The sequence below is a fragment of the Sinomonas notoginsengisoli genome, assembly GCF_021554725.1.
Lineage (GTDB): Bacteria > Actinomycetota > Actinomycetes > Actinomycetales > Micrococcaceae > Sinomonas > Sinomonas notoginsengisoli.
This window is the reverse complement of sequence record NZ_JAIZDP010000006.1, coordinates 1-111402: the sequence shown is the minus strand read 5'-3', so window position 1 is coordinate 111402 and position 111402 is coordinate 1. Positions and strand designations below refer to the sequence as shown.

Sequence of the window (111402 nt, the reverse complement as noted above, 5' to 3'; positions counted from 1 at the left end):
AAGCACAAGGTGGATGTCGCCGTCGTGCACACCCCCACGATCAAGCCGTTCGACGAGGCGACCGTCCTCGCCGAGCTCGTGGGGGACCGGCTCGCGGTCACGCTCGAGAACCACACCGTGGTCGGCGGGCTGTTCGAGACCGTCGCGTCCGCGCTGGTCCGGGCCGGTCAGCCGCGCCGCGTGGTGCCGGTGGGCCTGCCGGACGAGTTCCTCGACGCCGGCGCCCTGCCCACCCTGCACGCCAAGTACGGGCTGAGCGTGGACCGGATCGTCGCGAAGGTCCTGGCCGAGCTGGGCTGAACCGCCTGCCCGAGGCCGGCCCGGAATCGGGGCAGGCGCGGGGTGCAAGCCCTGCGCCTGCCCGTATCATCAATGTCAACGGCTGTCGGATGACAGTCGACACTCACTGGGGAGAACCATGACAGCGTCACTGCTAGGGCTCGAGAAGAAGAGCCTGCGCGAGCAGGCGCTGTCCGCGCTGCGTCGCGCTATCACATCGGGAGAGTTAGCCCAGGGCCAGCACCTCGTGGAGACTGAGCTGTCCGAGATGCTGGGCATCAGTCGTGGCACCCTCCGGGAGGCGCTGCGGCAGCTCGAGCAGGAGGGCCTCGCCTCGGCCGGCCCTCGCGGGCGGCTCAGCGTGCGGCACCTCGACGCGAAAGAGATCCGGGACATCTTCGCCGTGCGCGCCGCCCTCGAATCCCTCGCCGCCCGCACGCTCATCGACCAGCCCCGCCGGGCTAAAGCCGTCGGCGAGCTGCGCGCCGCGCTCGAGCTCATGGACGAGGCGGCTGGCCGCTCGCTCGAGGACCGGATCGAGGCGGATCTCGACTTCCACCGGCTCCTGTGCCGGCTCTCGGGCAACGAGACGCTCCTGCACCAGTGGCAGTCCCTCGAGGGCTCCATCCGCATGTCCATCATGTTCGCCGGCATCGAGCGGGCCACGAGCAATATGAGCGTGGACCGGCACCGCGAGATCGTCGACGCGATTGAGTCCGCCGACGCCGCGACCGCCCGGGAGACCATCCTGGCTCACATGGACTCCGCCTCGAACAACCTTATCGGTGAGGCTCCAGAGCCGGCGGCCCGCTGACGGCAGGCCCCCGGGCTTCAGGCGATGAGCGAGTGCACCGCCGCGTAGACGCCCCACAGCCCTGCTGCCGTGAGCACCGCGAGGTACGCGAGCACGAGCCGCGTGTCGCGCAGATAGCACTTCGACCGCGTGAGCCCGGCCCGCCGCGCCCGCCAGTACCCCGCGAACCCCACGCCGGAGAACACCACGAGTGCCACCGGTCCGGCCAGCCACCCGAGCAGCGCGATGGTCGCGAAGATGCACAGGCGCAGCGGGTCGAACGGCGCGGCTGTCTCCGCTGCGGTGTCGGGCGCGGACGACGGCGGCGAGTCGCCTTCCGCGCCGATCGTGGGCGACGGCGGCTGCGCACCTCCCGCTTCGACGAGGCGCGACGGCGTCGGGCCGGCCGCGATGCGACGCGCGGCCGCGGCCCGCTCGTCCTGCTCGCTCACGGGGTCTCCAACGTCGAGAAGACCGGCTCGTGACGGATCACGGGGAGCCCCAGTCCGGTGGCCTGGGCGCCGGCGCGGTGCCCGGTCGCGGTGCTCATTCGCTGCCTGGCGAGCTGGGGCCACGCCTGCACGGCGCAGAACGGCGCGCACTGGTGGGCGCCGTCGTCCGACTTCGTGCCGACGTGCACGCAGCACTGCATGAGCCGCTCTTCAATCATGGTCGAGATGTCCATGAACGGCTTGACCGTGATGCGCGTGACCCGCTCGGCGAGCAGCTTCCGCAGCCGCTGGTACTGCCCGGGGAGCGAGCCCACCGCGAGCGTGGTGAGCGTGCCGATGCCGAGATCGCACTGCGTGCAGATGTTCTTCCACAGCTCCGCGGTGCTCGGGTGGGACAGGGAGGACTGCTCACTCAGGAGGTCGAGCAGGGAGGACTTCATCATCGAGCGGAGGCCGAGCGGGAGTGCGCTGTCGGCGATGCGGTTCGCGATGCTGTCCGGGTCCAGTTCGAGCCACTGGAGCAGGCGGTCGTGCCCGATGAGCTCGGTCAGCGAACGCCACACACCGGAGTCGTCCCTGAGCATGTAGCCCACCGAGGCGCAGTGCGGGTGCGAGCACGGAAGGGCGGTGAGGTCATGCCACGAGACAGCGCCGCCGGTCTGCTCCTCGAGTCTGGTCAGCACGCCGCCGTGGGTGAGCCGGTCCATGGAGTCGATGCCGTGGCCGCGTCCGGACCCGAAGACGGGCTGGAGCGCGACCCCGCCCACGAAGGGGGTCTCGAGGGCGCGGAGCACGACGTCGCCGATCTCGCCGTCGTTCACTCCGAGGGTCGCGGTCATCGTGAGGGTCGTGAAGACACCGGCCTCGGAAAGCCGGGAGATGGCGGCGTCCTTGATGTGGGTCAGGTCGCCGCCGCGGTGGTAGACAGAGGACTCACGGGACGGCCCGTCGTACTGGAGGTAGACCTCGACGCGCTCGCGGTGCTTGGTGAGGAGGTTCAGGAGTCCGTCGTCATTCGCGATGAGGACGCCGTTGCTGTTGACCATGATCCGCACGATCGGCCGGGCCACGAGCTCGTCGAGCAGCTCCGCGAGGTACGGGTAGAGGGTGGGCTCACCGCCGGAGAGCATGAGCACGTCGATGCGGCCGTTCTCGCGGGACAGCCGAGTGTCCACGTTGGCCAGCACCTCATCCAGTGGCGCGATCCCCTGCAGCTGCGGGCCCGAGGCCGTGAAGCATGTGGGGCAGCGGAGGTTGCAGTGCTCGATCACGTCCTGCAGGAGGATGCACGTGTGCTGGGTCTGCATGGCCGGCAGCCCGTAGGCGTAGGCCTCGGGGATCGGGCGGTAGTTGCCGGTGGCGTCCGGCACATGTTGTTTGGTGGGCGCCTGCCACTTTTCGAGGTACGTGAGGATCTCAGGCGACTCGTCGTACATCGTCCGGACCAGGCCGTGGTCCGGACATCCGCGTTCGAGCCACACACGCCCGTCCCGCACCATGAGCGCCCCCGCGAGCCTCCGCACCACGGCGAGGGGAGGGTTGTCCTGATGGCACTCTGGGCAGAAGGCGGTGACATACCGGTGGATCCGGTCGCCGCGCAGCGGCTGCCCCGGACCGAGCGGTGCCCGTCGGGGGGCCGATGAAGGGCTCATGAGGGCGTTGCTCCTCTTCGCCGCTGGGGCGGGTTCCGGTGGCTCATGCCTGCCTCATCTGGAAGAGGACGCCGACGCAGACCTCGCCTCCAACGAGCAGCCAGATGCCGAAGGCCATCAGCAGCCCCGCGCCGGTCCGCGAGGTCCTCCGCCGCACCGCGAGCACGACGGCGAGCACCAGGTACCCGATGAAGATGCTCCAATACGTGACCTCCACCGACACGGGAGCGCCGTACGGGCCCCCCGGCCCGATGGCGGGAAGCATCGAGAGGCCCACCACATAGAGGAAGATGAGGCCGAGGGCAACCGCGATTGGCATGTAGCCGCCTCGTTGAGGCTTTGGCCCATCGCCGCCGGGAGGCTGCGCGTCTTGTGAAGGCCGTTCCCCGGAGGGTGGCTCCGACGGGGGAGGAGCGGGAGGTGGGGACTCGCCGTCGTCCGGGGGCTTCTCGCTCACGCGGTCTCTCCTCTCATCCCGGCCATGGCTGCGGCCGCGACCGGGCGGGTGAACACCTTCCACACACGCCACGCGAGCAGTGGCAGCATCGCGAGCAGGAACCACTGCGGCCGGCTCATGCCGAGCCACAACTCGTCGTTGCCGCGCACAAACTCGACGCCGAAGCGGAACAATGCGTAGGCCGCGACGTAGCACACGAACATGTCGCCCGAGCGGCGCACGCGGTCCCGGAAGCGGAGCATGAGCGTGAACGCCGCGGCGTGGAACGCGATCTCGTAGACGAACGAGGGGTGCAGCCCCACCCCGGCCTGGGCACCGAACATCGCCGCCTGGGCAGGGGTGAGCACAAATCCCCAGTCCCCGCCCGTCGGCGTGCCAGGCAGTTCGGTCAGCAGGCACCCGATCCGGCCGATCGACATGGCCAGCGCCACCGCCGGCGCGAACATGTCCCCGGTGGATGCCCGGTACCCGATGAGCCGCTTGCCGAGGTGCACGCCGAGCCAGGCCCCTACGAGGCCCGCAAGGACGCTGCGGTCGCCGTCGACCCACCACACGACGGCGGAGACCGGACGCGTCGGGTCCCACGTGACACGCGAGCCGATGGCCCCGAATGCGAGCGCAAAGCCTGCGAGCGTCCACAGCCGGGGGTCCGTGAGGCCGCGGCGCCGCTTCTCGAACGCGTAGAAGACGAGGGCGGCCGTGATGCCGAGTCCCATGAACACGCCATGCACCAGACCATTGCCAGCGAACGGCAGCCCCGTCGTCATGCGCACAGACTAGGGCCACCGCGCCTCAACGGGTAGTACCAAACGGCCGTGGCCGCTACCGCCGCTTCGCCACCCGCCCCGTGAAGTGGTCCATGCCGTGGTTGATGCCCAGGACATCGGCCACGCGGTCGAACCACCGGGTGGGCAGGAACCGCATCACCGGCACGAGCCTGGCGAACGGCGGCAGGATGATCTGCTCGCGCCCGGACTCGATCCCCTCGATCACGGCCCGCGCCACTTCCTGCTCCTCGAGGATCGGCAGCAGCCACGGGTACTTGGTCTGCACGCCCTCGAACATGCCGGTGTTGATGTAGTACGGGCACACCACGAGCGTGCCCACGCCGTGCCCGTCCGCGCGCAGCTCCGCCCGCAGCGACTCGGTGAAGCCGACGGCGGCGAACTTGCTCGCCGAGTAGTCCGTCTGGCGGGCGACGCCGATCAGCCCGGCCGCGCTCGCAATGGTCACCACGGTGCCGCCCTGCCGCGCGACCATGCCTGGCAGCAACGCGCGCGTGACCCAGTACAGCGCGAGCGTGTTGACCTCGAAGGTGCGCCGGATGGACTCTTCGCTCGCCTCAAGCAACGGCTTCCCGGACACGACGCCGGCGCAGTTGACGAGCACGTCGACGTCGCCGGTCTCTCTGGCCACCTCGGCGACGTGGGCCGAATCCGTGATGTCCACCTGGTACGAGCTGCCGAGGCCCCCGGCGGCGACGATCTCCGCCGCGACCGCCACGGCGCCGTCGTCCGAGATGTCCCAGACCACCACCTCGGCGCCCCGCCGGCCTGCCTCGAGGGCCATGAGCCGGCCGATGCCGGACGCGCCGCCGGTGATCAGGATGCGGGCGCCGCGCAGGCGGGTTCCTCGGTACATGTGCTCCTCCTCGAGCGGTATTCAGGCAGGGGGAATCGTCGTCAGCGGATGCGGTTCAGGAGCCGCGTGGCCCGGGTGAAGAGGTTCGCGAAGCCCTCATTGCTCATTCCGGTCCAAGGCGCGATCGGCAGGGCGTGCTGCACCGAGACAGTCTGGGACTCGGTGTACTTCAGGAGGCCTTCCGCTCCGTGCCGTCGGCCCAGCCCGGACTCCTTCCAGCCGCCCATCGGCGCCGAGTGCGAGGCCCACGCAGCCGCGTACCCCTCGTTGACGTTCACGGTTCCGGCCTCGATCCGGGAGCCGAGCGCCCGCCCGCGCGAGGGCGTGGTCCACACGCTCGCGTTGAGCCCCAGGGAGCTGTCGTTGGCGCGGGCGATGGCCTCGTCCTCTGTCCGGACGGGATAGATGGCCACGACGGGTCCGAACGTCTCGGAACGCACGAGGTCCGCGGTCTCCGGGACGTCGCTGAGCACGGTCGGGGCGAAGAAGCTCGGGCCGAGGTCGGGCCGGGCGGCGCCTCCCGCGAGGATCTGGGCACCCTTGCCCACGGCGTCGTCGAGGTGTGCTTGAACCCGGGCCAGCTGCTCGGGCGAGATGAGCGAGCCCATGTCCGCGTCCCAGGATGTCCCCGCCACGACGCGGATCCGGGAGACCTCGGCCAGGAACGCCTCGGTGAACCGCGAGCGGACGGCCTCGTGCACGTAGATCCGCTCGGGGCCCACGCACAGCTGCCCAGCGTTGGCGAAGCACGCCCGCGCTGCGCCGGCTGCGGCAGCCGGGATGTCCGCGTCGGGCAGGACGATGAGCGGGTTCTTGCCGCCGAGCTCGGCGGAGAACCCGATGAGCCTGCCGGCGGCACGCTGTGCGACGGTCCGCCCAGTCGCCGTCGAACCCGTGAACATCACAAAGTCCACCGCGTCGACGAGCTGCGGCCCCACCACGGGCCCGGGCCCTAATACCACCTGCGCGAGCCCCTCCGGCAGCCCCGCCTCGCGGAGCAGGTCGAGGACCAGGAGGCCCGAGTACGGGGTCTGGTGGTCTGGCTTGATGACCACCGCGTTGCCCGCCAGGAGCGCCGGGACCGAGTCGCTCGCCACGAGGGTGAACGGGTAGTTCCAGGGCGTGATGACCCCGACCACGCCCTTCGGATGCCGCAGCTCGGTGGTCTGCGTCAGGAGCGGGAACGTGCCCACGTGCCGCCGCGGGCGCAGCAGCCCGGGGGCCGTGTGCGCGTAGTGCGAGGCCGTCATCGACGCGTCCACGACCTCTTCGAGGGCGGCGAGGCGCGCCTTGCCCGTCTCCGCCTGGACCACGTTGAGGATCTCGTCCCGCCGGTCCAGCACGAGCTTCGCGAAACGCCGTGCGACGGCCGCCCTCGTCCTCGCTGGGATCGGCGCCCAGCGCTTTTGCGCCTCGCGGGCGCGCCGCACCGCTGCCTGGACCTCGCCCTCCGCGGCCTGGCGCACGACGCCGAGCGGCCGGCCGTCGAACGGGGAGATCACCTTGAGCGCGGGGCCGGTGCCGGTGGCGAGGGCAGCGAGCCGCTCGAACGTCGGGCCGGTGGACGCCGGAGAGTCAGGCACGGTGGCACGGATGGTCATGGCATCGAGTGTGCCATTGTTACCCGCCGGTAGCCACTGTAGGCCTTATCCACGGCCTGGCGCTCTCGTGAGGGCCGCCAGAGGGCGGCCGACTCAGGAGAAGGCTTCGACCAGGAGCGGGGCGGTGGTGGGCTGCTGCGAGCCGCCCGCCGGCTCTACCGTCACTCCGAGGGCCGCTGCCGAGCCGATCCCACCTGTGAGCTCGTTCCACGTGGTGCCGGTGCCGTTCACGAGGCCTGCTGGCTTCATCGCTCCGGCCGTGTCCCCGAGCCAGAGCTCATAGACATGCCCGGAGGGGGGCTGCGGGAGGCCGATCGTCACGACCCCGGCCACCGCGTCCCGCCGCGAGTGGGCAATGAGCACCGTCCCTCCGCCGGGCACGCTGGCCTCCTGGACCTTCGCATCCGGGGCGGCGAGGATGCGCCCCATCGTGGCACCGGGCGCATCGGACGCCTGGGCAAGCTGGCGGACGGCATCGTCCCGCTGGCGCTGGGCATTCACGGCCCACGTGCCGGCCGCGGCGGTGGCCACGAGCAGGACAGCCGCGGCTGCCGCAAGCCACTTGGTCGGGACGCTCCACAGCGCACGACGGCGCCGCTCGCCCAGGTCGGTCACGGTCGCCCCGGGATGAGGTGACCCCGCGTCGTGCGGAGGCGACCCTGCGTCGTGCGGAGGCGACCCTGCGTCTCTGGGAGGTGACCACGCGTCGTGGGGACGTGACCCTGCGTCGTGGGGAGGGGCAGGGGCGGCCGCGTGGGGCTCCTCGACCGCGTCGAACTGGGGCGTCACCGCGATCTGGGCCATGAGTCGGGCCTTCAGGTCCTGCGGCGGCGCAACGGGCCTGGTGCCGGCGGCGAGCAGGGCCGCCGTCTCGGCGAGCTCGCGTGCCTCCTCGGCGGTCTCGTCGCCGAAGCCGAGGGTGTGCTCGAAGCGGCGGCGCTCGTCGCCGTCGAGCGCGTTGAGGGCGTAGGCCCCGGTCAGCAGGTGCAGCTGGTCATCCATGGCTCACTCCCAACACGTCTCTCAGGCGGATCATTCCGTCGCGGATTCTGGTCTTCACGGTGCCCAGGGGAAGCCCCAGGGCGCTGGCAACTTCGCCGTAGGTGTAGCCGCCGTAGTAGGCGAGGCGGATGGCCTGCCGCTGCACCTCGGTCAGCGACTCAAGGGCCTTGTTGACCCGCTCGCTCTCCAGAGCCACCTCAACGGTGTGCTCCACGTGGTCGTAGCTCTCGCGGTAGTCCTTGATGCCCTCCCGGAGGTCCCGGTCGGTGGCGGCCTGCGCGGCGCGGACGCGGTCCACAGCCCGGCGGTGCGCCATGACGGTGATCCAAGCCCTGGCCCGGCCCCGGTCTGCGTCGAACCGCTTGGCCTGCTGCCAGACCTCGAGGAACACCTCCTGGGTGACCTCCTCGGACTGGGCCGGGTCGCGGACCACGCGCAGTACGAGGCCATGGATCAGGGGCGCGAGGGCGTCGTAGAGGTGCCCGAAGGCTTCCTGGTCGGCTCGGGCTACGCGTGCCATCAGCTCGTCGAGGTCCGGGGCGGGGACGCCGCTGCTCTGGTCGGGCATGTAGACCACTGTCTCACGTCCGCGCATGAGCCTCTTGACCGTTTCCTCTCATGTCCTCAGCACGATTGCGGTACGCGGACCGACTATTCGCGTAGTCCGGGGAGGCGCTCGGTGGTCCTCATGGCTTCACTCCTTCTTCAGTGGGAGGTGGTTGCTGCATGCCCGCTGTGGAGCATGTGGTGGTCTGGTTGCACAAATACTTCGGAGCCGGGCAGGGGGCGGATTGGGCGGCTGGCCAGGATGGCTGCCCACACCGCCCCTGCAATCTGGGCCGCCTCGGTCACTAGTGCGACGCCGGTGACCGGTTCTCCTGCTTCGGCCGACCGCCCTGGCTCGCTCCCGTGGTCGTGGACGTCCCCGAACGGGAGGCCGACGAGCACCGCGTAGAGCCATACCGCGACGAGGGCCACATTGAGCGCCACGAGCGTGAGGTGCACGGCGTTGGCCGGGCGCACCACGACAGCAATCGAGAGGAGGAGCTGCAGGACCCCGGCCGCGAGGAATCCGGCGCCGAGCAGCGCGGACTCGCCCCAATGCTCTGGGGTGAGGAGCAGGTGGATCCATCCGGCGACAAAGGCAGTCGCGGCGAGGCCGAGCCTGGTGCCGAGGCTGGTTCGGGTGGAGCGTGCGCTGCGGGAGCGGTGCGGGACCGGAAGGACTGCGGCCCCCGCGAGGAGGACGGTCCCAGCAGCGAGCACCCACGGCCCCGGGCCCGGAACGGGCGAGACCAGCGCGGCGGCTGGGCCGGGATCTGCGGCGTAGTCCGCCACGGACCGCTCGACCCACAGGGACCCCATCCCGGCGACGGCTGCCCCGCCCAGTGCGAGCCAGCGGCCGGGCGACCAGCCGTAGCGGTGCGCCGCGACGAGCACCAGCGCGGACGCCGTGGCGAGTCCGGCGATCGTCCCCCCGCCGGCGGCGATGCCGTTCAGGGGCGCGGTACCGTGCAGCACCGTCACCCAGGGGAGCAGCAGGCCCGCCGCGACGGCGACGAGCCCGGCGAGGGCCGCCGTGGTTGGCAGCGCGCGCACTGCCCGGAAGCCCGGGTGCGCCGACTGGCGCACGCGGGATGCCGAGAGGATGTTATGGGCGGACATGGTCCTCAGTGCCCCACCACGTTGAAGAACAGGTAGAGGTTGGTGGGCACCGGGCCCACGACGCCGCTGCCGGGCGTCGCGAGCAGGGTGTTCATTGCGGCCTCCGACTTGCCCGCCGCGAGCTGTGCCCATGCCGTCTGGGTCGTCACTGCGACGACCTTGACCTGCCACCAGCCGCCTGCTGGCCCATCGAGGATGTGGCTGTGCGCGGGGAGCGGCACGGATGCCACGGCGCCAGGGGATGTACCGAGGGCCCCGGCAATGCGGGAGAGGTCAATGTCCATAGGGTGGTTGGGGCAGCTGGCGACGGCGCACATCGGAGCCGGGCTGGGATTCTTGAAGAGTGGCACGAGCACGTACAGCACCGAGCGGTCCGCGTTGGCCGCCGGTCCGGTGTTGGCGGCAGTGCCGACCTCGCAGCCGGATGCTGTGGAGGCGGGAACGCTGGTGTCGCAGAAGAAGTTCTGGGGGTACTGGACGGTCACGGTCCGTCCCTCGGTCCAGGCCGGGGTCCTGGCGTCGGAGACCGGCTGGACGGTGGATCCGGAGGCGAACGCTGCGGCGGCGACGCCGCCGAAGGCGAGGGCAAGCCCCGCGAGCACGGCAGCCCAGACCCGCAGAGCCGAACGTGCCATACCGAAGATAGAACTCATGGCGCACTTCCTTGTGGCGAGCGGCCGATGTCAGCCGTCCAGTCCTCTCGGCCGCAGGCGGGGCCTGGACGGTCTCTCTTCGGAGCGGTGCGTGGCTGCGGATTGCGGAGGCTTGGCTGACCTGGTCCGACGGCGCCAGCAGCGCACCCGTCGCCGGCACCACCCCCGAGACGTTCCTCGGGAGTGCCAAGCAGGTCAACTACCCGGGCGTGGGCGGACCGCCGCGCTCGTACGTCCTCCTTGACGGCACCGCCCAACTGACGCGAACCCTTGAGATCACGGCGAGCACCGGCGTCGACCCCTACTCGTTCACGTTCGGATGAGCTCCGAGCCCACGGCCGAGGCGGTCAGACGTCGAGGCACCAGTCGATCTGGATGGTCGCCCCGCGGTCCAGGTAGGGGTGCCCGGCGAGGAGGTCGCGGGCGTCGGCGAGCGACTTCGCCTCGATGATCGAGAAGCCTGCGATCTCGCTCTGGGGGGCGGGGCTTCCCTTCGCCAGCTGGCCGGCGAGGTAGACGGGCGCGCCGGGATCCACGAGGGCGTCCCCGAGGGCCTCCTCTGCCCATGCACGGAAGGCGGCGCGGTTGGCTGCGACCACTTCCGGTGAGGGGTGCGGCATGTCGTGGTACGTGACGAGGAACCGTGCCATGGGGAGTCGTCCTTCCGGTGTGCGTGGCGTCACACTATCGCACCGGGACGGCGCAGCGGCGATGGGCCGTTAGAGCGATGGGGCCATAGGCGGGGGTTGGTGCTGGTGCGCGCTTGGTCACCGGCGCGGGCCCGCAGGCGGCCAGCCGGGCCTCGTGGTGCGAACTCCCCAGCTTCGGACCTGCACTGGACGCGCCACGCTGCAGAATCGGGCGACACGCCGTGGGTTGAAGCCTAAAGCTGGGGAACGCGGGACGGCCTAGTGGACGGCGTTGTTCGCGTTCACCCGGCCGTTGGCCCAGTAGGACCCGGTGCCGGCGATCTTATCGGCGCTGGACTCGACCTTCGCCCGGACGTCAGCGTTCGTGTAGCCGGAATGAGCGCTCCAGGCGAGCGCTGCCGTGGCGGCAACGATCGGCGAGGCCATCGAGGTGCCGCTGCCGATGTCATAGCCCTGTGAACGGTTGTAGGTGTTCTGCAGGGCGAACGGGTGGTTCGGGAAGGTCGAGTAGACGCTCACGCCCGGCGCTGCAACGTCCACCCATTTGGCGCCGTAGGTCGAGAAGGAGGCCTTGGCGTCATTGTTGTCGGTGGCCGCGACGGCGATGACGTTGCTGTAGGCGGCGGGGTACATCTTGTACTGAGCACCCGTGTTCCCGGCTGCGGCAACGATGACCACACCTTTGTTCCAGGCGTTGTTGACCGCCGTCTGGAGGGTCGTGGAACCGAAGCGCATCGCCAGGCTCATGTTGATGACCTTCGCACCGCTCGCGACGGCCCAGTCGATGCCCTGGGCAATGGCCGAGGAGGTGCCGGATCCGTTGTCGTCGAGGACCTTGCCGTTGAGGATGGTGCACGTATAACACACGCCGGCGACCCCCATCGCATTGTTCGCGATGGCCGCGACGATGCCAGCCACGTGGGTGCCGTGCCCGTACATGTCGTCCTGGGTCGACGACGTGCTGAAGTTGGCGCTGGCTGTGACCTGCGACCAGATGTCCGGGTTGTCCGCGGCGACGCCTGTGTCGAGGACGGCGACCTTGGTCCCGCCGCCCGTCGTGATGTTCCATGCGTCGACGGCATGCACATCAGCATGCGGCGTGCCTGCGGGCACCGTGATGGTGCCAGCCGTGTTGGTGAAGGACTGGCCGGTGTTCTGGAGCGCGTATTGGCGGTCAAAGTACTGATCGTTCGTCGTGGCGCTCGCGATGGCGTCCGGCTCGGCGTACTCGACCGCCGGGTTGTTGGAGAGTGCCGCCACGAGCCGGAGCTCGGCGCCGGCGGGGACCTTGATGAGGTGGGCGCCGGTGCTGCCGATCTCGGGGCCGTCGCCGAGCCCGTGCTGGTGGAGAACGCCGGCCGAGGCTCGGGCGTCGCGGAACTTGACTAGGATCTGCCCCTTGGCAATGGGCCCCTCGACGCTCGGGGGCGCGGTGTTCGATGGCGGAGTAGCTGCCTCAGATGCAGGTGCAACCGCGAGTGGAACGAACGCCATACCTAAGGCCGCAAGACTCGCCACGAATGCCCTTTTCACAGTCGTACTCCCCTCAATGCGCGGCCCGACCCCCGAGCGTGCCCCGATCGTACTCCTGGCGGAGAGCAGGCAACATGGGCCACGAGTTCCTCTTCTGCCGCCAGTGCGGAGGGTTCCGGTGCTCAGAAGAGATGTGGGGCATCGGGCGCGGCCCGACGGACGGGACCCATGCCAGCTCCGGTGCCGCGCTCGACGACGCAGCGGCCACCGTGGCCCGAGTCCTCGGGCTCCTCGGCGTGCGTGGGGAGGAAAAGCCGTAGGTGACGCGGCACGCGGGGGCGAGCCGTCGTCGTCGTCCGCGCGGCGCTTTCGATGCCGGATCGCGCCTATCCTTGTCTATCGGCTCTGATTTATCGGCTCCGCGTCCCGCGGTCCGGCAGGCCGTGGAGGCGGTGGGAACGATGAAGAACCCGTTCGCGCACAAGCACGAGGAAGCCAGCAACCAGGCCGCCGCTGAGCACCGGCGAACCCATCATGGCTGGGCCCAGCGAGAGGGCGACGGAATCGCCCAGGGCTCGAGCAGCCTGTTCTTCCATTCGCACGAGGATCACCTGCCGCCCTCGCGCACGTGCATCCAGGGGCATGACATCGCGCCGGGCCAGGACACGTGCAGCCACGGGCACCCCGCGGGCTGAGCTCACATCTCGAGGCACTCGTTGATCTGGATCGTGGCACCGCGCGCAATGTACGGGTGATTTTCGAGCATTGTCCGGGCCTCGTCGGCCGAGCGGGCCTCGATGATCGTGTAGCCGTTGATGTCCACGGACGGCATCGGCTCGCCCTCCGAGACCTGTCCCGCGATGAACAGCGGTGTGCCGAAGTCAACCATGGCCCTGCCGAGGTTCTTCTCGCACCACGCCTTCAGCGGGCCGCGGGAGGAGGTGATGACCTCGGCGGTGGGATAGGGCATGCCGTGGTAGGTGATCAGGAAGCGTGTCATGGCCGTCCTTCCGCCGCTTGAGCGTAACCGTACCGCTGTTCTGGGCGGGTGAGGAGGGCAGGTGGGGCTTGAATGGCGAATTAGGCTCTCGAGCCGAGCAGCACGTCCTTCAGGCTCAACGGCCGGCGTCCGGTGAGGGTCTCGACGTCGTCGGTCACGTGCTCCATCTCTCCGGCCGCGATGGCCGTGTACGTGGAGACCCAGGCGTCGTACTGCCACTCGGGGGCGGGCCACTTCCTGCGGGAGTCGTAGGCCTCGGGGATGGTCTCGTTGTGGAAGGTCACGTGCGTGCCGCGGACCGTGGAGACGATGTGCGCGATCTGCGCCATCGTGAGGGCCTCGGGCCCGGTGAGGGTGTAGGTCACCCCGGCGTGCGCTGCGGGGTCGCGCAGGACCGCGACCGTGCACGCCACCACGTCTGCCTGTGCGACCCCCGCCACGGCGCCGTTCGCCGCGGGACCGCGGATCACGCCGTCGTCCCCAATCATCGCGTCGATGAAGTCTAGGTAGAGGCAGTCGCGTAGGAACGTATAGGAGACGCCAGCGGCCTTGATGTACTCCTCGGTGGCGTAGTGGTCGCGGGCCAGGGTGAAGGTGGCGTCCGGCGCGGCACCCATGAAGGACGTGTAGACGATGTGCCGCACGCCCGCGGCCGCCGCTGCGTCGATGAAGCTGTGGTGCTCCTCCATCCGGTTCTCGCTCTCGCGGCCGGAGACCATGAAGAGCGTCTCGATCCCCTCGAGCGAGTGCTCGCAGAGGTTGCGGTTCCCGTAGTCGGCGGGACGCACGACGGCGCGCGGCAGCTCAGGTGCCTTCGCCTGGTTCCGCGCGAGCAGGACGAGGGATTCGCCGGCCTCGGCGAGGAGCCGGGCGACCTGGCCGCCGATGGTCCCGGTGACGCCGGTGATGCCGAGGGTGGGGGAGTCGCTCACGCCTGCGAGCCTAAACCCAGACAACGGCACTTTCAGGGTTTACAGTGTGGCCATGACTGAGCAGCGCGCCACCGCCCCCGAGCCCTCCGACGCGTCCGGCGAGGAAGGAGTCGAGTACCCGGCAGCCCAGGAGAACGACGGCCCCGGCGACTCTGGCGACGACGCCAACGCCCTCCGTTTCACCGAGGAGGAGCAGCTCATCCACGAGCAGATCCGCCGGCATCGTGAGGAGTCCGAGCGGCGGAAGAGGGAGCAGGGGAAGGGCTGATTTCCCTGCCCTGCATCTCATATCCGAGACCTGTCGAAAGCAGCCCATAGGGTGGGTCCGTGAGCGAATTTGGGGGACACGACGGGGACGGCCTTCCTGACGGGCTTTACGAGAGCCTTCGGACAGAGGCGCTCCAGCGGCGACTTCTCGGCCTTCCCGAGAGCCGCGAGGTGCGATTCCAGCCGGTGAGCGGTGAGGACGCTCCCGATGTCCTGGCACAGCACATTGAAAAAGCCGCCAGAAATGCAATCGCCTCCGCGCCTGCTGAGAGTCGAGTTACGACGGCAAATCGACTGCTTCAATCGATCGTGGGAACCGGCGAAGCGGATATCGTTCTGCCCGGTCCCGAGATCTTGGATGCAGTCTTCGACGCATCCCAAGTGCGTCGCAGGAATCTGCGCCGCCCGACCACTCCATTCCGCGATGCGGCGCTCCTGACGGCAAGCCGTGAAGATCCCAACCTGGCACACGAACTTCGCAGAGAACTTGAATCGGCCGATTCGGTCGACCTCATTTGTGCGTTCATCAAATGGCGCGGACTACGCCTGCTCGAGTCTGAGCTCAAGGCCCTGAAGGAACGCGGAATCAGACTCCGGGTCATCACCACTACCTATATGGGCGCGACAGAGCGTCAAGCGATCGACGAACTCGTGAGGCGGTACGGCGCTGAGGTCCGCATCAATTACGAGACGAACGCAACCAGACTGCACGCGAAGGCGTGGCTGTTTCGAAGGCGGTCAGGATTCGACACCGCTTATGTGGGGAGCTCCAACCTGAGCCAGCCGGCTCTCCTTGACGGACTCGAGTGGAACGTCCGACTATCCGGGGTTGCGACTCCGAGGCTCCTGCAGAAGTTCGAGATCACCTTCGACAGCTACTGGGAAGATCGGCGGTTCGTCGCCTACAACCCTGAGAGCGATGCCTCCCGACTCGACGAGGCTCTTCGGCGGGTGGGCGGTGCTGAGCGGCTGAGGGACCTTGGACCGACCGGTCTCGAAGTCGTTCCCTACCTGCACCAACAGGAAATGCTCGAAGACCTCGAAGGCGAGCGCTCCAAGGGCCATCATCGGAACCTGCTGGTTGCGGCTACAGGAACTGGGAAGACAGTGGTCGCCGCATTGGACTACAAGCGGCTGGCCGAGGGGAAATCAGAGAAGCCAACTTTCCTCTTCGTCGCGCACCGCCGCGAGATCCTCGAGCAGTCACTCAGGGCCTATCGGCGGGTGCTCAATGACGGAACCTTCGGCGAGCTACTGGTGGGCGGCGATGTGCCCAGGGAATGGCGCCAGGTCTTCGCTTCCGTGCAGTCGCTCAGTGACGAGAGGCTTGTCAGTCTTGGGCCCGAGGCTTTCGACATCGTTGTGGTCGACGAGTTCCATCACGCGGCGGCACCGACGTATCGGAGGCTTCTCGATCGACTGGAGCCCAGAGAACTTGTGGGGCTCACCGCGACGCCTGAGCGCGGCGACGGAATCAGCGTTGCGAACGAATACTTCGACGGTCGTACGGCGAGTGAGATGCGGCTCTGGGACGCTCTCGGTGAGGACCTCCTCGTCCCATTCCACTACTTCGGCGTGTCGGACGACGTCAACCTGTCACGTCTTGAGTGGCGCCGCGGAACTTACGATTTGGCCCAACTCAGTAGGATCTACACAGGGAACGATGCCCGAGCTGCAAAGGTGATTGGCTCCTTGCGGGACAAGGTCCTCGACCAAGATGCGTGCCATTGGGTTCTGCGTCTCGGTGCAGCATTCGCACTATATGGCGGAGGTCTTCACTCGCGCTGGGGTCGCATCCCTTGCCGTAGATGGATCAACACCGCCGGAGGAGCGCGCAGAGGCCCTGCGCAAGCTCCGAGACCGCGAGATCAATTGCCTTTTCGCCGTTGACTTGTTCAACGAGGGGCTCGATGTTCCCGAAATCGACACCATTCTGCTACTGCGTCCGACCCAGAGTCCGACAGTATTTCTGCAGCAGCTCGGCCGCGGACTGCGGCGTGCGCCGGGGAAGGCCGTGCTGACAGTGCTGGACTTCATCGGACAGCAACACCGCCAGTTCCGCTTCGATGTGAAGTACCGGGCGCTGCTTGGCGGTGTGGGAAGGAATCGGCTCCAACGGGAGGTCGAAGAAGAATTCCCCACGCTGCCATCGGGCTGTCAAGTCCAGCTGGACCGGGTTTCCCAGGACATTGTCCTAGCCAACATCAGGTCGCAGCTGGGCTTCACCCGCAAGGCGCTGGTCCAAGACGTCCGCGCCCATGGAACGACGGCGTTGGCCGACTATCTTCGCGCTTCCGGAGCGGACATCAGGGATGTCTACCGCGACACCAAAGATTCCTGGACGGGCTACCTTCGTTCGGCTCAGTTGATCAGCTCGGAATCGGTCTTTGAGCAGGTGCTTGCTGCTCGACTCGTGGATCTGGCCACCGTTTCGGAGAAGCGCATCCTGAGTAAGGTCTCGCGTTTTCTGCACGTAGATGATGCAGAGCGCGCAGAAGCGTACGGCCGTTTGCTTCTGAGTGCCTCACCACGATATGAGGAGATGGATCTTCGCACGAAGGCTTTCGCTCGCATGCTGTACTACTCGCTCGAGCTTCAGAAAGAGCCTTCGCTCGAAGGCTCGGACATCGATACGGGGCTTGACTATGTGCGCAGCTTTCCATGGGTGGCGTCTGAAATTGCGCAGATCACCGCCATTGGCGCGGACTCCAGCCGCCACGCTCCGAAATCCCTGGGGATGGACCTTGCGTACGTCCCCGTCCAGTCGCATGCCACGTACACGCGGCAGGAGATCCTTGCAGCTTTCGCCTTCTCGGGCAGGGGGATCGGAAACCACCGTGAAGGCGTTGCGTGGTGCCCAGAAACTGGAGTCGATGCTTTCCTGGTCACGCTGAACAAGGATGAGAGCGACCACTCGCCCACAACTCTGTATAAGGACTACGCCATCAGCCCCGACATCTTCCACTGGGAGTCCCAGAGCCGTACGACTGCGGCCTCGGCGGACGGGCGGCGGTATGTCGGAGGTGGCTCGAATGTTGTCCTCTTCACGCGTGCGGCTGCGAAGGACGACCGGGGGATGACGATGCAGTACACGTGCCTCGGGACAGCGCGCTACGTTGACCATTCCGGTGAGAAACCGATCGCCATCACATGGAAGCTTCACCGCCCAATGCCTGCCGACGTGTTCGCGGTCGCGAACGCCGTGGCCGTCTGACCGCCGGCCTAGGCTGAGGACTGTGATCGAGCGATTTGGGCTTGAAGAGAACGTGATCCGTGCCCAGATCATGGAATGGCTCGCGGCTCGGACTCATGACGGCGCTGAGGCCGTCTCTTGGGGGGAACTGCGCGACTTCCGACTGTCCGGCGAGTCCCTGCCCTTGAAGGACAGGGTGAAGGGGATCTGGAAGCCAGGAGGATTCAGCGCCGCGCTTTCAATCACTACTACCTACCGGCCAGAAGGAGCCGAACGGCCGTACGATGACGGCGTCTACGATCACGACTTCCTGCTCCGATACAAATGGAATGGAACGGATCCCGCCGAGGCTACGAACCGAGCACTTCGTGCTGCGATGGAGCAACAGGTTCCCCTGATCTGGTTCGTCGGTGTAGCTAAGGGGCTCTTCCAGCCTCACTTCCCGATCTACGTGGTGGGAGAGGAACCAACGGCACATCAGTTCCTGGTCAGCGCAGATGCTGTTGCTCATGGCGGCGACAGCCCTTTCGAGGAGCAACTCCGGCGGTACGCCGACGTCGCAGCGAAGCATCGGCTGTTCCAGGGCATCTTCCGAAGCCAGGTCCTTCACGCGTACAGCGAACGATGTGCAGTGTGCAACCTCGGCCACCTGCCCTTGCTTGACGCGGCGCACATCATCCCGGACCGCCACGAAGATGGCGTTGCTTCCGTGGTGAATGGAATGGCGATGTGCAAGATCCATCATGCGGCCTTCGACTCCAACCTACTCGGGATCAGGCCGGATCTTGTGGTCCAGATCAAGGCCGACCTGCTTCATGAGATCGACGGGCCGATGCTCAAGTACGGTCTCCAGGAAATGCACGGACGACCGCTCATGTCGGTACCCAGAACGCGGTCGCTCCGCCCCCGAGAGGACCTCCTGGAGAAGGCGTGGGAGCGATTCAAGGCTGGATAGATTCAGGTCGATGAAACTGACCCGTAAGAACGCGGTTGCTGCAGATGCTGGCCCGGCGTCGTGCGTGGGTAGCCTGCATTGACCGCTATAAATCTACTCGTTAGACTAACCCTGCTGGGATCCTTCACACCGGACAATGAGGTTGGTTTCCATGAGTATCGAAGACATCGTTCGCACCACGTCCACTCCGATCTCTGCAACACTCAAGCGACTCGACTGGTGGGACCGGCTCTACGTGGGCCGCAGCCTCCCGTTCACCATGCAGATGCAGACCCAGACCAACTGGTGCTGGGCCGCCACCTCCAACAGCGTCAGCCACTTTTACTGGTACTTCAGCCCGTGGAGCCAGTGCACTATCGCCAACGCCGAGCTCGGCCGCAACGACGCCTGCCAGAACCCCGTCCCCGCGGCGGCGAACGTGCCCTGGTACCTCGACCGGGCCCTCTCCCGCACCAGCAACTTCGTCTCGATCACCGCCGGCACCGCGACGTTCGCGCAGCTCCGCGTGGAGATCGACGCCGGCCGCCCGATAGGCGCCCGCATCGGCTGGAATGGCGGCGGCGGGCACTTCGTCGTGATCTACGGCTATGCGAGCTGGGGCCTCACCCAGTGGGTGTACATTGACGACCCGATCTGGGGCAAGAGCCAGCTCACGCTCGCCGATTTCTCCACGAACTACCGAGGGAGCGGAACATGGACCCACTACTACATCACCAAGAGCTACCGCCGCTGGTGGTGGCCTGACGTGATCATCCCCGAACCCCTGTACAAGAAGCTGTGGGAGGCGCGGCAACTCCTCGTCCTTCGGGACGCTGTGGACCCGGGGCGCGCCGTCGGCGCTCCGGCTCCCGAGCCCAGCTTCGGCCTGGCGCACCGCGTCTACACCGCGACCCTCGACCAGATCGCCACCGGCCGCGTCTCGGAGGCCGAGCCGACGGGGCTCCGCGTCTACGAATCCGCGGACGGCCGCCTCACCGCCTTCTACGACGTGGACGACTCGGACGAGGGCGCCGTCCGCTCGATGTCCAATGCTCCCGCGCGGCTGGAGGCGTTCAGCGATGCCGTCGCCACGGCGGACGCCGCCGGGCTCGACCGTGAGGAGGCGCACGACGGCGGTGCCCGCGACTCGGGCGCGAGCGAGGCCAGCATCCTCAGCATCCCCGCCCTCAACTTCGAGGCACTCTGGGTACGGGGCCGCAGGGGCGACTCGGTGATCCCGACCGTCCCCAACGGCCGGCTCGAACCCGGCCGCCTGTACCCGTACGAGGAGGCGATGCGCGCGCTCCGCGCGGCCGCCGAGCCCCTCACCGGCATGGATGACACTATGGGTGCCTGACCCCGCCCGGCACCCGGCGGGCCCGCACCGGAAGGTGCGGGCCCGCCGTCGTGCATGGTTCGACGTCGCTCGACCTACGTCAACGCCTGGTGAGCCATCGCCTGCCGGTGCGTGCGGAGCTGGAGGAGGGCCGCGTCGAGCAGGGGAGTGGCCACGCCGAGGGTGCGGGCGCGGGCGGCGAGGCCGCCGACGATGTGCTCGGCCTCGACGGGGTCGCCGTTCTGGAGGTCGCGGTAGAGCGAGGACGTGAAGCCCGATCCAGGCTCGGTGAGCAGGTCCAGGCTCTGGGCGTGGCTCTTTGCGCTGACCGGGTGACCGGCCGCCCGCGCCACGTCTTCCGTCTCGGCGATGGCCCGCAGGATGTGCTCCTCCCCGCCGGCGGCGAGGATGTCGCCGATGGTGCCCCGGAACAGGCACGTGATCACGCCGGCGGAGGCGATGAACGCCCACTTCTCCCACAGCCGGGTCTCGATCTCGTCATCGACGGTGAGCCGGATGCCCGGCACGTCCAGCGCCTCCCTGACCTCCTCGGGCAGCGGGGTGCCGTGGAGCGGGCCGACGGTCATGGTGCTCATCGGGGTCATCTGAAGGACCGTGCCCGAGCCGTCGAGGGTCGCGACGATCTTCACGAGCCCGCCGAGGACCTGGCCGGGGTAGGCCTCCTCGAGCGCGTCGAGGTGGTCCATGCCGTTGAGGAAGGGCAGGATCATGGTCCCGGGACCGATCGCCGGGGCCGCGGTGGCGAGCACGCCCGCGAGGGCCGGGGCCTTGACCGCGACGATGATCAGGTCATAGTGGTCGCCCGGCTGGATGGCCGTGACTGCGTGGACCTTGTGGGTGTGGCGGCCGTCGGGGGCCTGGAGGGTGAGCCCGTCGCGGGCCAGGGCCTCTGCCCTGTGCTGGCGGACCAGGAAGGTGACGTCGCGGCCGGCCTCGATGAGCCTGGTGCCGTAGGCGCCGCCCGTGGCGCCGGCACCGATGATGAGGATCTTCATAACGCGCAGGAGTCTATCCTCCGGGGCGCCGAGCCCGCGCAGGGCGTGAGGCTTCGCTCACCCCGTGCCGACGCCGTATCCTCTACCTGAGTCCATTCGTCAGCGCCGCCGTGCGCTCGCACTGAGGAGGTGAGTCCGATCTTCGTTCACAGTCGGGCGCTCGCCCCCTCGCCCCCTCGCGCCGTAGCCTCTAGCCTTCGCTGCCGCCGGTCCTCGGGTGCCCGCATCGCGGATAACCCGAAGGGACCAGACATGTCTCACCTTTCCAACCCCTCCTCGCTTGCCCTCGTCCTGGGCGGTGGCGGAGCCGTCGGCAACGCGTGGCTCATCGGCGTCATCGCTGGCCTCGGCGACGCCGGCCTCGACCTTGCCGAGACCGCCAGCGTGGTCATCGGCACCTCCGCCGGCGCCACCGCGGCCGCGCAGATCTGCAGCGGCGTGCCCCTGGCCGAGCTGTACGAGCAGACCCTCGCCCCGCCCGCCGGTGACGCGCCGCGCCGCCCGGCCGGGGCGCCGTCGTCCGCCCTGTTCGAGCGCATGCGGGCCATCAACGCCTCCTCCAGCTCCGCACCCGAGCTGCAGCGCGCCATGGGCGCGTTCGGCCTTGAGTACGACGCCGACCTGCCGCCCGGCGCTGCTGAGCGGCGTCGCGCTGTGGTTGCCGCGAGGCTGCCCAGCCACGAATGGCCCCAGAAGCGGATCGTCATCACGGCCGTGGACGCGCACACCGGCGAGCTCGTTGCCCTTGACCGGGAATCCGGCGCGGACCTTGTGGACGCGGTGATGGCCAGCACGGCGATGCCCGGCCCCACCGTGGCCATCAACGGCCGCCGGTACCTGGACGGCGGCGTCCGCTCGCCCGAGAACGCGGACCTGGCCTCGGGCTACGCGAACGTGGTGGTCCTCTCGCCCCTGGGCGGCGCTCGGCCCGACCGCCCAGGGCAGTTCGAGGGGCTGCGCAGGTTCCCGGACACCGAGCTCGCGGGCCACGTCGAGGCGCTCCGCGCCGCGGGGAGCCGCGTGGAGGTGGTCTTCCCGGACGCCGACTCCCTCGGCGCCATGGGCACCAACATGATGGACCTTGCCGCTCGGGGCCCCGCCGCCCGCGCCGGTCTCGCCCAGGGCAGGCGGGAGGCTGGGCGCATGGTGTTCGCCTGACGCCGGTCCCGCGACGGGCAACCCTTGACGCTCGGACACGGCGGGCGGAGCCTTGAGGGGTACGGCAAGCTGGGAGCCTGCGGCAAGAGGTGATCCCATGCGCACTTATTCAGCAGCCCGACACGCGGCGCACCGCGCCGTGATCACGGCCTCCCTCCCGGCCGGGCACCGCCTGCGACGGCCCGACGAGGCTCGCCGGCACTGGTCCCCGGTTGAGGCGGCGACGGCCGTGGCCCTCGTCAGCGCCCTCGCGCTCCTGTGGGCGTCGCTCCTCGCCGGAGCGGAGCGCGGGTCGTCGTCTGACTCCGGCGCGGGCGCGGTTCCATGGCGGCCGGCGGCGTCTGCTGGCCTACTGTCGCAGTCCAGGAGGGCGGTGCCGGTGTTCCCGCCGCGGCCGGCGCCCGCGCTGGCGACGAACCTGGCCGCACCGTTCGCGGTGCCCCACTTCATTCGCCTGCCGTCGAGGCTGTGGTGAGCGCGGGTTTCTGCCCGCTTCCGCTGCGGAGAGAAGGGCGCCGCTGAGCCGATTCGCGAGGGGCTCGGCCGCGTCATGTGGGGGCCTCCGGTTGACCCTGGTCGCCGCGCTCCGGGACGATTGGATGTATGCCTTTCACCCCACCAGGCTTGGCCCTGGCGATGCGGCTTGCCGGCAGCGGCATTCCCGACGGTCTGGCCGCAGTCCTAGCCGAGGTCTGCGCCGTGCCGCCGGAGAAGCGGGGCGGGGAGGCCGCGGCCTGTGTGCTGGACCAGGCGGGCGCGCTTCGGGTGGTCGAGTGGCTCGAGGGCCAGCTGGGCGAGGACGTCCAGATCCGCGACGCCGTGGTCGCAATGCTCGGGGGGTGCGCGGTGCTGTTCGGCGCGGAGGAGGCCGGGCGCCTCGTGCTGCGGCATGTGCCCGCGGCCGTGGACGCCCTGGAAGAGATGGCGCAGGAATCGGAGGATGCCGCCGGGGAGGACCCGCTTCTTTCCGTCGAGGCGCGCGCGGAGCCCCTCATGCTGCAGGCCGCGCTGGAGCGCGCTGCCCCGACCGACCCGCTGTACGACCGCGAGCTCTACATGGACGAGTCCGTGGTGCTGCCCGGGTTCCTGCTCGTCCCGCGGCGGGGGGCGGAGTCCGTGGAGTTGAACGGCGCCCTCGTGAGCACCCCGGGCGGCTTCGTGTTCGTGCTCAGCGACAGCCTGCTCTCTGGGGCCACGGCCGGGCTGGTGCCGAAGGGGGAGCTCGAGCAGGGGGCGCTGGCCTTCCGGCTCGATGAGATCCTTGAGGCGCTCTTCCTCGTGCCCGAGGTCATCGACGAGTTCGAGACGGCACCAGAGGTCGGCTTCGGCCCCTCCCCGGACGGCGAGCTGCACGCCCACTTCGGCGTGCGGAACCACGCCGTGATCACAGTGTGCCTCGCGTACTCCCAGTGGCCCGCGAGCAGGCGGGAGGCCCTCCTCGAGCGGTTCGAGACCATGATCAAGCGGGTGGCCGCCGCCCTGCGCTGAGCCTCATCCGACCCCGCGCACGACGGCGCGTTCCCGCCTCAGGTGGGGACGCGCCGTCGTCCGTCGCGGAGGCCCGCTCGATGACTGTGTAAAGATACACAAGGCACACAAGATTCATAGGCTTACACAGGAGTCCCGGTGATCAATCCCTTCCGCCCCACGGCCGGCGCCCAGCCCCCCGCGCTCCTGAGCCGCAGCGGGCTCCTCGAGGAATTCGAGTACGGGCTCCGGATCCGGTCCGGCGCGCCCGGCCTCCTCACCATCATCACCGGTGCGAGGGGCATCGGGAAGACCGTGATGCTCGGCCACGCCGAGGACCTCGCGCTCGAGGCGGGCTGGTACGTCATCTCCGAGACGGCCACGCCCGGCTTCGGGGCCCGCAGCGGTGCGGCGATGCGTCGCGCGGAGGAGGAGCTCGGCGCGGGCCACCTCGCCCGCAAGGTCACAGGGGTCACGATGGCGGGGTTCGGCGTCGCCACCCAACTCACGCCCGAGGAGCAGGTCACCTGGCGCCAGGCCGGCGAGAAGCTCCTCCAGCGGCTCGACGCGAACGCCACTGGGCTGCTCATCACGGTAGACGAGATCCACGCGGCGGATCGCGACGAGCTCGCTCAGCTCGCGGCGGACGTCCAGCACTTCATCAGGGCGGGCCTTCCCATCGCCCTCATGTTCGCGGGTCTGCCCGCGGCCGTCTCGGACCTGCTCAATGCGGGTGTGGCGACCTTCCTGCGGCGGGCGGACCGGATCGACCTCCACGCCGTGAGCATCGGCGAGACCGCGGCGTCGTACGGCGAACTGTTCGCGCAGGGCGGCTTCACCCTCGGGGCGGACCTCGCCGCCGAGGCGGCGCAGGCGACGGGCGGCTATCCCTTCCTCATCCAGCTGGTCGGCTACTTCCTGTGGCGCCAGGCCGAGGCGAGGGAGACGCTGGACGCGGAGGCGGTGGCTCGCGCAGTTGCTGCAGCGAGACGGCGCAACGACCGCGTGGTCATTGAGGCAGCGCTCGCCACGGTCTCGGCGAAGGACCTCGCATTCCTCCACGCGATGGCGCAGGACGACGGCGTGGCGGAGGTCGGGGACATCGGCCGCAGGATGGAGGCGCGGCCCAACACCGTCTCCAACTACCGTTCACGCTTGATTGAGGCCGGCCTCATCGAACAGGCAGGGTACGGCCGGGTGGACTTCGCGATCTCGGGCCTGCGCGAGTACCTCAGGGCGCACACGGGGTGAGGCTCTTCCGGCGGCCGGGGAATAGTTCCGGGGCGGAGCAGTCTCCGGGGGCACCGCCTCGCCCAGGGCGGCGGCGGTTCGATCGTGAACATCTCCTCCGTCTCCGCTTCCGCCCGCAGCCGGGCAGCATCGCCTGAGTCTCCGCGAAGCACGGCGTAGTCGGCATGACTAAGACCGCCGCGATGGAGTACGGCGAGAAGGGCATCCGCGTCAACTCCGCCGCTCCGGGCGCCCGCCAGCCACTAGCCCACTACCGGGACCGAGGAGAGCAGCACCTCGGCAAGGAGGAAAGTGGCCGCAGCGCTGCGCTGACCCTCACGCCCAACCCGCTGCACAAGTCAGTGCTGGGGCCCCGTGGGGACCTATTCACCAGCCTGAGCCCAAGCCGCGGTCGGCCCCCGCTCCGAACCAAGGACAGCACGCGCTCCAGAGAGGCGGCGAGCCGACGGCCGATTCCTCCCCGGACCACTTCGTTCCCTAAACTTGGGAGGGGCCCCTGAAGCGTCGAGGAAGGGCGGTGGGAGCATGCACGGGCTGTTCAGGCTCTCCCGCGCCGCTGTCGTCGCCGGCTCTACTCTCCTGCTCGCCGCCGCCGCGCACACGGCCACTGGCGGGACGCTGCCAGACACGCTGATCTTCCTAGGCCTGCTGGCCCTGGCCATTCTGCCGTCTGTCTGGCTGTGCGGGAAACGGCTCACGCCCGCCGCGGTGCTCGGAATCCTGGGCACTGGGCAGTTCGTCCTGCACACCGCCTTCGACACCCTGTCCGAGACCGCAGCCACGGTGCCGCAGTTCTCACCCACGGCCGGGCACGTCCACGTCCTTAGTACGCCCGCGCCCTTCGGATTGGCCGCCAAGGGCTCCCACGCGCATGGAGACAGCCCGGTGATGCTGGTCGCCCACATAGTGGCAACCCTTGCCGTCGGGCTCCTGCTGGCCAAGGGCGAAGATGCCCTGTGGGCCCTCCTCGGCTGGCTGCGGCCGCTGGTCCGGCTACTCCTGCTGCCGGCCCTGCACCCGTTCCCCACGGTTCCCGCCTACGCCCCGGGAACGCTGCCGCGCCTGTGGTGCAGCTTGCGTCTACCTTCCCGGCGCGGTCCGCCGCGCGTCCCTGCCACCGCCTGAGGCGGCACACCGGACACCCCGCACCCCCGTGCGGGCCCTCGCACACTTCCCGGCCCCTTGGGCCAGTGCCCTCGTGCCCGGGATTCCTCAGAAGAAGGCCAAGACCACCATGAACACCTCATTCCGCCGCGCCCTCAAGGCAGCAGCCACCACCGCCGCGACCGCCGCGCTCATCGCCGCCGGAGCCGCCGCAGCCAACGCCCACGTCACCGTCAACACGGACGACACCGGCGCCAACGGCTACTCGCACCTGACCTTCAACATGCCCAACGAATCCCCCACCGCCAAGACCAACAAGCTCGACGTCAAGCTCCCCACCGACACCCCCTTCACCTCGGTCTCGGTCAAGCCGGTCGAGGGCTGGACCGCCCAGGTCATCACCACCGACCTGCCCAAACCCGTCACCGTCGCCGGCGCGACAGTGACCAAGGCCCCCACCGAGGTGGTCTGGACCGCCAACGACCCGGCCCACGAGATCGGCCAGAACCAGTACCAGGCCTTCTCGATCTCCGTCGGTCGGCTCCCCGCCGCCGGGGTCAAGGTCGTGTTCCCGGCGGCCCAGACCTACACCGACGGCAAGGTCGTGAACTGGGACGAGAAGGCCGAGGAGGGCCAGCCCGAGCCCAAGCACCCGGCCCCCTCGTTCACCACGACCGCTGCAGACGACGCCAACCAGAGCCAGACCCCGTCCAAGCAGGCCGCGGCCCCAGTCTCCCAGACGACAGACGCCACGGGCGCGTGGGGCCTCGGGCTGGGCCTCCTCGGCGCCATCCTGGGCGCCGCGGCCTTAACCATGGTCCCGGCCAGCCGCCGCCGCACGGCGAAGTAGCCCCATCAGCTGCCGCCCGGGTAGGCCAGCCCGGGCGGCACCGCGCCCCTCCCCGAAGGAACAACCATGCCCAGCCCAGCCACGACGGCACACCTGCCGCACGCGCACACCAGCCTCCTGCGCACAGCAGTGGCCGCCGTCCTCATGGCCCTGACCGTCCTCCTCACAGGCCCAGCAGCTCAGGCCCACGACGCCATCGAGGCAACGAACCCCGCCAACGGCTCCACGGTCCAGACAGTCCCCACCTCGGTCGTCCTGACCTTCGACCACATCCCCATCGGCGTCGGCACCGAGATTTTCGTGAAGGACCCCACGGGCACCAACCAGACCGACGGCCAACCGAGCACCGTGGACAACAGCGTCACGCAGCGCCTCAAGCCGGGCGCCCCAGCGGGGAGATACACGATCGTCTGGCGGGTCGTGTCCTCCGACTCCCATCCCATTGAGGGGACCTTCACCTTCACCGCCCAGGCTTCTGGAACCGCCGCCTCCTCGGCTGCGGGCCCGGCTCCTGCACAGGGCCCTCAGGGCACGGTGCCGGCGGCACCGGCATCAGCCTCCGCCGACACGGGCGGAGCACAGCTGATCTGGATCATCATCGGTGCGGCGGCTTTGGTCCTGGCCGTCGCCGCGCTGGCGTTCTTCGTCCGCCGCGCCCTGAGACGGGGGTCCGAGGAATAAGTCCTGCCTCCAATCCGACGCGCGCGGCGGCTCCGAAGGCTGTGTATGGAGCCCCAACGACTGGCCGTACGTAGCCGTTCTGCCCGAACGGCTCTCGTCGCGGGACCGGCAGCCGTCGGCCTCGGCCTAGCGGCGCACCTCATCTCCGGCGGAGCCGCCCCTCCGGCCTCGGTCCTCGCCGCACTCGCCGCGCTCGTGAGCCTGCTCGCCGCCGCGGCAGCCCGGTTCCGAGCAGCTCCGTGGGCTATCGGCATCGGAAGCGGTGCCATCCAGCAAGCGCTGCACCCCCTGTTCACCGCCCTGACGGGTCCGAACACTCCGATGCTCCCCTCCGCAGGGCACGTGCACAGCCACTCGGCGGCCCTCCCCGCGCAGGACTCGGACGGAACTTCCCTCGTACTGGACCTCCACCTCCTGCTGGTGGCCCACGTGGCCGCCGCATTGATCACGGCGGTGCTCATCCTCGCAGTGAACCGAAGCCCTCACAGGCCGAGGCGTTCAGCGCGACGGACGGTCCTCCGAACTGGGCACAGGACCCGTTCCGCATCATCGGTGCTGCCACTGCCCCCAACGACGCTCGCCGGTCCCGAGCCGCTGAGGTCTGGCTCGGCGCCGACGCCGTCCGTAGGCTAGGCGGCAGGCGCACGGCGATGTGCCGGGGCGCCACGGACCGAGTCGAAGGGGCCTTCACCGATGACGAAGACACACGTCCACGAGAGCCACACGGTGGCCGAGCACGAGCACGGCGACGGCTGCGGCCACGACGCCGTCCAGCACGGCGGCCACGTGGACTACGTGCACGGCGACCACCAGCACTTCCTCCACGGCGACCACTACGACGAGCACGAGCACGTCGCCGAGCACAACGTCCAGGACCACAGGCACGAGCCCGGCTGCGGCCACGAAGAGGTTCAGCACGGCGACCACGTGGACTACCTCCACGACGGCCACAAACACGCCGAGCACGAGCACCACTACGACGAGCACTGAGAATCAGCCTGTCGAGATCCCCCTGCCGGGCGGCGACGTGACCGAGGGACTCGTGCGTGCCGGGGACACCGTCCGCCGCCCGCTTGGCCCGCACTCGCCGCTCGTCCACGCCGTGCTGCGCCACCTCGAGGACGTCGGCTTCGGCGGCGCCCCACGCTATCTCGGACTCGACGAGCAGGGCCGCGAGGTCCTGACCTACATCCATGGTGAGGTGGCGGGCCGGCCCCACCCCGCCTGGCTCGCCGATGATTCGCGGCTTGCCTCGGTGGCCCGGCTGCTGCGGGCGTACGACGACGCTATGGCCGGTTTCGCGCCGTCCGCCCGCCTCCTCAGGACGGTCACCCCGCCCGACCTGCCGGGAATGCCCCCCGAGCCTGAGGAGCCGCCGGAGTTCATCGGCCATCAGGACATCACGCCGGAGAACGTCGTGTTCCGGGGTGGCGAGGCCGTTGCCCTCATCGACTTCGACCTCGCGCGCCCCGCCACCCGAGTGGACGAGGTCCTGAACCTGTGCATCCACTGGGCGCCCCTGTCTCCCGAGCAGGACCGCAGCGAACCGCTCAGGGGAGTGGACGCCGTCGTGCGCACCCGCCTCGCCGCTGATGCCTACGGCCTCGACGAGGAGGCCCGGACCCGATTCGTCCCGACGGCGATCCGCCGGACCAAGCGGTCCTGGCACCTCATGCGCCACCGCGCCCAGACGCTCGGAGGCGGCTGGGCGCGGATGTGGGAGGACGGCGTGGGGGAGAAGATCCTGCGCCGGCTCGCGTGGCTCGAGGCCGAGGGGCAGAGGATCAGCGCGGTACTGCGCGGCTGAGCGCAAACCTACGATCCGCCCTCGTGCGTCAGTGGACGGGGAGCCGAATGCTGCCTAGACCAGCGCCGCCGCCGGCTGCATGAACGCCGCGAAGAAGTCCGCGAGCTCGGCGTGTGCGTCGAGCGGGAGGACGGCCGCGACGTACTGGTCCGGGCGGACCACCACGATCGCGCCGCGCTCGCGGTCGATCCCGCGCTCGTCGAAGATGTCGCGGCCGCCCTTGAGGTCCGGGGTGAACACCTTCTCGTAGTCCTTGAGCCCGAACGGACCCTTGACCGGGCGCAAGAACGCCGGGAGCGCCTCGACCTCGAGCTCGCGGTGGTCCTGCTGGAGCACGGCGCGGACGTCGAACACGGCGTCGAGGTCGGCGCCGTCGGGCGTGAAGCGGCGCACCGGGGAGTCTTCGGACTCGCCGAGGAACGCCGCGAGCTGCGCGATGCCCGAGTCAGGTGAGGTGGGATCCCCGGCGCCCGCGAACGCGTAGATCCGCCAGCGGCCGTCCGCCTGTGCCACATGGCCCAGGCCCAGGGGCTTGGCGTCCGCGAGGCGGATCACCGGCGCGGAGTAGAAGCGCTGCCCCACGGGGAAGCCCGTGGCCACGGCCTGGTGCTCGGCCGAACGGGTGAGCAGGCCCGGGGTGTACTCCGTGGCAAACCCAGCGGTGTACCGGCCGGCCTCGGTGAACATGCGCTGCTTCTCCGCAGGATCCACACCGCCCAGCTCGGGGTGAGCCGGGTCCGTCGGGTGGGCGGCCATCATGGTCGAGAAGCGCAGGTCGAAGTCGATGAGCTCCTGCGCGATCACGCGGCGCTCCTCGGCGTACGTGTCCAGGAGTGACTCGGGGCTGCGGCCCTCGAGCACGGCGGCGAGCTTCCAGCCGAGGTTGAAGCCGTCCTGCATCGAAACGTTCATGCCCTGACCGGCCTTCGCCGAGTGCGTGTGGCACGCGTCGCCGGCAATGAACACGCGGGGAGTGCGGGTGCCGCGCTCGGCGTCGAGCACGTCGTCGAACCGGTCCGCGATCCGCTGGCCCACCTCGTACACGCTCCACCACGCGGTCGACTTGACCTCGAGGGTGTACGGGTGGAGCGCCTTCTGCGCCGCCGCCACGATCGAGTCGAACGTGAACCGCTTCCGCGCGTCGCGGTCCGCCGGGTCGAGATCGCCGAGGTCCACATAGAACCGCACGAGGTACCCGCCCTCGCGCGGGATGATCAGGAGGTTGCCGCCGGCCGGCGACTGGACGACCGACTTGAGCCGGATGTCCGGGAAATCGGTGACCGCAAGCACGTCCATGACGCCCCACGCGTGGTTGCGGGCGTCGCCGCGCAGCTCGATCCCGAGCGACTTCCGCACCGCCGAGCGCGCGCCGTCGCACCCCACCACGTACTTGGCGCGCACGACGGCGGTGTCCCCGCCCTCGCGCTGGAGCGTGACCTTCACGGGGTAGTCGCCGCCGTCGTCGAGCACCTCCACACCGGTGGCTTCAACGCCGTACTCCGGCACGAGCCTGGAGGGGGAGGTACGCATCTTCTCAAGCAGGTATTCCTGCATGCGCGCCTGATTGACAATCACGTGGGGGTACTCGGAGAGTCCGTCCGCCACGTCCTGGACGCGGCCGGTGCGGGTGATGCCCGCCGTGCTGCCGTTGCGTGTGCCATCCGGACCCCAGAACGTGGCCTCGTTGACCCAGTACCCCTCGCGCACGAGCTTCTCGGCGAGGCCGAACGCGTTGAACATCTCGACGGTGCGGCACGCGACGCCGTCTGCCTGGCCGATCTCGAGGGGACCGCCGCGGCGCTCCACCACGCGGGTAGTGATGCCCGGGAACTCGGCGAGCTGCGCGGCGAGCACCACGCCGGCGGGGCCCGTGCCCACGATCAGCACGTCTACCTCGTCCGGCAGGGCTGCAGCGCCCTTGCTGCTCTCGTCGCGGCCGGGCGCCGCGGGGCGGTATTCGGGGTCTCCGGGACGGTAGCCGTCAAGGTAGAACTGCACAGGTGCTCCTCATCGCCGAGGGGGCCCACGCTGGCCCCTCTCCTTCGAGGGTAGTGACAGGGGTCACCAAGTCACTCATACCTTCTGTCACGCAGAATTCCTCTCAGGTGAGCGGATCGTGCTCAAGCTCACCGGCGATCGCCGCCGCGGCAGCGTGGAGGGCGGTGACGGTGGAGGGCTGCTCGAGCATTCCCGAGCGGGAGATCGGGGCGCTGAGTGTGACGGCGAGCGTCCCGGGGCGTTGGGGGAGCGGGACCGCCACGCCCAGTGCGGCGATCTCCGGCTCGGTGCTCCCGAGGTTGAGGGCGTAGCCCCGGGCGCGGGTTCTGGCGAGCTCCGCGCGGAGGGCCTTCAGCTCTGCCTCCTCGAGCCGGTGGCCGCCCAGCTGAGCGCCGCGGCCCATGTAGAGCTGGGCCACCACGGCGTCCGGGAGCACCGCGAGGGCGGCCTTGCCTCCCGACGATGTGCGTGCTGGCAGGACGGTGCCCGTGCGGTTCCCAACCCGCAGTAGTTGGGGCGCCTCGACGCAATGGAGGAACCTGACGGTAGCCCCCACCCGCTCCACGAAGTTCACTGTCTCCCTCGTCTCGGCTGCCAGCGCCTCGAGATGGGGTCGGACCCTCCCCACGAGCGCACGGATTCGCTTCCGGCCGGCATCTGCGGCGAGGCTGGGGCCAGCGCAGTAGCGGCGCTGGTCGTCCTGGAGCGCGAATCCCCGGTAGACGAGCGTGGACATGAGGCGGTGGGCGGTCGACGGCGCAACCCCCAGCTCGCGCGCTGCCTCGGCGATCCTGACCCACTCGCGCTCCTGCAGCAGGACGAGGAGCTGGAGGGCCTTGTCCACGGAATCGACCGCGTACTCGGGCCGCTTCACGATCCTGATGTTCTGCATAACAGAATGTTAGAGGTTTCCGCCGGCTGAGGCTCCCCCGGGGAGCTCGAATCGGAGTGTGCCTCCGGCCCGGAGCAGTGCCTCGCGCCCGTCCACCCGGATGCGCACCGGCGCGGCATCCCCGGGCGCAGAGACGATTCGCAGCGCGAGGTGGGTGAGCGTGACGTCGAGGAGCTGGTCGCGGTACCGGACCCTGAACGCGACGGAGCGCACTTCGCGGGGTAGCTGCGGGGCGAAGACCAGCGCGTCTCCCGTGAGGCGGAGTCCCGCGAAGCTGCGCTGCACCACATCGATCGAGCCGGCCATGGCGCCCAAGTGGACGCCCGTGTGCGTCGTGCCGCCCTGTGTGTCGTCGAGGTCCGCGTCGAGCACGTCGCGGAACGTCTCCCATGCGCGCTCGGGGTCCATTCCGGCGAGCACCGAGGCGTGCGCCACCCGGCTCAGGGTCGAGCCGTGGGCTGTGCGCTCCAGGTAGTAGTCCACGATTCGGCCCAGTTGGGGCGCGGTGACGGTGTAGCCGAGCTGCGCGAGGACAGAAATGAGTTCCCCGGGGCCGAGGAGGTAGACGAGCATGAGCGTGTCGGCCTGCTTGGCCAGCCGGTACCGGTTGGTGGTGTCGCCCTCGGCCTCGAGTATCAGGTCGAGTCGCTCGATGTTGTGGTATCTGGCGCGGTAGCGGTCCCAGTCGAGTTCTGCGAGATCCTCGTAGCCTGCGAACTGGCTGATGATGCCCTCGCCGTGGAAGGGCACCGCGAGTCTCCGGCTCAGATGGGCCCACAGCTCAGGCTCCGTGGGCCTGATGCCCAGGCGAGCCATGAGGTCCTGCCGGTCGTGGCCCTCAATGGTGTTAAGGATCCTGCAGGCACGCTCGCACAGCCACGCGGCCATGACGTTCGTATATGCGTTGTCGTCCAGTCCGGGCTCAGGTCGGTCCGGATACCCCGTATGGTACTCGTCCGGGCCCATGACCCCGCGGAGATGGAAGCGGTCCGCCGCTGCCTCGTACTCTGCCATCGAGGCGAAGAGGCGGGCCACCTCGATCACGAGCTCGGCGCCGTGCCGCAGCAGCCAGAACCGGTCCTGCGTTGCCTCGAAGTACTGCCATGCGTCGAACCCGACCGCGAGCCCCACATGGCGCTGGAGGCGGGAGACGTCCCTGAGCCAGCGGCCGGAGCGGCGGTTGAAGAGCCATCGGGGCGTCTCCTCCCTGCCGTCGCTTCCGCTCTGCCACGGGAACAGGGCGCCCGCGAGTCCAGCCTCGGCTGCAGCACGCCGTGCGGCCGGGAGCCTGCGCCAGCGGTAGGCGAGCAGTGAACGGGACACAGCCGGGATCCTCGAGGTGAACAGGGGGAGGACGAACAGCTCGTCCCAGAACACATGCCCCCGGTAGCCCTCGCCATGGATGCCCCGCGCAGGTACTCCGACGTCGAGTTCGGTGATGAACGGCGCGAGCGTCTGGAGCACGTGGAAGACGTGGAGGTTCACCACGGGCTGCACATCGGGGTCTGCCTCCAGCTCGACCGTGAAGAGCCGCCTGATTCGCTCCCACGCGGCGGAATGCTCGACGAGCAGCTCATCGAAGCCCTGCGCCCGTTCGAGGGCCGCCACGGCGCCCGTCCGTGCCGAGGACACGGCCCTGTCGCGTGATGTGGCGTATGCCGCCGTCTTCGTGACGGTGACGGGACTCCCGTCCCGCAGCTGCAGGACGAACTGTCGGTAGTGCAGGCCCCCGACAACGCCGGCGGTGGTCCGCACCGCGGCTGTCCCCTCCACCGCGTGGCGCAGGGCCACCGCGATGCGGATCCGGCTCTGCAGGGTCTCCGCCTCGGCCACGACGTCTGCTGTCTGTGCCGTCTCTTGCGTGGCATCCCGCGAGGCCTCGCCGTCCTCGAGGTCTGTCACGTCCTGCAGGTGCCTGTGGGCGAGGAGCGCATCCTCGAGGACGTTCTCATTGGCAATGTCCGTGTCCACGCCGCTCCGGACCTCCACCTCGCCGTCCCAGCCCTGTGCGGTGAGCATGGTCTGCAGGGCCATCAGCTGCGGGTCCGCCATCGAGATGAACCGCAGCTGCCGAACGCGAAGCCGCCGGCCGGCGTCGTCCTCCAGCTCCGCCTCGCGCAGCAACGTCGCCGTGCCGAGGTCGAGGACCCGGCGCTCGCTGCGCAGCGCGAGGCCCCCCCGGGACCACCACTGGCCACCCTCAATTCGGATGTCCATGGGCAGCCAGTTGGGGGCATTGACCATGTGCTCGTCCTCGGCGTCCTGGCCGTGGACGAGATTGACAACCCGGTTGTAGACCCCGCTCAGATAGGTGCCCGGATAGCCGTGGCCGCCGCGGCCGCTCTCCGGGGCCGCGCCGCGCACGCCGATGTACCCATTGCCGAGCGTGGTCAGGGCTTCGCGGTGCCCCTCGTGGCCGGCGTCGAAGCCCTCGTAGACGAGGGTGGAGGGGTTGGCGAGCACAAGGCCCAGGTCTAGCTCGCCCACGTCCCCGAGCACGAGGTCCGCCCCGGCGGCCTCGAGGTCCGCGCGCCCCCCGGCCCGGTCGATTCCCACGACGAGCCCGAAGCCCCCCCGGTGGCCGGCAAGGACCCCCGCCTCTGAGTCCTCGATCACCACGGCCCTGGCCGGTTCCACGCGGAGGCGGCGGGCGGCCTCCAAGAACAGCGCCGGATCCGGTTTGCCGGCAAGCCCCAGACGCTCGGCCTCCGTTCCGTCCAGCACGAGGTCGAACGCGTCCGAGAGGTGCGCCGCTGCGAGGACGGCGCGGGCATTCCTGCTCGAGCTTGCGAGCGCCACGGGAATGCGCCCGGCCCGCAGGCGAACCACGAGGTCCGCCGACTCGGGGAAGACCTCGACGCCCGCGGCCGCGAGGCGCGTGAGGAACAGCTCGTTCTTCCGGGCGCCGAGCCCACGCACCGTCCACGCATCGGGCCGGTCTGACTCGTCTCCCGGCGGGAGCGTGATCCCCCGCGATCCGAGGAAGGCTTCGATGCCTTCCTCGCGGGGGCGCCCGTCGACGTAGTCGAGGTAGTCAGCATGCCGGAACGGTGACTTGTCAGCACCCCCCGGCACCCGGGCATCGCGCAGCACGGCGTCGAAGAGCTCGCCCCACGCGGCCTCGTGCACCGCTGCCGTATCGGTGACGACGCCGTCGAGGTCGAAGATCACCGCGCTGAATGGCGGCTGCGTCGCATCGAGCGTGGGAGAGCGGGTCATGGGCCATGCCTACCAGCGCTCGCGGCGCGCCGCCAGAGGCGGCGGGGCCAGGTCAGCCCGCGGGGACGGCCGACACGCCGCCAGGGGCGCCGCCAGCGCCCTCGGGACCGCGCGGCGGCACGCGTGGGTCGGGAAGGTCACTCGCCACTGGCGGCTTCCCCCGCGAGCCACCCGGCAGCGTCCGGGCCGACGATCTCGGCGCCCGCAGGCGCGAGCAGCGCGCCGTTGCCGAACCCGCGGGCGGGGGGCTCGACCACGACGACCGGCCGGTGGTCGTGGCGTGCCGCGAGCAGGCGCCGCACGAGATCGGGCAGCCGCAGGGCCTCTGGCCCCGCGATGGTGACGTCACGCGCCTTCCTGCGTTCCGCCTCGCGGACCAGGACAGCCGCGACGGCACTGACGGCCACCGGCTGCACGTACCAGTCCTGGACCGTCACCCGGTCGTCGGCGTAGGCCACTGCGCTCGAGCGCTCGGCGAACTCGAACCACTGGGCCGAGCGGACCACGGAGACTTCGAGGCCGCTGTCACGAGTAGTCTCCTCCTGGTCGCGCTTGGCCACGTAGTAGGTGATGGAGTCGAAGTCCGGCTTCTCGATGTTGGCAATGGAGAGCACCACGATCCGGCGCACGCCCGCCTCGACGCACGCGTGGGCGAGGTTGCGGGCCGAGCGCACGACGGCGTCGAAGCGGCTCATGCTCTCATCCGGCGGTGTGGGGCTCGAGGCGTCGATGGCGACGTGGGCGCCGTCGAGCGCGTCCGCCACGCCCGCACCCGTGACGAGGTTGGTGCCCGTGCTACGGGTGAGCAGCACCACCTCATGCCCCTGCTCCTCGGCCAGCGCGGCCACCCGCGAGCCGGCCGTGCCCGTTCCACCCACCACCGCGATTCTCATGGCCCCAGCCTACGGCGGCGGGGTGAAGTCGAGACTGCTGTGGTCTGACCGATATTCTCGGACACGTGGCACGAGCGAGCGAAGCAACAGGGGCAGCCCCGAACAGCGCGATGGCACCGGGACGGCTCGCGTTCCTAGGCCTGTGCCTCGTTCTGATCGGGCTCAACCTGCGCACCGCCTTCTCGAGCTTCGCCGCGGTCCTGACCGAGGTCCGGGCCAGCGGTACGGTGCCCGAGTGGGCTGTCTCGCTCCTGACCACCGCGCCGGTAACGCTCCTCGGCGTCTTCGCGCCGCTCGCCCCCGTGCTGGCGCGCCGGTTCGGATCCAAGCGGGTGCTCCTCGGCGCCATGGCGGTTCTCACCTGCGGCCTGCTCGTCCGGCCCTCGGAATGGGGGCAGGAAGGGCACCTTCCGGGGCTCATCCTCGGCACCGTGCTGTGCGGCGGGGCGATCGCCCTGTGCAACGTGATCCTCCCGAGCGAGGTCAAGCAGGACTTCCCCCACCGCCTCGGACTCATGGGCGGCCTCTACACCGCCGCAATGGTCGCTTCGGCGGCGCTGGGAGCGGGATTCACGTACCCCATCTACCAGGCCACTGGCGACTGGGCCGCGGCACTGCTGTTCTGGGCATTCCCGGCCGTGGCCATCACGCTCCTGTTCGTCCCCGTCGCGGTGCGGGCCCGCCCCGTGCGCGGATCTGCCGAGCACGGCGGCGCGAACGTCTGGGGCTCGGCGACCGCGTGGCATGTGACCCTGTACATGCTCTTCCAGGCGATGACCTCGTTCAGCGTGTTCGCGTGGCTCGCGCCGATCCTGCGCGAACGGGGGATCGACGGCGCTACCGCAGGGCTGATGGTTTCGGCATCGATTGTCCTGCAGGTGCTCGGCTCGCTGTTCGCCCCGACACTGGCGGCCAGGATGTGGGACCAGCGCGGGCTCAACGTCACGTTGGCAGTCATGACGTCGCTGGGATTCGCGCTGAGCGTGCTCGGGCCGATCGAGCTCGTCTGGCTGTGGATCGCGCTCCTGGGCCTCGGCCAGGGCGCGCTGACCGCCGCCGCGCTGACCATGATCATGCTGCGTACCCGCGATGCGCACACGGCCGTGAACCTCTCAGGGATGATGCAGGGCGTGGGCTACGGGGTCGGGTCTGTCGGCACCCTGCTCGTGGCGCAGATCCACCAGGCCACCGGGAGCTTCACGCTGGCCGGGTTCGCCTTCCTCGGCATCGGCGTGGGCGCCTCGGTGTTCGGCTACCTTGCCGGCCGGCGCCGCAGCGTGGGACGAGCAGGCGGCATGAATGCGGTTCACTGACGCTCAGCCGTTGTCGATGCTGAGCATGTCCCCGTAGCGGTCGCCCATGACAGCGTTTCGCGGCACCGCCTCCGCGAGCGCACGCACCTCGTCCGCGCTCAGGTCGATGTCCCGGGCGGCAGCGTTCTCCTCGAGGTACTCGACGCGCTTGGTGCCGGGGATCGGCGCGACGTCATCGCCCTGGGCGAGGACCCACGCGAGCGCGATCTGGCCTGGAGTGACGCCCTTCGCCGCCGCGAGTGCCTTGACGTGCTCCACAAGCCTCAGGTTTGCCTTGAGCGCTTCGCCCTGGAAGCGGGGGAAGTAGTGGGAGCTGCGGACGTCGCCCTCCTGCGCGACGGACTCCGCGGTCAGGCGGCCGGTGAGGATCCCGCGGCCTAGCGGGGAGTAGGGCACGAGGCCGATCCCCAGCTCACGGATGGTCGGGAGGATCTCGTCCTCGAGATCGCGCGTGAAGAGCGAGTACTCGGTCTCGAGGGCAGTGATCGGGTGGACGGCGTGTGCGCGCCGAATCGTCGCGGCGGAGGCCTCGGACAGGCCCAGATGCCGCACTTTGCCCGTCTGGACCAGTTCGGCCATCGCTCCGACGGTGTCCTCGATGGGGACGTTCGGGTCGACGCGGTGCTGGTAGTAGAGGTCGATGTGGTCCACGCCGAGGCGCTGGAGGGAGGCGTCACAGGCCTGCCGCACGTACTCGGGGGTGCCGCTGATGCCGAGGCGCTCGCCCTTGGGGCCGCGCACGTTGCCGAACTTCGTGGCCAGCTGCACCTCGTCCCGGCGCCCGGCGATCGCGCGCCCCACGAGCTGCTCATTCGTGAACGGCCCGTACATGTCCGCGGTGTCGAGGAATGTGACGCCGAGGTCGAGTGCGCGGTGGATCGTGGCGAGCCCGGACGCCTCGTCGGCGGCGCCGTAGAACTCGGACATGCCCATGCAGCCCAGCCCCATGGACGAGACGTTGAGCGGTGAGTCAGTGCCGAGGGTTCTGGTCTTCTCAGTCATGACTCCAGCCAACCCCGAGGGGTGGGGAGTGCGTCAAGGGGGCGACGCCGGGAAGACGCGGGGCAGCCGGGAGGCTGCAGGGCAGGGCGGCGCGCACGACGCCGCGTGCTCACCCCCGCGGCCTCGGCTCGCGCCGGTGCCGGCTCGACGCGGCGAGCGGGACGCGCCAGCGGAAACGCAGCGCGAGCACCCGGAAGGCGAACACGACGACCGCCACCACCACGCCCGCCGCGGTCGAATAGAGCCCAAGGGTCCACAGCACCGACACCGCGCCAGCCCCGACCATGGCCGGGACGGCGTAGATGTCGTGCCTGTCGAACAGGCCCGGCCGCACGTTCGCCACGGTGTCACGCAGTAGGCCGCCGCCGATTGCCGTGACCGTGCCCAGGATCGCGGAAGGGATGGGATTCACGCCTAAGCCCAACGCCGTAATCGTGCCGGTGATGCAGAACAGGGCCAGCCCAGCGGCGTCGAACATCAGCAGGGTCCGGCGGAGCTTCTGCAGCGCCGGCATGAGGAAGTAGACGACCACCGCGGCCAGCACGGGAGGCGCAAGGTAGATCGGCTCCGCGAACGAGCTGGGGAAGCGGCCCAGGACGAGGTCGCGTATCACGCCGCCGCCGATCCCGGTGAGCGATCCGAGCAGGAGGGAGCCCACGATGTCGTAGTCCTTCTGGGCCGCCGTCAGGCAGCCCGAGACGGCGAAGAAGAACACTCCCAGCAGGTCGAACAAGAGGGCCCAAGCGGCGGAATCCATGGGTTCAGCCTAGGGGAGGGGTGCGGGCCGCGAGGGTGCGGAGCACCCGAGTCCCGGTCCCGAAGCACTATCGGCGGACCTCGCCAGCCTGCGTTCCTGACACAATGGCCACATGCGCACCTTTGGGGTCGAAGAAGAGCTGCTGATCGTCGACCCGGACACCGGTGAGCCGCTTCCCCTCGCGGATCGGCTGCTCGCGGTCATGGGCAGGCCCCAGGATGTGACGCGCGAGTTCAAGCTCGAGCAGATCGAGGTGCAGACTAATCCGTGCGTGACCCACGAGGAGCTCCTCGGCCAGATCTACCACGGCCGGCATGCGCTTGACCGCGCCGCGAGGCAGCTCGAGGCGCGGATCGCGGCGATGGCGACCTCGCCACTGAGCTCCTCGACGCACCTGAGCCAGGGTGACCGGTTCGCGTCCATGGCGGATGAGTACCGCATCACGGCTCAGGAGCAGCTCACGTGCGGGCTCCATGTGCACGTCTCGGTTGAGTCGCAGACCGAGGGAGTGGCTGTCCTGGACCGGATCCGGGAGTGGCTGCCGCTGCTCGTGGCCCTCAGCGCCAACTCCCCGTTCTGGCGCGGTGCCAACACCGGGTACGCGAGCTTCCGCACCCAGGCGTGGAACCGTTGGCCCACCTCCGGTCCCCAAGAGCTCATCGGATCGGTGGAGGGGTACCGGCGGCTCGTGGACTCGATGGTCCGCACGGGTGCAATCCTCGATGAGGGCATGGTGTACTTCGACGCCCGCCTCTCGCAACGGCACCCCACGGTGGAGGTCCGGGCCGCCGATGTATGCCTGAACGCCGTCGACTCGGCGCTCATCGCCGTTCTCGTGCGCGGCCTCGTCGAGACCGCGGCCCGCGAGGCGGCCGAGGGTCGTGCTCCCCTCGGCACCCCGGTGGCGGTGCTCCGTCTCGCATCCTGGCGCGCAAGCCGCTCAGGCCTCAACGACGTGCTCCTGCACCCGCTCGAGGGGCGGCCGGTCCCTGCAGCAGACGCGCTCGGCGCCCTCCTGGAGCACGTCGGACCGGCACTGAGCGACGGTGGGGAGTTCGGGGCCGCCGATAAGGCCCTGTGGGACCTGGTGGACCAGGGCACGGGGGAGCGGCGCCAGCGTCATGTGGCGTCCGGCGACGGCGGGCTGGCCCGGGTGGTCCACGCCGCCGTCGAGGCGACCCAGCAGCGCGACGGCGCGTGGGACGCCGGCGCATAGAAAGCCCGCACCACCCCTTGCGATGAGGGGTCACCTCCCTGCGATGAGGGGTCACCTCCCTAGGGCGGCGGGATACGACGCCGGGCCGACTTGATCTCGCCACGGCGCTTCTTCGACTCGAGCCTGCGCGCCTGCGAGCCGCGGGTGGGCCGGGTGGCGCGGCGGTTCGGCCCCGGTGGCAGGAGCGCCTCGGCCAGCAGGTCCACGAGCCGCTCCCTCGCGGCCTCGCGGTTCCGCAGCTGCGACCGCTCGCCGGATGCCACGATGCTCAGCCGCCCACCCACGAGGCGTCCGGCCAGCCTCGTCAGGACGCGTTCCCGCTGCCCATCGGAGAAGGCTATGCTCGCGCCGGGGTCGAAGAGCAGCTCGACCCGGCTGTCCGTGGTGTTGACGCCCTGGCCGCCGGGACCGCTTGAGCGGCTGAACCGTTCGACGAGCTCGACGGCGGGGATCACCATTCCATGCCGCGCACCGGGCTGGGGCGGCAGCCTGAGGTCTCCTCCCGGCCTGTCCATGTGCCCATTCTCCTGCACTCTGCGGAAGTCCTTCGGGCAAACCGCTTGACGCACGAGCGAACGTGCCAAATATCCTATAGGATAGATGAAGGATCAAGGGCAACGAGGCCCGGCACAAGAGGAGGACCCATGACCCGGCTGTGGAATGATCCGGCGTCGTTCGCAGACGACATGGTGGACGGATTCGTGCGGGCAAACGCCCGCTGCGTCCGCAAGGTGTCCGGCGGGGTGGCCCGCTCAACCCGTTCCACCGAGCCCGAGGTCGCGCTCGTGATCGGTGGTGGCTCTGGCCACTACCCGGCGTTCGGCGGCCTCGTCGGCCCCGGCCTCGCGCATGGCGCCGCGATGGGAAACCTCTTCGCTTCCCCGTCGGCCCATCAGGTCGAGAGTGTGGTCCGCGCCAGCGAGCAGGGCCGGGGCGTGCTCCTGAGCTTCGGCAACTATGCCGGTGACGTCCTGCATTTCGGCGCGGCCCAAGAAGCCGTGCGCGCCGACGGCGTCGACTGCCGCACGGTCACGGTCACGGACGACATCTTCAGCGCCCCGCCCGGGGAGACCGAGCGCCGCCGCGGGATCGCGGGCGACCTCACCGTCTTCAAGGCGGCCGGCGCCGCCGCCGCGCAGGGCTACGGGATCGACGACGTCGAGCGTGTGGCCATCGCCGCGAACGCCCGCACCCGCTCCATGGGAGTCGCCTTCACCGGCTGCACCCTCCCCGGTGCCGACGAGCCACTGTTCACCGTGCCCGAGGGGAAGATGGCCGTGGGCCTCGGCATCCACGGCGAGCCCGGAATCGACCTCACCGACATCCCGACGGCGGATGGCCTGGCCGAGCTCTTCGTGCAGCATCTCCTCGACCCGGCAGAAGTCCCTGAGGGTGCGGTGCTGCTCGGTGGCCGCGTGGTCCCGATCCTCAACGGCCTCGGCTCCGTGAAAAACGAGGAGCTCTACGTCGTCTACGCGCGCATTGCGGACCTCCTCGAGGAGGCCGGCCTCATCCTCGTAGACCCGCAGGTCGGGGAGTTCTGCACGAGCTTCGACATGGCCGGGGCCTCTCTTACCCTCTTCTGGGTCGACGATGAGCTCGAGCGGCTCTGGCTCGCCCCCTCAGACACCCCGGCTTTCCGCACCGGGTCCATGGACACCTCCGCGCTCGAGGCCGTCACGGCGGGCGGCGAGGAAGCCGCGGAGGCCGAGTTGCCGGCGTCGTCAGAGGAGTCCCGCCGGGCCGCGCGCCTCATCGCGGAAGCCCTCGCCGCCGTCCGCGATCTGATCGGCGATCAGGCCGCGGAGCTCGGCCGCATCGACGCGATCGCCGGCGACGGGGACCACGGCATCGGCATGCAGCGAGGCACCGTGGCCGCCGCTGAGACCGCCGCAGCACTGGCCGAACAGGGCGCGGGCGCCGAAAGCCTCCTCGCCCGCTGCGGCGACGCCTGGTCGGACCGAGCCGGCGGAACCTCGGGAGCCCTCTGGGGACTCATCCTCACCACCGTCGGCTCGCATCTGGGAGACACCGCACCGCCGACTCCGGCCGCTGCCGCCGCCGGGATCAGCGCCGCCAAGACCGCCGTCATGGACTACGGCAAGGCCGCGGTGGGCGACAAGACGATGGTGGACGCCCTCGTCCCGTTTGCCGACACGCTCGCCGAGAGGGTGGGCGCGGGCGAGAGCCTCGCGGACGCCTGGAAGCACGCGGCGAGCGCCGCGGCGCGTGCGGCGGAGGCGACCGCGGATCTCATGCCCGGGATGGGCCGCGCCCGCGCGCACGGCGCCAAGTCCCTCGGGACCCCCGACCCGGGAGCAGTGTCCCTGGCACTGATCGTCGAACGCGTGCATCCGGTGCTCGCGGCCGGCTGACCCACATCTCTCACACCCCTCCACACCACCCACAAGGAGCACGCATGCCCGCATGGCGAATCGTGGTCGGCTCGGACGACGCCGGCTTCGACTACAAGGAAGTCATCAAGAAGGACCTCGAAGCCAGCGACCTGGTCGCCTCGGTGGCGGACGTGGGGGTCGATGCCGACAGCCACACAAACTACCCGACCATCGCCAGGGCGGCCGCCGAGATGGTGGCCCGGGGGGAGGCCGACCGGGCCATCCTCGTGTGCGGCACCGGCCTCGGAGTGGCCATCGGGGCGAACAAAGTGAAGGGCATACGGGCGGTGACGGCGCACGATAGCTTCTCCGTGGAGCGCAGCGTCCTGTCCAACAACGCCCAGGTGCTGTGCATGGGCCAGCGCGTCATCGGCATCGAGCAGGCCCGCCGGAACGTGCGGGAGTGGCTCACGTACGTCTTCGACGAGACGAGCGCCTCCAATCACAAGGTCCGCGAGATCTGCAGCTACGAAGGGCTCTGAACGTGACGGCGTTTCCGCGCGTCCTCCTCGGCACGAGCACCAAGATGTACTTCAGCCACGAGCGCACGCTCGCGTGGTGCCGGGCCGTCACCGAGATCGCGCGCCGTCACCCCGCGACCCGTCGCGGCAGTGCCGGACTCTTCGTGGTCCCCGGGTATCTCTCGGTCCCGGGGGCTCTTGAGACGCTCGACGGCGCCGCGATGGTCGGCGCCCAGGACCTCGCCACGGAGGACTTTGGCCCGTTCACGGGAGAGGTCAGCGGGGCGCAGCTCGCCGAGCTTGGCTGCACGCTCGTGGAGGTGGGACATGCCGAGCGGCGCAGGCTGTTCGGCGAGGATGACGCCGTGGTGCGCGCCAAGACGGCGGCGGCGCTGCGCAACGGGCTAGTGCCGCTCGTGTGCATCGGCGAGTCCCACCGGCTCAAGCCGGAGGACGCCGCGCGGGAGTGCATCCGGCAGATCGATGACGCCCTGGCCACGGCCGGGGCGTCCGGCCTGTCCGGGCCGGTGATCGTCGCCTACGAGCCGCAGTGGGCCATCGGTGCGCCTCAGCCTGCCGAACCTGACTACATCCGCACCGTCTGCGCGCCTCTGCGGGAGCACATGCGCACGCTGCCCGCGCACGAGGGCTCGGCAGTCATCTACGGCGGCAGCGCCGGTCCGGGCCTCCTGACGCGGATCGCGGACTCGGTGGACGGGCTGTTCTTGGGCCGGTTCGCCCACGATCCCGCAGCCGTGGAGGCCATCCTCGACGAGGTGTGTGTCCTTCTCGGAATAGCCGAGGTCGGCGCAGGTGGGACTGGTACCATCAGTGGCGCAGGAGGCGCCCATGTCTGAGACCGTGTATCCTCTGGCCGGGGCCGCTGCCCTCGAGCGCAGGGGACTCCGCGACCGTGTCTACGACCTCGTCCTGGACATGCTGATGACGGCGGACCTCGCGCCCGGCACGCGTCTGTCCATCGACGCGATCGCCCGCGACCTCAAGGTGTCCCCCACCCCCGTCCGTGAGGCCCTCGTACAGCTCGAGCGCACCGGGCTCGTGACCCGGGAGGCCCTCAAGGGCTACCGCGTGGCGCCCCCGCTGGCCGCTGAGCAGCTCGAGGCGCTCTTCGACGCCCGGCTCGTGCTCGAGGGCGGGGCCACGGAGCTCGCCGCCCGGCACGCGGAAGCGCTCGTGCCGCAGCTCGAGCAGGCGCTGGCCGAGCACGTGGAGATCTCGCGCCTTGTCCACGAGACGGCGGCGCGGGGCGAGAAGCTCTCGCTCGGCCTCATCCGCGACTACTTCGCGATCGACTGGAACTTCCACCACCTCATCTTCGCGGGCACGCAGAATCCCTTCCTAATCGACATGTCCGAGGCTATCTCCACCCGCGTGCACCGCATGCGCCAGACGGTCAAGTCCGGCGTCAGTGACGCGGACGAGGCCGTGATCGAGCACGGCGCTATCCTCGAAGCCTTCCGCGGGGGCAGCAGCGACACCGCGGCCGCCGCGATGCGGGACCACATCGAGCGTGTCAGGGAGCGCGCGCGGAGGGACGTCGCCTCATCCTGACGCTGGCCGCTCGCTGCGGCCTCCAGGCCCTCCCTTGGGCCCGCATCTTTCGACCCACGCACGACGCCGGGCCGGTCACCTCGCGAAGGTGACCGGCCCGGCGTCGTACTACGTGCCTTCGGTTCAGTGGCGCAGGGCGAGCTCCTCGGCCTCGAGCAGCTCGTCCGACTTGACGCCCTTGAAGAACTTCGTCGCGAAGACCATGGCGGCAGCCCCGAATGCGAAGACGCCCAGGGAGACGACGCCCCACACGCCCGAGCTGGTCGGGACCGCCGCGTTGATGCCGGTGCGCATCAGCGGGGCCACGAAGCCGCCCAGGTTGCCGAGCGAGTTGATGAGGCCGATGCCAGCGGCCGCAGCAGTGCCGGTGAGGAAGGCCGTCGGGTAGGCCCACGTGATGGGGCCGACCGAGAGGAAGCTCGCGACGGCGAGGGTGATGAAGAGGATGCCCAGCAGGGGCTGGTTGTTCGCCCCGGCCCATCCCGAGGCGAGGATGAAGACGCCCGTCCCGATGTACAGCAGAGTGCCCCAGTTGCGGCGGCGCGCTAGGGTGTGGGCGGCCCTGCCGAGGAAGTAGCAGGCGAACAGGCCCACGAGCCACGGGATGGCAGAGACGAGGCCCACCTCCCAGCCGACCTTCTTGCCGAGCAGCCCGGCGACCTGCTGCGGGAGGTAGAACGTGGTGCCGTACACCGCGATCTGGAGGGCGAAGTAGATGACGGTGAAGTACCAGACCTTCCAGTTCGCCATCGCGCGCCAGATGCCGCTCGGGCCGTCCTCGGTGCGGGCACGGTCTTCGACCGCCATGACGTTCGAGAGGGCCAGCTTCTCGTCGTCGTCGAGGAACTTGGCCTTGGCGGGGCTGTTGGTCAGCAGGAACAGCGCGGCGATGCCGGCGATGACCGCCAGCATGCCCTCGACGAAGAACATGACCTGCCAGCCGCGGGCGAAGCCGAGGGAGTCGCCGAAGCTGATGAGGCCACCGGAGAGCGGGGCGCCGATCATCTGGGAGAACGGCTGGGCGAGGTAGAAGATTGCGAACATCTGCACGCGGACCTTGTTCGGGAACCACTCTGCGAGGAACATGATCACGCCCGGGAAGAGGCCGGCCTCGGTCACGCCGAGGAGGAACCGCAGGGCCGTGAACATGGTGTCGTCGGTGGTGAAGGCGAAGGCCGCCGCGACGATGCCCCAGGTGATGGCGATCCGGGCCAGCCAGAAGCGGGCGCCGAAGCGCTTCAGCAGCAGGTTGCTGGGCACCTCGAAGAGGGCATAGCCGATGAAGAAGATTCCTGCGCCGAGCGCGAAGGCTCCGTCACTCACTCCACGGTCCACGCGGAGCGCCGCCTCTGCGAAGCCCACGTTGGTCCGGTCGAGGAACGCGACGAAATAGAGGATGACGAGCATCGGCATGAGGTGCCGGGCCGCCTTCGAGATCGCAGACTTCAGCGCGGTGTCGTTCTTCGACTGCGCCAGCATCCGCTGGTCGGGTGTGGACACGTCAGCTCTCCTTTGAGGTGAAACGTTGGGTGGGAGTGATCGGGTGGAACATTGGGGCTGGGCCTAATGGCCCTGGATGATCGTCACGATGCCGATGACCGCGAACACGATTCCGATCGCCAGGAAGGCGATCCGCGACTTGGACCACGTGGTCCCGAAGATGGATTTCATGCTGTCCTCTCAGTGCATGTAGAGGCCGCCGTCGACGTTCAGGGTCTGGCCCGTCACGAAGCCGGCGTCCTCGCTGATGAGGTAGGCGATGGCAGCTGCGATGTCTCGCGGGGTCCCGATCCGCGGCAGCACGCCGTCGGCCGCCATCTTCTCCTTGCGCTCCTCGCTCAGGGTGCCGCCCATGATGTCCGTGTCGATCGGGCCGGGGGAGACGACGTTGACGGTGATGCCGTCGTGGCCGAGCTCGCGGGCGACGCTGCGGGAGAAGCCGATGACGCCGGCCTTGGCCGCCGAGTAGACCGTCTTGCTGAACGTTCCGCCACCCCGCTGCGCAGAGACGGAGGAGAGGCTCACCACGCGGCCCACGCCGTTCTTGACCATGGTCTCGACGGCCCGCCGCGTCGCGTAGTGCACGCCGTTCATGTTGATGCCCATGACGCGGTTCCACTCGTCCGCCGTGACCTCGAGGTACGGCACGGGCGAGGAGACGCCCGCAAGGTTGACGAGGGCCACGAGCTGGGGCAGCTGGCCCTCGAGCTCGTCGAACGCCGAGCGGACCTGGGCCTCGTCGGAGACGTCGGCGCCTGCGCCGGCGGCTTGGACACCGTGCTCGAGGGCGATCTCCTCCGCCACGCGCTTTGCGGCCTCCGCGTCGACGTCGATGATGCCGATGTTCCAGCCGCGCTCGGCCAGGTAGTGGGCGGAGGCGCGGCCGATGCCGCGTGGTGAGGCCGCGCCGGTCAGGACGACCGTGCGGGATGCGGGGAAGTCAGTCATGCGGTTCTCCTGGTCCTCAGTGGGCAGCCGCGGCGTGCGCGGGCTGGATGGGGGCGGGGCCGAGCTCGTCCATGAGCTTCTTCATGGCGACGTAGGCCTTGTTGCGGTAGGCGACGAGCTCCGGGATGCGCTCAGCGGGGACATCGAGGTAGCCCGCCCCTGACTTGGTGCCGAATTTGCCGGCGTCAACGAGCTCCTTGAGGGACTCAGGGGTTGCGAAGCGCTCGGGCCAGCGGGTCTGCAGCGACGCATAGCAGAACGCGTACACGTCCAGGCCGGCCATGTCCGCGATCGCGAACGGCCCGAAGACCGGCAGGCGGAACCCGAAGGTCGTCCTCACGATGGTGTCGAGGTCCTCGGGAGTGGCGATGCCCTCCTCGACGATCTGCGTCGCCTCGTGGAACAGCGCGTACTGGAGCCGGTTGAGCACGAACCCGGTGGAATCCTTGACCCGCGCCGTCTCCTTGCCCGTAGAGGAAACGAGCTCCTCGACGAGCGGGATGACGGCCTCGTCTGTCCCGGGGTGCGGGATGAGCTCGACGCCGGGGATGAACGGGGCGGGGTTGGAGAAGTGCACCCCGAGGAACCGCTCCGGGTGGGAGACGGCCTCCGCGAGCGAGGCAATGAGAATGGTCGAGGTGTTCGAGCCGATGACGGCGTCCGGGCGCGCCGCGGCGCTGATGCGGCGGAGCGTCTCGTGCTTGATCTCAATCTTCTCGGGCACGGCCTCCTCGATGAAGTCGGCGTCCGCTACGGCCTCCTCGATCGAGGTGGCCGGCGAGAGGTGCGCCTCGAGGCGCTCGACGGCGTCGTCCGGGAAGAGCCCGTCCGCCACGAACTGCCGGGCCTCCGCGATGAGGCGCCCGTAGTTCTTTGTGGCGATCTCCTCGGAGACATCGGCGATCTTCACGGTGGCACCGGCAAGGGCGAGGACCTGGGCAATCCCGCCACCCATGTACCCGGAGCCGACAACGGCGACGGTGAGGTCAGACATGTGGTTCTCCTAGCCCTTCGGGAGCAGAGTGCGGATGTACTTCTGGTTTGTGGCGCAGACGCCGAGGCTGTCGCCGCCGTACTGCTCGGTGAGGATGATCCCGTCGAAGCCGGCAGCGACCGCGTCTCGGAACACTTGGCGGTAGTTGATCAGGCCCATCTCCATGGTCGAGGGCACCGAGGTGGCCCAGCTGCCGTCCGCGGCCTCGTCGCGCGTGTAGTTCTTCACGTGCCAGTAGTTGGCGTACGGGAGCGTCTTCTCGAAGAGGTAGCGCCAGTCCTCGACCGGCCGGTGCAGGCGGATGAGGTTGGCGACGTCGGGGTTGAGGCCCACGTTGTCCAGGCCGACTTCTTCGATGAAGCGCACAGCGCTGTCCGCCGTGCCGACGTAGGTGTCCTCGTACATCTCGAGGGACATCCGCAGCCCCAAATCCGCGGCGTGTTTGCCGAGTTCGCGAATGCGGCCGACCGCGGCGTCCCACACCTCGCGGTCGGCGGGGTCCTTCGGCCCCTCCGCCGTCCAGAACCAGAGGGCCTTGCGCTGGGCCTCGCTGAAGGGCTGGTGGAGGCCGGTCGAGAAGACCTGCATGCCCCACTCGGCGGCCGCGTCGATGGTGCGGTGGGCGTACTCGAGGTTGCGCTCCTCGTGGCCGGGCATGATCACGCTCTGGCGCTGGAGGTGGACGGAGGGGACTCCCACGCCGTGGGATGCGGCGATCGAGAGGAATTCGTCGCGGCGCGAGGGCTTTAGGTCGGCCGGGCGGACGTGGCTGTCTGCGAGTTCTGCGAGGGTGAAGCCGACGTCAGCGATCTGGGCGAACATGCCGTCCCAGACTTCGGGGGCGGCATCGTGCATCGCCACTCCCTTGCGGTCCACGGTTTGGAACCCGTGGAGGCATGTGGCGATGGGCCACGACTCCGCGGTGAACGCTGGTTCGGTCGACATGGTGCTCCGTTGCAGATCGAGAAGAGGGAAGCCGTGTGAGCTGGCTTACCCAATATCCTATAGGAAATACGGGTGCTGTCAACGCTTCAGGAATGGCGCCCCGGAGCACGATCAGGCTGGCCGGGCCGGCGGGAGGGTGCGATGACCCTGATGACGGCGGAGTCGTCTGCGGTGGCCAGGCCATGGGCCTGGCCGAGGAGGTACAGCTGCTCGGCAGCGGCTGCGACGGGGATGGCGAGGCCCGCGGACCGGGCGGCCTTGCCGACGATCCCCATGTCCTTGACGAAGATGTCCAGACGGGAGAGGACCTCGGCCCCTTCCTCGCCGTAGGCCTCGAGCATGCGAGGGCCACGGTTGGAGAGCATGAACGAGCCTGCAGCGCCGGCCTCGAGCGCCTCGAGGGTCTTGGCCGTGTCGAGGCCGAGGGCGTCTGCGAGGGCGAGGGCCTCGGCCGCGGCGACGATGTGCACGCCGCAGAGGAGCTGGTTCACGGTCTTGAGCGCCTGGCCGTCCCCGGGCTTGTCGCCCACCACCGTGAGGGTTGAGGCGAGCAGCTCGACCACCGGCCGGGCCTTCTCGAGATCCTCTGGCGCGGCGCCGACCACGATGAGCAGTTCGCCGTTGCCCGCGCGCACCGGCCCGCCGGAGAGGGGCGCGTCGACGAGGCCGATCCCCATCTCTGCGAGCTTGGCCGCGGTGGCCGGGATGGCCTCCGTGCCCACGGTGCTCGTCAGGATCACGACGGCGCCCCGCCGGAGCGAGGGGGCCACGCCGTTCTCGCCGAACAGGACCTCGTCGAGCTGCTGGCCGTTGCGGACGGCGAGGAGGAGCGCATCGGCCCCCTCGACTGCCTCCTTGGCGGAACTGAACGTCACGATGCCTGCGGCAGAGGCGAGGTCGAGCCGTGGCTGGGCGATGTCGAAGCCGCGGACGGTGAGCCGGGTGGCGAGGCGGGTGGCCATGGGCAGCCCCATGGCACCCAAGCCGAGGACCGCGACGGTCTCGGTCTGGGCGGTGACCGGATGGGCAGAAGTGTCGGTCATGGGGGTTCTCCTGTGAACGGGACGAAACATGCCGTGAAAGATGCGAGTCAGTGCGAGTCAGAAAGGATCAGAACGTCACGCTGAGGGTCTTCGTGACCTTCGCGAGCGACTCGTCATTGCCGACGTTGCCTGCGAAAACGACGTAAGGGATACCCCGCGCGGGCCCATCGACGGGCTCCCACAGCGAGACGATCCCCGGCAACATAGGGCCGCGCACGATCGCGCGGCGGATCTCAAGGCCGTGCGCGGCTACATCGGAGGAGGTGATGCCGCCCTTGGCGATAACGAACCGCGGCGGGGCGGTCTTCAGAACGGTGCGGACCACGCTCACGACGGCGGCACTCACCATGCGGGCGATCTCGAGGCTTTGTTCGGGGTCATCGGCCTTGACGAGGGTGCGGGATGTATGGAGGATCACGTCGCCCTTGGGGAGGTGGCGAACGACGGCGCCGACGGTGGCTTCAATGTGGGCATCGGCGGCAGCCGGATCGAGGAGCTGGTTGACGTCGATCTCGATGCTCTCCGCCGAGGAGTGCTGTGCCTTGAGCGCGGCGAGCTGTCGGGTCGTGAGGCCCACGTGGGAGCCCACCACAATGAGGCCGCCCGCCCTGAGGTCTTCGCGTGCACCGCCGGTCGCCGAGGCTGCGGAGGTCCCGTAGACCTCTTCGGCCATGAGCGGCGCGTGCACTTCCTGGCCGATCCGTCCACGGACGAACGGCGGACCCACTCGGTACAGGAGCTGTTTGCCGCGGCGCTCGGCCTCCTCGAGCCCGAGGGCAAGGGCACGAAGGTCGTTCTCCCCGGTGACGTCCGCGACGATCGGGGTAGAGCCGTGCGCGGGGGTGATCGCGTCCGCGATGGCGGGGGCGCCAGAGCGAACGGTGCCGAGGTCCAGCACGATCACGTCCTCGGCGCGTACGCGACCGTTGGTCTTCTCCTCGACATAGGCAGGGAGGTATGAGGTCGAGAATCCGAAAGTCGCATCCCTAGCGAACTCCGTCTCACTCACCGGAGTGAGCGCGGGCTGCGGCGAGCTGTCCGCGGCCGGGGGAGCGGTCGCCGTCGTGCGCACGTAATGTTCCCCTCCAATGGTCACGCGCCCTGCCTCGGGGAAGGCTGGGACCATCACGACGCCGTCCACCGAGGGGCCGCCGTGAGCGGAGATCGCCTCGGCGAGCGTGTCCGTCTCAAGGGGGAAGTGACCTCGGAGGGTCGAGTCGCTGCGACTCACGAAGGCGAGGGACACTCCGGCCTCCTGAGCGGCTTCGCTGGCGGCGGCGACCACCTCGCGGTTGCGCTCGGCTGCCTCATCTGGCCCGAGGCTGCGTGTGTTCGTGAGGACGTAGACGGCGGCTGCGCGCCTGCCGCCACTCCGAGACGCGAACGCCCAGCGGAAATCCTCCACGTCCCAGCGCGTCAGGACGGGCAGGCCGGACACCGACTGCGTGCCGGTCGGGTCATCGTCGAGGACCACGAGGACGCGGCCCGAGCGTTCCACCGCATCCGCCACCTCCCGCGCGGAGACCTGGGTCTCTGCAGGGTAGGCGGCGAGGGCTTCGGCTTCGAGGAGCATGGCAACACTTCCTTGTGCGGGGGCTGACTAGTAAGATGTCAGACATCTAATGTCGGATACAGGGTCACATAGGACGCCACTTGAGCGCAAGGGTCGGCCTGATCCCTAGACTGGCCCCGGAATCGGGCGCAGAAAGGGGCCTCTTTGGCACGGAAGTCCCTCGTGGGCGAGGTGGCCGATGCGCTGCTGGACCGGATCGTGGCCGGCGAACTCCCCACAGGCGCAGCCGTCCCAGGCGAGCTCGAGCTGAGCTCCCGCTACGACGTGAGCCGCATGACCATCCGGGAGGCCGTCAAGACCCTCACGGCACAGAACATCCTGCGCGTGGAGCGCGGGCGGGGCACGTATGTGAACCCGGTCAACCGCTGGAGCTCGCTGCACGCGGTGCTGCGGGCCACGAGCGAGGGCACCGACGCGAGCGATTCGGCCGTGCAGCTCATCGAGCTCCGCCGCATGCTCGAGACGGGTGCGTGTGAGCTCGCCGCGCAGCGCATCTCCGACGAGGACCTCGCGGCACTGGACGCCTTCCTGGAACAGATGCGGAGGGCGCACCACGCCGGCGATCTCCAGACGTTCGTCGAGGCCGATCTCGCCTTCCACGACGTGATCCTGCACGCCTCCGAGAACGCGTTCATCGCGGTGCTCTTCGAGCCGCTCAGCCGCATTCTCGCCGAACGGCGTTCGGAGACGTCAGTGGTCCCCGCGATCCAGGAGCACGCCATCTCCATGCACGCCCTGGTGAGCGAGGCGCTGCATCGCCGGGATCCCGAGGCCTCCAGGGCAGCCATGGACGCGCACATGCAGCAGACCCTGGACGACTTGCGCGCCTACGTCCTGCAGAAGTAGGAACTCAACGCGAGCCGCGCGTCACCCGCGCAGGAGGCGCCGGAGCACGGTCCGGTAGAACACGGGCGCCACGAGTCCCGCGGCCCACCGGAGGGGACGCCAGAGGCGACCCAGAGCGAAGTCCTGTGACCAGCGGATGGTCGAGCCGCCGTCATGCGCCGCCACGTTCAGGTCTATGGACCCGAGGACGAGGCGCCCGCTCTTGACGATACGCGCCGTGCCGGGCGAGCGGCCGTTGGGCGGAGTGATCGACTCGACGGTCATGACGTCATCGAAGCCGACGCGCCCGAGCATCGTGCACGCTGTGAAGCTGTGGCCGGGGCGGAGCTCGTGCGCACCGGCGAGGCCGCTGGTGATGCGGGTGAACGGGATGAGGCGGTCGTGGGCGCGCAGGTCCAGGACGCGCGCCCAGGCCTGCTCCGGGGGAAGCGGCGATCTGAGGACGATGCTGAACTGCTTCATGGCATTGCCTCCTGGGTCCGAATCCGCTCCGCTGCGGCGGCGGTCCACTTCACTCAGCGGCCCGGTCAGCCGGCGCCGAGCCCCCGAGCGAGGTCGCCGATGAGGTCACCGACGTCCTCGAGGCCCACGGAGAGCCGGACCACGCCGTCGCCCAAGCCGATCGCAGCCCGACCCTCGGGCCCCATGGCCCGGTGGGTAGTGGTCGCGGGGTGCGTGATGAGGGACTTCGAGTCGCCGAGGTTGTTGGAGATATCGATGACCTCGAGGCCATTGAGCAGGCGGAACGCGCCCTCCTTGCCGCCCTCGACCTCGAACGTGAGTACCGTCCCGCCGGCGCTCATCTGCTTGCGGGCGAGCTCGTACTGGGGGTGGGAGCGCAGGTGCGGGTACTTCACCCAGCTCACCTGCGGTTGCTCCTGGAGCCACTCGGCAATAGCGAGGGCGCTCGCGGACGAGTGCCGCACACGCAGCCCCATCGTCTCGAGCCCCTTGGTCAGCACCCAGGCGTTGAACGCCGAGAGCGCAGGCCCGGTGTGGCGCATCAGGTTCCTCACGGGGCCATCGATGAAGTCCTTGGTCCCCAACACTGCGCCGCCGAGCACACGGCCCTGCCCGTCGATGTGCTTCGTGCCTGAATACACCACCACGTCCGCGCCGAAGTCGAGGCTGCGCTGCAGCAGGGGAGTGGCGAAGACGTTGTCGACGACGACGGTGGCCCCCGCCGCGTGGGCGAGGTCCGCGACGGCCTGGATGTCCACGAGCTCCTGCATAGGGTTGGACGGAGACTCGAAGAACACGGCAGTGGTTGGCACCGACAGCGCCTCGCGCCACTGGTTCAGGTCCGGTCCGTCAACGAACACCGTCTCAACCCCCCACCGGGGGAGGATCTCGTTGAGGATCACGAAGCACGAGCCGAAGAGGCTCCGCGCCGCCACGACCCGGTCCCCGGCCCCGAGCAGCGCCGCCAGGGCGGTGAACACGGCCGACATTCCGGACGCCGTTGCGAAGCAGGCCTCAGTGCCCTCGAGCAGGCGGAGCCGTTCCTGGAAGGTTGCCACGGAGGGGTTGCCGTAGCGCGAGTACACGAACCGCTCGTCCTCACCGGTGAACGCCCGCTCGGCCGCCTCGGCGGACTCGTAGACGAACCCTGAGTTAAGGAACACCGCCTCCGAAGTCTCCTGGAATTCGGTGCGGAGGAGCCCGCCGCGCACAGCCTGGGTGTCCTCGGCCCAGCTGCTCGATATCTCATGATTGTTGCCAAAGCTCACGTAAGTACTTAGTCCTGTCCCAGATTGGTCGGCAGCCCGCGGTTCTTCCAGCCGTTGACGGTCCTTGCGCCGTCAGGCCCGGGCACACCCTCGAAGCCCTCGAGCACGTTGAAGGCGGTGAAGCCCAGATTCGAGGCCACGGCGGCGGCCGCGGCGGATCGCGCGCCGGAGCGGCAGAGGAAGATCAGCTCCGTGCTCCTGTCCTCGGGGCCCTGGAGTTCGAGTTCCATGACGAAGTCGGGATTCGGGATGCCGCCCGCGAACACCCAGGGGATGAACAGCGGATCATTGTCTGTCCCCTTGGTGTCGGGAATGCCAATGTGCGCCCATTCTTCCTCGGTGCGCACGTCCACGAGCACGGCGTCGCCGTTCACGAGCTTCTCCCACGCCTCCTGCGGGGTGAGATCCCCCGCGTAGCTCACGCGTGGCCCTCGCCCTCATACTCGAGCGAATCCACGGCGGAGGCGACCGCGGCATCGGCGCGGGCCACCGCGTGCGGTAGGATCACGGCCTGCGCCACAATCACATCGGTGCCGTTGAACGTGGCCGCCGGGCTGCCGTGCAGCACGTACCCGTCCGCAAGGGCCTGGGAGATTCGTGCACAGAATTCCCGCGTGTCGGGCCCCGTCAGGAGCCGGTACGCCAGCTTGTCCTCGGAGGGCCCGCCGGGTGCGGCCGGATCGTTGAGTGGCGTTGCAGCAGGGGCCGGCTCGGCCTGCTCCGTGGCGGTATCGGGCATGGCGGGACTCCTTCGTAGCTTGCGTATCGAGGAAACGAATGCCGAGTACTCACCTGAGGCACCCCGCCACTTGGAGGGTTGCCGGCCAGCAAGTCAGGGCTTGGCGCTGGCGCTCATTACTCTTCGATTGAACGTAGCACGGGGTTCAGGGGCGGACTATGGGCCGGTGGTAACGATTGGCAATATGCGCGGTCGCGGCGGAGCCCCCACTGGGCGTGGCGGGGTGTTTCCCCACAGGGCTCCGAGTGGGTAATGTGCGCCACGTGGACGAGAACTACGAAGTCATCGTTGTCGGCGGAGGGTTTGCGGGTGTCGCAGCGGCCCGCACACTCGGGCGCAAGGGCGTGCGGGTCCTCCTGATCGACAAGAATCCCTACCATCAGTTCCAGCCGCTCCTCTATCAGGTGGCGACGCTGCAGCTGGGCGTCTCCGAGGTGGCCCGCTCGCTGCGCGACATCTTCCGCGGCCAGCCGAACATCCGTCTCGTCGCCGCAGAGGTCACGGGCGTCGATGCAGAGCGCAAGCGCGTCACAACATCGGACGGGAAGTCCTACGAGGGCCGCTTCCTCATCCTCGCCTCCGGTGCCGAAGCCAACTTCTTCAACACGCCCGGCGCCGAGCACACCTACCCGCTCTACTCCGTGGGCGACGCCGTGAAGGTTGGCGGCACCCTCTCGAACGTGCTCGAGGACGCCGACAGGGCAGACGACGGCAAGCAGCTCGACTTCGTGGTGATCGGCGCCGGGCCCACCGGCGTCGAGACCGCCGGCGCGCTCGCCGAGACCGTCAAGTACGTCCTGCCCGACTACTTCTCCCCGTGGCTCGCCAACCGCTGCCGCGTGCACCTGGTGGACATGGTGCCGAACGTGCTCAACGTGTTCTCGGACAAGTCCAAGGAATACGCCGGACGCCGGCTGGCCGCCATGGGCGTCCAGCTGCACCTGGGCACGCCGGTCGCCGAGATCACCGAGGACAAGGTCCTGCTCAAGGACGGCACGGAGATTCCCGCGACCCTCGTGGTGTGGGCCGGAGGGCTCAAGGCCGGGGCCGTCGTGGCCGGTTCCGGGCTGCCACAGGGCCGCGGCGGGCGCATCGACGTCAATCCCGATTTGACGGCGCCGGGATTCGACGACGTGTACGTCCTCGGCGACGCGGCCAACATGACCGATGCGAAGGGCAACAAGCTTCCCCAGCTCGGCTCGTGCGCCCTCCAGGCCGGGACGTGGGCTGCGAAGAACATCCTGGCGGACATCGAGGGCGGGGGGCGGCACCGGGCACCGTTCGGGTACGTGGACAAGGGCTACATGGCCATGGTGGGGCGAGGATCCGCCGTCGCCGAGGTCGGGCCCGGTCCGAAGCGCGTGCTCCTCAACGGCCCGCTCGCCTTCCTCGCCTGGCTGGGGGTCCACGTGGTGCTCCTCTCCGGCGCCCTGCAGAAGATCCGGGCCGTCGCGACGTGGCCGAGCGACTACATCACCCACCGCCGCTCGTTCGTGGTGCTGAGCCGACCGGACGGGTCGCAATTCCACGAGTCGTAGGGAGACGGAGGTCGAGGCGCGGCTGCCGATAATGCGTCGCGCAGCCGACGGGGCACGACCGGCGCCGGGCCACGCGAGGTGACCCGGCGCCGCGGTGCGTCGGACTGCCGGGGTTAGCGGACCGATCCCTCCCTCGAGCCGGTGAGGATCGCGTCGATCTGCTCCGACGCCTGCTTCATGCCCTCCTCCATGCCCATTGCTGCCATGCGCTCGAGCTGCTCGAGACTGCGGAACGTGGTGGTGACAGTCATACGCGTGCCGCCGCTGGCGTCCTCGAGGACCGCGACCATCGTCGTCGTGTCCTCTGGGTCGGTGGGGGAGCCGTCCTCGTTCGCGAATCCGTCCTCAATCACGAGCCGGGCCGGCGCGTCCACGGCCTTGATCTCCCACCAGCCGTGAGCCTGGGTGCCGTCCGGCCCCGTCATGTAGTAGTGGCACCTCCCGCCCGGGGCGAAGTGGTGATTGGCGAACGTGGCGGGCCACGTGGGCGGCCCCCACCAGCGCTCGAGCTGGCGCGGGTCTTCCCACACCTGCCACACGCGCTCGCGGCTGGCCGCGAACTCGGTGATGAGCGTGAAGGTGAGGTTCTCGGTGTCCTTGGTGCTGGAGACGAACGTCATGGTGCGGTGTCCTTCTGGTCGTTCCCTGGGTGCGTGGCCTCGGACAGGATGTCTCCGATCCGGGCGATGCGGTCGCGCCAGAGCTCCTCGTACGCGTCGAGGAGGCGCGCCGCCCTGCGGATTGCCGCGGGATTCGAGTGCACGATCTGCTCCCTCCCGCGGCGTTCCTTCGTGACGAGCAGTGCCCGTTCGAGCACCGCGACGTGCTTCTGCACGGCCGCGAAGCTCATGGCGTAGTTCCTCCCGAGCTCCGAGACGGACTGCTCGCGCAGCAGCGACTGCCGGAGGATGTCCCTGCGGGTGGCGTCCGCGAGGGCACCGAAGATCCGGTCGATCTCGTCGTCGGACAGTTCTCGGGGTACCTGATCTACAACCATTTGGTTGTATGTTAGCGTCCGACGGTGGGAAGGGCAAGGGGTGGGCGCATCACGCACGACGCCGGTGGGCCGTCCGGCGAGGGCGGCCCACCGACGTCGTGGTTCAGAGCAGGGGCTCAGCTCCCGAGCAGGTGGTTCGGCAGGCGTCCGCCGGGGGCCTTGCCGCGGATCTGGAGCAGCTCGCGGGCGTGCTCCCAGAGGCGCCGGTCCTCGTCGGAGACGGGCTCCCAGTGCGGAACAGGGACGGCGGTGCCGGCCTCGTCGCGGGCCACCATGACCGTGAGGCAGTACGTGGTCAGGTTCAGCTCGTGGCCCTTGGGAGAGCCCGAGCGGACGTGCACCGCGATGTGCATGCCCTTCGTGCCCGTGTACACGAGCCGGGCCTCGACCTCCACGACGTCCCCGATGAGCAGCGGCCGGTAGAACCGCACGCCGCCCGAGAACACGGCCACTGCGTCCCGCCCGCAGTACCGCGAGGCGCACACGTACGCGGCCTCGTCGATCCACTTCATGACTACACCGCCGTGGACCTTGCCGCCCCAGTTCACATCCGTGGGAGCCGCGAGGAACCTCAGCACCACACGTTCCGCGGTCCCGGCGTCCGTGTACTGTTGGCGCTTCATCGACGCGACGATCTCGTCCCGGACCGCTATACGGGCGACGGCGTGGGCCTGCGCCTCGCGCTCATCCTCGGTCCGGGGGACCCACCTCGGGACCTCGACCGGGCGGCCATCCTGGCCGACCGCCACGAAGATCACGAGGCACTGGCTGCGCATCGTCGGAGTGCCGCCCTTGGGATCGCCCGAGGAGACCACCGTGCGGATGTGCATCGAGGTGCGGCCTGTGTAGACGATCGTCGCGGTGACCTCGACCATGTCGCCCACATTGACCGGGTCCGCGAAGTGGATGTTGCCCACGTACGCCGTCACGCAGTACGCCTTGGCCCAGCCAACGGCGGCCGCGTACGCAGCCTTGTCCACCCATTCGAGCACCGTGCCGGCGTCTACCGAGCCCGAGTGGCCCTTGTCCGTGGGGGCCGCGAGGAAGCGGAGCGTCACCTCGTTGCTGAGGGGTGGAGCCGATGGCGGGACGGGGCTGGGAGGTTCCGGCGCGGCGTCGTGCGTCACGGCTCAGCCCCAGAGCCGGCGGCTGGCGATCTGCGCACCCTCGGACAGCGCCTCGAGCTTGGCCCACGCGATCTGCGGGTGGACACGCCCACCGAGGCCGCAGTCCGTCGAGGCGATCACCCGCTCCTTGCCGACGATCTGCGCGAAGCGCTCGATCCGCTCCGCGACGAGCTCGGGATGCTCGACCACATTGGTGGCGTGCGAGACGATACCCGGGACGATCACCTTGTCCTCGGGCAGGTCGAGGTCCCGCCAGACCTTCCACTCGTGCTCATGCCGCACGTTGGCCGCCTCGAACGAATAGGATCCGGCGTTGATCGAGAGCATCGTCTCGGCGAGGTCCTTGAACGGGATGTCCGTGGTGTGGGGGCCGTGCCACGAGCCCCAGCACAGGTGGAAGCGGATCTGCTCCTGGGGGAGGTCGCGGATCGCCCAGTTGAGGGCCTCGACCCGCAGCTTCGTGAAGGCGAGGTAGTCCTCGACGGTGGGCTCCGGGTTGATCATGTCCCAGTTCTCGGCGATGGACGGGTCGTCGATCTGGACCGTGAGCCCGGCGTCGACGATGGCCTTGTACTCCTCGCGCATCGCATCCGCGCATGCGTACACGAGCTCTTCGTCGGTCTTGTAGTACTCGTTGGCCAGTCGGGAGGCCGAGCCGGGGGAGAGGGCAGGGAGGAAGCCCGACGTCGCGTCCTCCGCCTGCAGGGCCGCCACGAGGTTGGTCACATCGCGCTGGACCTGATGCTGGCCCACGTAGGTGAGCGGGCCTGTGATGGTGGGCTGCGGAACCGGCTTGCGGCCCGTGAGGATGAACGAGTTCGGGTCGTTGTACGCCTCATTGAAGCGCGCGCGGTCGCGGCGGTCCGGCATCGTGGTCAGGCGGATCCTGCCCGGCTCGGAGCGGATCTGCTCGGTCATCTGCCAGCGGTCCACACCGCCCTGCGTGAGCCCGCCGAGCCGTGAGTACGAGTAGTTCCACCACGCGCCGTAGTCCACGGCGTTGGACATCGTGTGTCCGTACTCGCCGTCGTTGACGATCGTGAGCCCCGCGTCCAGCTGCCGCGCGACGATGCCGACGACCGAGTCCGCTAGGAGACGCTCGAACTGCTCGGGATCGCCGGGATTCTCCGCCTGGACCGCATTGGCCGCGAGGAGCTCTGGCGTGCGGGGCAGGGACCCTGCGTGGGAGACCTGGATGAAGTCAGTGTTGTGCAGTGCGTTCGGCATGGGGCCAGTCTTGCCCACAGGCGCCCGGGTACGCGAGGCCCGTGCGCCGACATCACCCCGTATGACGCCGAAGCCGGCCCTCGGCGGGGCGGCGGCTCAGTCGCGGTCCGGGTCGCCAAATCCGGTGTGGCTCTCGCCCTTCGAATCCGGGATGCCCCCGGAGCCCGCTGTGCCGAGCCCCACGGCGTGGGGCCGCCGCTTCACCGGCTTGGGCGCGGGGACTTCGCGCTCGGTGCGAGGCTCTCCGGGCGGCGTGTCCGCGTACCGGTGCGGATCGTGCAGCTGGAGTGACTCCTGATTGTGGCCGTAGTTCTCGCTCTGGCTGTAGCCGTCGTCGAGCGGCGCGTCTTCGTCGAATGCCGGGAGGCCGGGTGGGGCCGGCACGCGATCCTTGTCTTCCATCCCTGAACCGTAGGCATACGATGCCGTTCCGCGCCAGAGCCGTCCAGCCTGCGGGCCGCCTCAGACGAAAGCGGACTTGCCCGTGACGGCCCGGGCAACGATGAGGGAGTTGATCTCGTACGTGCCCTCGTACGTGTACAGCACCTCGGCGTCGCCGAAGAGCTTGGCCATCTCGTAGTCGGTCGTGATGCCGTTGCCGCCGAGGAGGGACCGGCCCAGCGCCACCGACGAGCGCGCGAGCCGGGTTGTCGTGGCCTTCGCCATGGCAGACTGCACCATCTCCAGCTGGCCCGACTCCTGGATCCGTGCGAGCTCGACCATGAGCGAGAGGGAGGCGTGGGCATTTCCGAGGATCTCGGAGAGCTGCTGTTGCACGAGCTGGAATCGGGCGAGCTCCCGTCCGAACTGAATGCGCTCGAGCGCGTACGCACGGGCGATGTCGAACGCCCCGAGCTGGATCCCGGCGGCCTGCCACCCCACCCACGCGCGGGAGTCGCGCAGGAGCTCGTTGGCCTTCTCGAAGGCCGTGGCGCCCGGCAGCAGGTTCGCCTCCGGCACGCGCACTGAATCGAGCACGATGTCCGCGTTCTGCATGATCCGCAGCCCGATCTTGTTGCCGATCTTCGTGGCCGAGAACCCTGGCGTGTCGGTCTCGACGATGAACGCCTTGATCGCTCCGTCCGCGGTGTCCCGCGCCCAGACCAGGGCGAAGTCAGCGATGGTCGCGGCCCCGATCCAACGCTTCGATCCGCGCAGAACCCAGCCGTCGCCGTCGTGCGTGGCGGTGGTGGCGAGGCCCCCTGCGATGTCCGAACCGTGCTCCGGCTCGGTGAGGGCGAAGGCGCCCAACGAGGTGAAGGACTCGAGGCCCGGGAGCCAGCGGGCCTTCTGCTCGGGGGAGCCGAGGTCGTGGATCATTCCGACCACGAGCTCGTTATGGATTCCCACGAGCGCGGACAGGGACACATCGGCGCGTGCCACCTCCATGTAGGCGAGCCCCGTGAACAGGCGCGACGATCCGTCCGTCTGGAGGCGCCCGAGACCGAGTGAGGCCAGGCGGGGTAGGAGCCCGAACGGGAACTCCTCGCGGTTCCAGTACTGAGGGGTCAGCGGCCGGATCTCCTGTTGGAGCACCGCGCGCAGCTCGGTGAACCGATCCCTCTCGGCGGGCGAGAGCAGGTCGAGAACGTGCATGAGGTCGGCATCGGGGAAGGGCAGTGACCCGAGCGCGACGTCGGGACGGAGGGACTCGGGTGCCTGGAGCATGGGGCCTCTTCTGGACAGAGTTCTTTTGGACGGGAGGGGAGCTGGTCAAATCCTAGGAAGTCCAACTATATTTCATCGTGACACGGATCACTAGGACGATGCAGTCCTGGGAACGGATACGAAAGGCAGACCATGACTGTCACCGACGAATTCCGGGCCGCCCGGGACAGGCTCCTCACGCTCCGCCTGGACTACACGCGGGCCCACGCCGACTTCGAGTGGCCCCGCTTCGAGGAGTTCAACTTCGGCCTCGACTGGTTCGACGCGATCGCCGCAGACCCGGTGCGTAAGGACCAGGCCGCCCTCGTCATCGTGGAGCAGGACGGCAGCTCGACCCGCCGCACGTTCGCCGAGCTCTCGGCACGCTCCTCCCAGGTCGCGAACTGGCTTCGCGCCCAGGGCGTGGCGCGCGGGGAGCACATGATCGTCATGCTCGGCAACCAGGTGGAGCTGTGGGAGCTCATGCTCGCCGGGATCAAGCTGGGCATCGTCATGATCCCCACCACCACGCTCATGGGCCGCCGCGACCTCGAGGACCGCGTGGAGCGCGGCGGCGCGCACTGGGTGGCCGTGGGCGCGGCGAATGCGCCCAAGTTCGACGACGTCGCCGGCGACTACCGCGTCATCGTGGTCCCGGGCGCGGCGGGCGCCGCACCGGGGGGCACGACGCCGGCCCCCCACCTCTCGCACGGCACGCTCGACTACGGCGAAGCCGCCACGGCGAGCACCGATTTCACCGCGGATACGCCGACCCGCGCGGACGAGACCCTCCTGCTCTACTTCACCTCCGGCACCACGAGCCGGGCCAAGCTCGTGGAGCACACCCACGTCTCCTACCCCGTGGGCCACCTTTCCACGATGTACTGGATCGGGGTCGAGCCAGGCGACGTCCACCTCAATGTCGCCTCGCCCGGATGGGCCAAGCACGCCTGGTCCAACGTGTTCACGCCGTGGATCGCCGAGGCCACCGTGTTCATCTACAACTACGAGCGCTTCGACGCTTCCGCCCTCATGGAGCAAATGGGGCGGGAAGGCGTGACAAGCTTCTGCGCCCCGCCCACCGTATGGCGCATGCTCATCCAGTCCGACCTGACCCAGCTGGAGAACCCGCCCAGCAAGGTGGTCTCCGCCGGCGAGCCGCTCAACGCCGAGGTCATCGGGCAGGTGGAGAAGGCGTGGGGCGTGACGATCCGCGACGGCTTCGGCCAGACCGAGACCACCGTGCAGGTGGCCAACACGCCGGGCCAGCCCGTCACCGCCGGTGCGATGGGAAGGCCGCTGCCGGGCTACGACGTCGTGCTCGTGGACCCAGCCACCGGTGAGGAAGGAGACGACGGCGAGCTGTGCCTGGCCCTCGACCCGCGGCCGGTGGGCCTCATGAAGGGCTACTACCGCGACCCCGAGAAGACCGCCGACGCGTTCCGGGACGGCTATTACCACACGGGGGACATGGCCACCCGGGACGCCTCCGGGCTCATCACCTACGTGGGCCGCGGGGACGATGTCTTCAAGTCCTCCGACTACCGGCTCTCGCCGTTCGAGCTCGAGAGCGTGCTCATCGAGCACCCTGCCGTCGCGGAGGCAGCCGTGGTGCCGTCTCCGGACGAGGTCAAGCTCTCCGTTCCGAAGGCGTTCGTGGTGCTCACCGCCGGGTACGAGCCGGGTCCCGCCGTGGCCGAGGAGATCCTGCGCTTCTGCCGGCTCCAGCTCGCCCCGTTCAAGCGCATCCGGCGCATCGAGTTCACCGAGCTCCCCAAGACCATTTCGGGCAAGATTCGCCGCGTCGAACTGCGGCGCAGCGAAGAGGCCCGTCACAGCACCGGGCCCCGGAGCTCGGAGCCGGGAGGCCCCAGCGGGTTCGGGGTCGAATACTCTGAGGCAGACTTTCCGTCCCTCAGAGACTAGGCCGAACGAGAGGAGGACCATGGGCGCCCCGCTTCCCCGCGACCCGATCGCCGACGCCCGGCGCAACTGGGAACTGCACGGGTGGGGAGAGGTCGCGGCTCCCATGGCCGCCATCACCGCGATCATGAGGACCCAGCAGATCCTCATGGCCCGGATCGAGGACGTGCTCAAGCCGCTCGGGCTCACGTTCTCACGGTATGAGATGCTCGCGCTCCTGAGCTTCGCCCGCACCGGGGCCCTGCCCATGAGCAAGGCCAGCGCCCTCCTCCAAGTCCACCCGACGTCGGTCACCAACGCCGTGGACCGGCTCGAGACGGCTGGCTACGTGGAACGGACCCGCCACCCCACCGATGGCCGGACCACGCTCATCGAGCTCACAGCCGACGGCCGCGCGCTCACGGAGAAGGCCACCGCGGCGCTCAACGCCGAGGTGTTCGGGCGCTCCGGCTTCACGAGCGTCGACGTCGAGGACCTCCTGAGGATCCTCAGCGACTTCCGCCGCCAGGCCGGTGACTTCGCGTAGAGCGACTGGATAACCGCGCGGACCATTGTGATGCGCGCGGAGGCCGCCGTACCATCCTTGTCGGGTCGGTTCCCCGGGGGGATCTACAACAGGAGATCCGCCATGCCTGACTTCTTCACGATGCTCCCGGGGGAGACCGCCGCAGAAGTGCCGCCCGGCCCCATGCTGTGCTCGGCTACAGCCGCCATGCGGCGAATCCACCGAGTCTTCCTGTGGGCCTACGACGAGGCGCCCGGGCTTGTCCGCACCGCAGGTCCCGGCGATACGGGCCGTGCCTCCTACGTGGGCGAGGTCCTCGGGAACTTCGACAAGCTCTTGCACGTCCACCATGAGGCTGAGGACCGCCTCATGTACCCGAAGCTCGAGGAGCAGGCGCCGGCGTGCGCCCTGCACGTCGCGCAGATGCTCGAGCACCACCGTCAGGTCGCCGACCGCCTTGCGGTCATCGAGCCGCTACGGAAGCAGTGGATGGCGACGGCGGATCCCACGGCGCGCGACGAGCTCGCCACACGCTATGCGGACCTCTCGGAGCTCCTCAAGGTGCACTTGCGCCGCGAGGTCACCGAGATGATGCCGGTGGCGGACAAGGTGCTCACGGAGCAGGACCTCGCCGCCCTCGCCAAGCACGGGACGGACGAATTCGAGACCAAGGTGATGCTCGCCTACCTCGGCCTCGTGCTCGCAACGAACCCGCCGGGGGAGCGGGAGGAGTTCTTCAAGGACATACCCGCCCCGATCCGCTTCGCCTACCGGCTCGTTGGACGCCGCCTGTACCGCAAGCAGTACGCGACCCTGTTCCCCGGGCGCGAGATCCCAGCGACCCTCTAGCCGCGGTTCTGGGGTCGCTACTCGGACTGCTCGCGGATCGAGTTGATGATGCCCGAGAAGTCGGTGCCCCCGCCGCCGTGCTCGACAAACGAGTTGTAGATCCTCGCCGCGAGCTGCCCCATGTCCGCGGCGACACCAGTGTGCTCGAGCGCGTTGACCGCCAGGCCGAGGTCCTTGGCCATGAGTGCTCCGGCGAATCCCGGCTGGTAGTCGCGGTTGGCGGGGCTTGTGGGGACCGGACCGGGGACGGGGCAGTTGGTGGTCAGCGCCCAGCACTGGCCCGATGCGTGTGCCGCGACGTCGAACAGCGCCTCGTGAGTGAGGCCCAGCTTCTCGCCCAGGACAAACGCCTCGCTCACAGCGATCATCGACACGCCGAGGATCATGTTGTTGCAGACCTTGGCGGCCTGGCCGAGGCCGTGGGCGCCACAGTGCACCACGCGCTTGCCCATCGTCTCGAGGATGGGGCGCACCGTTGCGACGTCATCGTCCTCGCCGCCGACCATGAAGGTGAGCGTGCCCGCCTCCGCGCCGACCACCCCGCCGGAAACGGGCGCGTCCACTGAGCGGTGGCCCGCTGCGATTGCCGCCGCGGCGGCCTCCTGCGCCTCGGTGACGTTGATCGTGGAGCAGTCCAGGAACAGGGTGCCGGGGGCGGCAGCCTCGAGCAGCCCGGGCTGCCCGCCGCTGCCGCGGTACGCCTCGAGGACGTGGCGGCCGCTGGGGAGCATCGTGAGGATCACGGAGGCGCCTGTCGCAGCCTCCACGGCTGAGCCCGTCACCGGGACGCCGTGGTCCCGGGCGGCCTCGATGGCCGCGGGGACCGGATCGTAGCCCACCACCGTGTAGCCGGCCTTGATCAGGTTCACCGCCATCGGGCCGCCCATGTGGCCGAGGCCGAGGAACGCGATAGTGCCTGCTGACTGCGCGGCGTCGCCGGCCGCGGACTGCTCTGTCATGGTCTCTCCTCGGGCATCGTTGTGGGCATCGTTCTAGCGGGTGGCCGGGAGTCTCACGGGGTCGCCACTGTCTCGGCCAGTCGGAGCTCGCGGTCGCCGAGCGGCGCGAAGCAGGCCTCGACCTCACCACGGGTCACGTCCGCCAGTGTGGACGGCTCCCATCGAGGGTTGCGGTCCTTGTCGATGACCTGCGCGCGGACGCCTTCCTGGAAGTCGTGGCCGGCCAGCAGGTGCAGGCCGACCCGGTATTCCTCTTCGAGGGCCTCTTCGAGGGCCAGCGGGATCGGGCCGCGGGCGCGGGCGCGGCGCAGCGCCTCGAGCGTGACCTTGATGGACGTGGGGGACTTGGCCTCGATGGTCTCGGCGGCAGCTCGCGCCGCCGGATCCTCGTGGGCGCGAAGCCTGGTCACGATCTCCTCGGCGTCGTCTGATGCGTACGCCGCATCGATCCAGCCCCGCTGGGCAGCCAGCGGCGACAAGGGAGGCTCGGACGCAAGGCGGCCGACGACGTCGTCTGCCCTGTCCCGCTCGAGGGCGGCGGCGACGGCATCCAGGCGGCTGCTCGGGATGAAGAAGTCCGCGAGGCCCAGATGGATCGCGTCAGCGGCGTCGAGGTGGGCGCCGGTGAGGGCGGCGTGCGTGCCTGCCTCGCCCGGTGCCGAGGCGAGCAGGAGCGTGCCCCCCACGTCCGGCGCGAACCCGATGGTGGTCTCCGGCATGCCCGTGCGCGTCCGCTCGGTGACGATCCGGTGCGAGCCGTGCGCCGAGACGCCCACCCCGCCCCCGAGCACGAGCCCGTCCATGAACGCGACGTACGGCTTCGGGTACCGGCTGATGAGCGAGTTGAGCCGGTACTCGGTGGCCCAGAAGCGTGCGGTGGCGTCGCCGCCGTCGAGCATGTCGTGGTAGATCGCCACGATGTCCCCGCCCGCGCACAGTCCGCGATCGCCTGCACCGCGCACGAGGACGGTCTGCACGGTGTCGTCCTCGGCCCAGGCTGTGAGCTGGGCGAGCATGGCTTCTGCCATTCCCATGGTGAGTGCGTTCACCGCGCGCGGGCGGTTGAGCACGACGACGCCGAGCCCACCCTTCCGCTCGAAGAGCACCTCGTGTTCCTGCGCTGTGTCCATTTCAGCGGGCGCCATCAGCTGCCCGCCGGCATGATGAAGCTCGCGCCCTGGCGTACGCCGGAAGGCCAGCGCGTGGTGACCGTCTTGGTCTTGGTGAAGAACCGGAAGGCGTCGGGGCCATGCTGGTTGAGGTCGGCGAAGCCGGAGGCCTTCCAGCCGCCGAACGTGTAGTAGGCGATGGGGACGGGGATCGGCACGTTCACGCCGACCATGCCCACCTCGACGCGGCTCGCGAAGTCGCGGGCGGCGTCGCCGTCGCGAGTGAAGATCGCCACGCCGTTGCCGAACTCGTGCTCGCTGCACAGGCGGAGAGCCTCGTCGTAGTCAGTGGCGCGGACCACGCTCAGGACCGGGCCGAAGATCTCGTCCTTATAGATCGACATGTCCTTCGTGACGCGGTCGAACAGGGTGGGGCCGACCCAGAAGCCGTTCTCGTGCCCCTCTACCGTGTGCCCGCGGCCGTCTACGACCAGATCCGCGCCCTCCTCGGCGCCGGCGGCGATGTAGCCCTCGATGCGCTCCTTGGCCGCCCCGGTGACGACCGGCCCGAAGTCCACCTCGGGGTCCATGCCCGCGCCTACCCGGAGGTCCTTGATGCGCTCCTGGAGCTTCGCCACGAGGGCGTCCGCGGTCTTCTCGCCCACAGGAACGGCGACCGAGATGGCCATGCAGCGCTCGCCGGCAGAGCCGTAGCCTGCGCCGATGAGGGCATCGGCGGCCATGTCCATGTCCGCGTCCGGGAGGATGACCATATGGTTCTTCGCACCGCCGAAGCACTGGGCGCGCTTGCCGTGCTCGGCGGCGGTCGCGTAGATGTACTGGGCGATGGGGGTGGAGCCCACGAAGCCGATGGCCTTGACGCGCGGGTCCTCGAGAAGGGCGTCCACGGCCTCCTTGTCCCCGTTGACCACGTTGAACACCCCATCCGGGAGTCCGGCCTCGGTGAGGAGCTCGGCGAGGCGCAGCGGAACCGAGGGGTCACGCTCGCTCGGCTTGCAGATGAAGGCGTTGCCCGCCGCGAGGGCCGGCCCCGCCTGCCACAGCGGGATCATTGCGGGGAAGTTGAACGGGCTGATGCCCGCGACCACTCCGAGCGGCTTGCGCAGCGAGTGCACGTCGATGCCCGTGCCGACGCTGTCCGAGAACTCGCCCTTGAGCAGGTGCGGCGCGGCGCCGGCGGAGAACTCGACGACCTCGAGGCCGCGTTGGACATCGCCCTTCGAGTCCGCGAAGGTCTTGCCGTGCTCGGAGGAGAGCATCTCGGCGAGCTCGTCCATGTGCCGGTTGGCGAGGTCCACGAACTTCAGCAGGATCCGGCCGCGGCGCTGCGGGTTCATCGCGGCCCACTCGGCCTGGCCCTTCTCCGCGTTGGCGATCGCCTCGCTGACCTCGTCCTTGCTGGCGAGAGGGAGGCGGGCCTGGACCTCGCCGGTGGAGGGGTTGTAGACGTCGCTGAAGCGCCCGGATGTCCCGTCGACGCGAGCGCCGCCGATGTAGTGGGTGAGTTCGCGAACCATGACAAGCTCCTTCGCTTGGGGATGGATGTGATCCAAGTCATCTGAGATCGAAGATACTCGGACTTCCAACTATTTTCCAGAGCCTCCTCCCTCCGATCCGCCGAGGTCACCCCGTGGGGCCGCGAGGTCGCCGCGTGGGGGCGCGAGGTCAGCCCCCGGCCCGGTCAGGCGATCTTGTCGAACAGGGCCGAGAGCTCCTCGGTCAGGGCCCTGGCCAGCGCCGGATCAGTGCCGACGGCCTTCCCATCGATGCGGTTCACGGGCGTGAGCAGCCGCACGGAGGAGATGAGCCACACGGCCTCGGCGTCGAAGAGGTCCTCTGGCTCGAGGGGCCCGTACCCGAGCTCCCACCCGGCCTCCTTCGCGGCGGCGAAGAGCGCGCCCTGCGACGTGCCGGGCAGGATGCCGGAATCCAAGCGCGGGGTGACGAGCCTCTTCAGGGTGACGTGGCCGGCGTCGTCCGTATCAGCGTGGGCGAGCAGGACGGTCGAGGTGGGCCCCTCGAGGACCTGCCCATCGGAGGAGGTGAAGATGACGTCATCGGCGCCGTGGGCGTGTGCGTGCCGCAGGGCCGCCATGTTCACGGCATAGGAGAGCGTCTTGGCACCGAGCAGGAGCCAGGGCGCGCGCTCGGCGACGTCGGAATCGTAGCCGCGGTCCAGGAGCAGGACGTCGATGCCCTCCTCCCGCTGCCGCTTCGCCGCGGGTGCAGGGGCCGACGCCGCGACCCAGCAGGTGGCCTCGTGGACGCCCTCGACGCCGCGCGTCGCGACCAGCTTCACGACCACCTCGGTGAGGGGCCCGACCACGCGCTGGTACTCGTCGAGGGCCGTGACGATGGCGCGCTCCCATGCCTCGTGCCCGGGCACCTCCAGCTCGAGCACCTGCGCGGAATGCTGCATGCGGGACAGGTGTGCAGGCAGTTTGCGCACATGCCCGTCGAGGACCAGCAGCGTCTCGAACACTCCGTCGCCGCGCGTGGCGCCGAGGTCGGTCGCGAACAGCTGCGGCTTGGCGGCGTCCTCGATTCGGCCGTCGGGCAACGCGCGGTCGAGGAACACGAGAACGGTCTGAGTCATGTGGACAGCTTAGGCTGTGCCCATGCTGCTCCAGCTGCCGCTCATCGGGCTCCTGCCGGATTGGCTCACGTTCGCGCTCGGCGTTGTCGACTTCGTGATCCGCATCGCCGTTCTCGGCATCATCCCCGGGAACCGCCGCCCCACCACCGCGATGGCATGGCTCCTCGCGATCTTCTTCGTCCCCACACTCGGGCTGGTCCTGTTCCTCATGTTCGGCAACTTCCGCTTCTCCGGGAAGCGCCGTGATCAGCAGCAGGAGGTCAACGCGCGCGTGCGGGCGGCGCTGGCCGACTCCGACGAGGTCGACACGACATTCGACGGCCCCGACTGGCTGCACTCCGCCGCCGAGCTGAACCGTGGGCTTGGTTCGCTGCCCATGGTCAACGGCAATGCGGTGCGGCTCATCCCGGGGTACGAGGACGCGATCGCCGAAATGGCCGACGCGGTGCGCAAGGCCAAGCGCTTTGTCAACGCCGAGTTCTACATCGTCAGCTGGGACGAGGTGACTGAGGACTTCTTCACGGCGTTGACCGAGGCGGCAGAGAGGGGAGTCGAGGTCCGGTTCCTCTATGACCACATCGGTAGCCTGCGCATCCCCGGATACCGCTCGTTCAAGCGGCGCCTCAAGGACTCGAAAGTCCGCTGGCGCCCCATGCTGCCCCTCCTGCCGGTGCACGGCCAGTGGCGCCGTGTTGACCTGCGCAACCACCGCAAGATCCTCGTGGTGGACGGTGAGACCGCGTTCACCGGCTCGCTGAACCTGATCGAGCGCGCCTACCACCGCAGGGCCAAGCGGAAGTGGGTCGAGCTCATGGCGCGCATCGAGGGTCCCGCGGTCACGACGCTCAATGTCGTCTTCGCCACTGACTGGCTCTCCGAGACGGACGAGATGCTCGAGAGCCAGCTCGTCGCCCCCGAGCCCGCGGGCGAGACGCCTGCCCAGGTGGTCCCGAGCGGCCCGGCCTTCGCGAACGAGAACAACCTGCGTCTCTTCAACACCCTCATCTACTCGGCCCAGCACCGGCTCTCGATCTGCAGCCCCTACTTCGTCCCCGACGATTCGCTGCTGTATGCGGTGACGACGGCGGCGCAGCGCGGCGTCGCGGTCGAGCTCTTCGTCTCCGAGCAGGGCGACCAGTTCCTCGTGCACCACGCGCAGCAGTCCTACTACGAGGCGCTGCTGACCGCCGGTGTGGCGATCTACCGGTATCCGAAGCCGTTCGTGCTGCACGCGAAGCACTTCACGGTGGACGACGACGTGGCCGTCCTCGGCTCCTCGAACATGGACATGCGCTCGTTCTCGCTCAACATGGAGGTCTCGCTCATGCTGCCTGGCCAGCACATCGTGGAGCAGATGCGCAAGGTCGAGGACATGTACCGCGAGGTGAGCAAGCGGCTCGACCTGCGCGAGTGGCGGACCCGGCCGCTCTTGAGCCGCTATGTGGACAACGTCGCGCGGCTCACAGCCACACTCCAGTAGCCAGCCGGTAGCCGGCGGGCTGTCCATCAGGGGTCCGGGAACTCCGAGCCCAGAGCGCTCAGGACGGCGAAGGCCTTGGCGCGGATCTCGTCGTACTCGGCTGCCGGGTCCGAGTCGGCCACGACGGCGCCGCCCACCCCGAGCGTGAGGCGGGCGGCGCCGTCGTGCGTCCCGTCGAGCTGCTCGACGATCAGGGTGCGGATCACCACGGACAGGTCCGCGGCGCCCGTCCGTGAGAAGTAGCCGATCACGCCCGAGTAGACCCCCCGGGGACCCGCCTCGAGCTCGTCGAGGATGGCCATGGTGCTGATCTTCGGCGCGCCCGTCATCGATCCGGGCGGGAACGCTGCCGCGACAGCCTCGGCGCGTGAGGCTCCTGGACGGAGCCGGGCGTCGATCGTGCTCACGAGCTGGTGGACGGTCGCGTACGTCTCGACAGCGAAGAGCCGCGAGACGGCCACCGATCCGGGGGCGGCATGGTGGCTCAGGTCGTTGCGGAGCAGGTCCACGATCATGAGGTTCTCCGCGCGGTCCTTGGGGTTCGCGGACAGCTCGGCCGAGGCCGCGGCATCCTCGGCGCGGGTCGCGCGGGCGGAGCGACTGCGGGTGCCCTTGATCGGCTCGGCGCGCAGCGCGCCGTCGGCAGTGAGGGAGAGGAAGCGCTCCGGTGACGTGCTCGCAATGCTCAGGCCGCCGAACCGCGCGAACGCCGCGAAGGGCGCAGGGCTGCGGCGGCGGAGCGCGAAGTAGGCGCGGAGAGGGTCGATGTGGACGACGCCTGCGCCGTCGCCGGAGGCCGGTGCCTCGAGCGTGGTGGTGAGGCAGACCTCGTAGGTGTTGCCCTCGGCGATCTCCGCCTGCGCCCGGCGGACCTTGTCCATATAGGAGGCCGCAGGGTCGCGGGCAGCGAATACCGGCGGATCCGCCGTGATCGGGCCCGGCTCCGCAGACGCAGACATCGCTGACGCAGGCGTCGGCCCGTGGGCAGCGCTCCGGTCCACTGCCGAGGCCGCGGTGTCGAGCCATGCATCGGCGTCGGGGGAGTGCAGCGCGAGAAGCCAAGCCTCGCCGAGGAGATGGTCGAGGACGAGGGCCCGCGCGGCGAACAGCAGCTGGGCGTCTGGGAGCCCGGGGTCCACGTCCGAGCCACCGCACTCCCGCTTGAGCTCGTATCCGAGGTATCCGAGCCAGCCGAGCGCGAACCCGCTGGCAAGTCCGGTCGTCATCGGGGCGTGCGCATGCCCCCATTCCGCATCGAGCCACCGGAAGAACGGCATGCCGAAGCGGGCTGAGACCGGCGTGGCCGTCTCCGGCCCGATCACCAGCTCGGTCAGTCCCCGCCGATGCGACATCTGGCGCCCGAGGAGCCCAGAACTGTCCGCCATGATGCTGAACCTGCTGCGTGGCCCGACCTCGCCGCCGGGGTACCCGATCGTGGCGTCGGAGGAGTCGAGCCACACCGCCTGCCCGGAGCCCCCGAAGAACTCGGAGAACAGCCGCTCGGGGTCCGGCGCAGCGTGGAGCCTGCGCACGACGACGCCTGCAGACTCGCGCGCGGATCGTTCGGGCGCGAGGAGGTCGCGGAGCGACGGGAGCTCGGCGAGTGCACCGATGACCCGCGCGGCGAGACCGTCAGGCCGGTCCTGACCCGGGCCAGAGGCGACCGTGACGGGGGCGGCGGTGGGGGCGTCGTCGTGCGCGAGCCAGGCATTTTCCTGGGCTGCCCAGCGGTCCCAGTGGGGCGCGTAAGTCTCCCCGTCGCGGGCGAGTGCCCGGCGCTTGCGCTCCTCGGCCGGGGCCTCGACCCACACGAGCGCGTCGATGAGCCTCCGAAGCGGGGCCGCGCCCGCGCCGACTCCCTCGACGAGCACGATGTCAGCGGGCTGCGTCACGCGTTCGGCGCCCTCGATGCCGGCCGCCCAGTCCCATGGGTGCCAGCGGGCGGTCTCGCCCCGCGCGAGGGGCTCGAGGATCCTGGTCGCGCACAAGCGGATCCCCTCGTCGAGGCCATCCCACCCCGGATAGAGGTCCTCGAGGTGGACGAGGGCCACGGTCCGGTGGGCCCGCAGCGCCGCGGCAAGCTCAACGGCGAGGGAGGTCTTGCCCGCGCCCGAGCGGCCGTCGATGGCGATGACGAGGGGGCGATCCGCTGCACCCCTAGGAGCAGCCACACTGCTCACACGTCGGCGGTCAGGCCGTGCGCGGCGAGTTCTCGACGCACGTGGGCCACGACGCCCGGCACCGATGCCGCGATGAGCCGCCAGGTGGTCTCGAAGTCAGTGTGGTCGCCGAACCACGGGTCCTCGATGCCCTGGTCGAGGTGGTCGAGGCGTGCGACGAGGGGGTCGAATTCCCGCAGCATCCGAACCTTGTGCCCGGTCCCGGCCGGGGCGTTCTGCTGGAGGTGGCCATAGTGGTCGACGTCGAGGGCAAGGATGAGGTCCCGATCGACGTACCACGCCGGGTCGAACTGCCGTGCGAGGTGCGTATGGGTGCGCAGTCCGTGGCTGTCGAGGACGCGGGCGGCACGGGGATCGATGGGCCGGCCGACCTCGTAGCCCGTGGTGCCCGCCGAATCGACCTGGACACGCTCGCCGAGGCCCGCAGCGTGCAGGGCTTCGAGGAGCATGAACTCGGCCATGGGGGAGCGGCAGATGTTCCCGGTGCAGACCGTGATGATCCGGTAGGGGCTCGCCGTCGAGTTCATGGGACCAAGCATAGGGTCCGGCGGGGCTCCGCTCCGCATCGCGTCATACGACCGCGAGGACCGCGCCCATGGCGACGAACAGCACGCCGAAGACCCGGTTCACCACGCGCTGGCCGTGCTCGCTCCGGGTGAACCGCTGGAAGCTCTTCGCGGCGAGGGCAAAGAAGAACCACATGACCAGGATGTCCACGCACACGATCGTCGCGCCGATCACGAGGTACTGGCTCCACAGCGGCAGGTCGGGGCGCACAAACCCCGGGATGAACGCGAGGAAGAAGACGATGGCCTTCGGGTTCAGCAGGTTCACCCAGAGGCCGCGCCGGAACATCGACCACGCGGGCTCGTTGGCCAGCGCAGCCACGGCCTCGTGGGAGGTGTCAGGCTTGCTGAGGAACTGGCGGATGCCGAGGTACACGAGGTACGCCGCCCCGAGGTACCGGATCACGTTGAACGCGACGGGGGAGCTCGCCACCAGCACGCCGAGCCCGGCTGCCACGATCGCCAAGTGCACCACGAGTGCCGCCTGCTGGCCCAGGACCCCCCAGAGGGCACGGCGAAACCCGGAGGTGAGCGAGTTGCTCATCGTGTTGATGGCACCGGCCCCGGGCGTGAAGCTGATGAGCAGGCAGGCGCCCACGAGGGCGCTCCAGATGGAAAGTGGCACCAGACAAGATTAAGTGCCGCACGGGAGAACTGCCGCACGGGAGAAGTGCCGCTGCCGGCGGCGGTCCTCGCCGGGGCTCGGTGCGGGGCCTAAGCCCGCGCGATGACCTCCCCATTGGGGATGAGGAACCAGCCGTCCGAGGAGGAGCCCCATCGGTGCCACCCGGCCGCGATGCGGTCGAGGTCCGCCTGGTCGGCAAAGCCGTACTCGAGTGCCTGCTCGGCGAATGCCGAGTGCAGCACGCGCTCACTCCACACCCGCGCCTGCCATGCGCGCTGCTGCGGGGTCGCGTAGAGCCAGTTGTTGCTCGTGGGCGCCACGTCAGTGAAGCCGGCCTCCTGCATCCATCCCACGAGCCGCCGGCCGGCGTCGGGCTCCGCGCCGTTCTTGCGGGCGATGCGCTGGTACAGGTCCATCCACGCGTCGAGTTCGGGGAGCTCCGGGTACCAGCTCATGCCGTGGAAGTCGGCGTCCCGCACGGCCACGATGCCACCCGGCCTGGCCACGCGGCGCATTTCCCGCAGCGCCGCCACCGGGTCGGTGAGGTGCTGCAGGACCTGGTGGGCGTGGACAACGTCGAAGGTCTCGTCGTCGAGCTCGAGGTCGTAGACGTTCCCCGCGACGAAGGAGGCGTTCGTGACCCGGCGTTCCTCGGCGAGCGCCCGGGCCTGGGCGACGATGTCCTCGGATCGGTCGAGCCCGAGCACAGTGCCGGGGTCCACGAGCTGGGCGAAGTCGCACGTGATGCTGCCCGGCCCGCACCCGACGTCGAGCACGGCCAGCCCGGGTGCGAGATGGGGCACGAGGAACGCCGCGGAGTTCTGCGCGGTCCGGGCGGCGTGGGCCTGCACCACGCTCTCGTGGTGACCGTGGGTGTAGACGTCGTCGGGGCTCTGCGAGGAGTTGTCCGGGGCTTCCATGGCTCCACGTTACCGAAGGAATCACACACCGATGTGAAGTTGGCTACGAAAGCGGCCAAAACGCAGGCGCAGGGGCGGACCGTTCCGTAAACTTGAAGGCGAATCATATACGACTTGGAGGGCAACGGCGCCCCTCATCCGAGAGGAGCCCCGATGTCCCTGACCCAGAACGCCCACTCCAGCCGCGGATTCCGTCGTCACGGCCGGATGCGCCTCGGCGAGGACATCCTCCTGGCCCGCCACGGTGGCAACATCGCGAGCATGCGGCTCGACCGCCGCGCGGACCGCATGGTCGCCACCCTGCGCGACGGCAGCATCGACTGCGCCTCCAACTCAGTCCTTGCAACGGCGCCCTCGCCCATGTCCCGTCTGGGGGCCCAGCTGGTGGCCGTCCGCAACGACACCGCCGAGGTGAGCCGCGCCGAGATCCGCACCCTTGCGAAGTTCAGCGCCGTGTGGCTCCTCATCAGCATCGTCTTCACGGTGGCTGTCGTGTGGCTCGCCACCGCGACCAACAGTCCTGAGATCCTCAACCAGGCACTCTCCTACCCGGCATACTGACAGGTCCTGACGCACGACGCCGCCTGCGCCCCCCGCGCTGCGGCGTCACCTGTGTCGGTTTCCGGCACAGGTGAAGCCGTGGGCCAGGGGGCCTAGCTACGCTGGTCCGGTGACTTCGCCCGCCGCCTGGAATCCGCGACTCGCGCTCCTCGTCGCCGCGACGTTCTTCATGGAGTTCCTCGACGGCACGGCTCTCGCCACGGCGCTGCCCGCCATTGGGGCCGACTTCTCAGTGGCTCCCGCGGACGTCAACGTGGCCATGACCGCCTATCTGGCCACCGTGGCCATGGGCATCCCCTTCAGCTCGTGGATGGCCGAGCGGTTCGGGCCCCGGCCCGTGTTCACGGCCGCCATCTCGCTCTTCACCCTCGCGTCCCTCACGTGCGCCCTGAGCCCCGGTCTCTCGGCGCTGACCGCGTTCCGCGCCGTCCAGGGGTTCGGCGGGGCCATGATGGTCCCCGTAGGAACCCTCGTGGTGCTGCGCGGGACCCCGAAGGACGAGCTCCTCAAGGCCACTGCCTTCCTTGTCTGGCCCGGCCTGCTCGCCCCGGTCCTCGCCCCGCTCGTGGGCGGTGCCCTCACCCAGTACGTGTCGTGGCACTGGATCTTCCTCGTCAACCTGCCGCTGGGAGCAGCCGCCCTCGTGGCCGCGCTGCGGCTCGTGCCTGGCGGTGGGGCAGATCCGGGCAGGCACCTCGACTGGCCGGGCCTGGCGCTCACGTCGCTCGGCGTCGCCGCCGTCGTCATAGGCCTTGAGTTGCTCGGGCACAGCGGTGACTCGGGCTGGGGCGCGGGCCTCCTTGCGGCCGGGATCGCGGCCCTTGCCGGTGCCGTCGCCTGGATGCGGCGCGCTCGCTCCCCGCTCTTCGACTTCCGTGTCCTGGGCGTGCGCACGTTCCGCGCGACCCAGACGGGAGGGTTTGTCTACCGTCTGACGATCTCCTCGGTTCCGTTCATGCTCCCCCTCATGCTCCAGGATGGGTTCGGGTGGGATCCGGTGCATTCGGGCTTCATGGTTGCGGCCGTCTTCGTGGGGAACATCGGCATCAAGCCGGCCACGACCCCGCTCATCCGTCGGCTCGGCTTCAAGCCAGTGCTGGTCGGTGCCGCCGCGGCGTCCGCGGTGACGTTCGCGCTGTGCGGGCTTGCGACACGTGATTGGCCGGACCCTGTGCTGTTCGGCGTCCTCGTCCTCTCGGGCATGTTCCGTTCGATCGGGTTCTCGGCCTACATGACGGTCCAGTACTCGGACGTCAGCGCGGTCCAGCTCCCGAGCGCCAACGCCATCGCGAACACGCTCGTCCAGCTCGCGCACGCGCTCGGGGTCGCTGTGGGCGCGCTCCTGATCCGTCTCGCGAGCGCCTTGGTGCACGACGCCGGTTGGGCGGCGGCGACGGATCCTGCGGCGGGGTACCGGGTCGCTTTCGCGGCAATTGCGGTGCTCATGCTGCTCTCCGTGGTGGACAGTTCCCTGCTCCCCAGGCACGCCGGGACCGAGGCCATAGGGCGGCGGTAGCTCGGGCGGCAATCGCACGGGAATTCGGTCCGAATGCGATAACTTGAGCGTCACCGACTCAAGTTCATTTGACATCCGGGAGGTGATGCGTAGAGTTGAGTGCAGACCGCTCAACTTGGCAGCCCGACAGTGGCTGGCTCAGTCCGGCGATTCATGAAAGACCAGCAACCAGCAGGAGGAACCTATGTCCCGTGCAGTGGGCATCGACTTGGGCACCACCAACTCCGTCGTCTCCGTCCTGGAGGGCGGCGAGCCGACCGTCATCGCGAACGCCGAGGGCGGGCGCACCACGCCGTCGGTCGTCGCGTTCTCCAAGACCGGCGAGGTGCTGGTCGGTGAGATCGCCAAGCGCCAGGCCGTGAACAACATTGATCGGACCATCGCTTCGGTCAAGCGCCACATGGGCACTGACTGGTCGATCGACATCGATGACAAGAAGTACACGCCGCAGGAGATCTCCGCGCGCATCCTCATGAAGCTCAAGAATGACGCCGAGTCTTACTTGGGCGAGAAGGTCACCGACGCCGTCATCACCGTCCCGGCCTACTTCAACGACGCCGAGCGTCAGGCCACCAAGGAGGCCGGTGAGATCGCGGGCATGAACGTGCTCCGCATCATCAACGAGCCCACCGCCGCGGCGCTCGCGTACGGCCTCGACAAGGGCAAGGAGGACGAGCTCATCCTCGTCTTCGACCTCGGCGGCGGCACGTTCGACGTGTCCCTCCTCGAGGTCGGCAAGGACGAAGACGGATTCTCCACCATCCAGGTCCGCGCGACGGCGGGCGACAACCGCCTCGGCGGCGACGACTGGGACCAGCGGGTCGTCGAGTACCTCCTGAGTCAGCTCAAGGTCAAGGGCATCGACCTCTCCAAGGACAAGATCGCCCTCCAGCGTCTCCGCGAGGCCGCTGAGCAGGCCAAGAAGGAGCTTTCCTCCTCAACCAGCACGAACATCTCGCTCCAGTACCTCTCCGTCACCCCTGACGGTCCGGTCCACCTCAACGAGTCGCTTTCCCGCGCCAAGTTCCAGGACCTCACCAAGGATTTGCTCGAGCGCACCAGGAAGCCGTTCCACGACGTCATCCAGGAGGCGGGCATCAAGGTCGCCGACATCGACCACGTGGTGCTCGTGGGCGGCTCGACCCGCATGCCCGCCGTCTCCGATCTCGTCAAGGAGCTCACGGGCGGCAAGGAGCCGAACAAGGGCGTGAACCCGGACGAGGTGGTGGCGGTTGGCGCCGCACTCCAGGCGGGTGTCCTCAAGGGCGAGCGCAAGGACGTCCTGCTCATCGACGTCACCCCGCTCTCGCTGGGCATTGAGACCAAGGGCGGCGTGATGACCAAGCTCATCGAGCGCAATACGGCCATCCCGACCAAGCGCTCCGAGACGTTCACGACGGCGGACGACAACCAGCCCTCAGTGTCCATCCAGGTGTTCCAGGGTGAGCGCGAGTTCACCCGTGACAACAAGCCGCTGGGCACGTTCGAGCTCACGGGCATCGCCCCCGCCCCGCGGGGCATCCCGCAGATCGAGGTCACGTTCGACCTCGATGCCAACGGCATCGTGCACGTGTCCGCGAAGGACAAGGGCACGGGCAAGGAGCAGTCGATGACGATCACGGGCGGCACCGCGCTGTCCAAGGACGACATCGAGCGCATGGTCGCCGACGCCGAGGCCCACGCGGCCGAGGACAAGAAGCGCCGCGAAGCCGCTGACACCCGTAACTCGGCCGAGCAGCTCGCCTACTCGGTGGACAAGCTCATCGCCGACAATAAGGACAAGCTGCCCGAGGAGGTCAAGACCGAGGTGCAGGCCGACGTCGACGCCCTCAAGAAGGCGCTCGAGGGCTCCGGCAACGATGATGAGGTGAAGTCGGCGTTCGAGAAGCTCCAGCACTCGCAGACCAAGCTCGGCGAGGCGATCTACTCCTCGGCACAGGCTGGCGCGGCAGCGGGTGACGGCGCGCAGGCCGGCACGCACGACGCTGGGGCCCACTCTGGCGGGTCGGCCAAAGCGGACGAGGACATCGTCGATGCAGAGATCGTGGACGAGGACGAGAAGAAGACTAAGTAGCCATGGCTTCCCATCACGGAAACGAGAACGAGCACGAGGGTGAGCGCCCCGACCCGGTGATCCGGGACAACCGCAAGGTTGACCCGGTCACGGGCCAGGCGCGGCACCCGGAGTCGGCCGCTCAGGACGGGCACGAGGACATGCGCCCCGTCGACGAGCCGCACGACGCCGACGACGCACTCGCCCAGGCCGAGCAGATCCTCAAGGAGGCTGCTGCGGAGCAGGGGCAGAGTACGGTCGAGGACGAGCTGCGCAACGACCTTCTCCGCCTCCAGGCCGAGTACGTCAACTACCGCAGGCGCGTGGACCGCGACCGGTCAGTGGCAGGCGAGGTCGCCGTATTCGGAGTCCTGAGCTCGCTGCTCCCGGTCCTCGACGACCTCGATGCGGCTCGGGCCCACGGCGACCTCACAGACGGCCCCTTCGCCTCGATCGCTGGGAAGCTCGATTCGATCCTCGCGAGCCAAGGGCTCCAGCGGATCGCTGAGACCGGAGTCCCGTTCGATCCGAACATCCACGAGGCCCTGATCCAGCAGCCCGGCGACGGCATCGAGGTGGACACTGTCCAGCAGGTCCTGCGCGCGGGTTACAAGACCGAAGGGCGCCTCCTGCGGGCCGCCCAGGTCATCGTGGCGACGCCCCAGGGCTGAACCATCCCGGTTTCGGGTACGCATCTGACGGCGAGTCAACGCCGGGATGCGTACCCGAATCCGTAGGAAACTTGACGTACATCTCACTGTAAGGAGCGTTCGTGGCAAGTCAGGACTGGGTGGAGAAGGACTTCTACGCCATTCTCGGCGTGTCCAAGGACGCCTCCGAGGCAGACATCAAGAAGGCCTACCGCAAGCTGGCCCGCAAGTACCATCCCGACCAGAACCCCGGGGACGCCGAGGCAGAGAAGAAGTTCAAGGACATCACTGAGGCCAACTCGGTCCTGTCCGATCCGGAGGAGCGCCAGCAGTACGACGCGATCCGTGCGATGGGCGGGGCCCGCTTCTCCGCGGGTGGCCCTGGTGCGGGGGCCGGGGCGGCCGGGTTCGAGGACCTCTTCGGCGGCCTCTTCGGGGGTGGGGCCGGGCGGCACTCGCGCGGCTTCAGCACCGGCAACCTCCCGCCCGAGTTCGCCGACCTGTTCGGCGGGTCCGGCGGGTTCGGGGGTGCCGGGTTCCAGCCGCCGCCCCAGAAGGGTACCGACCGCCAGGCCACGACCACCATTTCGTTCGCGGGCTCGATCAGAGGCACCACGGTGGGCCTGCGCGAGCAGGACGGCGAGGTCATCGAGGTCCGCATCCCGGCGGGCATCCGCGACGGCCAGAAGGTCCGCGTCCGCGGCAAGGGCGGCCCCGGCTCGGCTGGCCCGGGCGACCTCATGGTCACTGTCCAGGTCCGTCCCCACAGCTTCTTCACGCGCGACGGCGACAACCTGCGCATCCATGTGCCCGTCACCTTCGACGAGGCTGCTCTCGGCGCCCAGATCGAGGTGCCGACCGTGGACGGCTCCACGGTGAAGATGAAGATCCCCGCTGGGACGAGCTCCGGACGAACCCTCCGGGTCAAGGGCCGCGGCGTCAAGACCGCCAAGGCTACCGGGGACCTGCTGGTGACGGTCGAGGTTGTCGTGCCCCAGAACCTCTCCAAGGAGGCCGAGGACGCCGTGAAGGCGTTCGCTGAGGCGACGTCGAAGAACGGCCAGTCGGATCCACGCGCCCACCTCGCGGAGAAAGCGAGGCTCTAGCCATGCCCATCGATCCGTACGCGCCGATCTTCGTGATCTCTGTGGCGGCGGAGCTGGCCGAGATGCACCCCCAGACCCTCCGCCAGTATGACCGTCTGGGGATCGTCTCACCGTCCCGTCAGGGCGGCCGGCAGCGGCGCTACTCGCAACGCGACGTCGAGATGCTGCGCGAGGTCCAGCGGCTCTCGAAAGACGGGGTGTCCCTCGAGGGCATCAAGAGGATCCTCGACCTCGAGAACCAGGTGGCCGCGCTTCGCGCGCGCCTCACCGAGCTGCAGGCCGAGCTCGCAAACACCCAGCGCGCCTCCGATCGGCGGCGCGTCTTCGCTGCCGGAATCGCGGGCGACGTCGTGAGTCTGGCCCGCGGGCAGCGGCCCGAGTCGCGTGCCTCGCAGGCGCTCGTCATCTGGCGCCCCCAGCACTAGAACCTCGCCCAAGGTTTGCTCAAGGTTCACCCGGCGCAGGAGCCTATTCGTGGCTTTGGGGCCGCGCGCCGTCGTACGTTCAAAGGGTGAGTGACCGCACGAGCGAGGAGCCCCTCATGAGCACCAGCTTTCACCCCGTCGTCCTCCCTGCCGAGGCCCTGACCGCGGGCAGCGAGGCGGTGGTGGACGCCAACGTCGACGTCGTCAACGCGATGTACGAGGAACTGCTCGACGAGCGTGAGATCGCGCCGAACGCGCTTCGCAGCTACTATGTGGACTTCTACCTGACGCAGATGCTCGACGGCGGCTTTGCCCAGTACATCTTCACGTCCGGCGATCGCCAGGGCGTTGACGGACTGGTCCGCGATGGCCTGCGCGGGATGGGGGCAACCGAGCACCTCACCCTGTTCGACGAGCTGACCGCCGCGTTCGAGGCGCTCACCGAGGAGGACGCCGAGGCCTACCTCGACGGCGACGGCGACTCCGCCGATGTGGCCGCTCTCGAGGAGCTCGACGAGCACTTCGAGAAGCTCCAGGACGAGCAGGATCTCGTGGCCCTCAACGCCGCTTGGCTGAAGCGTCAGGAGGGCCTCTTGGCCCTCGACGAGGACGGGATCGAGGATGAGATCGCCCGTCGCGTGGGCCTGATCGACGATCTCGCCGCGCGCCGCGCGGCGGCCCAGGAGGAGAACCTCGCGGACCTGCCCGAGTTCGAGCTCGTGATCCGCGAGCTGTGCGACGTGGCCGGCCACGAGTTGACAGCCATCATCATGGGCGATCCGAACTACATGCACGGCGGCGTCAAGACGCTCGCCTGGCGCTTCACCACGGATCAGGGCGAGTACCTCATGGTCGAGGACGACGACGAGGCCTTGATGATCGACCCCCGTGACGGCTCTGTCATCGCAATCGCCGAGTTCGAGGAACTCGACGAGGACGACTGGAACGCCGATGATGATATCGATGAGGACGACGCCGATCCCCAGAGCAATCACGAGGCCCAGCCTGCCCGCTGAGCCACCCTCGCGCGAGTGGCGCGCGCCCTGACACATGGACTTCCTGCTCGGCCTCGAGATCGTGGATGGGCCGCTCGTCCTGGGCACGCTCGTGATCGCCTGCGTGTTCGTCGCAGTGCTGCTTGCCGCCCGGACGACGCGGTGGCGCCTCCTGAGGCTCCTCATCGCGGCGTCCGGCGGTGCGCTCGTCGCGTTCGCGTTCACCGTCGTCTGGAACGCCGTCGGCGCCTTTGACCTCTACCTGCCAGCAGGGATCGTCCGACGCCTCATGGGGACGGGAGCGGCTCTCGGTGCCGTGATTGCCTGCTTCTGGGATCCGCCCCTGTGGCGCAAGGTGCTTGCGGCGGTTGCGATCCCCGTGGTCGCCCTCGCCGGCGGCATCCAGGTCAACTCGTACTTCGGCCTGGACCGGACCGTCGGGGCCCTCTTCGGCGTGACAACCGGCCAGACGATCGATGTCGGGTCCGTCGCCAAGGGGGAGGAACCGGACCGCGAGAAGAAGCTCTACGAGTGGACCCCGCCCGCAGGGATGCCGGCAGGCGGGCGCCGGGGCAGTGTGGAGATCCCATCGAGCGGGTTCGCCGCACGCAAGGCAGCGTTGTACCTCCCGCCTGCGGCACTCGTGCCCGAGCCTCCCCGGCTGCCACTCCTGGTGTTCATGATGGGCTATCCGGGAACGCCGGACGTGACGGCAATGGCCGACTTCCTCGACGAGTTCGCTCGCCAGCATCACGGACTCGCGCCGATCGTGGTGGTCGCGGATCAAGTGGGGACCAAGGGCGATCCGACGTGTGCCGACTCGATCGCACATGGCCCCGCGGAGTCCTACATCCTCAACGACGTAGTGCCATGGGCCAGGCATGCGCTCAACGTGTTCGGTGACAGTGCCCACACTGCCATCGGCGGGTACTCGAACGGCGGGGCGTGCGCGTTCAAGTTCGTGGCCACGCGTCCAGACCTGTTCAGCGGCCTCGCCGCCGTTTCGCCCGAGGAGTTCCCCGGCGCCGAGAGCCCGGGGCCCGCGCTCCGCGACGTGTTCCGGGGGGACCAGAAGGCGTTCGACGCCGCGAAGCCCGCGAGCATCCTCGCCCTCCACCCCGGATCCTACGGCCACGTCACCGCAGTCTTCACCTCGGGCGACCAGGACCCGACATTCGCTCCCGGCGTCGAGCGGGCGGCGAAGGCGGCCGAGGCGGCCGGGATGCACGTCGCCTACCGGGTGGTTCCGGGCGCCGGCCACGTCAAGGGCGCACTCGAGGGCGGTATCCGTCCGGTGTTCGACATCCTCTACCCAGCCCTCGAGCTCAGCCCGCCCCGGATAGGCCGGTGAACCGAGGCGCGACCGCGGTGGGTGCCGATCAGCCGCGATACTGCGGGCAGGCCTCGTTCGAGCAGCCCTTGTCCCGGGGAATCCACTTGTCCCCGTCCTGCTGCCACACGATGTGCCGGTGCTGGCCGCACAGCTCGCAGGCCGGGGCGACGAAGCTGTGCTTCTCTTCTTCCGTGTACGTGCGGAAGTCTGACATGGTTCCTCCTCCACCGCGGGGTTTTTCCACCCTACGCCCGCACCTGCGAGTTGTGGGAGAGCGCGCCCTCGAGGAGGTGCGCTACTTGAGGGAGGCCGTGATCATCTTGCCGTCGGCGCCGATCACGTACCAGACGCTCGCCACGCCCTGTCCCGTCGCCTGCCCCGGCGCGGAGTCCTTCTGGTAGTAGTAGATCGGCATGCCGTTGAGCGTGACCTGATCCTTGCCGTCAGAGGTCTTGATGCTCCCAACCTTCGCGGTGACGCCCTGCAGCGTCGGCGCGCCCGGGGACACGACCGCCGGCCACAGCGTGGCACACCCGCCCGTGCACGCGCTCGAGGTCGCCCCGGCGTTGTCCCGCGTGTAGTAGTAGACAACCTTGCCCTCGCCGTCCACGACGATGGTCTGGCCGCCGATCGTGGCCGTCTTGAGTGTCTCACCCTGTGAAGATTTGCTTGCACTGGCCGATGACGAGCCAGAGCCGGCCCCGGCGCCGTAGCCCATATTGTCCGACGCCGCCGCGCTGGTGGTGGACGACGTGCTGCCCCCGGACGAGGAACTCCCGCTGCCCGTGCTGCCACCGCATCCTGCGAGGGCAAGGGCAGGGACTGCCCAGGCCGCGGCCATCCAGAGCGCTGCTCGCTTGTTCATGGGTTTGCCTTCCTCTTGTGCGGCAGTGGCCCACCGCTGCCCACTCACACGCCTCTGATCGCCAAACGGTTCAGCCGGATAATGGTTTCGGTGGGATCCGCGGCTCCTCCGGTGAACCGAATCGGTCCGGAGCGCGTATGGAAGGGCGAGGAGGCAGCCATGCCCATGGACGAGGACGCCGTCGCCGCGCTGTACCGCGACCATGCGGCCGCCCTGCGCCGGTTCGCCCGCGGTGCCGTGGGAAGCGAGAAGGCGGAGGACATCGTCCAGGAGGCCATCATCCGCGTGTGGCGCCAGGCCCCCCTCGAGACACAGGGCCTCCGGGCCTACCTCTACCGGACCGTGAGGAACCTGATCGTGGACCAGCACCGAGTCGCAGCGAGGCGCCCACGCACTGTCGCGTCCGTTGACGAGAGCCCAGACGGCTTCGCCGTGGCCGTGGACGCCGAGCGGATCGACGAGCTCTTGGACCGAGTGGTCATGGAGGAAGCCCTCATGCGCCTGACTCCGGAGCACCGCGAGGCTCTCGTGGCAGTCCACTACCGGCGTCTCACGGTCACGGAGGCCGCGCGCGAATTGGGCGTCCCCGCCGGCACGGTCAAGTCCCGCTGCTTCTACGCGCTCAAGGCCCTGCGCTCCGCACTCGACGAGATGGGGGTGGACCGGTGAGCACGCCACTGTCCGGCCAAGGCCACGATCAGCTCCGCCTCGACCTCGGCGCCTACGTGCTCGGTGCGCTCAGCCCCGAGGAGACGCGCGCCATCGAGGCCCATCTCGCCACGTGTGGTCAATGTCGCGCGGAGCTGGCCTCGATCGAGACGCTCCCTGCCCTTCTCGATGCGGTGCCTGGCTACCGCGCGGAGGCGATAGCGCACGACGCCGCGCACTCGCCCGGGGTGGCCACCGCGCCGCGCGAACTGCTCGCCCGGGTAAGCCGGCGGCGTCGTGCGCGGACCGCTGTGTGGGCCGGTTCACTCGCGGCCGCTGCGGCGGCGTTCTTCGCCGCCGGTATCGCGCTGGGGCCCGCGATGCGCCCCGCCCTGGGGCCCCTCGTCCAGCCCTCACCCGGCACAAGCATCTCCTCACCGGCGCAGACCCTCACGATGACCTCAGCCGACGGTGCGCATGTTGACCTCGCGCTCGTGCACAAGGCGTGGGGCACCGAGCTGAATCTGACGTGCCGCGGCATGCCGGGCGACGGGGTGTTCACGGTGTGGGTCGTGACAGCGGACGGCACGGCGCAGCAGGCTGCGAGCTGGAGCTCGGCCGGCTATGCTTCACGGGCGGTCCTGACCGGGGCGACCTCGTTCCAGCTCACCTCGATCCGCACGATCGAGATCCGCGACGCCGCGCAGCAGACCGTCGCGACCACGTCGGTGAGCTGAGCCTGCGCTAGAGGCGCACGGCGGTGAGGTCGAAGATGACCCGCCCGGCCTGATGGGCCTTGTTCTCGAAGCTCGTCAGCACTCGGCCTTCGAACCGCGGCGCCCAGCCGCCCACCTCGTCCGTCTCACCGGTGGCCTCGCAGTCCACACCGGAAGCCCACGCCGCGGTGAGAGGGCTGGCAGTGCCGGCCAGCGCGCCATCGTGCGCGTTGCGGAACGCCGGGGAGTGGGCGATCACCTCACGCATCTGCTGCGCATAGCCTGACCAGTCGGTCGCGAGCCGCCACACCCCGCCGGGGGCGAGCACCCGCGCCGCGAGGTCGGCGAAGGACTCCCGCACGAGCCGCCGCTTGTGGTGCTTGGTCTTGTGCCACGGGTCGGGAAAGAAGACCCACAGTTCAGCCACGGAGCCAGCGGGCAGCATGCTGCCGAGCACCTCGGGCGCGTTGGCCTGGACCACCCGGACATTCGTGAGGCCTCGCTGGGCGATGCGCAGGAGCGTGTTCGCGAGGCCGGGCTTGTAAACCTCCACCGCGAGGTAGTTCCGGCCCGGGTCCGCCTCCGCGGCGGCGACGATCGCCTCGCCGAGGCCGGAGCCGATCTCTACGACAAGGGGGGCCGTGCGCCCGAACTCCTCCGCAGCGTCGAAGACGTAGTCCGGGTGCACGGAGGTGTCCGCGACCTGCCGGGGGACGTCCACCACATAGGCGTCAGCGTGCTCATCCCATGCCGCCTGCCGCCGCCCCTGCAGCCGAGTCCCGCGGCGTACGAAGCTCACCGGCTGCCGCCGGTAGGTGCCGAAGGAGGCCTGGGAGCTGGGGGTCACGGGGTTGGGGTGCTCGCTCATCGCGTTCAAGGCTACGGGACGCACGACGGCGCCCCCTCGCCTCTCGTGCGAGGGGGCGCCGCCATGCGGTGGGAACCTCAGTGGCGCAGGTCCTTGCCCTTCGTCTCCGGCAGGCCGAGTACGGTCAGGATCGAGACGACCACCATGACCACGGCGTACACGTTGAACGCCCAGGAGGCGTGGAGCACGTCGGCGAAGAGCTGCTGGAGGTACGGCGCGGTGCCTCCGAACAGGGCCACGCAGATCGAGTAGGGCACGCCCACGCCCACTGTCCGAATATGGGCCGGGAACATCTCGGCGTACGCGGCCGGCACGATCGCGGCGGAGCACGCGATGAAGATGAGCATGACGGACATCGAGACGAACAGCTGCCACGCCGAGTCCCGCAGCAGCCAGGTCATCGGGAAGTGCAGCACTGCGATGGCCACGCCGCCGATGATCATGACCTTCTTGCGCCCGATCCGGTCGCTCAGCCTCCCCCAGAGCGGCAGGGCGATGAGGAAGACCACGTTCGCTCCCACGCCGGCCCACAGCGCCTCGGCGGGGTTGACGTGAAGGCTCGAGATGGCGAATGCCGGGGCCACCACGCCCCACACGTAGTAGATGATGGTCAGGCCCACCGTCATCCCGATGACCTGGATCGCCTGCTTCTTGTGCTGAACGATCGAGCGCCAGATCGGGTGCTTGGGCCGCTTGGCGCCGCCCTCCCCGGTGAGGCCCTCGAACGCCTCCGTCTCCGGCATGCGGAACCGCATGACCAGGCCGTACAGGCCCAGCGCCGCTCCGAGGAAGAACGGGATGCGCCACCCGAAGTCATCCATCTGGGCCTTGGTGAGGACGCTCGTGAGGATCACGCCGAGGAACGTGCCGAAGAGGACGCCGACCGTACCGGAGACGTAGATGAGCGAGGACCAGAGCCCGCGCTTCTCCCGGGGGGCGACCTCGGAGAGGTAGGTCTGCGAGGAGGGCAGCTCTCCGCCGTGCGCAAGGCCCTGGATGAGCCGGGCCACGAGGAGTGTGACGGAGGCGAACGCGCCAACTGCGGTGTACGTGGGGGCGATTGCGATGATCAGGCTGCCGAAGGCGGCGAGGGCTACTGCGAACGTCATCGACGTGCGGCGGCCGATCCGGTCACCGATCCAGCCGAAGATCAGGCCGCCGAAGGGGCGGGCGAGGAAACCGACCGCGAACACGGCGAGCGTGGACAGGATCGCGGAGGTGGGGTCGGCGCCGTTGAACAGCTGCTTCGAGAAGAACGGCGCGAACGTCGCGTAGACATTCCAGTCGTACCACTCGACGGCGTTCCCGACGCCGGTGCTGAAGATGGTCTGGCGTGCGGAGGGCGCCTTGCGGAGACGCCCGGCAACGTCGGTGTTGGTGGACATGTCTGCCTTTCGAGGTGTTGGGGCTCAGGCGCCGGTGAGGGCTGCGAGCTTGGACAGGGCGAGGTGGGCGTATAGGGCGGTCCCGTCCGCGAGGACGGCATCGTCGAACGCGGCGAACGGGGAGTGGTTGAAGGCGGTCGTTGCGGGGTCGACGCCGGCGGGCACGGCGCTGAGCCCGATGAAGCTGCCGGGCACCTCGGCGAGGACCCGCGAGAAGTCCTCGGAGCCGGAGAGCGGGTTGGCCAGGCGTGCATGCCGCCCGCCGGCCCCGGAGCCGGGCGTCTCGCCGAACAGCTCCGCGATCGCCTGCTCGGCGAACTCGGTCTGGGCCACGTCGGTGATGGTGAGGGGATACTCCGCCTCGTACCGCACCTCGACGTCGACGCCGTGGGCCTGCGCGATGCCCCGGAGGAGCCGCGGGATCGCGGTCTGCATGCGCTGGCGGTGCCCGTCCGAGAAGGTGCGGATGGTGGCGTCGAACTCGGCGGTCTCCGGGATGACGTTGCGCTTGGAGCCGGCAGCCAGACGGCCCACGGTGATGACGGCCGGGTCGAACATGTCGAATTGGCGCGTGACCATGGTCTGGAGCGCGACCACCATCTCGGCCGCGACCGTGACCGGGTCCTTCGCCATGTGGGGCGCGGAGCCGTGGCCGCCAGCGCCGAGCACGCGGACGAACAGCCCGTCAGAGGCGCTCATCATGACGCCAGGCCGTGTCACAAACTGCCCGTGCGGGGCCATCGAGGAGAAGACGTGCATCCCGAACGCCGCGTCGACGCGGCGTCCCGCTGCGTCCAGCACGCCTTCGCGGACCATGACGGACGCACCGTCGAAGCCCTCTTCGCCCGGCTGGAACATGAACACGACATCGCCGGCGAGCCGGTGGCGGTTGTCCGCGAGGAGCGTCGCCGCGCCGAGCAGCATCGACGTGTGGAGGTCGTGGCCGCAGGCGTGCATCGCCCCGTCGATCCTTGAGGAGAAGTCCGCGCCGGTGCGCTCCTGGACGGGAAGCGCATCCATATCGGCCCGCAGCAGCACGGCGGGGCGCGTCGGGGATGAGGCGGCAGGCGAGGCGGACGACGACGGCGCGTTGCCGGCGTCGTCCGCGTTGCCGGCGGTGCCGCGCAGCACCGCGGTGACGGATGTCGTCTCGGTACCGGTGGAGATCTCGAGGCCCAGCCCGTCGAGTGCGGCGAGCACCTTCTCCTGGGTGCGGGGGAGGTCGAGTCCGATCTCTGGCTCCTGGTGGAGGGCGTGACGCCATTGGGCGAGCGTGCCCTGCAGGCCCCGGGCTTCGGTGATGAGCTCCATGATTCCCCTTCTGTGATGTGTGCCACGTGTTCTGCACTGCCTGCCAGTGTGTGGCAAAGCCGCCATACCCGCCGTAAAGTTGGCAATATCATGCATTTCAAGACCGAAGACCCGCGAAGGCGTGCATCAGGCGTGAACCCTGGGCTGCTCTCGGAGGCAGACCTCGAGCTCATCAACGCCCTCCAGATAGCGCCGCGGGTCACGTGGCAGGACGCGGGGGAGATCCTCGGCACGCGGCCTGCGACGCTCGCCGCGCGCTGGGAGCGGATCCGCTCCGAGGGGCTCGCCTGGATCGTCGCCTACGAGCTCGGCGATCCCACGGAGATGAACCTCGCCTTCGTCGACGTGGACTGTGCCCCGGGCCAGGTCATGTCAGTGGCAGAGGAGCTCAACGCGATTCCAGAGGTCCAGACGGTTGAGCTGCCCTCAGGGCACCACGACTGTGTCCTCACGGTATTCTCGGCGACCGCGGTCGACTACGCCGGCCGGATTGCGCCCGCGATCCTCGCCCTGCCCGGTGTCGAGAGGATCCAGACCTCCCTCGGGACGAGACTGCACCAGGCCGGACACGCCTGGCGCATCTCGGCGCTGGATCCGAGGAAGGCATCCGCGTTCGCCGCCCTCAACGCACAGCACCGCACGGAGGGCCCCATTACCTCCGCCTGCCGGGACCTGCTGCCTCTCCTGGCCCGCGACGGCCGGGTGACGCCCGCGCAGATGGCCAAGGAACTCGGCCGGACTCCCTCCACCGTGCAGCGGCAGCTGGCACGGGTCCTCGGGTCGGGACTCGTGTCCTTCCGCTGCGACGTGGCTCAGCGGGCCGTCGGCTTCCCCGTGACGTGCACGTGGTACGCACGTGTCCCTCCCGGGCAGCACGCGGCCGCAGCAGCGGCCGTGCGGTCCCTGCGGACGGTCCGTCTCGCGGCATCAATCACGGGGCAGGCGAACTTCATCGTGACGATGTGGCTGCGCTCGGTGGCCGACGTCATGAATGCCGAGCTCGCGCTGCAGGAGAAGGTTCCGGGAATCGAGCTCCTCGAGAGCCTGGTGATCCTGCGCATGACTAAACGGATGGGCGTGCTCATCGGTCCGGACAGCCGGGCGACGGGCCGAGTGGACCTTGGCCGCGGGGCGCTGCCAGCGAGCGTGGACTAGCGACTCTGGGCACCGTGTAGAATGGACAAGTGGCGTACTTACGTACGTCTGCGTCGATGAACGCGTTGACAGGCCCCGCTGCCCGCATACGATTGCCCGTCAGGGTGCCGTCCGGGTACGGCGGTGAGGCCAGGCTCCCTTTCCTCGGCGACCCCCGCGCGCCGGTTTGGTTCGTGGGGCCGATCCGACGCTGGAGTTGCACTACAGCTATGGCTGAAAACACCTTCGTTTCCCTCGGCGTGCCCGCCGCCCTCGCTTCCATCCTCACGGGGCAGGGCATTGAGACGCCGTTCCCCATCCAGACCAAGACCCTTCCGGACACGCTTGCCGGCCGCGACGTCCTCGGCCGCGGCCGCACGGGTTCGGGCAAGACCATTGCGTTCGCCCTCCCGCTCGTGGCCCGCCTTGCCGAGGCGAGCCACGCAGCCGCGAGCGGGGCAGCGCACGTCGGCGGGCGCCGTCGTGCGACCGGCCGCCCTGTGGGCCTCGTCCTCGCCCCGACACGGGAGCTCGCCACCCAGATCGATACGACCGTAGCGCCTCTGGCGGCGGCCCTCGGCCTCAAGACCACGGTGATCTACGGCGGCGTCTCCCAGGCCCGCCAAGAGCGGGCGCTCGCGGCCGGTGTGGACATCGTCATCGCGTGCCCGGGGCGCCTCGAGGACCTCGGCCGGCAGGGCATTGTCTCGCTCTCGGACGTCCAGGTGACCGTCCTCGACGAGGCGGACCACATGGCGGACCTCGGCTTCCTGCCCGTGGTGAAGCGCCTCCTCGACCAGACGCCCGAGGGCGGCCAGCGCCTCCTCTTCTCCGCGACTCTGGACAACGGCGTGGACAAGATCGTCAAGCGCTACCTCCACAATCCGCTCACCCACTCCGTCGACGCGCCGCAGGCAGCCGTGAGCACCATGGAGCACCACGTCCTGCTCACGCAGGACGCAGCGAGCAAGAAGAATCTGATCGAGGTGCTCGCCGCAGGCAAGGGCCGGCGCATGCTGTTCATGCGCACCAAGCACCACGCCAAGAGGCTCGCGCAGCAGCTCACCAAGGCCGGCATCCCCGCGGTCGACCTCCACGGCAACCTTTCCCAGAACGCCCGCGACCGCAACCTCGCCGACTTCGCCTCGGGTGCGGTCAGTGTGCTCGTCGCGACCGATGTCGCAGCGCGGGGCGTCCATGTGGACGACGTCGAGCTCGTGGTCCACGTCGATCCGCCGGCCGAACACAAGGCCTACCTGCACCGCTCGGGCCGTACGGCCCGAGCGGGTTCGGAGGGCACCGTCGTGACGATCGTGCTCCCGGAGCAGAAGCAGGACGTCCGTAAGCTCCTCCGAGACGCCGGTGTGAAGGTCGAGGTCACTCCCGTCACGTCGGCCTCGCCGGAGGTGCTCGCGCTCGTGGGGGAGCGCGCTGAGTACGTCGACCCTGCCGAGCGCGCCGCTGCCGTCGCCGCGAAGATGCCGCAGCAGGGAGGCGGCAAGTCCGGTGGCGCCAACGCCCAGCGGAAGCGTTCCCGGCGCGGTTCAGGCTCGGGCCAGGGCGCCTCGGGTCGTCCGACGCAGGAGGACGTTGCCCGCCGGGGTGGCCGTGGCACCTCGGCTTCCGCCCACCGCAACGACGTGGCCGTGTCGAGGAACGAGAAGTCGGGCTCCCGTGAGCAGGCCGCTCGGGCGGGGGCGGCGCCGAAGCAGCGCCGGCAGCAGGGCGCCGGTTCGAGAAGCGGCGCTGCGGGCCAAGCCGTATGGACGTCGAGCACCGGGGGCACCTCCGGTGGCAGCTTCGGCAGCTCGGGGCGGGGCGCCGGCCAGGGCCAAGACCGGGGACGCCGCGGCACGCGCCGGGCGAACGCCCCGGCCTCCAACAACCGCTGACCCCGGGGCCGCGTAGAGGCGACGTCGCGCCCCTACGCGGCCCAGAGGGGCAGGCCGTAGGGCCCTAAGTCCCTGAGTGGACGAGTCATAGACTGGCTGCATGAGCACGCACGAGAGCCGCACGAACCCGACCCAGTCCGAAGGCGTCCGCAACCTCTCTCCAGAGGACGCGTGGGACCGCACCCGCACCATGGTCGTCGGCCGGCTGGCCTTCAGCGGCGGCGATCGGATCGAACTCTTCCCCATCAACTACCTGGTGGACCGCGGAACCGTGCTCTTCCGCACCGCGCCGGGCACCAAGCTCGCGGCCTCCATGGAGCACCTCCCCGTGGTGTTCGAGGTGGACGGCTATGAGGCGGAGGCCAACGAGGCGTGGTCCGTTGTAGTCCACGGAGTGCTTGAGCCCGTGCTGGACACCTCCGAGATCGTCGAGGCCGTCGCGCTGCCGCTGTTCCCCTGGCAGTCTGGGGAGAAGGCATTCTTCGTGCGGATCGTCCCGGCGGAGGTCACGGGCCGGCAGTTCCGTGTGGCCGACCCTTCCCGCTGGGTCTCGCAGTTCACTGGAGGTCCCCGGGCCTCGGCGGAGTAGCGCCCGGCGTCGCCGCCGCGTCCCCCGGGACCGCGGCGGCGTCCCGCGCCCCCAGGGCCTTGAGCCAGGCCGAGCACGCGACAATACCGGCGATGAGCGCGAGCTTCGGCCAGCTGAACGCCTCGGCTCCTGTCAGCATGGCCCACCCAACGGTGAGAGATGCGCCCACGCCTACCCATACGGCGTAGGCCGTCGCGAGTGGAATGCGCCGCATCGCATAGGCGAGGCCAGCCATGCTCGCGGCCGTGGCCACGGCAAACAGGATCGAGGGCCCGAGCCGCGTGAAGCCCTCGGAGGCCGAGAGCGCCGTGGCCCACACCGCCTCGAGCACTGCAGAGCACAGGAGAACGAGCCACGCCATTGCTAGCCCACCGCCTTGAGCCCGGCGACGCACGCGGCGATGCCCAGGAGCGCGAGGATGCGTGCCGCCGTCGTCCGCTCGAGGCGCCGGACCATCGCGTAGACAGCGGTGAGCACCACTCCCACCCCGACCCAGACTGCATAGCCAGTGCCGACGGGGATCTCGATCAGCGCCCATGCCAGCCCGCCCATGCTCGCCGCCAACGCGCACGCGAAGACGAGCGTGGGCAGCGGCGCGCGGAGGCCGCGTGAGCGTTCGAGGGCTGCGGCCCACACGGCCTCGAGGGCGCCGGAACCGAGAAGGACGAGCCAGGACATGAGGAACCCTTTCCTGCCAGTCTTGTCGCTTTCCGGGTACTGGGTTCCCTCGTCCGGGAGGCCTGAACGCCTCTTCCCCTAGGCTAGCAACCGGTCGCCCTTCCAGCGGAGGGCGGGGACCGAAGACCGGGAGGACTACTGCCGGCGGCCGTATTAGCGGCAGACTGGTGACTATGAAGACCCTTCTGAATCTCATCTGGTTCATCTTCGGCGGCTTCGTCCTGGCCCTCGGATACTTCCTCGCCGGTGTGGTCTGCTGTGCGCTGATCATCACCATCCCGTGGGGCATCGCCTCCTTCCGCATCGCCTCGTATGCCCTCTGGCCGTTCGGGCGCACCATCGTGGACAGGGGCGGCCGTGTCGGGGCCGCGTCCACGGTCGGCAACATCATCTGGCTGCTCGTGGCAGGAATCTGGATCGCGATCGGCCACGTCGCGACCGCGATTGCCATGGCGTCAACGATCGTCGGCATTCCGCTGGCCATCGCGAACCTCAAGCTCATCCCGGTCTCGCTCATGCCCCTGGGCAAGGAGATCGTGCCCTCAAAACGGCTGCTGGCAAGCTACGGCTACTGAGGCGGCGCGTCGAGGTAGTTGCCCCGCTCTTGGACTACGCGGATAGCGCACTATAGGTTTGACCTGATAAGGAGGCACGAATGCCCGAACTCGATAGTTCACTTGCCGGCGAGTGGAAGTTGGATCCTGCCCACACGAGGGTCGGCTTCTCGACGCGGCATGCGATGGTCACCAAGGTCCGCGGCGCGTTCAATGACGTCGAAGGCGTCATCAACGTCGACGTCGACGAGCCGACAAACTCGTCCGTCAACGTCACCATCAAGGTGGCGAGCATCGACACCCGCAATGCGCAGCGTGACGAGCACCTGCGCACGAACGACTTCTTCGATGCCCCGCACTACCCGGAGATCACGTTCCGTTCGAAGCGCATCGACCAGGTCGAGGACAACAGCTTCATCGTCAACGGCGACCTGACGATTCGCGGTGTGACGAAGGAGATCGCCGTTCCGATCGAGTTCGTTGGCATCGAGACGGACCCCTTCGGCAATATGCGTGCTGGCTTCGAAGGCTCCCGCCGGATCGACCGCAAGGACTTCGGCGTCAACTGGAATGCCGCGCTCGATTCGGGCGGTGTCCAGGTCTCCGACCGGATCCTGCTCGAGTTCGAGGTCTCGGCCATCAAGACGGTGGCCGAGGCTGGCGAGCAGGCCGCGTCCGATCAGGCCGAGCGCAGCTGACCCCTGAAGGGCGATGTCGTGAGCGGCGACCACGGGGGTCTGCAGCCCTTCGTTGTCGTCGCTTTCGTCGAGCCCGCAGGGGTGGGACAGCGCTTCGGCAAGCGGCATTGGCCGCTCCACGTGACATTGCTGCGCTTTGACATGGCCCCGGAGGCCGCCGTTCTGGCGGTTGCCGGGGCTTTTTCGTCTCCGCAAGCAGTCGAGCCGCTCCGTGTCCGGGTAGGAAAGGATGCGGATTTCGGCTACCGCGGCCGGGTGCGGGTCTCCCTTGTCGAGGAGGACGCCGCGCTGCAGGCGCTGCATGATCGCATCCGGCAGGCTGTCGAGGCTGCCGGAGGGCGAATCCACAGTCCTCAGCACACGGGGCGCGGATTCCGCCCTCACATATCGGTCCAAGGGGGGCGCCGCGTGCATGAAGGCCAGGAGGTCCTCCTCGAGTCCGTCTCCCTTGTCCATATGGCGCCAGCCGGAGACGCGGAATGGCGCCTGCCCGTCGCCGCCTGGCGGGCGGGAGACGTCGAGGGGACGGTTTCCAGGAAATAATTCCAGTCAATGGTGGTATGCGGCTGCCTTTGCATTTAGTCTCTGCTCAGGAGCGCTGCAGGGGGGCTCCCTGACCTGAGGGGGGCCGGGTGAAGCGAGCGGTATGCGCCATTCTCGCAGCCACTGCAGCGTTCGGACTGAGCGCCTGCACGCCCGGCGGCGGGACGGACGGAGCTTCGCCCTCCAGCGCCGTCCCCTCCGGGACGAGCACGACGACGCGATCGCCGAGCGCATCCGGCTCGCCGTCGGCGTCGTCCGCCACGCCGACGAGCCCTGCAAGCGATGCTGTCTCCGCGGGCACTCTTCAAAAGGCCCAGTGCGTGGACCAGGGCGGTGGCTCCTGGCTCTTCACGGGCAGGCTGCACAACGCGAGCGGAAGCCGCATGACGATCACCGTCGCCGTGGCGCTGACCTCGAACGCCGGGGCCCTTGTGGTGGGGCACAGTTCCTACTCTGAGACGCTCGCCCCCGGGGAACAGCGTGACGTTTCCCTCCCGCTCTCTGCCGGCGCCGCGACCTCGGCAGACTGCAGCTTTGTCGCATCCCAGGAGGTAATGCCGTGAGACGTGCCCTCATCAGCCTCCTCGCCGCCGTGGCCCTGATGGCGGGATCAGGCACGCCCGTGTACGCCGATGGCGCTACGCCGAGCCCCCAGCAGGCCGTGGTGAGCGAGGCGTCGGCCACGGCCCCCGCGCCCACCCAACCCAGCCCCAATGTCGTGAGCGACCCGGGAGCCACGGCGTCAGCGCCCGCTCCCTCGACGCCCACATCCTCGGTCGCGGCGGTGCCCCCTACAACGGCGGCCGGACCGACGACGCCGAGCCCCGCCCCGAGCGGCGTCTCGACGGGCGGGCCCTCCCAGGCCAGCCCCACGACGCCGTCCGTTCAGGCCGCCGCTCCGAGTGCGGCCGCGGCCACTCCCGTCCCGGTGTCTCCCGGGGTGGCGGCGATCGCCACCAAGTACGCCGAGCTGGGAGGTCCCAGCGGCCGGTTGGGGGCGGCCAGCGGAGATCCGGTCTGCACGGCTGACGGTGGCTGCTACCAGATCTTCTCAGGCGGCCGGATCTACTGGAGCCAGGCAACCGGGGCATGGTCGGTGACAGGCAGAGTACTCACCGCGTACCTCGCTGCAGGTGAGCCGGGCGCCGGGGTGGCGGGGTATCCCATCGCGGACACGGAGACCCTGAGCGCCTCGGCGGAGTGGCAGGCGTTCCAGCGCGCGGCACTCTATGCGGGCGATGCCACAGGATCCTGGTTCGCGCTCGGCTCTATCGGCGCGAAATATCAGGCGCTGGGCGGGCCCGCGGGTCGTATGGGCATGCCGACGGGCCCCGAAACGTGCGGATTGCGCTCGGGCGGCTGCTACCAGATGTACGAGAACGGCGCGATCGTCTGGTCCTCCAGCACGGGGGCCCGGATCTCGGTCGGGGCGATCCGCCGCGCGTGGGCCGCGTACGGCTATGAGAACGGCCGAATGGGCTACCCCATCACCGACGAGGTCTGCGGCCTGCGGTCGGGCGGGTGCTACCAGATGTACGAGGGCGGAGCCATCGTCTGGTCGCCTGGTACGGGGGCGCATATCTCGGTGGGGGGAATCCGCGACACGTGGGCCGCGTACGGCTATGAGAACGGCCGGATGGGCTACCCCACCACCGACGAGGTGTGCGGCCTGCGGTCGGGTGGGTGCTACCAGTCCTATGAGGCGGGGGCGATCGTCTGGTCGCCTGGTACGGGGGCGCATATCTCGGTCGGGGGAATCCGCGGCACGTGGGCCGCGTACGGCTATGAGAACGGCCGGATGGGCTACCCCACCACCGACGAGGTCTGCGGCCTCCGTGACGGAGGCTGCTACCAGATGTACGAGGGCGGAGCCATTGTCTGGTCGGCGGGTACGGGGGCGCATATCTCGGTGGGGGGAATCCGCGACGCGTGGGCCGGGCAGGGCTATGAGAACGGCTGGCTCCGCTACCCGACTACCGATGAGATCTGCTCCGGGTCGGACTGCATCCAGAGGTTCCAGGGCGGCGCCATCTCGTGGCGCAACGGGACCGCCCGCACCTACGGCTACAACGAGTGCGACTACCTCAACGATTCGCGCTCGGTGTACTCCAGCCAGGGTGCGCGATCAGTGACGTTCGCGGTCGCCGAGGCCTACGGGAGCTCCAGCGCATGGATCATCCGCTGCATGAACATTGCAGGTATCTACGTGAACGACTGGGCTACGCCGGGCACTGTCGGTGCCAGCGGATTCAAGGCGCCCGGCGTTCCTTCCGGTCCTACCCGCGACCTCTACTCGCCCAGTGGCAGCTACTCGATGACTGATGCGTTCGGGCTCGGGAATCCGGGAACGGCGCTGAACTACATCAACCTCAATCCCAACAGCCGCTGGGGCGGCAATCCATGGACGCCGACGTACAACACGTACTTCGAGTCCTCGAGCTGGGTGGGGTACGACGAGAACATGTGGTACTTCGCCACCCGCCCCCAGCACGACTACCGCCAGGGTGCGGTGATCAACTACAACCGGCCGCCGGACAGTGACATCGTCCAGGACGCGGGCTTCGCGATCTTCCTGCACGAGAACCCCGTCCCCACTGCAGGATGCGTCGCTATTCCCGATTGGTACATGGTGGACTGGCTCCAGAAGGCGGTTCCCGGCGACCGCTTCATCATGGGCGTGCGGGGGGACATTTTCCGGTAGGCGCTCAGCCGCCCGTCCCGCGAGATCCGGGGGCCTCAGCCTTCCAGCCAGGACCCGTTGCGGAGCTCGGCGCGGAGGTTCTCGTGCGCCCGGCCGCTCCACAGCGCGCGCGCCGGCTCCGTGTGGAACAGGGGATCGAGGCCCAGAAGGTGCTCGAGCACGGCGGCCCGGCCCGCCCGGAACTCCTCGTCGGGCACATGGCCGAACTCCTCGCGGACCTGCGCCGCGTACCGTCGGTAGCCGTGGGCGTCCCGGCCCAGCACCGCAAGGTCCGCGTCGCACAGGAGCTGCCCGGCGGCGTCGTGCGCCTCGGGGGAGTGCTGGGAGGTGAGCCGCACGAGTCGGCCCACCTCGCCGATCTCCGCGTCGGGGAGCCCCGCCTCGGCGAGGCGGTGCTCCGCGAGGCGCGCGGAATCCTCCTCATCGGCACCCGGGGCCGCCGCCGTGGCGCTGTACACCGCGTCGTGGAACCATCCGGCGAGCACGACGGCGCGCGGTACGTCCCGGGGGGACTCCTTGCGGGCGGCAATCCTCTCGAGGGAGGTCAGGACGGCGAAGAGGTGCGCTCGTGTGTGGTAGCGCCGGTGCGGCTCGGCCCACCGTGTCAGGAGTTCCCGGCCCAGGTCCTGACGGCCCGGCAGGAGGGCCTGCCACCGCTGGATGAGCGGGAGTTCGAGCGCCTTGGCCCGCTCGCGGGCGGGCACGCGCAGGCCCGAGGCGATGAGCGCGCGGGCGAGATCCCGCCCGCTGACCTCCATGGCGCCCCGGGCCACGAGCTCGGCGTGGCGGCGTTCCGGGACGTCGTAGTGGTCCTCGTCGAAGGCACGCTCGGGGATGCCTGCCGCGGCGGCGAATGCGTGCAGTTCCGCGAGGGACAGGTCGGAGACGAGGTGCGCGAACACTGTCCCGTGCGCGGGCCAGACCGGTGAGTCGATGAGGATCGCCATGGGGACAAGCATCCCACCCCGTGAGACCCGGGACTTGGTCCCCTCGATTCGAGTGATCAATTTGCCGCGATAAGTTGAGTCGCCTACACTCAACTTAGATGCGTTGACCTTGATAAGGGCATCGCGGTTGGATGGAGCTGGAAGCTGTGTGGAAGGGAACTCGTTTTGGACGTCAAATTCACCACGAAGAGCCAGGAGGCGCTCTCCGCGGCTGCCATGAACGCCTCGACGGCGGGCAACCCCCAGATTGAGCCTGCGCACCTCCTCAAGGCGCTCATGGACCAGCGCGACGGCGTCGCCGTCGCCCTCCTGCGAGCCACAGGCGCGGACCCGGATTCGGTGAGCGTCGCGGCCAGCACGGCCATCAAGGCCCTCCCGGCCAGCTCGGGCAGCACCGTGGCCCAGGCGCAGCTCAGCCGCCAAGGGCTGCAGGTCATCAGCGCCGCGCAGCAGCAGGCCGAGCAGATGGGGGACTCATTCGTCTCCACCGAGCACCTCCTGCTCGGGCTCGCGGCCGACGGCGGCGCGGTGGGCAAGGCGCTGCGTGACAACGGCGCAGCGCTCGAGTCGCTCAAAGCTGCGCTTCCCGGGGTGCGTGGCGACCGCAAGGTGGACTCCCCGGACCCTGAGGGGACTTTTCAGGCGCTCGAGAAGTACGGGACGGACCTTACCGCCATCGCCCGGTCCGGCAAGCTCGACCCGGTGATTGGACGCGACGCCGAGATCCGTCGCGTCATCCAGGTCCTCTCGCGCCGCACCAAGAACAACCCTGTGCTCATCGGGGAGCCGGGTGTGGGCAAGACGGCGGTGGTCGAGGGCCTTGCCCAGCGCATGGTGGCCGGCGACGTCCCCGAGAGCCTCCGCGGCAAGACACTCATCTCCCTCGACCTCGGATCGATGGTCGCAGGCGCGAAGTACCGCGGCGAATTCGAAGAGCGGCTCAAGGCCGTCCTCGAGGAGATCAAGGCCTCCGAGGGGCAGATCGTCACGTTCATCGACGAGATCCACACCGTGGTCGGCGCAGGAGCGACCGGGGACTCCTCGATGGACGCCGGCAACATGCTCAAGCCCATGCTGGCCCGCGGCGAGCTGCGGCTCATCGGCGCCACCACCCTCGACGAGTACCGCGAGAACATCGAGAAGGACGCCGCACTCGAGCGCCGTTTCCAGCAGGTGTTCGTGGGCGAGCCGAGCGTGGATGACACGATCGCGATTCTGCGCGGCCTCAAGGAGCGCTACGAGGCGCACCACAAGGTTGCCATCGCCGACTCGGCGCTCGTGGCGGCTGCGACCCTCTCGAACCGGTACATCTCCGGCCGCCAACTGCCGGACAAGGCCATCGACCTCGTCGACGAGGCCGCGTCACGGCTGCGGATGGAGATCGATTCGGCGCCAGAGGAGATCGACCAGCTCCGTCGCGCCGTCGACCGCCTCACCATGGAGGAGCTCGCCCTCGAGGGCGAGACGGACGCGGCGAGCCTCGAGCGGCTCGCGGCCCTCCGCGAGGACATGGCGGACAAGAAGGAGGAGCTCGCGGCGCTCAACGCACGCTGGGAGGCCGAGAAGGCCGGGCTCAACCGGGTCGGCGAGCTCAAGGCCAAGCTCGACGAGCTGCGCTCCCTGGCGGACAAGGCCCAGCGCGAGGGCGATCTCGGTGAGGCGTCCCGGATCCTGTACGGCGAGATCCCGACTCTCGAGCGAGAGCTCAAGGAGGCATCGGCAGCGGAGGAACAGGTCTCCGGAAAGGCCACTATGGTTGCCGAGGAGGTGACTGCGGACGACATCGCTGAGGTCATCTCAGCCTGGACCGGGATCCCTGCGGGGCGCATGCTCCAGGGCGAGAGCCAGAAGCTCCTGCACATGGAGGAGGAGCTCGGCAAGCGGCTGATCGGACAGACGAAGGCGGTCGCGGCTGTATCCGATGCCGTCCGGCGCGCCCGCGCGGGCATCAGCGACCCGAACCGGCCCACAGGCTCGTTCCTGTTCCTCGGCCCGACCGGCGTGGGCAAGACGGAGCTCGCCAAGGCCCTCGCGGACTTCCTGTTCGATGATGAGCGCGCCATGGTGCGCATCGACATGAGCGAGTACTCCGAGAAGCATGCGGTCGCGCGTCTCGTCGGTGCCCCTCCGGGCTACGTCGGATACGAGGAAGGCGGCCAGCTGACCGAGGCCGTGCGGCGCAGGCCGTACTCGGTGATCCTGCTCGACGAGGTTGAGAAGGCCCACCCCGAGGTGTTCGACATCCTCCTGCAGGTGCTCGACGACGGTCGCCTCACTGATGGCCAAGGGCGCACCGTGGACTTCCGCAACGTGATCCTGGTGCTGACCTCCAACCTCGGCAGCCAGTTCCTCGTGGAGCCCGAACTGAGCGACGCGTCAAAGCGGGATGCTGTGATGAGCGTTGTCAACGCCTCGTTCAAGCCCGAGTTCCTCAACCGCCTGGATGACGTGATCATGTTCGACGCGCTCTCGGTGGACGAGCTGTCCCAGATCGTCGAACTGCAGGTCGCCTCGCTCCAGGCCCGCCTGACCGAGCGTCGGCTCACCCTCGAGGTCAGTGACGGCGCCCGCGCATGGCTGGCCATGACCGGTTACGACCCCGCCTACGGCGCCCGCCCGCTCCGCCGGCTCGTGCAGCGCGAGATAGGCGACCGGCTTGCCCGGGAGATCCTCGCCGGGGAGGTCGTCGACGGGGACACCGTGGTGGTGGACGTCGCCGATGTCGAGGTGGACCTCAAGGACCTCACCGGTGCCACGAGCGGCCTGAGCGTCAAGCGGAAGGTGCCCGCGGTCCAGTAAGGGCGATCCGCGGCCCGGACGTCACTGCCACGGGGTGCAGGGCATTCGGGGTACAGCGGCCTTCGGGGTACAGCGGCAGGGGGTCAGCGGAGAACGGACGCGGTGAGCGTGTTCCCGTCGGTGCTCACGATGTAGCAGTCCATGCGGCGGTCTCCGCCCTTCCACCCGTCCTGGCTGGGATAGGCGGAGCGCTGCTTGAGGTGGCTCGTGTCCTGCGGGAGCGTGACGCCCGGGTCCTTGCACAGCTGCCCCGACCGCTGCGCGAGGGCCTCCCGGCCCGGGTACGCCTCGCTGTCGCTGGCCTTCTCGACGCCGACGAGCTGCGCTGAGTGGGCCGCCGTGCAGTCCACTTTGTCCCCCGAGTTGGCGGCGGCGTCGAAATCGGCGAAGCAGTCGCCCTTGGCGTAGGCAGTGACCTGCACCGAGGACTTGGGGGACCCGCCCGCCATGAGGGCGGAGATCCCCCAGACAATGAGTCCGACGGCCACCAGCGCCGCAAGCATATATACCGCTCCACGGCGCTGGCGCCGCCTCCGCAGCTCACGTCTCGTCAGGCCGGTCCCCGTCGCACCGGTCCTTTTTTTCGTGCCGCTCCCGGTCGCCTTACCGGTCGCGGAGCGGCCCTTCGCCGAAGGCTCGTTCCCGGACAGGCTGCCCGCCGAGAGCCTCTTCCAGGGCGGTCGAGGTTCCGTGCCCGCAGTGGGCGGATGCTGCCGATCAGCACCGCCGGGCTGGTGCTCGGGCTTCGGCGGTGGGGGCGGAAAATTGCCCCGGCGCGGCGCGTCGGGGAGCTTGGACGTGCTCATGCACTGGGCTCGCTTCCTTGTAGCTCACACGGCCAGTGGCCAGCGCCGCTCGAATACGCGCTACGGCACAATTACATGTAGTCTAGACCTACGACAAATTGATCAGACACTCTGGGGCCTCGCGAGCGTGCCTTCGCGACAACCTCCGGAACGACGCAAAGAGGGGGTCACGCCATGGGGCGCGGCCGTCAAAAGGCTAAGGCAACCAAGCAGGCCCGGGACATCAAGTACTACAGCCCGAGCACTGACTATGCGGCTCTCGAGCGCGAGCTGGGCTCGCAGGCCAGCCACTCTTCTCACCGGTACACCGATGATTCCGAGCCGGACTACTCGGAGTACGAGGACAAGTACGCGGATCAGTTTGCCGACGATGACGACGACGAGGGCTCTCGCCGGATCGGTTGAGCCCCTGAATCCGTTCGAGCACCCCGCCGTCGCCGGAGCGCACGCTGCAGCACTGCGCTCGATCGCGCGTGAGGTGACGGAGACCACTGAACCCCAGCCTCCCGCCGTCGCCTGCGCCGGTATTCTCGCGATGCTTCAGGCCCGCGGCGTGCTCGTGCTGACCGGCGCGGGGGTGTCCACGGCATCGGGGATTCCTGACTATCGCGGACCTCAGGGTTCGTGGCGCAAGCACCGGCCCATGACCTACCAGGAGTTCCGCCACGACCCGGCGGCACGCCATCGATACTGGGCGCGCAGCTACGTCGGCTGGCGGCACCTCAATCGTGCCGAGCCGAACCGGGCCCACCGGATCCTCGCCGACCTCGAAAGGCGCGGGTACGTGGCCGGAGTAGTGACCCAGAACGTGGACGGCCTGCACGCGGCGGCCGGAACACGCCGTCTGGTAACCCTCCACGGTGACCTGGACAAGGTCGTGTGCCTCAACTGCGGCAATGTAGAGGGTCGCATCAACCTCGACGAGCGTCTCGCGCAGGCCAACCCAGGCTACGCGGAGGCGGTCGCCCATGATCCCGCCACGGTCAACCCGGACGGCGACATCGAGCTTGACGCCCACTGGGTCGAGCGGTTCGTCATGGTCCCGTGCCTCGTCTGCGGATCCGACATGCTCAAGCCCGACGTCGTCTACTTCGGAGAGAGCGTCCCGCTCGAGCGGAAGGAGCGGGCGACGGCGATGCTCGCCTCCGCGCGCAGCCTCCTCGTGCTCGGGTCGTCCCTGGCGGTCATGAGCGGCTTCCGGTTCGTGCTGGACGCTGTCCGGGAGGGCAAGCCCGTCGGGATCGTCAACCAAGGGCCGAGCCGGGGGGATTCCCGGGCCGCATGGCGTTGGCGCGCGGACGTGGGCGAGGCCCTCGGGGAGCTCGAGGAGGGCCTCACCCAAGGCGCAGTGTGACGCTTCCCCAGCCCCCTGCGGGATAGGCGGCCCGTGCCGGCGGTGGGCCGGCAAGCTCGAGGGTCTGTGTCGCGCCGAGCAACTCCTGCATGAGCACGCTCAGCTCTAGCCGGGCCAGGGGCGCCCCCGGACACGCGTGGATGCCCTCCCCGTACAGCAGGTTGTCGGCCGGATTGCGGTCGAGCCTGAACTCGTCGGGATCGCCAAAGACGCGTTCGTCCCGGTTCGCGGAGGCCCAGAGCACCACAACGCGCTCCCCGGAGGGGATCCTCCGGCCCCCGAGGTCCACCTCTCGGGTGGTCCGGCGCCGGTTCGCGATCAGCGGCGCGTCGAGCCGGAGGATCTCGTCGCTCGCGAGGGCGAGCAGCGCGCCGTCGTGCCTCCGGCCCCGCAGGTCGGTCTGCACATCGGGGTTCGCGGCGAGGAACCGGGCAATGATCCCGACGCTGGCAGCGATCGTGCCGAGCTCGCCTACCGTCCAGTTGCGCACAATCGAGACGATCTCCTCGTCGGTGAGCAACCGGCCGTTGATCTCCTCGCCCAGCAGCTCGGCGGTCGCGTCGGGGGCCGTGCCCGTCGCCGCGCCCGTCGCCGCGCCCCCAGCGGCAGCCGACGGGCCACGCCGGAGATCGAGCTGCTCCCGGATGTACCCGTCGAACTCGAGGGCGATCGCGGACATCGCCGCACGGTCGAGTCTCAGCGTCGCGGCGTGGTTCTTCTTGGTCCATTCGCGCAGGGGACCGTGGAGCGTCTTCGGCCAGCCCATGAACGCACATTGCACCTCGTTCGCGAACGGTTCGGCGAGGGCTGCCATGACCTCCACCTCGGTGTGCCGGGGAAGCGCCGCGATGAGCCTGTGCGCGATCCCGCGGCAGGTGGGCTCAAAGGCGTGCATGCGCCACGGGGTGTAGTACTTGTCCACGATCGCCCGGTACGGGGCGTGCTCGGGCGGGTCCATGCCGTTGGGGACAGTCAGGTGCGCCGAGACGGCGTTGGAGAAGGTCCGAGGGTCCGCGAGGATTTCGCGGTTGTCCGCGTGGTTGAACACGGCCCAGTTGCCCTGCGCGCCGAGTGCCACGGGGCATCTCGCCCGCATGGCGTCGTACGCCGCGATCTGGTCCGCCTGGACTTCTGCAGTGCGGGGGTCCCAGTCGAAGGCTGGGACGGCATCGTGCGCGGTCTCCTGCGGCTTCTCCACCATGGCTCCACGCTGCCAGACGCTCCTGACACGGGGAAGTGCCGGTCCACCGGAATTCGGATCAGGACGGTGCGAGCGCCTTGGCGTACGCCTCGGTGACCGCTGGCTGACGCGCGGTCGCGCCAGACGATACGGGACGGCGCGAACTGGCCGCACGCGGGTGGATCAGGCGTAGGTGTTGACTAAGCGGACCGCGCCGCCGTCCACGCCCTTAGCGCCCTGGACGTAGTCGGGCCCAGCGGCCGCTGCGCGAGCAGCAGGACCGGCGAGGTCATCCGCGCCGACCTGTCCCATGACCCACGACGGCAGTCCACGCTCCGCGAGGCGGGCGAGGGCGGCGTCCGCGGCGTCGGGGGCGACGATCGCGACCATGCCCACACCGAGGTTCAGCGTGCGCTCGAGGTCGGCCTGGGGCACGTTGCCCGCCTCGGCGACGACCTTGAAGATGGCCGGGAGCTCCCATGTGGAGCGGTCCACGGTCGCAACGAGGCCCTTGGGCAGCACGCGCGCGAGGTTCGCGGCAAGGCCTCCGCCGGTGACATGCGAGAACCCGCGCAGCGACAGCTCGTCTCCGCCGGCAGTGCCGTTGAGCGCCCGCACGAGGTCGAGGCAGTCCGCGGCGTACACGCGGGTCGGCTCGAGCAGTTCCTCGCCGAGGGTGCGCCCGAGCTCGGAAACCTGGCGATCCAGCGCCCAGCCGGCGTGGTTGATGACCCGTCGCACCAGAGAGTAGCCGTTCGAGTGGATGCCCGAGGAAGCCATGCCGATCACGACGTCGCCTGCGCGCACGCGGTCGGGTCCGAGAAGGGCGTCCGCCTCGACGACACCGGTGGCCGCGCCCGCGACGTCGTACTCGCTCTCGCCGAGCAGGCCCGGATGCTCGGCGGTCTCGCCGCCCACGAGTGCGGTTCCCGCCACGGAGCACGCGGCCGCGATGCCGCGGACGATGTCAGCGATTCGCTCCGGGACGACCTTGCCGCACGCGATGTAGTCCGTCATGTACAGCGGCTCCGCGCCGACAACGACGATGTCGTCCACTACCATGCCGACGAGGTCGAAGCCGATCGTGTCGTGCACGTCCATCGCCTGCGCGATCGCGACCTTCGTTCCGACACCGTCGGTCGAGGTGGCGAGCAGCGGGCGCCTGAAGCCCGTGAGGCGCGAGACGTCGAACAATCCCGCAAAGCCGCCGACGCCGCCCAGCACCGAAGAGTTGTGGGTAGCCTTGACGGCGTCCTTCATGAGCTCGACGGCGCGGTCCCCGGCTTCGACGTCGACGCCGGCCGCGGCGTAGGTGATCGCTGGGGAGGCCATTCCCGTGCCGGCGCGAGACTGCTCGGGGGTGCGGGCGCTCATACGGTCTCTCTCCGGTCCGCGTCGCTCAGCAGGGGTTCGAATTCGGCGTCCGGGCCGGGATCGCAGCCGGTCGAGCCGGGGTGGCCACCGTCCTCTGCGTCTGGGACAGCGTCGACCGGGATCTCCGCCGGTGCAGCGCTGCCCCCAGCCGCATTCCGGCGCTCGAGGAGGTGCTTGCCGAGCTTGTCCGCGCTCGGCAACTCGATCGGGTACTGGCCGGTGAAGCACGCGGTGCACAGGCGCTCTCGCGGCTGCTGGGTGGCGGAGATCATGCCCTCTTCGGAGATGTACCCGAGCGAGTCGGCGCCGATGGCCTGGGAGATTTCGTGGATCGTGGCGCCGTTCGCGATGAGCTCGGCCCGCGAGGCGAAGTCGATGCCGTAGAAGCACGGCCACTTCACGGGCGGCGATGAGATCTTGACGTGGACCTCCTTGGCCCCGGCCTCGCGGAGCATGCGCACGATCGCGCGCTGCGTGTTCCCGCGCACGATCGAGTCGTCTACCACCACCACACGCTTGCCGCGGATCACGGACTCGAGTGCGTTGAGCTTGAGGCGGATGCCGAGCTGGCGCAGCGTCTGGGACGGTTGGATGAACGTGCGGCCCACGTAGGAGTTCTTGACGAACCCGTGCGCGAACGGGATGCCTGACTGCTCGGCGTAGCCGACTGCGGCGGGAGTTCCGGACTCGGGCACCGGGATCACGATGTCGGCGTCGTGCTGGTTCTCGCGGGCCAGCTGACGACCCATCTCGACGCGTGACTCGTACACCGAGCGCCCGGCGATTGCCGCGTCCGGGCGGGCAAGGTACACGTACTCGAAGACACACCCCGCCGGCGTGGGCTCGCCGAAGCGCTGGGAGCGGACGCCGTGCTCGTCGATCGCGATGAACTCGCCCGGCTCGATCTCGCGGATGAAGCTCGCCCCGACGGTTGCGAGGGCTGACTGCTCCGATGCGACAACCCAGCCTCGCTCGAGGCGCCCGAGGCACAGCGGGCGGATGCCGTAGGTGTCGCGGGCTGCGTAGACGGTGGTCTCGTCCATGAAGACGAAGCAGAAGCCGCCGCGGATCTTCGGGAGGAGCTCCATGGCGGTCTCCTCGAGCGTATGACCCTCCTGGCCATGCAGGAGTGCGGTGACGAGGGCCGTGTCCGACGTGTTGCCCTGCTTCATCTCGCCGGTCAGCTCGCCACCGGTGAGCTTGTCGATGGCCTTGTGGAGCTCTGCCGTGTTGGTCAGGTTTCCGTTGTGCGCTAGGGCCACGGTGCCGTTGGCGGTGGCTCCGAGCGTCGGCTGGGCGTTCGCCCAATGGCTTGAGCCGGTCGTCGAGTACCGGCAGTGCCCGACGGCGAGGTGGCCGGTCAGCGTGTTGAGGGTCGACTCGTCGAACACCTGGGACACGAGGCCCATGTCCTTGTACACGTTGATGCGTGTGCCGTCGCTCGTGGCGATTCCCGCGGACTCCTGTCCGCGGTGTTGGAGCGCATAGAGGCCGTAGTAGGTGAGCTTGGCGACTTCTTCGCCGGGCGCCCACACGCCGAAGACGCCACAGGCGTCTTGGGGGCCTTTGTCGAGGGGGTCTAAATCAAGGGAGAGGAGTCCGTCACCGCGTACCACTGGTTGATTGTCTCACGGCGCAGGCGATAGCCGGGCAGGTATCGCGTGGGCCACATCTTCTCAGGCGGATGCGCCGCCTTCTGTACGGTGGTCCGCCGACGCGTCGGTGGGATCGGCGGACGACGGCGCGGGGCCGGCGTCGTGCGTCTCCTCGCCCTGCGCGGGGGCGCCGGGAGCGGCGCTGGCGGGCTCCTCGACTTCCTCGACTGTGGCCCGCTCGGCGCGGCGCAGCGAGACGCGGTCCAGGATGAGGGCAACCACGGCGCCCACGAGCACTCCGCCGGCCGCGAAGAGGACCAGGAAGTAGCCGAACACCGATCCTTGCGTGTAGTCCTTCGGGGCCGGGACCGAGAAGGAGGTGGCCGCCGCGATGATCACGCCGAGGAGGCCGCCGGCCACGAGGAATGGGACGTACTTGGGGGCGCGGCGAACGGTGATCTGACGCTGGGTGGGCATGGAACAAGCGTACCCGCGTGCGTCAGGCGGCGAGCCAGTCTGCGATCGCCGCCGAGATCGGCTGGCCCGTGTGCTGCTCGTAGAAGCTGAACGCCGGTGACGGATTCACCTCGAAGCACACGATGCGCCCGCCTGGGGCCACGCGAAGGTCGATTCCCGCCAGAGGCAGGCCCAGCGCCTCGGCCAATGAGACGCAGCGCTCCTCGATGTCCGGGCTCAGCCGTGTGGCACGAAGGTCGGAGGTTCCCCCGTCCCGACTCGCATACCGGTAGTCCGTGCTGTCACTCTCGATGGCTGTCGCGAACACCTCGTGCCCTACCGCATGAACCCGGACGTCCACGCCCGGAACGTACTCCTGGAATTGGACGGGACACCATCTGACGAGGTCGAGCCTCGCCTCATCGGCGTCCGTGAACTCGCGCACGATCGACCGGATCCCGCTCGCCGACTTGTAGACGATCCTGCCGTAGCGCGCACGGAAGCGGAGGACCTCGGCCGGATCGTTCGTCACGAGCGTCGCCGGGACCGAGAACCCCGCCGCCGAGATCCGCTGGGCCTGGTACGGCTTGGACGCGTTCGATGCCTGCGGGCGTGCGCGGTTGAGCACGCGGGCCGGCGTCGCCTCGAGCCATTCGCCGAGCACGGTGTGGAAGCCCCGGCAGCGCACACGGTCTGGCGCGTCCGCAGGGAGACCGGCCAAGTCCGGCAGTCTCGAGTCGTCCATCAGCCTCACATAGGCTCCGTGGACGGCCTCAAGCGCGACCGTGGCCGCCGGGGTGTCGAGGTGCCCGGTCAGCCGCCTGCCGCCGACCTCGACTCGGAGGTCGCAGCCGGCCCAGTCCCGCTGGTCGACCATCAGGAATTTCGCGCGGCGAGCCTCGAGCCGCTCGAGAACGAGCCGCAGCGGGGGCTCCGAGGGGATGCCGAACAAGAGGATCACGGCGCCGCCCGTCCCGAGCGGGAGCCGACCGGCAAGCCGGACAGCGCCCCCGTGAGCACGGTGAGCCCTGCGGCACCGGCGACCCGCAGATCGGGCAGCAGCCCGATCTGGCTGATCCGGCCCAGGACGTCGAACTGGACACCGAGGGTGTCGGCATCCGCGAGGGACGCGAGGAGCGCGAGCTGCCGCGCCCGTTCCGGCGGCGCCGTCCCGAACACCTGTCCGCAGAGCACGACGGCGCTTCCCCCGCTGCCCGCCCCCGCGCCGAGGTCGTCGGACTCCACTGCGGGCGACGGACGGTCCGGAGTCAGAGCGAACGGACGGGTGCCGAGGCCCGCAGCCGACGCGAGCGCGGCCCACTCGGTCGGGTACCGCCACTCTCCCGCAAACCCGGCAGGATGAGGCTTGCCGATGAACGCCACGCCCTCGGCGGCCAGGGACGACAGCCACGATGTGGTGAGCGCCCGCAGCTCTTCGCGCGCATAGGCACGGTCTTCCGCAGGCAGGCCCGGCATCGTGGGGACGGGAATGTCGGCGAGCCGGTTCAGGATCCCTCTGACTGGTCGAGGTCCGTCCCGTCCAGTCCACGAGCGCCCCAGAGGCAGGTCGAGCTGGAGCCGGGTCCCGCCGTCGTCCACGGTGTGGACTACCCTCAGTGCGCAGACGAGCTCGGCGGCCGTGACGACGACCGCCTCCGCCCCGAGCAGCCGGAGGCCTCGGGCCGCCCAGACAGCGGAGGGGTCGCCGTCACCGCATAGGACGAGGATCATGGGGCCCCTAGCCGAGGCGCTCGGCGTCCTTGAGGTCCTTCTCATCCTTTGAACGCGCCTGCTGCGCCTGCACGTCGTCGTACGCTAGCGCGCCTGCGCCGAGATCGGGCCGCAGCGATTGGGCGATGAAGTGGCCCAACTCCTGCACGGTGCTCTCCAGTGCGGCGAGCCTCGCCTCCGTGTCCGAGGCGCCCGGGACGACGCCGCCGCCCAGGACGACCTCGGACAGCTTCTGGCCTATGTCCTGAATTTTCCCCTCGACTTCAGCCTTGCCGTCCTTGATGTCCTTCCGGAGCTCTTTGCCTTCCTTGATCTCGAT

Annotated in this window: 116 protein-coding genes, 1 pseudogene and 2 riboswitches (1 of these 119 only partly in view); of the genes and pseudogenes, 54 read left to right on the top strand and 63 right to left on the bottom strand. The window is 69.3% G+C overall.

Annotated features, from left to right (window positions below):
• On the top strand, positions 1-300 hold the end of the coding sequence (locus LF262_RS11650; protein WP_235780560.1) for a transketolase family protein. It extends 708 nt beyond the left edge of the window; the window shows 300 of its 1008 coding nt (coding positions 709-1008); its start codon lies off the left edge, out of view; the stop codon is at positions 298-300.
• Between the two features lie 118 nt (positions 301-418).
• Positions 419-1093: a GntR family transcriptional regulator gene (locus LF262_RS11645; RefSeq protein ID WP_235780559.1), complete on the top strand. Its 675-nt coding sequence runs from the start codon at positions 419-421 to the stop codon at positions 1091-1093.
• Positions 1094-1110: 17 nt separating this feature from the next.
• On the opposite strand, the gene LF262_RS11640 is transcribed toward LF262_RS11645, so the two are convergent.
• From LF262_RS11640 to LF262_RS11595, 10 genes are all read right to left on the bottom strand, one after another.
• Positions 1111-1524, bottom strand: a complete 414-nt coding sequence (locus LF262_RS11640) for a hypothetical protein (RefSeq protein ID WP_235780558.1) — start codon at positions 1522-1524, stop codon at positions 1111-1113.
• The gene (locus LF262_RS11635; protein WP_235780557.1) at positions 1521-3176 is read right to left on the bottom strand and encodes a radical SAM protein; all 1656 of its coding nucleotides are present in this window, start codon (positions 3174-3176) and stop codon (positions 1521-1523) included. The genes LF262_RS11640 and LF262_RS11635 overlap by 4 nt, the downstream gene beginning before the upstream one ends.
• Positions 3177-3219: 43 nt before the next feature.
• On the bottom strand, positions 3220-3495 hold the full coding sequence (locus LF262_RS11630) for a hypothetical protein (RefSeq protein ID WP_235780556.1): 276 nt from the start codon (positions 3493-3495) through the stop codon (positions 3220-3222).
• 134 nt (positions 3496-3629) lie between these two features.
• Entirely contained in the window at positions 3630-4400 is a 771-nt protein-coding gene (locus LF262_RS11625) for a prolipoprotein diacylglyceryl transferase (RefSeq protein WP_235780555.1), read from the bottom strand.
• A gap of 55 nt (positions 4401-4455) precedes the next feature.
• Positions 4456-5274, bottom strand: coding sequence for an SDR family oxidoreductase (locus LF262_RS11620; protein ID WP_235780554.1), 819 nt, complete (start codon positions 5272-5274; stop codon positions 4456-4458).
• Between the two features lie 41 nt (positions 5275-5315).
• Complete coding sequence (locus tag LF262_RS11615) at positions 5316-6875, bottom strand: succinic semialdehyde dehydrogenase (RefSeq protein WP_235780553.1); 1560 nt, start codon at positions 6873-6875, stop codon at positions 5316-5318.
• A gap of 93 nt (positions 6876-6968) precedes the next feature.
• Positions 6969-7877: an anti-sigma factor domain-containing protein gene (locus LF262_RS11610; RefSeq protein WP_235780552.1), complete on the bottom strand. Its 909-nt coding sequence runs from the start codon at positions 7875-7877 to the stop codon at positions 6969-6971.
• Positions 7870-8445 (bottom strand): ECF RNA polymerase sigma factor SigK, encoded by a 576-nt coding sequence (gene sigK / locus LF262_RS11605; protein WP_235780551.1) that lies wholly within the window; start codon positions 8443-8445, stop codon positions 7870-7872. The genes LF262_RS11610 and sigK overlap by 8 nt, the downstream gene beginning before the upstream one ends.
• 137 nt (positions 8446-8582) lie before the next feature.
• On the bottom strand, positions 8583-9542 hold the full coding sequence (locus LF262_RS11600; RefSeq protein WP_235780550.1) for a hypothetical protein: 960 nt from the start codon (positions 9540-9542) through the stop codon (positions 8583-8585).
• Positions 9543-9547: 5 nt separating this feature from the next.
• Complete coding sequence (locus LF262_RS11595; RefSeq protein WP_235780549.1) at positions 9548-10195, bottom strand: hypothetical protein; 648 nt, start codon at positions 10193-10195, stop codon at positions 9548-9550.
• Between the two features lie 11 nt (positions 10196-10206).
• On the opposite strand from LF262_RS11595, the gene LF262_RS11590 reads away from it, so the two are divergent.
• Positions 10207-10518, top strand: coding sequence for a hypothetical protein (locus tag LF262_RS11590; RefSeq protein ID WP_235780548.1), 312 nt, complete (start codon positions 10207-10209; stop codon positions 10516-10518).
• A gap of 24 nt (positions 10519-10542) precedes the next feature.
• On the opposite strand, the gene LF262_RS11585 is transcribed toward LF262_RS11590, so the two are convergent.
• Both LF262_RS11585 and LF262_RS11580 read right to left on the bottom strand, forming a co-directional pair.
• Positions 10543-10845: a YciI family protein gene (locus LF262_RS11585; protein WP_235780547.1), complete on the bottom strand. Its 303-nt coding sequence runs from the start codon at positions 10843-10845 to the stop codon at positions 10543-10545.
• A gap of 258 nt (positions 10846-11103) precedes the next feature.
• Positions 11104-12339 (bottom strand): S8 family serine peptidase, encoded by a 1236-nt coding sequence (locus LF262_RS11580; RefSeq protein ID WP_235780546.1) that lies wholly within the window; start codon positions 12337-12339, stop codon positions 11104-11106.
• Positions 12340-12452: 113 nt separating this feature from the next.
• Here LF262_RS11580 and LF262_RS11575 point away from each other — a divergent pair, with 113 nt between their 5' ends.
• Both LF262_RS11575 and LF262_RS11570 read left to right on the top strand, forming a co-directional pair.
• Positions 12453-12638 (top strand): hypothetical protein, encoded by a 186-nt coding sequence (locus LF262_RS11575; protein WP_235780545.1) that lies wholly within the window; start codon positions 12453-12455, stop codon positions 12636-12638.
• Positions 12639-12779: 141 nt separating this feature from the next.
• Positions 12780-13013, top strand: coding sequence for a hypothetical protein (locus LF262_RS11570; protein ID WP_235780544.1), 234 nt, complete (start codon positions 12780-12782; stop codon positions 13011-13013).
• A 2-nt stretch (positions 13014-13015) separates the two neighbouring features.
• On the opposite strand, the gene LF262_RS11565 is transcribed toward LF262_RS11570, so the two are convergent.
• Positions 13016-13318: a YciI family protein gene (locus tag LF262_RS11565; protein WP_235780543.1), complete on the bottom strand. Its 303-nt coding sequence runs from the start codon at positions 13316-13318 to the stop codon at positions 13016-13018.
• A gap of 80 nt (positions 13319-13398) precedes the next feature.
• On the bottom strand, positions 13399-14250 hold the full coding sequence (locus LF262_RS11560) for an SDR family oxidoreductase (protein WP_235780542.1): 852 nt from the start codon (positions 14248-14250) through the stop codon (positions 13399-13401).
• A gap of 52 nt (positions 14251-14302) precedes the next feature.
• Between LF262_RS11560 and LF262_RS11555 the strand changes: the two genes are divergently transcribed.
• The 5 genes and pseudogenes from LF262_RS11555 to LF262_RS11535 all read left to right on the top strand — a co-directional run bounded on the left by LF262_RS11555 (position 14303) and on the right by LF262_RS11535 (position 20001).
• On the top strand, positions 14303-14518 hold the full coding sequence (locus LF262_RS11555; RefSeq protein ID WP_235780541.1) for a hypothetical protein: 216 nt from the start codon (positions 14303-14305) through the stop codon (positions 14516-14518).
• Between the two features lie 59 nt (positions 14519-14577).
• Positions 14578-15921, top strand: a pseudogene (locus LF262_RS11550) (DEAD/DEAH box helicase); the annotation flags it as partial.
• 358 nt (positions 15922-16279) lie between these two features.
• Positions 16280-17731, top strand: a complete 1452-nt coding sequence (locus tag LF262_RS11545) for a DUF3427 domain-containing protein (protein ID WP_235780540.1) — start codon at positions 16280-16282, stop codon at positions 17729-17731.
• Positions 17732-17753: 22 nt separating this feature from the next.
• Complete coding sequence (locus LF262_RS11540; RefSeq protein ID WP_235780539.1) at positions 17754-18665, top strand: HNH endonuclease; 912 nt, start codon at positions 17754-17756, stop codon at positions 18663-18665.
• A 151-nt stretch (positions 18666-18816) separates the two neighbouring features.
• Positions 18817-20001 (top strand): papain-like cysteine protease family protein, encoded by a 1185-nt coding sequence (locus LF262_RS11535; RefSeq protein WP_235780538.1) that lies wholly within the window; start codon positions 18817-18819, stop codon positions 19999-20001.
• 74 nt (positions 20002-20075) lie between these two features.
• Here LF262_RS11535 and LF262_RS11530 read toward each other — a convergent pair whose 3' ends face one another.
• Entirely contained in the window at positions 20076-20996 is a 921-nt protein-coding gene (locus tag LF262_RS11530) for a ketopantoate reductase family protein (RefSeq protein ID WP_235780537.1), read from the bottom strand.
• Positions 20997-21248: 252 nt separating this feature from the next.
• On the opposite strand from LF262_RS11530, the gene LF262_RS11525 reads away from it, so the two are divergent.
• The 11 genes from LF262_RS11525 (at position 21249) to LF262_RS11475 (ending at position 29314) form a co-directional block, all read left to right on the top strand.
• Positions 21249-22154, top strand: a complete 906-nt coding sequence (locus LF262_RS11525) for a patatin-like phospholipase family protein (RefSeq protein ID WP_235780536.1) — start codon at positions 21249-21251, stop codon at positions 22152-22154.
• A gap of 97 nt (positions 22155-22251) precedes the next feature.
• Complete coding sequence (locus tag LF262_RS11520) at positions 22252-22629, top strand: hypothetical protein (RefSeq protein ID WP_235780535.1); 378 nt, start codon at positions 22252-22254, stop codon at positions 22627-22629.
• A gap of 128 nt (positions 22630-22757) precedes the next feature.
• The gene (locus tag LF262_RS11515; RefSeq protein WP_235780534.1) at positions 22758-23642 is read left to right on the top strand and encodes a hypothetical protein; all 885 of its coding nucleotides are present in this window, start codon (positions 22758-22760) and stop codon (positions 23640-23642) included.
• A 138-nt stretch (positions 23643-23780) separates the two neighbouring features.
• A complete protein-coding gene (locus tag LF262_RS11510; protein ID WP_235780533.1) occupies positions 23781-24872 on the top strand; it encodes an ATP-binding protein in 1092 nt (363 codons plus the stop codon).
• A gap of 164 nt (positions 24873-25036) precedes the next feature.
• Positions 25037-25372 carry a hypothetical protein gene (locus LF262_RS17125; protein WP_308190529.1) on the top strand — a complete coding sequence of 112 codons (336 nt, stop codon included), beginning with the start codon at positions 25037-25039 and terminating at the stop codon, positions 25370-25372.
• Positions 25373-25397: 25 nt separating this feature from the next.
• The gene (locus tag LF262_RS11500) at positions 25398-25997 is read left to right on the top strand and encodes a hypothetical protein (RefSeq protein ID WP_235780532.1); all 600 of its coding nucleotides are present in this window, start codon (positions 25398-25400) and stop codon (positions 25995-25997) included.
• A 73-nt stretch (positions 25998-26070) separates the two neighbouring features.
• Positions 26071-26826: a YcnI family copper-binding membrane protein gene (locus LF262_RS11495; protein WP_235780531.1), complete on the top strand. Its 756-nt coding sequence runs from the start codon at positions 26071-26073 to the stop codon at positions 26824-26826.
• A 66-nt stretch (positions 26827-26892) separates the two neighbouring features.
• Complete coding sequence (locus LF262_RS11490) at positions 26893-27507, top strand: copper resistance CopC family protein (RefSeq protein ID WP_235780530.1); 615 nt, start codon at positions 26893-26895, stop codon at positions 27505-27507.
• A 45-nt stretch (positions 27508-27552) separates the two neighbouring features.
• Positions 27553-28140, top strand: coding sequence for a hypothetical protein (locus tag LF262_RS11485; RefSeq protein WP_235780529.1), 588 nt, complete (start codon positions 27553-27555; stop codon positions 28138-28140).
• A gap of 60 nt (positions 28141-28200) precedes the next feature.
• Positions 28201-28497 carry a hypothetical protein gene (locus tag LF262_RS11480; protein WP_235780528.1) on the top strand — a complete coding sequence of 99 codons (297 nt, stop codon included), beginning with the start codon at positions 28201-28203 and terminating at the stop codon, positions 28495-28497.
• A 37-nt stretch (positions 28498-28534) separates the two neighbouring features.
• Positions 28535-29314, top strand: coding sequence for a phosphotransferase (locus LF262_RS11475; RefSeq protein ID WP_235780527.1), 780 nt, complete (start codon positions 28535-28537; stop codon positions 29312-29314).
• Between the two features lie 54 nt (positions 29315-29368).
• On the opposite strand, the gene LF262_RS11470 is transcribed toward LF262_RS11475, so the two are convergent.
• The 4 genes from LF262_RS11470 to LF262_RS11455 all read right to left on the bottom strand — a co-directional run bounded on the left by LF262_RS11470 (position 29369) and on the right by LF262_RS11455 (position 36316).
• Complete coding sequence (locus LF262_RS11470) at positions 29369-31312, bottom strand: FAD-binding monooxygenase (RefSeq protein WP_235780526.1); 1944 nt, start codon at positions 31310-31312, stop codon at positions 29369-29371.
• A 103-nt stretch (positions 31313-31415) separates the two neighbouring features.
• On the bottom strand, positions 31416-32204 hold the full coding sequence (locus LF262_RS11465) for an IclR family transcriptional regulator (RefSeq protein WP_235780525.1): 789 nt from the start codon (positions 32202-32204) through the stop codon (positions 31416-31418).
• A 9-nt stretch (positions 32205-32213) separates the two neighbouring features.
• Entirely contained in the window at positions 32214-35423 is a 3210-nt protein-coding gene (locus LF262_RS11460; RefSeq protein ID WP_235780524.1) for a beta-phosphoglucomutase family hydrolase, read from the bottom strand.
• 137 nt (positions 35424-35560) lie between these two features.
• The gene (locus LF262_RS11455; RefSeq protein WP_235780523.1) at positions 35561-36316 is read right to left on the bottom strand and encodes an SDR family oxidoreductase; all 756 of its coding nucleotides are present in this window, start codon (positions 36314-36316) and stop codon (positions 35561-35563) included.
• Positions 36317-36426: 110 nt separating this feature from the next.
• Between LF262_RS11455 and LF262_RS11450 the strand changes: the two genes are divergently transcribed.
• A complete protein-coding gene (locus LF262_RS11450; protein WP_235780627.1) occupies positions 36427-37629 on the top strand; it encodes an MFS transporter in 1203 nt (400 codons plus the stop codon).
• A gap of 3 nt (positions 37630-37632) precedes the next feature.
• On the opposite strand, the gene LF262_RS11445 is transcribed toward LF262_RS11450, so the two are convergent.
• Positions 37633-38631: an aldo/keto reductase gene (locus tag LF262_RS11445; protein ID WP_235780522.1), complete on the bottom strand. Its 999-nt coding sequence runs from the start codon at positions 38629-38631 to the stop codon at positions 37633-37635.
• Positions 38632-38740: 109 nt separating this feature from the next.
• Complete coding sequence (locus LF262_RS11440) at positions 38741-39388, bottom strand: trimeric intracellular cation channel family protein (protein ID WP_235780521.1); 648 nt, start codon at positions 39386-39388, stop codon at positions 38741-38743.
• Between the two features lie 112 nt (positions 39389-39500).
• Between LF262_RS11440 and LF262_RS11435 the strand changes: the two genes are divergently transcribed.
• Positions 39501-40604, top strand: a complete 1104-nt coding sequence (locus LF262_RS11435) for a glutamate--cysteine ligase (protein ID WP_235780520.1) — start codon at positions 39501-39503, stop codon at positions 40602-40604.
• A gap of 59 nt (positions 40605-40663) precedes the next feature.
• Here LF262_RS11435 and arfB read toward each other — a convergent pair whose 3' ends face one another.
• On the bottom strand, positions 40664-41119 hold the full coding sequence (gene arfB / locus LF262_RS11430; protein ID WP_235780519.1) for an alternative ribosome rescue aminoacyl-tRNA hydrolase ArfB: 456 nt from the start codon (positions 41117-41119) through the stop codon (positions 40664-40666).
• 129 nt (positions 41120-41248) lie between these two features.
• Here arfB and LF262_RS11425 point away from each other — a divergent pair, with 129 nt between their 5' ends.
• From LF262_RS11425 to LF262_RS11410, 4 genes are read left to right on the top strand one after another with little or no spacing between them, the layout of a single operon-like run.
• Entirely contained in the window at positions 41249-42979 is a 1731-nt protein-coding gene (locus tag LF262_RS11425; protein WP_235780518.1) for a dihydroxyacetone kinase family protein, read from the top strand.
• Positions 42980-43023: 44 nt separating this feature from the next.
• Entirely contained in the window at positions 43024-43482 is a 459-nt protein-coding gene (locus LF262_RS11420; RefSeq protein WP_235780517.1) for a ribose-5-phosphate isomerase, read from the top strand.
• 2 nt (positions 43483-43484) lie between these two features.
• Positions 43485-44318 (top strand): triose-phosphate isomerase family protein, encoded by an 834-nt coding sequence (locus LF262_RS11415; RefSeq protein WP_235780516.1) that lies wholly within the window; start codon positions 43485-43487, stop codon positions 44316-44318.
• Positions 44311-45033, top strand: coding sequence for a GntR family transcriptional regulator (locus LF262_RS11410; RefSeq protein ID WP_235780515.1), 723 nt, complete (start codon positions 44311-44313; stop codon positions 45031-45033). Before LF262_RS11415 ends, LF262_RS11410 begins: the two co-directional genes overlap by 8 nt.
• 123 nt (positions 45034-45156) lie before the next feature.
• On the opposite strand, the gene LF262_RS11405 is transcribed toward LF262_RS11410, so the two are convergent.
• From LF262_RS11405 to LF262_RS11380, 6 genes are all read right to left on the bottom strand, one after another.
• Positions 45157-46512 carry an MFS transporter gene (locus LF262_RS11405; protein WP_235780626.1) on the bottom strand — a complete coding sequence of 452 codons (1356 nt, stop codon included), beginning with the start codon at positions 46510-46512 and terminating at the stop codon, positions 45157-45159.
• A gap of 201 nt (positions 46513-46713) precedes the next feature.
• Positions 46714-47481 carry an SDR family NAD(P)-dependent oxidoreductase gene (locus LF262_RS11400; RefSeq protein WP_235780514.1) on the bottom strand — a complete coding sequence of 256 codons (768 nt, stop codon included), beginning with the start codon at positions 47479-47481 and terminating at the stop codon, positions 46714-46716.
• 16 nt (positions 47482-47497) lie between these two features.
• Positions 47498-48475 (bottom strand): 3-hydroxyacyl-CoA dehydrogenase family protein, encoded by a 978-nt coding sequence (locus LF262_RS11395; RefSeq protein WP_235780513.1) that lies wholly within the window; start codon positions 48473-48475, stop codon positions 47498-47500.
• Between the two features lie 9 nt (positions 48476-48484).
• On the bottom strand, positions 48485-49420 hold the full coding sequence (locus LF262_RS11390; RefSeq protein ID WP_235780512.1) for a sugar phosphate isomerase/epimerase family protein: 936 nt from the start codon (positions 49418-49420) through the stop codon (positions 48485-48487).
• A gap of 86 nt (positions 49421-49506) precedes the next feature.
• The gene (locus LF262_RS11385) at positions 49507-50463 is read right to left on the bottom strand and encodes an NAD(P)-dependent oxidoreductase (protein ID WP_235780511.1); all 957 of its coding nucleotides are present in this window, start codon (positions 50461-50463) and stop codon (positions 49507-49509) included.
• 67 nt (positions 50464-50530) lie between these two features.
• Positions 50531-52036: a four-carbon acid sugar kinase family protein gene (locus LF262_RS11380; RefSeq protein ID WP_235780510.1), complete on the bottom strand. Its 1506-nt coding sequence runs from the start codon at positions 52034-52036 to the stop codon at positions 50531-50533.
• 144 nt (positions 52037-52180) lie between these two features.
• Here LF262_RS11380 and LF262_RS11375 point away from each other — a divergent pair, with 144 nt between their 5' ends.
• On the top strand, positions 52181-52882 hold the full coding sequence (locus tag LF262_RS11375; RefSeq protein ID WP_235780509.1) for a FadR/GntR family transcriptional regulator: 702 nt from the start codon (positions 52181-52183) through the stop codon (positions 52880-52882).
• A gap of 21 nt (positions 52883-52903) precedes the next feature.
• On the opposite strand, the gene LF262_RS11370 is transcribed toward LF262_RS11375, so the two are convergent.
• From LF262_RS11370 to LF262_RS11355, 4 genes are all read right to left on the bottom strand, one after another.
• Entirely contained in the window at positions 52904-53344 is a 441-nt protein-coding gene (locus LF262_RS11370) for an SRPBCC family protein (protein ID WP_235780508.1), read from the bottom strand.
• A 65-nt stretch (positions 53345-53409) separates the two neighbouring features.
• A complete protein-coding gene (locus LF262_RS11365) occupies positions 53410-54612 on the bottom strand; it encodes an O-succinylhomoserine sulfhydrylase (RefSeq protein WP_235780507.1) in 1203 nt (400 codons plus the stop codon).
• 8 nt (positions 54613-54620) lie between these two features.
• The gene (locus tag LF262_RS11360; RefSeq protein ID WP_235780506.1) at positions 54621-55034 is read right to left on the bottom strand and encodes a rhodanese-like domain-containing protein; all 414 of its coding nucleotides are present in this window, start codon (positions 55032-55034) and stop codon (positions 54621-54623) included.
• The gene (locus tag LF262_RS11355; RefSeq protein WP_308190528.1) at positions 55031-55351 is read right to left on the bottom strand and encodes a DUF1737 domain-containing protein; all 321 of its coding nucleotides are present in this window, start codon (positions 55349-55351) and stop codon (positions 55031-55033) included. Before LF262_RS11355 ends, LF262_RS11360 begins: the two co-directional genes overlap by 4 nt.
• Before the next feature lie 10 nt (positions 55352-55361).
• A riboswitch (SAM riboswitch) is annotated at positions 55362-55472 on the bottom strand.
• Between the two features lie 142 nt (positions 55473-55614).
• On the opposite strand from LF262_RS11355, the gene LF262_RS11350 reads away from it, so the two are divergent.
• Positions 55615-56889 carry an NAD(P)/FAD-dependent oxidoreductase gene (locus tag LF262_RS11350; protein WP_235780505.1) on the top strand — a complete coding sequence of 425 codons (1275 nt, stop codon included), beginning with the start codon at positions 55615-55617 and terminating at the stop codon, positions 56887-56889.
• Between the two features lie 113 nt (positions 56890-57002).
• On the opposite strand, the gene LF262_RS11345 is transcribed toward LF262_RS11350, so the two are convergent.
• From LF262_RS11345 to LF262_RS11320, 6 genes are all read right to left on the bottom strand, one after another.
• Positions 57003-57509 (bottom strand): SRPBCC family protein, encoded by a 507-nt coding sequence (locus LF262_RS11345; RefSeq protein WP_235780504.1) that lies wholly within the window; start codon positions 57507-57509, stop codon positions 57003-57005.
• A complete protein-coding gene (locus LF262_RS11340) occupies positions 57506-57886 on the bottom strand; it encodes an ArsR/SmtB family transcription factor (protein WP_235780503.1) in 381 nt (126 codons plus the stop codon). Before LF262_RS11340 ends, LF262_RS11345 begins: the two co-directional genes overlap by 4 nt.
• A 116-nt stretch (positions 57887-58002) precedes the next feature.
• Positions 58003-58944, bottom strand: coding sequence for an acyl-CoA thioesterase (locus tag LF262_RS11335; protein ID WP_235780624.1), 942 nt, complete (start codon positions 58942-58944; stop codon positions 58003-58005).
• A 72-nt stretch (positions 58945-59016) separates the two neighbouring features.
• The gene (locus LF262_RS11330; protein ID WP_235780502.1) at positions 59017-60240 is read right to left on the bottom strand and encodes a cobalamin-independent methionine synthase II family protein; all 1224 of its coding nucleotides are present in this window, start codon (positions 60238-60240) and stop codon (positions 59017-59019) included.
• Positions 60241-60336: 96 nt separating this feature from the next.
• Positions 60337-60642 (bottom strand): hypothetical protein, encoded by a 306-nt coding sequence (locus LF262_RS11325; RefSeq protein WP_235780501.1) that lies wholly within the window; start codon positions 60640-60642, stop codon positions 60337-60339.
• Between the two features lie 60 nt (positions 60643-60702).
• Positions 60703-61908 carry an acyl-CoA dehydrogenase family protein gene (locus LF262_RS11320; protein ID WP_235780500.1) on the bottom strand — a complete coding sequence of 402 codons (1206 nt, stop codon included), beginning with the start codon at positions 61906-61908 and terminating at the stop codon, positions 60703-60705.
• A gap of 132 nt (positions 61909-62040) precedes the next feature.
• Between LF262_RS11320 and LF262_RS11315 the strand changes: the two genes are divergently transcribed.
• The 3 genes from LF262_RS11315 to LF262_RS11305 all read left to right on the top strand — a co-directional run bounded on the left by LF262_RS11315 (position 62041) and on the right by LF262_RS11305 (position 65164).
• Entirely contained in the window at positions 62041-63813 is a 1773-nt protein-coding gene (locus LF262_RS11315) for an AMP-binding protein (RefSeq protein WP_235780499.1), read from the top strand.
• A gap of 19 nt (positions 63814-63832) precedes the next feature.
• The gene (locus tag LF262_RS11310) at positions 63833-64336 is read left to right on the top strand and encodes a MarR family winged helix-turn-helix transcriptional regulator (RefSeq protein ID WP_235780498.1); all 504 of its coding nucleotides are present in this window, start codon (positions 63833-63835) and stop codon (positions 64334-64336) included.
• Between the two features lie 102 nt (positions 64337-64438).
• Positions 64439-65164, top strand: coding sequence for a hemerythrin domain-containing protein (locus tag LF262_RS11305; protein WP_235780497.1), 726 nt, complete (start codon positions 64439-64441; stop codon positions 65162-65164).
• 17 nt (positions 65165-65181) lie between these two features.
• Here LF262_RS11305 and mmsB read toward each other — a convergent pair whose 3' ends face one another.
• From mmsB to LF262_RS11285, 4 genes are all read right to left on the bottom strand, one after another.
• The gene (gene mmsB / locus LF262_RS11300; protein ID WP_235780496.1) at positions 65182-66123 is read right to left on the bottom strand and encodes a 3-hydroxyisobutyrate dehydrogenase; all 942 of its coding nucleotides are present in this window, start codon (positions 66121-66123) and stop codon (positions 65182-65184) included.
• A gap of 53 nt (positions 66124-66176) precedes the next feature.
• A complete protein-coding gene (locus LF262_RS11295) occupies positions 66177-67253 on the bottom strand; it encodes an enoyl-CoA hydratase/isomerase family protein (protein WP_235780495.1) in 1077 nt (358 codons plus the stop codon).
• Between the two features lie 14 nt (positions 67254-67267).
• Positions 67268-68770 carry a CoA-acylating methylmalonate-semialdehyde dehydrogenase gene (locus LF262_RS11290; RefSeq protein ID WP_235780494.1) on the bottom strand — a complete coding sequence of 501 codons (1503 nt, stop codon included), beginning with the start codon at positions 68768-68770 and terminating at the stop codon, positions 67268-67270.
• A 164-nt stretch (positions 68771-68934) separates the two neighbouring features.
• Positions 68935-69849, bottom strand: a complete 915-nt coding sequence (locus LF262_RS11285; RefSeq protein ID WP_235780493.1) for an aminodeoxychorismate lyase — start codon at positions 69847-69849, stop codon at positions 68935-68937.
• A 22-nt stretch (positions 69850-69871) separates the two neighbouring features.
• On the opposite strand from LF262_RS11285, the gene cls reads away from it, so the two are divergent.
• A complete protein-coding gene (cls, locus tag LF262_RS11280) occupies positions 69872-71329 on the top strand; it encodes a cardiolipin synthase (protein ID WP_235780492.1) in 1458 nt (485 codons plus the stop codon).
• Between the two features lie 26 nt (positions 71330-71355).
• Here the strand turns inward: cls and LF262_RS11275 are convergent, their stop codons facing one another.
• The 4 genes from LF262_RS11275 to LF262_RS11260 form a co-directional block, all read right to left on the bottom strand.
• Entirely contained in the window at positions 71356-73509 is a 2154-nt protein-coding gene (locus tag LF262_RS11275) for a chorismate-binding protein (RefSeq protein ID WP_235780491.1), read from the bottom strand.
• Positions 73506-74036: a low molecular weight protein-tyrosine-phosphatase gene (locus LF262_RS11270; RefSeq protein WP_235780490.1), complete on the bottom strand. Its 531-nt coding sequence runs from the start codon at positions 74034-74036 to the stop codon at positions 73506-73508. Before LF262_RS11270 ends, LF262_RS11275 begins: the two co-directional genes overlap by 4 nt.
• 43 nt (positions 74037-74079) lie before the next feature.
• Positions 74080-74703, bottom strand: a complete 624-nt coding sequence (locus LF262_RS11265) for a LysE family transporter (RefSeq protein ID WP_268933824.1) — start codon at positions 74701-74703, stop codon at positions 74080-74082.
• Between the two features lie 86 nt (positions 74704-74789).
• A complete protein-coding gene (locus LF262_RS11260; RefSeq protein ID WP_235780488.1) occupies positions 74790-75620 on the bottom strand; it encodes a methyltransferase domain-containing protein in 831 nt (276 codons plus the stop codon).
• A gap of 153 nt (positions 75621-75773) precedes the next feature.
• On the opposite strand from LF262_RS11260, the gene LF262_RS11255 reads away from it, so the two are divergent.
• The 8 genes from LF262_RS11255 to LF262_RS11220 all read left to right on the top strand — a co-directional run bounded on the left by LF262_RS11255 (position 75774) and on the right by LF262_RS11220 (position 84277).
• Positions 75774-76181, top strand: coding sequence for a hypothetical protein (locus LF262_RS11255; RefSeq protein ID WP_235780487.1), 408 nt, complete (start codon positions 75774-75776; stop codon positions 76179-76181).
• Between the two features lie 109 nt (positions 76182-76290).
• A complete protein-coding gene (locus LF262_RS11250; RefSeq protein ID WP_308190527.1) occupies positions 76291-77697 on the top strand; it encodes an MFS transporter in 1407 nt (468 codons plus the stop codon).
• 184 nt (positions 77698-77881) lie between these two features.
• Positions 77882-79771 (top strand): molecular chaperone DnaK, encoded by a 1890-nt coding sequence (gene dnaK / locus LF262_RS11245; RefSeq protein WP_235780486.1) that lies wholly within the window; start codon positions 77882-77884, stop codon positions 79769-79771.
• 2 nt (positions 79772-79773) lie between these two features.
• Positions 79774-80421 carry a nucleotide exchange factor GrpE gene (locus LF262_RS11240; RefSeq protein WP_235780485.1) on the top strand — a complete coding sequence of 216 codons (648 nt, stop codon included), beginning with the start codon at positions 79774-79776 and terminating at the stop codon, positions 80419-80421.
• A gap of 101 nt (positions 80422-80522) precedes the next feature.
• On the top strand, positions 80523-81506 hold the full coding sequence (locus tag LF262_RS11235; RefSeq protein WP_235780484.1) for a DnaJ C-terminal domain-containing protein: 984 nt from the start codon (positions 80523-80525) through the stop codon (positions 81504-81506).
• A 2-nt stretch (positions 81507-81508) separates the two neighbouring features.
• On the top strand, positions 81509-81931 hold the full coding sequence (locus LF262_RS11230) for a heat shock protein transcriptional repressor HspR (RefSeq protein ID WP_235780483.1): 423 nt from the start codon (positions 81509-81511) through the stop codon (positions 81929-81931).
• 116 nt (positions 81932-82047) lie between these two features.
• Positions 82048-82947, top strand: a complete 900-nt coding sequence (locus LF262_RS11225; RefSeq protein WP_235780482.1) for a DMP19 family protein — start codon at positions 82048-82050, stop codon at positions 82945-82947.
• A 34-nt stretch (positions 82948-82981) separates the two neighbouring features.
• Entirely contained in the window at positions 82982-84277 is a 1296-nt protein-coding gene (locus tag LF262_RS11220) for an alpha/beta hydrolase (RefSeq protein ID WP_235780481.1), read from the top strand.
• A 28-nt stretch (positions 84278-84305) separates the two neighbouring features.
• On the opposite strand, the gene LF262_RS11215 is transcribed toward LF262_RS11220, so the two are convergent.
• Positions 84306-84473 (bottom strand): hypothetical protein, encoded by a 168-nt coding sequence (locus tag LF262_RS11215; RefSeq protein ID WP_235780480.1) that lies wholly within the window; start codon positions 84471-84473, stop codon positions 84306-84308.
• An 81-nt stretch (positions 84474-84554) separates the two neighbouring features.
• Entirely contained in the window at positions 84555-85124 is a 570-nt protein-coding gene (locus LF262_RS11210; RefSeq protein WP_235780479.1) for a COG4315 family predicted lipoprotein, read from the bottom strand.
• Between the two features lie 159 nt (positions 85125-85283).
• Here LF262_RS11210 and LF262_RS11205 point away from each other — a divergent pair, with 159 nt between their 5' ends.
• Both LF262_RS11205 and LF262_RS11200 read left to right on the top strand, forming a co-directional pair.
• Positions 85284-85793, top strand: a complete 510-nt coding sequence (locus LF262_RS11205) for a sigma-70 family RNA polymerase sigma factor (RefSeq protein WP_235780478.1) — start codon at positions 85284-85286, stop codon at positions 85791-85793.
• Positions 85790-86509, top strand: a complete 720-nt coding sequence (locus LF262_RS11200) for an anti-sigma factor family protein (RefSeq protein ID WP_235780477.1) — start codon at positions 85790-85792, stop codon at positions 86507-86509. Before LF262_RS11205 ends, LF262_RS11200 begins: the two co-directional genes overlap by 4 nt.
• A gap of 7 nt (positions 86510-86516) precedes the next feature.
• On the opposite strand, the gene trmB is transcribed toward LF262_RS11200, so the two are convergent.
• The 3 genes from trmB to LF262_RS11185 form a co-directional block, all read right to left on the bottom strand.
• Positions 86517-87356 carry a tRNA (guanosine(46)-N7)-methyltransferase TrmB gene (trmB, locus tag LF262_RS11195; protein ID WP_235780476.1) on the bottom strand — a complete coding sequence of 280 codons (840 nt, stop codon included), beginning with the start codon at positions 87354-87356 and terminating at the stop codon, positions 86517-86519.
• A 77-nt stretch (positions 87357-87433) separates the two neighbouring features.
• Complete coding sequence (locus LF262_RS11190) at positions 87434-88741, bottom strand: MFS transporter (RefSeq protein ID WP_235780475.1); 1308 nt, start codon at positions 88739-88741, stop codon at positions 87434-87436.
• 24 nt (positions 88742-88765) lie between these two features.
• Positions 88766-90052: a M20 metallopeptidase family protein gene (locus tag LF262_RS11185; RefSeq protein WP_235780474.1), complete on the bottom strand. Its 1287-nt coding sequence runs from the start codon at positions 90050-90052 to the stop codon at positions 88766-88768.
• Positions 90053-90142: 90 nt separating this feature from the next.
• On the opposite strand from LF262_RS11185, the gene LF262_RS11180 reads away from it, so the two are divergent.
• The 3 genes from LF262_RS11180 to LF262_RS11170 all read left to right on the top strand — a co-directional run bounded on the left by LF262_RS11180 (position 90143) and on the right by LF262_RS11170 (position 93667).
• Complete coding sequence (locus LF262_RS11180; protein ID WP_235780473.1) at positions 90143-91207, top strand: Lrp/AsnC family transcriptional regulator; 1065 nt, start codon at positions 90143-90145, stop codon at positions 91205-91207.
• 209 nt (positions 91208-91416) lie between these two features.
• Positions 91417-93078 carry a DEAD/DEAH box helicase gene (locus tag LF262_RS11175; protein ID WP_235780472.1) on the top strand — a complete coding sequence of 554 codons (1662 nt, stop codon included), beginning with the start codon at positions 91417-91419 and terminating at the stop codon, positions 93076-93078.
• A 100-nt stretch (positions 93079-93178) separates the two neighbouring features.
• On the top strand, positions 93179-93667 hold the full coding sequence (locus LF262_RS11170; protein WP_235780471.1) for a pyridoxamine 5'-phosphate oxidase family protein: 489 nt from the start codon (positions 93179-93181) through the stop codon (positions 93665-93667).
• Here LF262_RS11170 and LF262_RS11165 read toward each other — a convergent pair.
• Together LF262_RS11165 and LF262_RS11160 are read right to left on the bottom strand one after the other, a co-directional pair.
• Entirely contained in the window at positions 93636-94028 is a 393-nt protein-coding gene (locus LF262_RS11165) for a DMT family transporter (protein ID WP_235780470.1), read from the bottom strand. The genes LF262_RS11170 and LF262_RS11165 overlap by 32 nt on opposite strands.
• Positions 94029-94030: 2 nt before the next feature.
• Positions 94031-94345, bottom strand: a complete 315-nt coding sequence (locus tag LF262_RS11160) for a DMT family transporter (protein ID WP_235780469.1) — start codon at positions 94343-94345, stop codon at positions 94031-94033.
• A 12-nt stretch (positions 94346-94357) separates the two neighbouring features.
• A riboswitch (guanidine-III (ykkC-III) riboswitch) is annotated at positions 94358-94421 on the bottom strand.
• Between the two features lie 97 nt (positions 94422-94518).
• On the opposite strand from LF262_RS11160, the gene LF262_RS11155 reads away from it, so the two are divergent.
• The 3 genes from LF262_RS11155 to LF262_RS11145 all read left to right on the top strand — a co-directional run bounded on the left by LF262_RS11155 (position 94519) and on the right by LF262_RS11145 (position 96140).
• The gene (locus LF262_RS11155; protein ID WP_235780468.1) at positions 94519-94920 is read left to right on the top strand and encodes a YccF domain-containing protein; all 402 of its coding nucleotides are present in this window, start codon (positions 94519-94521) and stop codon (positions 94918-94920) included.
• Between the two features lie 80 nt (positions 94921-95000).
• Positions 95001-95597, top strand: a complete 597-nt coding sequence (locus LF262_RS11150; RefSeq protein ID WP_235780467.1) for a YceI family protein — start codon at positions 95001-95003, stop codon at positions 95595-95597.
• An 18-nt stretch (positions 95598-95615) separates the two neighbouring features.
• Positions 95616-96140 carry a 2'-5' RNA ligase family protein gene (locus LF262_RS11145; protein WP_235780466.1) on the top strand — a complete coding sequence of 175 codons (525 nt, stop codon included), beginning with the start codon at positions 95616-95618 and terminating at the stop codon, positions 96138-96140.
• 46 nt (positions 96141-96186) lie between these two features.
• Here the strand turns inward: LF262_RS11145 and LF262_RS11140 are convergent, their stop codons facing one another.
• Entirely contained in the window at positions 96187-96441 is a 255-nt protein-coding gene (locus LF262_RS11140; protein WP_235780465.1) for a hypothetical protein, read from the bottom strand.
• Positions 96442-96460: 19 nt separating this feature from the next.
• Between LF262_RS11140 and LF262_RS11135 the strand changes: the two genes are divergently transcribed.
• Together LF262_RS11135 and LF262_RS11130 are read left to right on the top strand one after the other, a co-directional pair.
• Positions 96461-96703, top strand: coding sequence for a hypothetical protein (locus LF262_RS11135; protein WP_235780464.1), 243 nt, complete (start codon positions 96461-96463; stop codon positions 96701-96703).
• Positions 96700-98841, top strand: a complete 2142-nt coding sequence (locus LF262_RS11130; RefSeq protein ID WP_235780463.1) for a hypothetical protein — start codon at positions 96700-96702, stop codon at positions 98839-98841. Before LF262_RS11135 ends, LF262_RS11130 begins: the two co-directional genes overlap by 4 nt.
• Positions 98842-98876: 35 nt before the next feature.
• On the opposite strand, the gene LF262_RS11125 is transcribed toward LF262_RS11130, so the two are convergent.
• A complete protein-coding gene (locus LF262_RS11125; protein WP_235780462.1) occupies positions 98877-99788 on the bottom strand; it encodes a DUF4031 domain-containing protein in 912 nt (303 codons plus the stop codon).
• A 165-nt stretch (positions 99789-99953) separates the two neighbouring features.
• Between LF262_RS11125 and clpB the strand changes: the two genes are divergently transcribed.
• On the top strand, positions 99954-102587 hold the full coding sequence (gene clpB / locus LF262_RS11120; protein WP_235780461.1) for an ATP-dependent chaperone ClpB: 2634 nt from the start codon (positions 99954-99956) through the stop codon (positions 102585-102587).
• An 83-nt stretch (positions 102588-102670) separates the two neighbouring features.
• Here the strand turns inward: clpB and LF262_RS11115 are convergent, their stop codons facing one another.
• Entirely contained in the window at positions 102671-103075 is a 405-nt protein-coding gene (locus LF262_RS11115; protein WP_235780460.1) for a septum formation family protein, read from the bottom strand.
• A 492-nt stretch (positions 103076-103567) separates the two neighbouring features.
• Here LF262_RS11115 and LF262_RS11110 point away from each other — a divergent pair, with 492 nt between their 5' ends.
• The gene (locus LF262_RS11110; RefSeq protein ID WP_235780459.1) at positions 103568-103798 is read left to right on the top strand and encodes a DUF3073 domain-containing protein; all 231 of its coding nucleotides are present in this window, start codon (positions 103568-103570) and stop codon (positions 103796-103798) included.
• Positions 103764-104747, top strand: a complete 984-nt coding sequence (locus LF262_RS11105; RefSeq protein ID WP_235780458.1) for an NAD-dependent protein deacetylase — start codon at positions 103764-103766, stop codon at positions 104745-104747. Before LF262_RS11110 ends, LF262_RS11105 begins: the two co-directional genes overlap by 35 nt.
• Here the strand turns inward: LF262_RS11105 and LF262_RS11100 are convergent.
• The 7 genes from LF262_RS11100 to LF262_RS11070 all read right to left on the bottom strand — a co-directional run.
• Positions 104728-105948: a cytochrome P450 gene (locus LF262_RS11100; protein WP_235780457.1), complete on the bottom strand. Its 1221-nt coding sequence runs from the start codon at positions 105946-105948 to the stop codon at positions 104728-104730. The genes LF262_RS11105 and LF262_RS11100 overlap by 20 nt on opposite strands.
• A gap of 162 nt (positions 105949-106110) precedes the next feature.
• Positions 106111-107301: a phosphoribosylformylglycinamidine cyclo-ligase gene (purM, locus tag LF262_RS11095; RefSeq protein ID WP_235780456.1), complete on the bottom strand. Its 1191-nt coding sequence runs from the start codon at positions 107299-107301 to the stop codon at positions 106111-106113.
• Positions 107298-108917: an amidophosphoribosyltransferase gene (gene purF / locus LF262_RS11090; protein WP_235780455.1), complete on the bottom strand. Its 1620-nt coding sequence runs from the start codon at positions 108915-108917 to the stop codon at positions 107298-107300. The genes purM and purF overlap by 4 nt, the downstream gene beginning before the upstream one ends.
• 60 nt (positions 108918-108977) lie before the next feature.
• A complete protein-coding gene (locus LF262_RS11085; protein ID WP_235780454.1) occupies positions 108978-109373 on the bottom strand; it encodes a hypothetical protein in 396 nt (131 codons plus the stop codon).
• Between the two features lie 22 nt (positions 109374-109395).
• Complete coding sequence (locus tag LF262_RS11080) at positions 109396-110313, bottom strand: MvdC/MvdD family ATP grasp protein (protein WP_235780453.1); 918 nt, start codon at positions 110311-110313, stop codon at positions 109396-109398.
• Positions 110310-111083: a hypothetical protein gene (locus LF262_RS11075; protein WP_235780452.1), complete on the bottom strand. Its 774-nt coding sequence runs from the start codon at positions 111081-111083 to the stop codon at positions 110310-110312. The genes LF262_RS11080 and LF262_RS11075 overlap by 4 nt, the downstream gene beginning before the upstream one ends.
• Before the next feature lie 7 nt (positions 111084-111090).
• Positions 111091-111402: hypothetical protein (locus tag LF262_RS11070; protein ID WP_235780451.1), on the bottom strand; the 312-nt coding region annotated here is incomplete at its 5' end.

Excerpts from the sequence above, each read along its gene's own strand:
- LF262_RS11645 (WP_235780559.1), top strand. The coding sequence starts at position 419 with ATGACAGCGTCACTGCTAGGGCTCGAGAAGAAGAGCCTGCGCGAGCAG.
- LF262_RS11635 (WP_235780557.1), bottom strand. The coding sequence starts at position 3,176 with ATGAGCCCTTCATCGGCCCCCCGACGGGCACCGCTCGGTCCGGGGCAG.
- LF262_RS11630 (WP_235780556.1), bottom strand. The coding sequence starts at position 3,495 with ATGCCAATCGCGGTTGCCCTCGGCCTCATCTTCCTCTATGTGGTGGGC.
- LF262_RS11625 (WP_235780555.1), bottom strand. The coding sequence starts at position 4,400 with ATGACGACGGGGCTGCCGTTCGCTGGCAATGGTCTGGTGCATGGCGTG.
- LF262_RS11620 (WP_235780554.1), bottom strand. The coding sequence starts at position 5,274 with ATGTACCGAGGAACCCGCCTGCGCGGCGCCCGCATCCTGATCACCGGC.
- LF262_RS11615 (WP_235780553.1), bottom strand. The coding sequence starts at position 6,875 with ATGACCATCCGTGCCACCGTGCCTGACTCTCCGGCGTCCACCGGCCCG.
- LF262_RS11610 (WP_235780552.1), bottom strand. The coding sequence starts at position 7,877 with ATGGATGACCAGCTGCACCTGCTGACCGGGGCCTACGCCCTCAACGCG.
- sigK (WP_235780551.1), bottom strand. The coding sequence starts at position 8,445 with ATGCCCGACCAGAGCAGCGGCGTCCCCGCCCCGGACCTCGACGAGCTG.
- LF262_RS11600 (WP_235780550.1), bottom strand. The coding sequence starts at position 9,542 with ATGTCCGCCCATAACATCCTCTCGGCATCCCGCGTGCGCCAGTCGGCG.
- LF262_RS11595 (WP_235780549.1), bottom strand. The coding sequence starts at position 10,195 with ATGAGTTCTATCTTCGGTATGGCACGTTCGGCTCTGCGGGTCTGGGCT.
- LF262_RS11585 (WP_235780547.1), bottom strand. The coding sequence starts at position 10,845 with ATGGCACGGTTCCTCGTCACGTACCACGACATGCCGCACCCCTCACCG.
- LF262_RS11580 (WP_235780546.1), bottom strand. The coding sequence starts at position 12,339 with ATGGCGTTCGTTCCACTCGCGGTTGCACCTGCATCTGAGGCAGCTACT.
- LF262_RS11575 (WP_235780545.1), top strand. The coding sequence starts at position 12,453 with ATGGGCCACGAGTTCCTCTTCTGCCGCCAGTGCGGAGGGTTCCGGTGC.
- LF262_RS11570 (WP_235780544.1), top strand. The coding sequence starts at position 12,780 with ATGAAGAACCCGTTCGCGCACAAGCACGAGGAAGCCAGCAACCAGGCC.
- LF262_RS11565 (WP_235780543.1), bottom strand. The coding sequence starts at position 13,318 with ATGACACGCTTCCTGATCACCTACCACGGCATGCCCTATCCCACCGCC.
- LF262_RS11555 (WP_235780541.1), top strand. The coding sequence starts at position 14,303 with ATGACTGAGCAGCGCGCCACCGCCCCCGAGCCCTCCGACGCGTCCGGC.
- LF262_RS11545 (WP_235780540.1), top strand. The coding sequence starts at position 16,280 with ATGGCGGAGGTCTTCACTCGCGCTGGGGTCGCATCCCTTGCCGTAGAT.
- LF262_RS11535 (WP_235780538.1), top strand. The coding sequence starts at position 18,817 with ATGAGTATCGAAGACATCGTTCGCACCACGTCCACTCCGATCTCTGCA.
- LF262_RS11530 (WP_235780537.1), bottom strand. The coding sequence starts at position 20,996 with ATGAAGATCCTCATCATCGGTGCCGGCGCCACGGGCGGCGCCTACGGC.
- LF262_RS11525 (WP_235780536.1), top strand. The coding sequence starts at position 21,249 with ATGTCTCACCTTTCCAACCCCTCCTCGCTTGCCCTCGTCCTGGGCGGT.
- LF262_RS11520 (WP_235780535.1), top strand. The coding sequence starts at position 22,252 with ATGCGCACTTATTCAGCAGCCCGACACGCGGCGCACCGCGCCGTGATC.
- LF262_RS11515 (WP_235780534.1), top strand. The coding sequence starts at position 22,758 with ATGCCTTTCACCCCACCAGGCTTGGCCCTGGCGATGCGGCTTGCCGGC.
- LF262_RS17125 (WP_308190529.1), top strand. The coding sequence starts at position 25,037 with ATGACTAAGACCGCCGCGATGGAGTACGGCGAGAAGGGCATCCGCGTC.
- LF262_RS11500 (WP_235780532.1), top strand. The coding sequence starts at position 25,398 with ATGCACGGGCTGTTCAGGCTCTCCCGCGCCGCTGTCGTCGCCGGCTCT.
- LF262_RS11490 (WP_235780530.1), top strand. The coding sequence starts at position 26,893 with ATGCCCAGCCCAGCCACGACGGCACACCTGCCGCACGCGCACACCAGC.
- LF262_RS11485 (WP_235780529.1), top strand. The coding sequence starts at position 27,553 with ATGGAGCCCCAACGACTGGCCGTACGTAGCCGTTCTGCCCGAACGGCT.
- LF262_RS11480 (WP_235780528.1), top strand. The coding sequence starts at position 28,201 with ATGACGAAGACACACGTCCACGAGAGCCACACGGTGGCCGAGCACGAG.
- LF262_RS11465 (WP_235780525.1), bottom strand. The coding sequence starts at position 32,204 with ATGCAGAACATCAGGATCGTGAAGCGGCCCGAGTACGCGGTCGATTCC.
- LF262_RS11460 (WP_235780524.1), bottom strand. The coding sequence starts at position 35,423 with ATGACCCGCTCTCCCACGCTCGATGCGACGCAGCCGCCATTCAGCGCG.
- LF262_RS11455 (WP_235780523.1), bottom strand. The coding sequence starts at position 36,316 with ATGAGAATCGCGGTGGTGGGTGGAACGGGCACGGCCGGCTCGCGGGTG.
- LF262_RS11450 (WP_235780627.1), top strand. The coding sequence starts at position 36,427 with ATGGCACCGGGACGGCTCGCGTTCCTAGGCCTGTGCCTCGTTCTGATC.
- LF262_RS11445 (WP_235780522.1), bottom strand. The coding sequence starts at position 38,631 with ATGACTGAGAAGACCAGAACCCTCGGCACTGACTCACCGCTCAACGTC.
- LF262_RS11440 (WP_235780521.1), bottom strand. The coding sequence starts at position 39,388 with ATGGATTCCGCCGCTTGGGCCCTCTTGTTCGACCTGCTGGGAGTGTTC.
- LF262_RS11435 (WP_235780520.1), top strand. The coding sequence starts at position 39,501 with ATGCGCACCTTTGGGGTCGAAGAAGAGCTGCTGATCGTCGACCCGGAC.
- arfB (WP_235780519.1), bottom strand. The coding sequence starts at position 41,119 with ATGGACAGGCCGGGAGGAGACCTCAGGCTGCCGCCCCAGCCCGGTGCG.
- LF262_RS11425 (WP_235780518.1), top strand. The coding sequence starts at position 41,249 with ATGACCCGGCTGTGGAATGATCCGGCGTCGTTCGCAGACGACATGGTG.
- LF262_RS11420 (WP_235780517.1), top strand. The coding sequence starts at position 43,024 with ATGCCCGCATGGCGAATCGTGGTCGGCTCGGACGACGCCGGCTTCGAC.
- LF262_RS11410 (WP_235780515.1), top strand. The coding sequence starts at position 44,311 with ATGTCTGAGACCGTGTATCCTCTGGCCGGGGCCGCTGCCCTCGAGCGC.
- LF262_RS11405 (WP_235780626.1), bottom strand. The coding sequence starts at position 46,512 with ATGCTGGCGCAGTCGAAGAACGACACCGCGCTGAAGTCTGCGATCTCG.
- LF262_RS11400 (WP_235780514.1), bottom strand. The coding sequence starts at position 47,481 with ATGACTGACTTCCCCGCATCCCGCACGGTCGTCCTGACCGGCGCGGCC.
- LF262_RS11395 (WP_235780513.1), bottom strand. The coding sequence starts at position 48,475 with ATGTCTGACCTCACCGTCGCCGTTGTCGGCTCCGGGTACATGGGTGGC.
- LF262_RS11390 (WP_235780512.1), bottom strand. The coding sequence starts at position 49,420 with ATGTCGACCGAACCAGCGTTCACCGCGGAGTCGTGGCCCATCGCCACA.
- LF262_RS11385 (WP_235780511.1), bottom strand. The coding sequence starts at position 50,463 with ATGACCGACACTTCTGCCCATCCGGTCACCGCCCAGACCGAGACCGTC.
- LF262_RS11380 (WP_235780510.1), bottom strand. The coding sequence starts at position 52,036 with ATGCTCCTCGAAGCCGAAGCCCTCGCCGCCTACCCTGCAGAGACCCAG.
- LF262_RS11370 (WP_235780508.1), bottom strand. The coding sequence starts at position 53,344 with ATGAAGCAGTTCAGCATCGTCCTCAGATCGCCGCTTCCCCCGGAGCAG.
- LF262_RS11355 (WP_308190528.1), bottom strand. The coding sequence starts at position 55,351 with ATGCCCGATACCGCCACGGAGCAGGCCGAGCCGGCCCCTGCTGCAACG.
- LF262_RS11345 (WP_235780504.1), bottom strand. The coding sequence starts at position 57,509 with ATGACGTTCGTCTCCAGCACCAAGGACACCGAGAACCTCACCTTCACG.
- LF262_RS11340 (WP_235780503.1), bottom strand. The coding sequence starts at position 57,886 with ATGGTTGTAGATCAGGTACCCCGAGAACTGTCCGACGACGAGATCGAC.
- LF262_RS11330 (WP_235780502.1), bottom strand. The coding sequence starts at position 60,240 with ATGCCGAACGCACTGCACAACACTGACTTCATCCAGGTCTCCCACGCA.
- LF262_RS11325 (WP_235780501.1), bottom strand. The coding sequence starts at position 60,642 with ATGGAAGACAAGGATCGCGTGCCGGCCCCACCCGGCCTCCCGGCATTC.
- LF262_RS11320 (WP_235780500.1), bottom strand. The coding sequence starts at position 61,908 with ATGCTCCAGGCACCCGAGTCCCTCCGTCCCGACGTCGCGCTCGGGTCA.
- LF262_RS11315 (WP_235780499.1), top strand. The coding sequence starts at position 62,041 with ATGACTGTCACCGACGAATTCCGGGCCGCCCGGGACAGGCTCCTCACG.
- LF262_RS11310 (WP_235780498.1), top strand. The coding sequence starts at position 63,833 with ATGGGCGCCCCGCTTCCCCGCGACCCGATCGCCGACGCCCGGCGCAAC.
- LF262_RS11305 (WP_235780497.1), top strand. The coding sequence starts at position 64,439 with ATGCCTGACTTCTTCACGATGCTCCCGGGGGAGACCGCCGCAGAAGTG.
- mmsB (WP_235780496.1), bottom strand. The coding sequence starts at position 66,123 with ATGACAGAGCAGTCCGCGGCCGGCGACGCCGCGCAGTCAGCAGGCACT.
- LF262_RS11295 (WP_235780495.1), bottom strand. The coding sequence starts at position 67,253 with ATGGACACAGCGCAGGAACACGAGGTGCTCTTCGAGCGGAAGGGTGGG.
- LF262_RS11290 (WP_235780494.1), bottom strand. The coding sequence starts at position 68,770 with ATGGTTCGCGAACTCACCCACTACATCGGCGGCGCTCGCGTCGACGGG.
- LF262_RS11285 (WP_235780493.1), bottom strand. The coding sequence starts at position 69,849 with ATGACTCAGACCGTTCTCGTGTTCCTCGACCGCGCGTTGCCCGACGGC.
- cls (WP_235780492.1), top strand. The coding sequence starts at position 69,872 with ATGCTGCTCCAGCTGCCGCTCATCGGGCTCCTGCCGGATTGGCTCACG.
- LF262_RS11270 (WP_235780490.1), bottom strand. The coding sequence starts at position 74,036 with ATGAACTCGACGGCGAGCCCCTACCGGATCATCACGGTCTGCACCGGG.
- LF262_RS11260 (WP_235780488.1), bottom strand. The coding sequence starts at position 75,620 with ATGGAAGCCCCGGACAACTCCTCGCAGAGCCCCGACGACGTCTACACC.
- LF262_RS11255 (WP_235780487.1), top strand. The coding sequence starts at position 75,774 with ATGTCCCTGACCCAGAACGCCCACTCCAGCCGCGGATTCCGTCGTCAC.
- dnaK (WP_235780486.1), top strand. The coding sequence starts at position 77,882 with ATGTCCCGTGCAGTGGGCATCGACTTGGGCACCACCAACTCCGTCGTC.
- LF262_RS11240 (WP_235780485.1), top strand. The coding sequence starts at position 79,774 with ATGGCTTCCCATCACGGAAACGAGAACGAGCACGAGGGTGAGCGCCCC.
- LF262_RS11230 (WP_235780483.1), top strand. The coding sequence starts at position 81,509 with ATGCCCATCGATCCGTACGCGCCGATCTTCGTGATCTCTGTGGCGGCG.
- LF262_RS11225 (WP_235780482.1), top strand. The coding sequence starts at position 82,048 with ATGAGCACCAGCTTTCACCCCGTCGTCCTCCCTGCCGAGGCCCTGACC.
- LF262_RS11220 (WP_235780481.1), top strand. The coding sequence starts at position 82,982 with ATGGACTTCCTGCTCGGCCTCGAGATCGTGGATGGGCCGCTCGTCCTG.
- LF262_RS11215 (WP_235780480.1), bottom strand. The coding sequence starts at position 84,473 with ATGTCAGACTTCCGCACGTACACGGAAGAAGAGAAGCACAGCTTCGTC.
- LF262_RS11210 (WP_235780479.1), bottom strand. The coding sequence starts at position 85,124 with ATGAACAAGCGAGCAGCGCTCTGGATGGCCGCGGCCTGGGCAGTCCCT.
- LF262_RS11205 (WP_235780478.1), top strand. The coding sequence starts at position 85,284 with ATGCCCATGGACGAGGACGCCGTCGCCGCGCTGTACCGCGACCATGCG.
- trmB (WP_235780476.1), bottom strand. The coding sequence starts at position 87,356 with ATGAGCGAGCACCCCAACCCCGTGACCCCCAGCTCCCAGGCCTCCTTC.
- LF262_RS11190 (WP_235780475.1), bottom strand. The coding sequence starts at position 88,741 with ATGTCCACCAACACCGACGTTGCCGGGCGTCTCCGCAAGGCGCCCTCC.
- LF262_RS11185 (WP_235780474.1), bottom strand. The coding sequence starts at position 90,052 with ATGGAGCTCATCACCGAAGCCCGGGGCCTGCAGGGCACGCTCGCCCAA.
- LF262_RS11180 (WP_235780473.1), top strand. The coding sequence starts at position 90,143 with ATGCATTTCAAGACCGAAGACCCGCGAAGGCGTGCATCAGGCGTGAAC.
- LF262_RS11175 (WP_235780472.1), top strand. The coding sequence starts at position 91,417 with ATGGCTGAAAACACCTTCGTTTCCCTCGGCGTGCCCGCCGCCCTCGCT.
- LF262_RS11170 (WP_235780471.1), top strand. The coding sequence starts at position 93,179 with ATGAGCACGCACGAGAGCCGCACGAACCCGACCCAGTCCGAAGGCGTC.
- LF262_RS11165 (WP_235780470.1), bottom strand. The coding sequence starts at position 94,028 with ATGGCGTGGCTCGTTCTCCTGTGCTCTGCAGTGCTCGAGGCGGTGTGG.
- LF262_RS11160 (WP_235780469.1), bottom strand. The coding sequence starts at position 94,345 with ATGTCCTGGCTCGTCCTTCTCGGTTCCGGCGCCCTCGAGGCCGTGTGG.
- LF262_RS11155 (WP_235780468.1), top strand. The coding sequence starts at position 94,519 with ATGAAGACCCTTCTGAATCTCATCTGGTTCATCTTCGGCGGCTTCGTC.
- LF262_RS11150 (WP_235780467.1), top strand. The coding sequence starts at position 95,001 with ATGCCCGAACTCGATAGTTCACTTGCCGGCGAGTGGAAGTTGGATCCT.
- LF262_RS11125 (WP_235780462.1), bottom strand. The coding sequence starts at position 99,788 with ATGGCGATCCTCATCGACTCACCGGTCTGGCCCGCGCACGGGACAGTG.
- LF262_RS11110 (WP_235780459.1), top strand. The coding sequence starts at position 103,568 with ATGGGGCGCGGCCGTCAAAAGGCTAAGGCAACCAAGCAGGCCCGGGAC.
- LF262_RS11105 (WP_235780458.1), top strand. The coding sequence starts at position 103,764 with ATGACGACGACGAGGGCTCTCGCCGGATCGGTTGAGCCCCTGAATCCG.
- LF262_RS11100 (WP_235780457.1), bottom strand. The coding sequence starts at position 105,948 with ATGGTGGAGAAGCCGCAGGAGACCGCGCACGATGCCGTCCCAGCCTTC.
- purM (WP_235780456.1), bottom strand. The coding sequence starts at position 107,301 with ATGAGCGCCCGCACCCCCGAGCAGTCTCGCGCCGGCACGGGAATGGCC.
- LF262_RS11085 (WP_235780454.1), bottom strand. The coding sequence starts at position 109,373 with ATGCCCACCCAGCGTCAGATCACCGTTCGCCGCGCCCCCAAGTACGTC.
- LF262_RS11075 (WP_235780452.1), bottom strand. The coding sequence starts at position 111,083 with ATGATCCTCGTCCTATGCGGTGACGGCGACCCCTCCGCTGTCTGGGCG.